This window comes from Conservatibacter flavescens (genome assembly GCF_002795425.1).
Lineage (GTDB): Bacteria > Pseudomonadota > Gammaproteobacteria > Enterobacterales > Pasteurellaceae > Conservatibacter > Conservatibacter flavescens.
On record NZ_PHHA01000008.1, the window covers coordinates 1 to 86,835 of the forward strand.

Consider the following 86,835-nt stretch of genomic DNA (forward strand, 5'->3'; position numbering starts at 1 on the left):
TATGATATAACCTTTATTGTACCTGTCTACAATACAGCCAAATATCTGGCACAGTGTTTAGATAGCATTATTCAACAAGATATCAATAAAGAAATCATCGTCATCAATGATGGTTCAACAGATGATAGCGCCAATATCTTAACCCGTTACGCCAATCGTTTTCCTTTTATCCGAGTGATTACACAAGAAAATCGCGGCGTTTCTCATGCTCGTAATAAAGGCATACACCTTGCCACCGGTCGCTATATTTATTTTATTGATTCTGATGACTATTTGGTCGGTCAACTACATTTCCGAGAATATATTGAGGCCATGAAACAACATAATGCGGTCATACTGAAAGGCGCTGCGATGTGGGAAAAAGAAGAAGCGATTTTTGCCCAAGCCCTTCCCAAAGTGAAAGCAACCGCTACAGCCATCTATCAAGACTGTATAAAATGCGCTCATTATATGGAAGTCACCTCTTCTCTCATTTATATTGATGCATTAGTCCAACATCACTTCGCCGTAGAATTATGGACTCATATTTATTGCACAAACTATTTGCGCACCCACAATATTGTATTTGATGAAAAGTTAACGCATGCCGAAGACGTATTATTTGTGATACAGGCCTTAACCCGTCAAGAATGTACCATTATTGAAACAAGTGAATTATTCTATTTTTATCGCTGGCGTCATAATAGTGCAGTTAACCTATCCAATACCTCAACAACATTTTGTGCTTTCCTTGACACAAAAAACGCAATATTACGTTATTTATTACAGCACGATTTTCCACCCACTATCCGTGCAAATATTGCATTATTAGGACTTATCTGCTTGACCAATGCCTTTCATAGCTATCTGTCTTTTGATGAGGAGACTAAGCAAGAAGTTGATGAGAAGCTTACCCTTGAATTATTTGGTTTATTGCAGCTCTATGAGGCCTTGAATATTGCCCAGCGTAATCATCACAATCCTTTATTTGAAGAGATAAAAAAAGTATTTCGCCGTAAACTCGTTAACCCGCCCAATGCATAAATCAGCTGACTAACGGATTTATTCCTGCGCCCAAATATAGGGCAATAACGCCGTATCTAGTAAAAAAGACAGGGGTAAATCCAAAATAGGCAAGCCCCAACGCTTCGCCATTTCAAGATCGTAACGCACACCAGCATAAGCCGTATAATTTTCTGTTGGATCAACTAACGTAACAATCGTGCCACAACCGCTTAGCCCCCAAAGTGCGGTAAAAATTAGCCATATTTTTTTCATCTCTATCAAACCTCTTTTTCGATACCATTCTTTCATTATATTACAAGAAATACCAACAATTTAAACAATACAAACTTTTGTCATAATGCTGGAATTTCTCAAAAAGTGCGGTAAAATCTACCGCTCTTTTTGGAAACCGGATTGTTATGCGATTATTTATAGCTGAAAAACCAAGTCTTGGACGTGCCATTGCGGATGTTCTCCCTAAACCACACCAACGCGGTGACGGTTTTATTAAGTGTGGCGAGAACGATTATGTCACATGGTGTATCGGCCATCTTTTAGAACAAGCCGAACCCGATGTTTACAATCCCGCCTTTAAGCAATGGCGATTAGAGCATTTGCCTATCGTACCGGAAAAATGGCAATTAGTCCCTAAAAAAGAAACCGCAAAACAATTAGGCGTTATCCGTAAACTGATTGAACAGGCTGATGAATTAATCAATGCTGGCGACCCAGATCGAGAAGGGCAACTATTGATTGATGAGGTGTTTAATTATCTCGAAATACCAACAGAAAAACACGCTGCAATTCAGCGTTGTTTAATCAGCGATCTTAACCCCAACGCTGTCGAAAAAGCCATCAAAAAACTGCAACCAAACCGAAATTTTGTCCCACTTGCGACTTCAGCCTTAGCTCGTGCCCGTGCTGATTGGTTATATGGTATCAATATGACCAGAGCCTTTACCATTCGCGGACGACAAGCGGGGTATGATGGTGTGCTGTCTGTTGGGCGCGTACAAACCCCTGTATTAGGTCTGATAGTACGCCGTGACTTAGATATTGAACATTTTCAACCGAAAGATTTCTTTGAAGTACTCGCGCATGTGCATACACAAGAAGAAAATCCACAAAAATTTACCGCACTTTGGCAGCCAAGCAAAGCCTGTGAGGATTATCAAGATGACGACGGACGTGTTCTGTCGCAAGGGCTGGCTGAAAACGTGGTTAAACGTATTACCGGCCAACCCGCAGAAGTCTCAGATTATATAGATAAGCGCGAAAAAGAAACTGCTCCTCTTCCCTATTCTTTATCGGCGTTACAAATAGATGCCGCAAAGCGTTTCGGTATGTCTGCGCAAGATGTATTGGACATTTGCCAGCGCCTATATGAAACCCACAAAGTCATCACCTATCCTCGTTCCGATTGCCGTTATTTGCCAGAAGAGCATTTTGGAGAGCGAATGGCAGTGTTAAAAGCGATTTCTAACCGAGTTAGTCTATACCAACCACTGCCACAAATTGTCGATCATCAACGGAAAAACCGCTGCTGGAATGATAAAAAAGTGGAAGCGCACCACGCCATCATTCCCACAGCCAATATGCGTAATATTAGCTTGTCACATAATGAACTTGCTATTTATACCCTTATTGCGCGCCAATATTTAATGCAATTTTGTCCCGATGCTGAATATCGCAAAAGCAAAATAACCCTAACGATTGCAGGTGGTACATTTATCGCTCAAGCGCGTAACCTACAAACCGCAGGCTGGAAACAACTTTGGGGCAAAGAAGATGAAGACGAACAACAGGAGCCATTACTGCCCATCGTCAAAAAAGGACAAATTTTACATTGCGAAAAAGGCGAAATCATCAGTAAAAAAACACAACCCCCTAAACCCTTTACCGATGCCACCTTACTTTCTGCAATGACCGGTATTGCGCGTTTTGTTCAAGATAAAGGACTCAAAAAAATCCTGCGTGAAACCGATGGATTAGGGACAGAAGCAACCCGTGCCGGCATCATTGAGTTACTCTTTAAACGCGGTTTTTTATACAAAAAAGGACGTAATATCCACAGTAGCGAAGCTGGGCGTATTTTAATTCAGGCGTTACCGGATATTGCAACCCAACCGGATATGACTGCCCATTGGGAATCCCAGTTAACCGGAATTAGTCAAAAACAAACGACTTATCAACAATTTATGGGAGACTTGCTACACATGCTACCTGATTTAGTCGGTTATGCTAATTTCAATGCCCTACGCAATTTAAAGCAAATCAAAAGCCCGAATAAAGCGAACAAAGTCGCAAAGAAAAGTGCGGTGAAAAAATAAAACGTTTTTATACCGAACAAACTTTGCTCAAAATAACAACAGTTAATGAATTGAGAAAGAAAACCGCTTGCGAAGTACTCAGGCTTTCGCTATCATTCACCCCCTAGAACATATTGTTCATTATTCTATTCATTCTTGTAAAAGAGTAAACATAATGTATCAAGCGTTATTAATCATTTATTTAATTGTATCTGTGGTATTAATCGCATTTATCTTAATTCAACAAGGTAAAGGTGCGGACACGGGTGCATCATTCGGTGCGGGCGCATCAGGCACGGTCTTCGGTTCGGCCGGTTCTGGTAATTTTTTATCGCGCACCACGGCTATTTTAGCGATTGCCTTTTTTGGAATCAGCATTGTTATCGGCAATATCAATTCACATCGAAACAATGTTCAACAAAGTACATTTGATGATTTATCTCAAGCCGCTGAGCAAATAGAACAAAATAAATCAGATGTGCCGAGTTTAGAAAATAAAAATAGTGATATTCCACAATAATCCATTTGCACTTGTGGTGGAATTGGTAGACACGCTATCTTGAGGGGGTAGTGTCCATAGGACGTGAGGGTTCAAGTCCCTCCAAGTGCACCAAATATCAAAGCCTTAACATATTCGTTAAGGCTTTTTTATTGCCCCCAGCCGCATTTAAAAATTGAGTTTCTTCCCTATTTACTGTAAACTACGATCCCGTCCTGATACTTGGGCAAATTGATGTTTTCTTTTCGATTTTCCCATGACGTATCTCTCTATTTTCTTTCAATTCACATAGAATATTAGGTTTCACAATGGCAACAAATTATATTTTTGTAACGGGCGGTGTCGTATCTTCGCTTGGTAAAGGCATTGCAGCAGCCTCTTTAGCTGCGATTCTTGAAGCGCGTGGTCTTAATGTGACCATGATGAAACTCGATCCTTATATCAATGTCGATCCCGGTACAATGAGCCCAACCCAACATGGCGAAGTATTTGTGACCCAAGACGGTGCTGAAACAGATTTAGACTTAGGTCACTATGAGCGTTTTATCCGTACTAAAATGACAAAACGCAATAACTTCACTACGGGCAAAATTTATTCCGAAGTATTACGCAAAGAACGTCGTGGCGATTATCTTGGTGCAACTATTCAGGTTATCCCTCACATCACTAATGAAATCAAAGCTCGTGTGATTGACGGCGCTGCCGGTCATGATGTGGCCATTATTGAAGTAGGTGGCACAGTAGGTGATATTGAATCATTACCATTCCTGGAAGCTTTGCGCCAACTTGCCGTACAAGTCGGAAGAGAACGCACATTATTTATGCACTTAACCCTTGTGCCGTATATTCCTACCGCAGGTGAAGTGAAAACCAAACCTACCCAACACTCAGTAAAAGAATTATTATCTATTGGTATTCAGCCGGATGTATTAGTTTGTCGTTCAGATCGCATGATCCCGCCAAACGAAAGAGCAAAAATAGCTTTATTCTGTAATGTTTCAGAGCGCGCTGTGATTTCTCTGAAAGATGCTAATTCTATTTACCAAATTCCTGCGATGTTGAAATCACAGGGGTTAGACCAATACATTTGTGACCGTTTTCATTTAACTTGCCCAGAGGCGGATTTAAGTGAATGGGAGCAGGTATTATATCAAGAAGCCAACCCAACCGGTGAAGTGACCATTGGTATGGTAGGTAAATACACTGAATTGCCAGATGCCTATAAATCCGTCAACGAAGCGTTAAAACATGCGGGTCTTAAAAACCGTTTAGCCGTCACAATTAAATACATCGACTCAGAAGATGTTGAAAGCAAAGGCATTGAAGTATTAAAAGGCGTTGACGGAATTTTAGTGCCAGGCGGTTTTGGTTATCGTGGTGTAGAAGGCAAAATCCGCACAGCACAATATGCCCGTGAAAACAATGTGCCATATTTAGGGATTTGTTTAGGTATGCAAGTTGCCTTTATTGAATATGCTCGAAATGTCGCAGGGTTAAAAGAAGCAAATTCTTCAGAATTCGACCGCACTTGTAGCCAACCTGTCATTGGTTTAATCACCGAATGGCAAGATGCCGACGGTAATACAGAAAAACGTTCCGATGATTCTGATTTGGGCGGTACAATGCGTTTAGGCGCTCAACCTTGTCATTTAATTGAGGGTTCAAAAGCTCGCGAGTTATACGGTAAAGAAACCATTGAAGAGCGTCATCGCCATCGCTACGAAGTGAACAATAATTTACGCCCACAAGTGGAGGCGGCTGGCTTAAAAGTTACAGGCTTATCGGCAGATCGTAAATTAGTGGAAATCATCGAAGTGCCAAATCACCCTTGGTTTGTGGCATGTCAATTCCACCCGGAATTCACCTCCACCCCACGTGATGGCCACCCATTATTCGAAGGATTTGTGAAAGCCGCGAAAGAAAATCGAGGCAAGTAAGCTGAAATACTAAAGCCACTCAAATGAGTGGCTTTAAAAATATGGGTTTATTTACACAGATGATTTGCCTTTGTTACCGTTTTCATCTGCTTTCACAATCGGCATACAACTACGACATGCTCCATCATCAATTCCAGCCTCTTTGCAAAATTGATCATACTTTTCTAAAGCGCGTCTAAACCAACTTTTCTTTTGGCTGTTTCCATCAGTTTTTTTCGCTTCTTCATTCATGATTTAATCCCTAAAATTATTGAATTGGAACGGTTGCCCTAATTCAGCATTTTTCACTAATTGAATCACCGCTTGTAAATCATCTCGCGATTTGCCGGTTACTCGCACTTGTTCTCCTTGAATTTGTGCTTGTACCTTAATTTTAGAATCTTTAATCAACTTGGTAATTTTTTTTGCCATGTCGGTTTCGATTCCCTGTTTTAGCTTAATTTCCTTGCTATAGGTTTTACCACTATGCTCATAATTCGCCGGAATATCTAACGAATTCGATTCAATATTGCGCTTCACACAAGCATTACGCAAAATATCAATAAGTTGCTCTAATTGAAAATCAGATTCCGTCGCAACCTTAATGGTTTCATTTTTCTCATTTAATTCAATACTGGCTTCCACGCCACGAAAATCATAACGATTGCTTAAATCACGATTTGCATTCTCCACCGCATTGCGCACTTCATGCAATGTAATTTCAGATACTATATCAAATGACGGCATGCTTATTCTCCTTTTATTCGATCATTGGCACTTAAAAGACATAAAAGTCCACTAAAATCAGCAAAGTTTACCACAATTTTTGCTTGTTGTTGCACTTTAGGTTTCGCATGTAATGCCACTCCAAGACCCGCTACAGACATCATCGTTAAATCATTAGCACCATCACCAATTGCGACTGTATTTGCCTGTTCAATACCATATTGTTTTGCTAATGCCAATAAAGTATCTGCTTTATATTGCGCAGTCACAACATCGCCTTGTACATTGCCTGTTAACTTACCATCAATAATTTCTAATTGATTAGATACCGCATAATCTAAACCTAAACGCGTTTTCAAGTAATCCGCAAAATAAGTAAAGCCGCCTGAAGCAATTGCTAGTCTCCACCCATGCTTTTTTAACTCTACAATCGTGTCTTCCAATCCTGGCATTAAGGGAAGTTGGTCTCGCACCTGTTGTAAAATTGTCTCTGGCGCCCCTTTTAACGTCCCCACTCGACGGCGTAAACTTTGCTCAAAATCTAATTCACCACGCATGGCTTGTGCGGTAATTGAAGACACTAATTCTCCTGTCCCCGCTAATTTAGCGATTTCATCAATACATTCAATTTGAATTGCTGTAGAGTCCATATCCATGACCAACAATCCCGGCTGTCCCAAGCGCGCGGCAAAATTCAAAGGTGCAATATCCCAATTTAATTCATGAGCAAAATCCAGCCACGCGGGTTGATATTCATGTTCAATGAGCCACACTTGATTTTGTCCGATTTCCCAACCCTGAGAAATTTCAAAAAATTGACCGCACTTTTGTTGAAAAGTCTCAAATTTTTGTTGTTCTAATTGCGGTGCGTAAACAATAAAATATGACATAAAAATTCCTGTATTGATTTTGACAAACTTAGGCTACAATGCTCATGATACTAACATAAATTGAAATTTGGGAGCAAAAAACTTGGCATTTATTACTCAAAAAATCATGAAAGCGATTTTAATGCTAGTGATTTTATTATTATGCGCAGGGATTCTTGTTATTATCCTAGTCGGTATACAACAATTTAAAATTAGCTCACAACTTGCCAGTATAAACCAAGTCTCTAATTTATCTCATCTATTAGTTCGCCAGCAAGCAAACCTTTATTCCATGTTACTGGCTAATGATGATACTAAGCTAGAACAACTCACTGAAAATTTAGATAATTTCACTCAAGAAGATTTTGTACTTGATGCTTCACTGTATAATAATAATGGTGAATTATTAGCCCAAAGCCATAATACGCTAGATATTCGATATCAACTGGGTTTAGATGCTTCCGAACAACAAAACACCCAACAAATTGTTGAAACTATTTATTCTCCAAGCGGTGTTGTGGGCTTCTTGCGCGTAACGTTTGACTCGCAATATGGACAAACCACACAACATAAAATTAACCAACTTTTCCACCAACTATATGGCGAGATGATTGTTGTGTTTCTTGTAGGCGTATTATTTGCAAGCAGCCTCCACTATTTCCTCAGTCATTATCGCCGTGTTAAACGCTCAGATCTTACGGTTACACCAAATAAGACCCCAAAAATCTCAAAACAAAAACCCAGCTTACAATTTCATCGCAAACGGAGAAAGTTGCATAAATAATCGCTACCATAACCAAGCTTAAAATTTAATATAGAATAGGCATGAGTCGCGACAAAACAAAAAGTGCGGTAAAAAATTTTCATTTTCTACCGCACTTTCTCATTTAATAAACGCTTATTGTGTACTGGTGCTTGTCGTTGTCCGATTTGCGCGCTTACGTTCGACTTCTGTCAGTAATTTTTTACGCACACGAATAGACGTTGGCGTGACTTCCACAAGCTCATCATCATCAATAAACTCTAAGGCTTGTTCTAATGACATTCTGACGGGTGTAGTTAGTACAATTGCATCATCTTTGCCCGACGCACGCATGTTCGTGAGCTTTTTACCTTGTAAGCAATTTACCGTTAAATCATTAGAGCGTGAATGAATACCAATAATTTGTCCTTCATACACTTCAACCCCATGATCAATCATTAACTTACCACGCTCTTGTAGACCAAATAATGCATACGCTAACGCTTTACCCGCAGCATTCGAAATCAACACACCATTTTTACGCTGACCAATCTCACCTGGCTTCACATCATCATAATGGCTAAAGCTAGAATATAATAAACCGGTTCCCGATGTCATAGTCATAAATTCATTACGGAAACCGATTAAGCCACGACTAGGAATCACATATTCTAAACGCGTGCGACCTTTGCCATCTGGAATCATATCTTTCACTTCGCCTTTACGAATCCCTAAAGCCTCCATGACTGCACCTTGATGTTGTTCTTCAATATCAATCGTCACTTGCTCAAAGGGCTCTTGTTTACGGCCGTCAATTTCACGATAAATCACCTTCGGACGAGACACCGCTAATTCATAACCTTCACGGCGCATATTTTCAATTAATACAGAAAGATGCAGCTCACCTCGCCCAGATACTTTAAACTCATCTGGATTCGCCGTTTCTTCTACACGCAACGCCACATTATGAACCAATTCTTTATTTAAACGCTCTAGAATTTGACGTGATGTGACATATTTCCCTTCTTTACCGCAGAATGGAGAGGTGTTAACACAGAAGAACATGGTTACAGTGGGTTCATCTACAGTCAGTGCTGGCAACGCTTCAACATTATTCACATCACAGATAGTATCAGAAATATTTAACTCACCTAAACCAGTAATCGCAATAATATCGCCCGCGCGTGCAATGTCTTCCTCAAAACGATCTAAGCCTAAATGTCCTAGCACTTGTCCAACTTTGCCGTTACGTGTTTTCCCTTCACTATCAATAATTGTCACTTGTTGATTTGGTTTTACAGCTCCGCGTTTGATACGGCCAATACCGATAACACCCACATAATTATTGTAGTCAAGCTGTGAAATTTGCATTTGGAATGGCGCATCTAGCTCAACATTTGGCGCGGCAACATATTTCACAATCGCTTCGAATAATGGTGTCATATCTTCAGCCAAATCATCATGCTCTAAGCCTGCAACCCCATTTAATGCTGAAGCGTATACAATAGGGAAATCTAGCTGTTCATCTGTAGCGCCTAAATTATCAAATAGATCAAATACTTGATCGACTACCCAATCAGGGCGTGCGCCTGGACGATCGACTTTATTAATCACCACAATGGGTTTCAAACCATGGGCAAACGCTTTTTGGGTCACGAATCGAGTTTGTGGCATTGGGCCATCAAAAGCATCAACCACTAATAATACAGAATCCACCATTGACAAAACACGCTCTACTTCTCCACCAAAATCCGCGTGTCCTGGTGTATCAACAATATTAATCCGATAATCATTCCAATTAATTGCGGTATTTTTGGCTAAAATCGTAATACCACGTTCTTTTTCTAAATCATTAGAATCCATAACTCGTTCATTTTGATCACCATTACGAGCCGCTTCTAACGTGCCAGATTGCTGTAATAATTTGTCAACAAGGGTAGTTTTACCATGGTCAACGTGTGCAATAATTGCAATATTCCGCAATTTACTAATATCTAATTCATTTTTCATTTAAAACATTCTTTCTGTGAGTGAGGTATCCGTCTTGGATTCGACGTTTTTGTCTAAAAAGGTTGCAGATTATACAATTTTTTTAGAAATAAGAGAAAAAAATTTTGTGAAAAATATCATACCCCATCGTGATTTATAAAAAATATAAAAAAATTCCGATATGATTAAATAAAATTCACCCATATCACAAAAAACAAATAAAAACTCATAGCCCTATTAAACTTTAACAAAAAATCAGCTAGAATATATAAGTGATTTTATTTTCATTTTTAGAGGACATTTCATGACAAACGCAGTTGCGATTGACAACATATTCACTTTAATTGAAGAAAACGACATTAAATTTGTCCTTCTTCGCTTCACCGATATCAAAGGCAAAGAACACGGTGTTTCCCTACCAGTAAGTCTAATTGATGAAGATTTATTCGAGGAAGGTAAAATGTTCGATGGTTCAAGCGTGGAAGGATGGAAGACCATTAACAAAGCCGACATGTTGTTAATGCCAATTCCAGAAACTGCCGTTGTTGACCCTTTCGCTCAAATCCCTACCCTTTCTATCCGCTGTAGCATTTACGAACCGACGACCATGAAAATGTATGATCGCGATCCGCGTTCTATTGCTACACGTGCAGAAAATTATTTAAAATCAACTGGCATTGCCGACAGTGTATTGTTTGGTCCTGAACCTGAGTTTTTCTTGTTTGATGATGTGCGTTTCAATGTAAGCATGAATGGCAATAGCTATGAAGTCGATGATATTGAAGCGGCATGGAATACCAACAAACGCTATGAAGAGGGTAATAAAGCTTATCGTCCATTAAAAAAAGGCGGTTATTGTGCCGTTGCGCCAAATGATACCGCCCATGATATTCGTTCTGAAATGTGTTTAATTTTAGAAGAAATGGGCTTAGTGATTGAAGCGCACCATCACGAAGTGGCTACGGCAGGACAAAATGAAATTGCGACTAAATTCAACTCATTAACCCTCAAAGCAGACGAAACTCAAATCTATAAATATGTGGTACAAAACGTTGCTTATGAACATGGTAAAACCGCTTGCTTTATGCCAAAACCGATTACCGGCGATAATGGTTCAGGCATGCACTGTAATATGTCCTTAAGCAAAGACGGTAAAAATGTGTTTATGGGAGACAAATATGCGGGTCTTTCTGAAACTGCACTCTACTACATTGGTGGCATAATCAAACATGCCAAAGCCCTAAATGCTTTCACGAACCCAAGCACTAACTCTTATAAACGTTTAGTACCGGGTTTTGAAGCGCCCGTATTACTCGCTTATTCTGCAAGTAATCGTTCTGCTTCGATTCGTATTCCAGCAGTAACATCACCAAAAGCTACCCGTGTAGAAGCGCGCTTCCCTGATCCTTTAGCGAACCCATATTTAGCTTTCGCAGCACTTTTAATGGCTGGCTTAGATGGGGTCATCAACAAAATTCACCCAGGCGATGCCATGGATAAAAATCTTTATGATCTTCCTCCAGAAGAATTAAAAGATATCCCTGCTGTTGCAAGTTCTTTAGGTGAAGCCCTTGATGCCCTTGAACAAGACTATGAGTTCTTAACGCAAGGTGGCGTATTTAGCAAAGAATTTGTTGAAGCCTATGTTGCGATGAAGCGTAAAGAAGTAGAACGTCTCAATATGACACCGCATCCGGTAGAATTTGAAATGTATTATGCTTAATTAACGTAGAAAGTGCGGTCATTTTTCTTTAAGTTTTCTCTTTTTGAATAATGACCGCTATTTGATTAAACCGCTTAATTGAAATTAAATATCAACCGGCTTCCAATCTACTCCTTTTAAAGGCGGTAAATACGCAAGACCTTTTAATTGTTGCTGCCACAAATTGTCTGGCAAACCGTAATGATCAGCTCGTTCTGGATCAATTGTCGTCTCAATCAAATCATCTTGTTTATTTTTCAATAAAGTCGCTAAATTAGGATTGATTAATACGGCTTTTCCCACTGCAATAAACTCTGCCCAACCGCTATTTAACGCTCCTCGAATTTGCTCGCCACTTAATAAATTTCCCACACCAATTAATGGTAATTTACCAGCAATTCGCTCATGAATTTGCGCCATGCGTGTCCGCGCTGTATCCCCACCACGACGCACTTTCTTGTAAAAATCCCACAGAGACACGTGTAAATATTGCAATGGTTTTTCAGTTAAAGCATCAATTAATGCAAAGGTATCGACCATTGTGATGCCATGTTCATAAGGCTCTTCCGGTGAAAAACGATAACCCACAATAAAATCAGCACGCTGATGACGAGTTTTAACCGCAACCACCGCATCCACAATCGCCAATGGAAAACGCAGGCGATTTTCCAAACTGCCTCCCCATTGATCTTGACGACGGTTGGTTTCGGCCGAAACAAATTGTTGAATTAAATAGTTATTCGCGCCATGAATTTCCACACCATCAAATCCGGCTTGTATCGCCAAGTCTGCCGCTTTTGCATAAGCATGAACCAGCGCCTCAACCTCCTCTGAGGTTAATTCGCGAGATTTATCTGTTGCTGATGGTGCAACGGTTTCGCCGCTATCTAATAATTCTGCAACGGCTAAATTACCGCCATGATGAATTTGTAAGATCGCTTTCGCGCCTTGTGAATGAATCAGATTCGCCGTTTCACGCAAGCTCGGTAAATGGCTTTCATCAAAAGCATAAGGCTGTCCCGGAAATGCTTTGCCCTCAGGTGAAACTAGCGTTGCTGCGCTAATAAATAATCCAAAATCTGTCGCACGTTCTGCTAAAAATGTACGTTCCTCTTGGCTTAATGTACCATCAGGATTGGAGCCATAATGGGTCATCGGTGCGACTACAAGGCGATTTTTAATTTCAACGCCATTGTTTAGCACATAAGGTTGGAAAAGTGAGTTCATAAAGTATCCTTAATCGTTTAAGAATGAAAATAATGGGCTAATATATAGGACAAATTGATATTTTCAAGTCAGAAATGTCTAGGATATTTTTATCTTTTGCGATCACCATCACAAAAAGAGCGGTCATTTTTTCGATTTATTTTTGCTTTGTCCATAAAACTGCTAGATTAATGGCAACGAAATCAGTAAAATCACCGCTCATTTTTTTATCAGGTGATTTTCAGCGTTCTTAAATGCGGTATTGCCACAATGTGTAATAACGAGGCGAATATGTCAGACAAAATTAATTTAATGAATTTAACACGCCAACAAATGCGTGAGTTTTTTGCAGAAATTGGAGAAAAACCATTTCGCGCGGATCAATTGGTAAAATGGATTTACCATTTTGGTGAAGACAATTTTGACAATATGACCAATATTAACAAAGTATTGCGTGAAAAATTAAAATCTATCGCAGAAATTAAAGCGCCTGAGGTCGCGGTGGAACAACGTTCAACCGACGGCACAATCAAATGGGCTATGCAGGTTGGCGATCAGCAAGTTGAAACTGTTTATATCCCAGAACCCGATCGCGCCACATTATGCGTGTCGTCCCAAGTTGGCTGTGCGTTAGCTTGTACTTTCTGTTCTACCGCACAACAAGGTTTTAACCGTAATTTAACCGTATCGGAAATTATCGGACAAGTATGGCGAGCCTCCAAAATCATTGGTAATTTCGGCGTGACTGGTGTACGCCCGATTACGAATGTCGTCATGATGGGTATGGGTGAACCCTTGCTTAATGTGGCAAATGTCGTCCCTGCGATGGAATTAATGCTTGATGATTTTGCCTATGGGCTATCCAAACGTCGTGTCACACTGTCAACTTCCGGTGTTGTACCTGCATTAGACAATTTACGCGATAAAATTGATGTGGCATTAGCGATTTCTTTACATGCTCCGAATGATGAACTGCGTGATGAGTTAGTGCCATTAAATAAAAAATATAACATCAAAACCCTAATTGACTCCGTCAATCGTTATTTATCCGTATCCAATGCTAACCATGGTAAAGTGACTATTGAATATGTGATGTTGGATCATGTTAATGACAGTATTGAGCATGCTCATCAGTTAGCGCAAGTGTTAAAAAATACACCATGTAAAATTAACTTGATCCCATGGAATCCATTCCCACAAGCGCCTTATGCAAAAAGTTCGAATACTCGAATTGATCGCTTCCAAAAAACACTTATGGAATATGGGTTTACCGTGATCGTGCGCAAAACGCGTGGTGATGATATTGATGCCGCCTGTGGGCAGCTTGCAGGGGACGTGATTGATCGTACAAAACGTACCGCAATGAAAAAACAGTTTGGCGAAAATATTGCCGTACAAGTGCAATAAGCAAAAAGAAAAGGAGAAAAAATGTTTAAGCGTAATTTTAAAACACAAAGTGCGGTCCTTTTTTCTCTTTTTTTATCCGCCTGTGTTTCTCAACAAACTGAGCCAGATTTTGATAAGCAACAAGCTGCAAAAGCGCGTATAGAATTGGGATTAGGCTATTTGCATCAACAAAACATAACCCAAGCTAAATTAAATTTAGACAAAGCCCTAAGCCATGCCCCAAACTATTATTTAGTCCATTCTGCCTTAGCTTATTTTTACCAAATGCAAGGTGAAACAGAAAAAGCAGATAGCGCCTATCGCACTGCGATTAAGTTAGATAGCAAACAAGGCGATGTGCTGAATAATTACGGTGCATTTTTATGTGGGCAAGGCGAATTTGAACAAGCCTATCAACGTTTCCAGCAAGCATTAAATACGCCAAACTATTATCATCAAGCTGATACTTATGAAAATCTTGCGCTCTGTAATTTAAGTGCAAAAAATACCGCACTTTTCCAACAAAATTTAGCCCAACTAGAAAAAATTGCGCCTGAAAGAGCCGCTAAATTAACACAACTGTTTCAACAATCTCGAACCAAATAACCCCACGCCGCAAGGGATTTTACTTGCTTTTTTCTATAAAAAGAGTAAAATCCTCAGGCTTTTTGTCTATATATACAGAGAAAAAAGTAAGCATTATTCCCACCTTCGAGGGAATTTTTCTTTTATTATTTAACACTTAGAGGAAGGTTATGGTAACCATTCGTTTATCTCGTGGCGGAGCTAAAAAACGCCCATTTTATCAAATCGTTGTTGCTGACAGCCGCTGCCCACGTGACGGCCGTTTTATTGAGCGTATCGGTTTCTTCAACCCATTAGCTGCAGGTAAAGCTGAACGTTTACGTTTAGACTTAGACCGTGTTAATGCTTGGGTAGAAAAAGGTGCGAGCCTATCTGATCGCGTAAGCGCATTAGTAAAAGAAGCAAAAAAAGCAGCTTAATTGCTGTCGATTTGAAAGGTGAAAACTATGAGCGAACAACGTATTGAAGTAGTGGGAAAATTAGGTTCCACTTATGGCATTCGTGGTTGGCTACGTGTGTATTCATCAACCGAACAAGCTGAAAGCATTTTTGACTATCAACCTTGGTTTCTCAAAATCAAAGGACAATGGCAACCAACTGAACTAGAAACGTGGCGTTATCATAATAACGATTTGATCGTTAAACTAAAAAACGTTGACGAGCGTGAAACCGCACAAACCCTTTCCAATGTTGAAATTGGCGTCGATTTAGCTGTATTTCCAGATTTGGAAGAGGGCGATTATTATTGGCATGACTTAATTGGCTGCCAAGTCGTTAATTTACAAGGTTACACAATGGGGACCGTCGCGGAAATGATGGAAACCGGTTCAAATGATGTCTTGGTTGTACGCGCGAATACAAAAGATGCTTTTGGAAAACAGGAACGCTTAATTCCGTTTCTGTATGAACAAGTAGTTAAAAGAGTCGATCTCACCACTAAAACTATTGAAGTGGATTGGGACGCTGGTTTCTAACCTCAGGCTAACTGTGTGCGCTTTGACAATAATATATTCTAAGGATCTATTATGTGGATTGGGATAATTAGTCTATTCCCAGAAATGTTCAAAGCAATTACAGAATTTGGGGTCACTGGACGAGCTGTTAAACAAGAACTGTTAGAAGTGCGGTGTATAAATCCAAGAGATTTTACCCATGATAAGCATAAAACTGTTGACGACCGCCCTTATGGTGGTGGGCCAGGAATGTTAATGATGGTACAACCTCTACGAGATGCGATTCATCACGCAAAAAAACAGGCAGGTGATGGGGCAAAGGTTATTTATCTTTCGCCTCAAGGACGTAAGCTTAATCAAACTGGTGTACGCGAACTTGCCACAAATCAAAAATTAATTTTAGTTTGTGGTCGTTATGAAGGTATTGATGAGCGATTGATCGAAACAGAAATAGATGAAGAATGGTCAATCGGAGATTATGTTCTCACGGGCGGGGAGATTCCAGCAATGGCGTTAATTGATGCTGTTGCACGTTTTATCCCTGGTGTATTAGGCAAACAAGCCTCTGCAGAGGAAGATTCTTTTGCAGAAGGATTATTAGATTGTCCTCACTATACACGCCCTGAAACCTTAGACGGCTTAACTGTGCCTGCCGTATTGATGTCTGGCAACCATGAAGAAATTCGCAAATGGCGATTAAAGCAATCCCTAGAGCGAACATGGCGAAGACGTCCTGAGCTATTAGAAGGCCTAGCTCTGACTGACGAACAACATAAGCTGTTAACCCAAATTAAACGGGATAACAGATAATCAGTTAAATCTAGGATTTAAAGGAAATTACAATGAGTAACATCATCAAACAACTTGAACAAGAACAATTAAAACAAAATCTACCTAGCTTCCGCCCAGGTGATACTTTAGAAGTTAAAGTATGGGTTGTAGAAGGTAGCAAACGCCGTTTACAGGCTTTCGAAGGTGTGGTTATTGCAATTCGTAACCGTGGCTTGCATTCTGCATTTACATTACGCAAAATTTCCAACGGTGTTGGTGTTGAGCGTGTGTTCCAAACTCACTCACCAGTTATTGACAGCATCAAAGTAAAACGTAAAGGTGCGGTACGTAAAGCGAAACTTTACTACTTACGTGAGCGTAGTGGTAAATCAGCGCGTATTAAAGAGCGTTTGGGTGATTAATCATCTTATTCAAGGTGACCAAGGGCAGAATATCTGCCCTTTATTTATTTTCTAATATTTGCTTCATTAACATCAAATCCACTGGGGCAATCGTTAACTTCAAGCCAAAAGGCTTAAATGCCTGATTAACAATATCAACACTATAATTTCCTCGATCATTCTCTAAATCTGATAATGTTTTACGAGAAATATGTGTTACCTGAGCAAAACGCTCTTGGGTAAACCCGAGTAAACGCAAACGCAATAATCTTAAAGCCTGACCTTGTGTTATATTTTGAGAAAATAGCTGCCCTAAAATATCTGCCCGCACTTGATGTCTTGCGGTGACATCGGTGGTTAAATGTTTAGCAGAAACACGCTTTCTCATAACAATCCCCAACGCGTTAATTTCTCCGGTAAATAGTCAAAACCGATACTTGGAAAAGTCAAAATAGATTTTGGTACGCCACGTTTGGTTAAACGCATCTTTAAATCTACTAGTTGTGCAGCTAATTTTCTGAGCTCTTGCCACAACACCTCCGGCTCAACTAAATCAGATAATGATTCAATAATCGCAGCATAATTATATTGTCCACCCTGTTCCAAAGGATGCTTACCCTGAGTGCTCCACGTAGTTAAACGAATAATGCCTTCCGGATCAGCCTTCATCGGCGCGAAATCGTAAATAGGCGCAAGTTGGATACTATCTCTATCACGTAAGAAAGCGGTATTACGGCCATGGTTATCACTATTACCAAAAGCAATATTCAGTAAATCTCGTTTGACCCATTCAATAACAAACAAAGTGCGGTCAAATTTGAAACCGTTTGCCACCATATTACTATTTTCTATCTTAGCGATAAGACAGCGAATCGTTTGATTATGATCCAACAAACTCCCTGCTTCCCGCTTTAAAATAGAATAAACGGATTCCATTGCATAACGCTGCGTTTTACCGTCAGATGAATACCACACATCAAATCGAGGTAACCAAAGCGATGGATAATTGACTCCCTCCATCAATCGCATATTCGCGGTATTGATTGTGTTAAAGCCCATTGCTTGTAGCTCCGCATAATAATGATATTCCGCACGTAAAATATCACAATCAATGGCTAAACGCTGTCCTCTAGGATATTTCACCAAATAGTATTGATCATCAGATTGCCCATTTTGTAAATTATCGATCCACACTTTTTGTTGTGAATTACAACGCAATAATAATTTTGGTGCTTCTCCACCCGCACCCGTTGCGCCACCTGCCATCGCGCCATTTTGTTGAGCATATTCAAGAAAATTAACATCTCGATTAATGACTTCCTCCATATCAAATAATTGGGTCGCAGGTTGAATCGCCATTGTTGCTTCTTTTACTCTGAGATTACCGATCGGTGCGATAGTCACTTGCTTTAATAATAAATAATTTTGTTCATCATAAGGTAAATGGCTAATATTCAAATACTTTAACCAATAACGACGACTTGCCCCACTTGGCATAAGATCATCTAAAAAACGTAAACCCTGTTTTTCTTGTTCATCAAAAAACAAATCCACAGGATAATTTAAGGATAAGGCGCAAGCATTATCCTCTAAAAAATAACGTTCTATATGCTTAGCGACATAATTCACTTTCATTTTTGAATAATTCCCCTGATCTATTTCAGGAAAAAATAAAATCGCAATATCTTGCCACTGTTGCTGGATAAAAGCTTGAATCGTTAATTGCTGCATAAATCTACCTATGAGTAAAATATCTCACATTATAATCAATATGATTAAATAATGAAAGATATATGTTACATTAATAACACTAATGATTATACTTGAAAATAGCCAAATAGCTTCATTTTGAGGTAAAAAAACGAATACAGATAGTATATAAATAAGACCGTAAACAACTTTGTGGCTTTGCTTTTCTTGTGATACGCAAGCTCAATATCCGTAAGATGGAATGTGATAAAACTGGGTTAATGCCCTATACGATAAAGCTTTCACCCAGTGTCTAGCAAAAATTTTACGCCGTAATCTATGCCATTCTGCTTAAATGCATCAAGCGTGCGATATTTTCTGCTGTTGAAATTAGGTTTTCACGCCCCTGTTTAAGCGTATCTTCTAGTGAGGAGACCTGCCGAATAATCGGAAAGACAGCATCAATCCCATGTTGATAAACCACATCATAATCTTCTCGCAAAGACCCGACTATAGCAATCACGCGCTGTTGACGCTGTTTTGCCAATTTAGCGACACCAATCGGTGTTTTACCGGCGATACTTTGGCTATCCATTCTACCTTCACCAGTAATCACTAAATCCGCATGGTTAAGTTTTTCCGCTAATTTTACCGCTTGTAAAATGATTTCAACCCCAGCTTTTAATTTTACATTCGGTAATAATAGCAATCCCGCCCCCATACCTCCTGCCGCGCCTGCGCCTGCGTGGTGAGCGATGTCAAGCTGATAGTGTGTTTTTACCACTTCTGCAAAATGCGCTAATGCCTTATCCAAAATCGGCAGCATTTCAGCCGTTGCGCCTTTTTGCGGACCAAAAATCGCCGTCGCCCCAAGCTTTCCACAAAGAGGATTGCTCACATCACAAGCGACTTCAATTTCAACCGTCGCTAAACGAGGATCAAGGCCACCTAATTCTACATAAGCAAGATAGGCTAACTGCTCTCCCCCAAACCCAAGTTCACGCTGATTATGATCCTTAAAGCTTGCGCCTAACGCCTGTAGCATGCCGACACCGCCATCATTAGTCGCACTACCACCGATACCTAAAATAATCTTTTCAACACCCAAATCAAGGGCTTTCTTAATTAACTCTCCGGTACCAAAACTTGTGGTTTTTAAAGGGTTGCGCGCTTCTGGTGGCACTAAATGCAAACCCGAAGCGGCAGCCATTTCAATAAAGGCCGTTTTTTTATCGCCTGAGATCCCCAAAAAACCTGTCACAGTATCACCTAATGGCGCAGTGACTTGAACCTCAAGTTGTGAACCTTGAGTAGCATCAATAAGCGATTGCACCGAGCCTTCGCCACCATCTGCCATTGGTACGCATATATATTCCGCCTCAGGAAAAATCCGTTTAAACCCTGTTTCAATGGCTTGTGCCACTTCAAGTGCGGTTAAACTTTCCTTAAAAGAATCAGGTGCAATCACAATTTTCATCATATTTCCTTTCTAGAGTAAAAATAAAGAGAGAACATACACAGTTAACATACCTGTAAAACCCATTATTAGGGTTAATAACGTTTGTGTTTTATATCCCTGCTGTGGTGTCATTTTACTAAAATTAGTCACGACCCAATAATAGCTATCATTTGCGTGAGAAACACACATTGCACCAGCGGCAATCGCCATCACACAAAGCACCGCGCCAATTTCTGAGCTTAATCCTAATAAAGTCATTAATGATTCACTATCACTATACATCCCCATAATAGAGGCGGTTGTAATAATCGCAACAGTAGAGCTACCTTGTGCTGTTTTCAAAATAGCCGAAATGATAAAAGGAAAAAAGATCCCCACAGTCGTGATAATATGCGCATTTTGTTTAATGTATTCGACAAAACCTGCTTCAGTGATCACTTTGCCTAACACGCCACCAGCCGCAGTAATAAACAAAATTGGGCCTGCAATTTTAAGCGTTTCATTAGTTAAATGGTCAAACTCACTCATTTTTTTGCTTTGCACTAATAAAATCACGGCAAAAATGACCCCTATGGCTAAAGCAATAATTGGGCTTCCTAAAAACTGCACTAAATTGCCTAATGTACCTGTAATGCCTAAAATTTTAAAAATAGAACCAAGCGCCATAAACACAATTGGCATTAAAATCGGCGCAATACTCAGAAAACCAGAAGGCAATTTCCCATACTGCTGAAGAATTTTCTCATAACTATCAGTCAGATCTTCTTGGTTCTGTTCAATATTGACACGTTTGCCGATCCATTTGGCAAAAAGATAAGCCGCCAAAAGCACAGGAATAGAGACGATAACGCCCATTAAAATAACCAACAATAGATTATTTCCGACACCAACGGCACCCGCTGCTGCAATTGGACCCGGTGTTGGCGGAATAAAAACATGAGAGGCATATAATCCAGCGCTTAATGCTACAGCCATACCAATAGGGCTCGCTGCAATTTTTTTACGCAATGCTTCTCGAATCGGATTGAGTACAACAAAGCCGCTATCGCAAAAAACAGGAATACCCACAATCCACCCCATTATTAACATCGCCAACTCTGGACGTTTTTTTCCTACGGTATTCACTACCATATCCGCCAGTTTCAGCGCAGCCCCTGTTTTTTCTAAGATAGTACCAATGATCGCCCCAAATATGATCACAATCCCGATACTTTTAAAAATGCCACTAAAACCATCACCAATCATTGCAGGAATTCGTCCCAGTTCAATGCCTGCAACAAACGCTAATAATAGTGAAATCGACATCAATGCCAAAAATGGATGCACTTTTAATTTTGAAATCAAAAAAATCATCAAGATAATTGCTAAAACAAAGCAAATTATCAACGCCATACCGCCCATATTGCCTCCTAAAGTAAATTAAGGTGAAGCAATCATCAAATATAACCCGCTCAAAATCTTTAGTTTATTCTACAAAATTACCATCTAAAACGGCCTCTATTTTGTATTTTTCTCCAAATACGGAAGTAGAAGCGTGCCTAAATAAAGTCTAAATTTTTCATCTATCTTATTGAAAGATAAACCAGTTATCTGTTCAATTTTAGTTAAACGATAACGTAATGTATTGGGGTGGATAAACAATTTTTGTGAAGCATGGCTAAGATCACAATTTGAGAAAAAATACTGTTGTAAACTTTTAAATAGCTGCGCTCTATCTTGATGTTCTTGAATTTTTTGTACGGCTGTAAGTAACTTTTTACCTTGCCAAGACTGAGCAAAATCCGTAAGAAGGGCAGGTAGCAAATAATCCTCAAAAAATAAAATGCTTTTTTTCCTATGGCTTTGCATTGCATAAATAAGCGTATGCAACGCTGATTGATAAGAAAAATGGGCTTCTTGAAGACTATTCACCTCTGCGCCAACCGCTATTTTTACTGTATTTTTTAACCAGTCTTTCGGTAAAAAGTCTCGTAAACGCTCCGTTTTGCGTAAATAATCTAATTCATTTACGGATAACAACACCCCAATTTTATCCAAATCTACCACCGCCAACGCCAGATTTTGTTGCCGTTGTTCTAAATGTAATAATAGTGCTTGTAAACGCTCGGAAGTGGGTTGTTGTAACGCAAATATCAATACAACAAAAGGTTGCTCAAAATCAAACTGGAAAAACTCAGCTTGGCTACTAATTTGCTCTACGGATAAATTACCACGTAATAACTGATGAACAAATTCCTCTTTATAACGCCTCTGCCAACGCTCCTGCTCTAACATCGCACGGTGTTCTATCATTAATTCAGCCGTCATCGTCACTAATTGAGCATAATGACGAACTTGATCTGGATTCCCCGAAATACCAATTACGCCTATCGTTCTGCCTAAATAATTGATCGGTAAATTAATTCCCTCTCTTGCTTCATAATTCCATTGCTTCGCTAACTCTTCATCAATTTCAAGCGCCTCCTGACGTCGCAACACAATCACTGCGCCCGTATGACGTTCCCCAATACGACTCGCATCACCAGAGGCAATAATCATCGCATTTTCATCCATCACATTCACAGAATACGGAATAATCCGCATTGCCCGTTTCACAATCGCCGTTGCCGTTTGTTGATTTAATTTCATTAAGCCTCCATGGAACCATTCATTCCCTCTTGAATGATGTCTCTTTTTTCTGTACAATTCAACACCTAAATTTTGGACTGTCATCGACAGATTATTAATTACATACGGTATCAGCAAAAAAGCGCTGACAGCGGTATGGCTTCTTTTGAGGTTTTCTATGAAACAAGGTATTCATCCTGAATATAAAGAAATTACTGCAACATGTTCTTGCGGTAATGTAATCAAAACCCGTTCAACAGTGGGCAAAAATTTAAACTTAGATGTGTGTGGGAAATGCCACCCATTCTATACCGGCAAACAACGTGTTGTTGATACTGGCGGTCGCGTAGAACGCTTTAACAAACGTTTCAGTATTCCTGGTACAAAATAATCATAAACTAAGAATCAAACCCTGCTATTTAGTGGGGTTTATTTTTATATCTAGCTTCCAATCTAAGTAAAGGGGATTAATATGAAAATAGCATTATCTTGTTTAAAATTTAAGCAAGGGGGGGGGGGATGGAGCGCTACCTATTGGATCTTATTCGTGGATTCCACTATAGCAACATTCGACCAACTATTTACACCTCCTCATTTGATTCAAAATTAGAAGAATATCAATGGATTACCCCCAAAAAGATTAATTTATCATTTATACCTAAAAAACTCCGCCTCTCTTTTCTATCTCAAGCTATTAAGAAATACAAACGAGCAGATGAAATTATCATTTCTCTTGCCCATACACAACCAGCAGATATCACAATTTGCGGAGGACAACATAAAGGCTATTTACAAGCTTTGTCAAAAAATGCCACCTTACTCGATAAATATAAAATCTATTTAGAACAAAAAGCTTATTACAATAGCAAGATTATTATTGCCCATTCACAATTAATGAAGCTAGAATTAATTAATCTATATCAGATCCCAGCAAATAAAATTGAGGTCATTTATCCTCCCGTTGATACACAAAAGTTTCATTGTATAGACAGTCAAAAGCGCTCAAAATTACGGGAAAAATTTGGTTTTAATGAAAACGAAATTATTTATTTGTTTCCATCTACTGGCCATGCTCGTAAAGGTTTTGAGTTACTTAAACACTATTTTGAACAAACCACATTACCGATTAAACTAGTGGTGGCCGGAACCCCAGTCCAAGAAAGTAAACGCATCCGTTCATTAGGTTTTTGTAAAAATATGCCAGAGCTCTATCAAGCTGCTGATTTTACAATTATGGCTTCAAAATATGAACCTTTCGGCTTAGTTGGTATAGAGTCTATTCTATGTGGTACACCTATCATCTTCTCTAAAAATATGGCATGTACTGAGGTATTACAAAATTATTTTGGGCATTTATTCGATCTTGATGATGCAGCATCTCTACATCATGCAATACAAGATTCATTACAACAAAAATCGCGTATTCATGATCCTTTTTCTGTGCTAAGCTATCATCCAACATTAGAACAGCATATGATATCCTTGCTACATATCATTCAAAAAATATCTTCACAAAATAGGTAAAACATGAAAAAAATTAAAGTCGGTCTAATTATTGATGAATATTTTGGTGGAGCGGGCACAGCGTTTGGCGGATATGGTTTTTTAGCTAGACGTTATATAGCAAAATATTTACCCAATGAACATATTCAGGTTGACGTACTATTAGGTAAAAGTAAAAGCCATTATGCACTAGAACATCATATTATTGATAATATAGATGTTTATCGCTTACCTAGACGAAAATGGTTTGCTAAACGTTGGTTGAAAAAACAAAATTACGACATTTACTTAAGTATTGAGTTAGCTTATCGCTATATTTTAGAGCTCGATATCGATAAAAAATTAATTTTTTGGATACAAGATCCTCGTCCTATGTACGAATGGGATGAAATCAATACAGTCACATTATTTCCAGAAACTAGTTATTACAATCAAAAACTATATGATTTTATACACAAAATTTATTTAGAAAATCGTATCAAATTTATCACTCAAGGATTTTTTCTCAACCAAAAAGCAAAAGATCTTTATAAATTAGCAGACGAAACTGAAATAACCTATCTTCCTAACCCTGTGGATATTGATTATAACTTCGATCTTATGACTCATAAAAAAGAAAATATGATTATTTTCTTGGGGAGAATTGAATCCGTAAAGCGTGGATGGTTATTCTGCGAAATTGCCAAAAAAATGCCCGAATATCAGTTTTATATGCTAGGTCAAACATTTAGGGAAGCAGATAAAAACTCCGTTATTATGGCGCCTTATATTAATGGAAATATTCCTAATCTACATTTTCCAGGTCATGTAGATGGCATAGAAAAAGAAAATTTCTTAAAGAATGCCAAGATACTCGTTAATACATCTATTCATGAAGCCTTACCTATTTCCTTTCTCGAGGCATTGGCTTATGGTACCCTATTAGTGAGTAATCGTAATCCTGAGAATCTAACGAGTACATTTGGAATTCATGTTGGAGATGTACTTGGAGATGGTTTTGACAAAGTAGAATTATATGTTAATGCTATCCGTCATTTAATGGAGAATGATGAACACCGCCTAGCTCTTGGGAAGCAAGCTATTGAATATGTAAAATCTGTACATAACGTTGAAAAATGCATAAACGACTTACGTACATTAATTCATAAAGAAGTAAAAAAATAATCAAAATGAAAGAAATAAGTATTGAAAATTTACTACTCGCCAAAACAGATATCATTACTCATATAAAATCATCAAATAAAATATACCATATCGCTTTTGGTGCAGATAATAATTATTTGACATATTTAAGAGTGTTATTGTTTTCTATTCTTAAAAACAATTCAAACATTAATATACATTTTCATATCTTCACGGAAGATATGCCTTATGATGAAATTATTTTCCTACAACAACTTAAATATTCAAACTTTAATACTACATTCTATAAAATCAATACTGAATATTTTTCTCATTTTAAAATTAATAAAAACATTGCTCATATTAATCAAGCAACATATTATCGGGCTGTAATGCCACTTGTACTACAAGAACAATTCTTATATCTTGATATAGACACTCTCTGTACTGGCAGTTTAGAACCTCTTTTAGAAATACAACTTAATACAAATTTACTTGCTGCTAGTCCGGATTTAGCTAATCTAAACTATATACAAAGTTTATATCCTTTTGGCTTTCCTAAGTGGGCAATTTACTTTAATGCTGGCGTACTTTTAATTAATGTTAAAAAGTGGAATAAAAATCAACTTACAGAGAAATTTATTCAACTAATTAATCAGCAAAATTTCACATATATGGATCAAGATATTCTAAATATTCTTGCAAATGGTGATGTTTATTTTATTTCTAACAAATTTAATTGGACTGATTGGTTAGGAGACAAGCAAAATAAATTTCTATTTATGACGAATAATGTATCTATTATCCACTATACTGGAGAAATAAAGCCTTGGCATCAAGCTGGTGAAAGTAAAATATACAGTCAGTATTATAAAGAGCTATTTGGACAGGTACCACACTTACTTGAGCCTAAAACGACTAATGCATACCGTAAATCTTCAAAACTTTTATGGAAGAAAAAGCCAATTAAAGCTTGTTATTATCAACTAAAATATATTTACAACAAACTTCTTAATAATTCCGCCTAATCTAAATGTATCTAGAAAATAATTATGAAGGAAAAAAGGAATTTGATATTTTTCACAACACTATTCATCTATAATAACAAAAGAGCATACTTACTAAAGGACAAATTTTATGAAAAAAGACGAAGTCGGGCATAATTTTTTAGCGCGTTTAGGCAAAACTCGTTTACGTCCGGGCGGTAAAAAAGCGACGGACTGGCTAATTGCTAATGGTGATTTTAGTCAAGATAAAAAAGTACTAGAAGTCGCATGTAATATGGGTACAACCGCAATTGGATTGGCGAAAACTTATGGTTGTCATATCGAGGGTGTCGATCTTGACGAGGCCGCATTAGAAAAAGCTAAAGCGAATATTGTCGCAAATAACCTACAAGATAAAATTCATGTGCAACGTGCAAATGCCATGAAATTACCTTTTGCAGACAATCATTTCGACATTGTCATTAATGAAGCCATGCTCACAATGCTGCCATTACAAGCTAAAATGAAAGCGGTAGCAGAGTATTATCGCGTGCTCAAACCGGGTGGTTTTTTATTAACCCATGATGTCATGCTGACAACAACGGATTCAGAGGCCGTCATTGCACAACTACGCGATGCGATTAATATCACTGTGACACCATTAAGCAAAGAAGATTGGAAAGCCGTGTTTCTTGATAATGGTTTCCGCAATGTAGATACCTTTTCTGGTGATATGACATTATTGTCACCAAAAGGTATCATTTATGATGAAGGGGTGTTAGGTGCCGCTAAAATTATTAAAAATGCTCTCAAGGCCGAAAACCGTGATACCTTTAAAAAAATGTTTAGAACCTTCAACGACCCAGAGAAGAAATTAAATTTTATTGCGATTTGTAGTCAGAAATAATTTTTCTAATGCCTATTTGACTCACTTGAAGCAAATAGGCATTTTTATCTCGTTGTGGATAATCTGCCCGGTAGTGTGCGCCTCGACTTTCTGTTCTTGCGATCATACTTTGCACGACTAATTGCGCCGTTTTCAATGCGGCGTAAATTTCAATCCCTTGAAAAGCTTGATAATGTAAAGGGCAAAATTGTTTTTCTAGCCCGTTCAACTCTGTCAGTAATTGCTGTAATTGTTGGTCGGTGCGATACACATTAGCAAACTTTGTCATTAATTTACGTAGATGATGTAATACCTGACTCGCGCTTAAATTCTCATCTCCCGTCGGGTTGTGTAAACTCTTCTCCCACTGCGCTATATAATCAGTCAACGCCTGTTGGTTTAACGGCACAAAGTGCGGTGATTTTTTAGCAAAATTTTCTGCAATTTTTTGCACCGCTCTTTTCGCAAAAACTAACGCGCCACCAACAGAATTTCCCCCTAAGCGATTCGCGCCTTCAATGCAAGAAGAAACCTCTCCAACCGCAAATAACCCCTGCACTGCACTTTGAGCAAACTCATCAATTTCTATCCCGCCATTACAACTATGGGCGAAAGGCGCAATGGCGATTTTTTCCTGCAATAAATCGATTCCTACCTCATTTTTCAGCCATTGCAAATAGACCTGATAAAATGCCTCTTGATCTTGATAAAGCATTGGAGAATAGCGTAAATAAACGCCTTTTTCTTCCGGGTGTTGAAGTAGATATTGCATAATGCGTAAATCAAATTTTACACAATCAAAATCCACCGAAAACGGAGCATAGTCGCTACGCGCCTTAACCATGTCTGAAAATACCTCCGCAGATAAATCAGGAAAAAGCGAATTCCCCGCTTTATCTTGCACATCAATACAATATTTCAACGTATGTTCACCAAATAAGACTTTATATTTTGGCGCAACAAATGCGGGAATAAATTGGATATATTCCAAATTCACCAAATTTGCCCCTGCTTTTAATGCAAGAAAATGGGTAGAGCCGATAATATCGGCAGGATATAAATTATCTTGGTACAATCCGGCAATACCGCCTGTTGCTAAAATAATATTGGGGGTTTGGCAGAAAACATAATGGCAGTGTTCTTCATGTTTAAGGGCGAAAACTGCCCCTTGTACCTGATTATGTAGGCTGACGATATGCAATAACGTAGCCTGTTCAAAATATTGTGTTTGCGGTTGTTGGTTTAAAATTTCTTTTGCTTTTTTCACCGCACTTTTCCAGTTATTAATTAAATAAATAGGACGTGGATACTGGGCAAAACAAGCCGGCCGGTTATCATCTCGTTGCCATGCTTGGAAACCAATTTCATTTAACAGCCTCACGGCCTCGGCGGATTCTTCAATATATGCCTTAACGATTTTAGGATTATTCATTCCCTGAGCGACACGTTCAATATCCTGTTGAAAAAGCACTTTGTCCGAAGATTGCCCTGTGACTTGAATGCCTAAAGTAGCTTTTAGAGGAAAGAAACTTGCGCCTCCCGCAAGAGGGGTTTTACTGATTAAAACATGAGGAATATTCTGCTTTTGAGCTTCAACTGCACAACTTAGTCCAGCGATACCGCTCCCCACAATTAATAGTGGTGTTTCAATGATTTGGTGAATTTGTATTGTCATTATTTCTCAAACAAAGTGCGGTTAAAAAACATCGACATTTTAAACCGCACTTTTTCCTTTGCCTACTACAATAACGACGGGGCTGCCCCTAAAAGCTTTTTGGTGTAATCAATATTTGGGTTCTCAAAAATTTCTTGAGTAGTGCCGGTTTCCATAATTTGACCACCAAACATAACCACAATTCGATCAGAAACTTGGCGTACCGTTTGAATATCATGAGAGATAAATACCATTGCCAAATTCAGTTCCTTTTTCAAATCTGCCAATAGATTTAATACCTGTGCGCGCACAGATACATCTAATGCGGATGTCGGTTCATCAGCCACAATCAACTTAGGATTCAGAGCCAACGCGCGTGCAATTGCCACGCGTTGTTTTTGTCCGCCTGACAATCGGGTTGGCTCAACAGCCGCAGCCGAACGTGGCAACCCTACTCGAGAAAGTAACTCATACACGCGCTTTTCCCGCTCATGTGGCTGTAAAATATTATGAATATCTAACGGATCCCGTAGAATATCTAATACTTTCATACGCGGGTTTAACGCCGTAGCTGGATCTTGGAAAATGACCGACACTTGACGACCAAATTGTCTACGCGCTTCCGCACTGCCATACTGCATCTGTAAGCCGTTAAATTTAACACTACCTGATGTTGGGCGTTGTAAACCGATAATCACATTCGCTAGGGTGGATTTCCCACATCCCGATTCACCAACTAAACCGATAGTCTCTCCAGCCTTAATGCCTAAGCTGACATTATTCACGGCAGTGATTTTTTTACGCCCAAACCAAGAGCCATCACGTGAAGGAAATTGCACAACAATATTTTCTAAATCAATAATATTTTGCTCTTTGAGTACCTTGATACTATTTACCATATTACGCCTCCTTCACCGTAGATTTTTCTGCCAAATGTGATGCCCATAAATGTTTTGGATGATCGCCAACCGGAACAAGTTTCAGTTTTTGATTCGGATCCGCATCCGGACGGAGTGAACGACTAGCAAAACGATCACCTTTTGCAAAGTCATATGGCGATGGCACACTACCTGGAATTTGATACAAACGCTCTGCTCTTGCTTCTGTGGATAATACGGAACCCAGTAAGCCACGAGTATATTCATGGGTTGGATTAGCTAATAATGGCGATGTTGGTGCAGTTTCCACAACTTGTCCCGCGTACATTACGGTTATATGATGTGCCAGCTGCGCAACTAAGGCCAAATCATGACTAACAAAAACCATAGCAAAGCCTAATTTATCACGTAATTCATTGAGTAATTTCACCACTTCAGCTTGTACAGTAACATCTAACGCTGTCGTCGGCTCGTCAGCAATTAGCAACTTAGGTTCACGTGTCAGTGCCATTGCAATAACGACACGTTGACGTTGTCCACCTGAAAGCTCATGGGGATAACGATTTAACACTTTTTCTGGATCTAAATGTACCCATTCTAACAGCTTTTCTGCCGTATGTTTGCTACCGCGTTTAATTAGCTGTGCCATTTGATCTTTAATACGCATAGACGGGTTCAATGCACTTAAAGAATCTTGATAAATCATGGCAATATCGGTACCACGTAATTTATTTAATTCCGTAGATTGCAATAAATTATGTTGTTGCCCTCGACGATCTGTAAATAAAATCTCGCCAGTAATCTTAGCGGTTTTCGGCAACAATCCCATGATAGAGAATGCTGTAATAGATTTACCACAACCTGATTCTCCCACAAGTCCCATCGTTTCCCCTTCATTGACGGTAAAACTGATATTATCCACCAATGGAATCTCTCCATAACGATTAGGGAAGCGAATCGAAAGATTTTTAACTTGTAAAATAGGTTTTGCATTCGGATCAAGCTGCATACGATCTTGACGTTGGTTTTCTTTCTCATTTAACTGTAGCAAATAGCGTTTTAATGCTAGAGTTTCTGCCATAGCCTCTTGCACATCTGTGCTTAAGCGCTCATCTGGTTTATGATCCGTTTTCTTACCTGATTTCAAACGCGGGTTAACTAAAGCATCAGTCAATCCCTCAGATAAAATATTGAGTGATAATACGGTAAGAAGAATAACTAAACCAGCAAAGGTTGTTGCCCACCAAAAACCACTTAATACTAAATTACGCCCCTCCGACATAATATTTCCCCAAGATGGGTAAGGCGGCTGTACCCCTGCTCCCAAGAACGAGAGGGAAGCTTCTAACACAATTGCATCAGCAACCATTACTGTCGCAAACACCAATACAGGTGCGGCAGTGTTGCGCACTACGTGTTTTAGAATGATATACACTCGGCTTCCCCCGATTACGCGCTCTGCTCGCACATAATCTTCATCCCATTGAGAAAGCACATTCGCACGTACAACACGCGCGAGCTGTGGTGTATATACTACAGCAATAGTTAAGATAATCACAGGCACTGAATTACCAAAGGTAGACAATAATACCGCCGCCAATGCAATACCTGGAAATGCCATTAAAATATCCATGAGACGCATGATGATTTCATTGCCCCATTTATCCGCAGTGGCTGCTGTTGCACCCAAAATACCGCCGAATAAAATGGCACAACCCACAGCGCCCAAACCAATAAAGAGTGAGGTTTGTGCACCATAAACCATACGTGAAAAAATATCGCGGCCTAATCGGTCTGTACCAAACCAAAATTCAGCACTCGGTGCTTGAACCGGACGTATTGTTTGTAATGGATCGAAATTCGCGACCCAAGGGGCAAAAATCGCAATTAAGGCAACGAGTAAAATAAATAATAATGAAATTTTAGCAGCGCCCGTTAATGCCTGAAATCTTGCGCCACCATCAGCTAAACGCTGCGCTAATCCTTGTCGAAACATTATAGACTCCGAATTTTAGGGTTAATTAATAAATACAAAATATCAACGACAATATTGACTATCACAAATGTGAACGCAATCGTTAATACCACCCCTTGAACCAAATGTAAGTCATGGTTCACAATACCATTAAAAATAAGTTTCCCCATTCCTGGTAAGTCAAAGATTTGTTCAATTACTACGGCCCCACCGAGTAGATAACCTACTCGTAAACCCAGTACAGTTACGGGGGTAATTAAAGCGTTGCGTAGTACGTTATGACGAATAACTGTTGCATAAGGAACCCCATTACCAATAGCGGTACGCACATAGTCTTTATCCATTTCTTCTACCATAGATGTTCTTACCACTCGAATCAAAGAGGCACAAACTGGTACACATAAGGCTAAAGAAGGCAATGTCATGGAGCGCATATATTCGAGTGGACTTTCACTAAATGGCACAAAGCCGCCCGATGGGAACCAATCCAACTCCAAAGAGAAATATTGAATTAACAAAATCCCCAACCAAAATGACGGTGTCGCGACTGCAGCAACAGAGATAAGACGAATCACTTGATCTGCCCAACGATCACGATAGAGCGCAGCGATAATACCTAAACTAAATGAAATAATTGCAGCGCCAATCACACCAATAAAAGTTAGCTGTAACGTCAACGGAAACGAACGTGCAATCAAGTCTACAATCGGTTGTTCCGGAGGAGTTGTCACTCCAAAATCAAGTACCAATAAATTCCCCAAAAAACGCACATATTGCACAATAATTGGGTCATTTAAACCGTGACGTTCACGATATAATTCTTTCGCGGCCTCACTCGCACTTTCGCCTAATGCAATTGTTGCGGGATCACCCGGCATAAATTGCAAAATAAGAAATACAAGCGCGGTTACGCCGAGAATCATAACGGGCAATGCCATTAAGCGACGTAATAATAATCGAAATACTATTTCCATATTTTTTCTCCAACAACCTTCATTTATTTTGTCAAAATCGGGAAATTCGGCGTTTACACCTTGCTTTAATCCTCTTTACCGAGTATTTGGTTTATCTCGCCTTTATACAGCACAGCTTTAGCGCCATAAACCGCCTGAATACCACCACCGACGTCCAATACATCAATTGCACCTAACGTCTTCAGTGCAGCCTTATCTACTTTTTTTACATCTTTCACCGATACACGTAAGCGCGTAATACAAGCATCTACATGTTCTATATTGTCTGAATCGCCTAGCGCCTGAATAATTTGGTGGGCAGTTTCCGTTAAATTAGTATTTTGTGCAGGCGCTGCAATGACTTCGTTATCCTCCGCTCTACCCGGCGTTTGAATATTAAATTTTTTAATTAAGAATAAAAACGAGAAATAATAGAGTGCAAACCAGGCGATACCAACAAATAATACCTTGATCCAATTAGTGTGATCGTTGCCCTGCAAAATACCGAATAACAAGAAATCAATAAAACCACCCGAGAAGGTATTCCCGATTGAAATATTCAGATAATCTGCGACAAAGAATGACACCCCGTCTAAAAAAGCGTGGAAGACATAGAGCAATGGTGCAACGAATAAGAACATAAACTCAATCGGCTCTGTGATCCCCGTAATAAAAGATGTCAGCGCTGCACCAAGAAATAAACCACCATAAAGCCCCTTACGTGCTTTAGGCACACAGTGATACATAGCTAAACAAGCTGCCGGTAAACCAAACATCATCGTTGCAAAACGACCGGCAAAAAAACGTGTTCCTTCTGTAAAAAGACCGGTATGGTTCGGATCACTTAATTGTGCAAAAAAGATTTTTTGCGCACCAACCACCGTTTCGCCATTCACCACTTCTGTCCCACCGAGTTCTGTATACCAGAACAATGGATAAATCATGTGGTGTAATCCTACCGCGCCACTTAAACGCATTAAAAAGCCATAGAAAAAGGTACCAATTGCGCCCATATCGGCAATATTGGTCCCTGCTTTAGTCAACCACTGTTGAAAAGTCGGCCAAGTTAAGAAAAAGAGACAACCCACAAACATTGCAGCAAATGATGTCACAATTGGTACAAAGCGTGAGCCACCGAAAAAGCCCAATACTTGTGGCAATTGAATATTGTGATAACGATTATGTAACCATACCGTGATTAAGCCCATCACCAATGCGCCAATCACACCCGTATCAATACCCTTAAGCTCAGGAGAGAAAATGGGAATAAGGGCCGCAATCGTCCCCGTCATAATTAAATAACCCACTACCGCTGCTAAAGCCGCAACGCCTTTATCCCGTTGTGCCAAACCGATACCCAAGCCAATACAAAGTAGCAGTGATAAATTAGCAAAAACCACCGTTCCGGCTGCAGCCATCATTTGAAAAATACCCTGCAGTACAGCACTATCCAATACCGGATAAGCTTGGACCGTTGCTTGATTAGATAAAGCACCGCCAATACCGAGCAATAAACCTGCTGCGGGTAAAATTGCAATAGGCAACATAAAAGCCTTACCGACTTGCTGTAAAACTTTAAACACAGCGACTCCTTCTAGAAATTATATTTTGAGATGTTACAAAATGAAGTGATAAAACATTGTTTTTATTATTATTGTAATCACTCCCCTCCGCAGAGGGGAGTTTTGTAGATCAAGACATGAACTATTTACTTACGTCCAACTCCTAAGAATGATAATCCTGTAGTTGGTAGTGGTTGATAGTTTTCCAATGCCTTCTCATCCCATGCAGATGGTAATTTACGGTGAATAATTGGATAAAGTGCCACTTGCTCTGCAATAATATCCATAGCCGCATTCCATTCTTTACGCGCATCACCACGATCCTTCGCAACCACTGCCGCATCAAGATGTTTTTGAACCTCTGCATACTCAGGCGTGTCGCTCCAGCCAAAGCGTTTTTTCGGCCATACATCGCCACGATACCACCAGCTTAATAACAAGTCTAAATCGTTACCAAATACAGATGGGTCACCTGGTGCAACAACAACTTCATAATTTCCGCTATCGACATAGTTGTTATATAGCGCACCTGATTGATATTGTTCAAGAGTGACTTTCACGCCAGGGATCTTATTCCAAGACTCTAAGATTAATGGAGTACACTCTTTCACCCAGCTATGATCTGTTGCGCGCAACACAAATTCCAATTTGTCGACACCCGCTTCTTTCAATAGTGCTGAGGCTTTCTCTACATCATAATCATATTGTGCTTTGGTTTTATAATAATCAACATGGGTATCTTGTACATAAGAGGTTGCTGCTTTAGCATTGCCTAAAAATACAATATCAATCAGACGTTGAGTATCTAAACCATAGTGTAACGCTTGACGAACACGAACATCATTGAATGGCGCTTTCTTACAGTTAAACATTAAGAATAGCAAGCCGAAAGATTGTACTGATTCCACAGTATTACGGCGTTTTAAACGTTCCGCATCAAGATATGGCACAGACTCCATCGCTTGTGTACGTTTAGATTCTTGTGCACTCACACGAGCAGAATCATCAGCCAACAAGAACCATGACATCTTCTCTACTAATGCAGGATATTTACCGTTATAACCATCGAATTTTTCAAATACAATTTTGTCGTCTTTCACTGCTGAAACAAATTTGAATGGACCCGAACCGACTGGATTTGCATCAAATTTACTTTCGCCTACCGCTTCAACAACGTGTTTCGGCACAATTTTCACAATTGTCAAACGCTCAGGGAACAACGCAAACGGATATTTCAATTTAAACTCAATGTTTTTTTCATCTATTGCTGTTACTTTGTCAATAAATGGAATAAACATAGCAAATAATGATTTTTGTTCAGGATCTAAGATACGGTTAAAAGAGAATACCACATCTTCAGCTGTCACAGGTTTTCCATCATGGAAAACTGCGCCATCACGTAAAGTCACGCGCCATGTTGTATCATCTACTTGCTCAGGATCTTTTCCTGCTAACGCAAGATATTTTTCACGGGTTGCCGGATGTAAATCTACTAAACCTTCAAAAATATGTAGATTTGCTGCATAAGTTGATGCACCCGTTGTAATTTTCGGGTCAAACCCCGTTGACAATGGATAAGCGATACCCGCTTCAATACTTTTCCCTTTTGCTGCAGCAAAAGCATTCGGCGTGAAAGTCCCTAACGAACCACTAAAAGCTAAACCGGCACCAACGCCAGCTAACACTTTCATAAAATGACGACGTGATTCATTATTGAGTGTGTTTACATCTTGAGGAAGGATTTGTTTAGTCATTTTAAACTCCTAGTTTTTTGTGAACATCCAGTAACGACATTTAGTGTAACAACAGAATAATCTCAATCACCACAAAACCAAAAATGAAGTGAATACATCATTATCAAACAACAAAAATGATTTATTCACATCATAATAACTACAGAAAAGAAGTGCAACTACCACTCGCAATAAGAATCAACATTTGTGATATAGATCACAAGATATTCGATTTATGAGAGACATGAACGAAGCAAATCGGTTTTTATCCCAACCAATTGCTTCTGTTAGACTGGCATAATATTACCATTATTCACACAAAAAGTGCGGTGTTTTTTTGGCTGCATTTGGGTAAGTTGTTCATGAGTAATGGCACTCACAAACACTTGCGACCCACTACTTTGCAAACGTTCCGCCAACAGCCCTCGTTTCGTTTCATCAAGCTCTGAGGCAAAATCATCAATTAAGAAAATACAGTGGCGATTTTTTTGTGCCATCAAATGCTCCCCTTGCGCAAGCCGTAAAGCACACATTAACAATTTTAATTGCCCACGTGAAAGCACATCTTCTACAGGTAATCCATTCGCTTTAAAACGAAAATCTGCTTTTTGCGGGCCTGACAGCGTATAACCGATAGCTTTATCTCGCTCAAAATTACGCATCAAAATATCACCATAATCCGCTTCCTTTTCCCACCCCTGATGAAAACTGACTTGAATCTCAAGTTCCGGTAAAAATTGTGCACAGGTTTTTTCGATTTCTGGCCGCAATGCTTCCGCATAGTTCTCACGCCATTGGCTGACCTGATGGGCGAGTTTGACTAACTCCATATCCCAAATTTTCAATGCTTGATAATTTGACGTTTGAAATAGCGCCGCATTACGCTGTTTCAATAAACGATGTAAATTTGACCATGCGGTATGAAAACCCGATTGATGATGAAATAAACCCCAGTCTAAAAAGGCACGACGATAACTCGGCCCACCATTCAGCAAAGTTAAACCTTCAGGCGTAATAATTTGCATAGGCAAAAGATGGGCAAGGTCGGCAATTTTATTACCATCTTCCCCATTAATTTTCACAATGGTATTGCCTTGTCGTAATTTTTGCAGCCCAACAGACCATTGGTGTTGCTGTTCTTGAATACGCCCATGTAACAGAAAATGCGGCTGTTCATAAGAAATTATTCGATTTGTGACCGCACTTTTAAAGGAACGCCCATGCCCTAAATAAAAAATGGCTTCCAATAAACTGGTTTTACCACTGCCATTTGCACCGACCAAAAAGTTAAAGCCGTGATCTAATTCAAGATCGACGGCTGTTAAATTACGGAAATGTTCAATCAATAAACGAGAAAGCGCCATGATCCCACTATAATCTCATTGGCATAATCACATACTCAGCGCTCGCATCTTCACAATCTTCGATCAAACAACTGGATGAGGAATCCGTTAAACGCATACGTACTTGGCGACATTTTAATGCATTCAACACATCTAAAATATAAGTCACATTAAAACCCACTTCCATTTCTTCACCCACATAAGAAATATCAAGGATTTCCTCCGCCTCTTCCTGCTCTGGGTTCGATGACGTGATTTTCAATTGATTTTCACTTAATTGTAAGCGAACACTACGCACTCGCTCATTACATAAAATCGCAGCACGTAAAAACGCTTGCTTTAATATATCCCAGTCTGCCTCCACAATACGATTCGCATTACGTGGTAAAACACGACGATAATCAGGAAAACGTCCATCAATTAATTTTGAGGTAAACACCGTATTTGGCAATTGTACACGTAAATTATTTGTCCCAATTTGCAATTGAATCCCTTGATCGTTATGCTCCAATAAACGCATCAACTCTAATACCCCTTTACGCGGTAAAATCACAGAATGTGTTTGCAAATCTTGCTCTAACGCAATAGTACACACCGCAAGGCGATGTCCATCGGTTGCCACAGTACGTAACAAATTCCCCTCTGTTTCAAATTTCATACCATTCAGAAAATAGCGCGCATCTTGATTGGCCATCGAAAATTGAGTGGATTCGATTAAACGGCGTAAAGTACTCTGTGGCAAGACAAATTCCACTTCTGACTGCCAAGAGGCTAAATTTGGATACTCTTCCGCAGGTAAAGTCGTTAAACTAAATTTACTGCGCCCAGAACGAATAATCGCACGTTCTTCTTCTAATAACACCTGAATCTCTGAATTCTCAGGCAGGCTCTTACAAATATCCAAGAATTTCTTTGCCGGAATCGTAAAACTGCCATTTGTTTGCGAAGAAGAAAGTATCGCTTGCGTAGAAAGCTCTACTTCTAAATCTGTCCCTGTTATGGTTAAACGCTCTTGCTCCACTTGTAATAATACATTATTCAATACAGGAATATTTGGTCGCCCACTGAGTACGCCACATACTTGTTGCAAAGGTTTTAACAGATTTTCTCTTGAAATAATAAACTGCATAGCCGTTTCCTTATGACGATAATGTTCTGACTAAATTTGAATAATCTTCTTGCACATTGCTATCTTCTTTACGTCTTTGTGCCACTGCCTTACAGGCATGTAAAACCGTAGTATGATCACGATCTCCGAAGTTTTTACCGATTTCAGGCAAACTACGATTGGTTAATTCTTTTGCTAGCGCCATTGCCAATTGTCGAGGGTGTGCAATAGATTTAGTACGTACTTTAGATTTTAAATCCGACACTTTAATCCGATAATATTCCGCGACCACTTTTTGAATATTCTCTATCGTGACAAGGCGATCTTGCACAGCAATCATATCTTTTAAAGATTCACGCACAAAATCAATATCAATTTTTTTTCCGGTAAAATCTGCTGTCGCACTAATCCGATTCAATGCCCCCTCTAGCTCACGCACATTGGCGCGCAATTTCTGCCCAATAAAAAAGGCAACTTCTTGGGGTAAATCTAGATTTTTTTCTTCCGCTTTTTTCAGTAAAATCGCCACCCTCGTTTCTAACTCTGGTGGCTCAATGGCAATGCTCAACCCCCAACTAAAACGGGATTTCAAACGCTCTTCTATTTTATCAATTTCTTTAGGGAAGCGATCGGAAGCAAGAATAATTTGGCGCCCCCCCTCAAATAAAGTATTAAAAGTATGAAAAAACTCTTCCTGCGTCCCCTTTTTCTCCGCAAAAAATTGAATATCATCAATCAATAATACATCTAAAGAGCGGTAGAATTTTTTAAATTTTTCAATACTTTCTGTTCGTAGTGCTTTAACCATTTCTTGCACAAAACGCTCAGAATGAATATATACCACTTTCGCTTCTGGATTATTGGCTAAAATACCGTTGCCAATGGCGTGTAATAAATGGGTTTTTCCTAGCCCTGTGCCGCCATATAAAAAGAGCGGGTTTAAATCATGCTCGCCTGGATTTTCAGCGACTTTTTGCGCAACCGCACGCGCTAATTGATTTGACTTACCCTCCACAAAATTCTCAAATACATGCTTTGTATTGAGATTAGAGCGATAAGTGACAGTTTTTTCCGTCTCTTGTACCGGCTTCACGACTTCATCATTTCCGGATGACGGTGTCTCACTCACTTTAGCGACACTGACAGGCTTCACCCCTTCTTGCAACTTCACCACAAAATCCGTATTTTTACTCAAAAACTGAACAATTTCCGTAATTTTGCCTAAATAATTATTTTGCACCCAATCCAAAACAAAACGATTTGGCCCATATAACACCAAAACATTGCCTTGAACATCGGCTTGCAAAGGGCGTAACCAAGTGCTGAAATGCGTTGGCGAAACCTGATCTTGTAGTTGAGAAAGGCAATCTTGCCACAGTGAAGACACAATAAGCTCCGTTTATTTAATAGTTCTAATCTTAAATAGTGTTGTGCGAATCGGATTATTTTAGCAAATACAGGATATATTGATGATGCTGTTCTCTGATATGTATCCTTTATACAATCCAAAATGCCGTTTTGTGTTTAGTTGAAAACTGACAAGCTGATTTTACAATAAACTGACATAAAGATCTTTATCCGAATGCGAAAAATTTAAAAAAGCCTCACAGCGGTTGATCTTTATCTAAAAAGCCGTATAATTCCCCCGTCAATCAACTTTGCACAAAAAACAGCCAATGCAGCATTATTTTTACCTGACACGCTGGATTTTGGCTATTCCTATTTGACGAATGGACGAATAAAGATTAAAATTCCGTCCCTCATTTTATGATAATTTTTTTCATTAGAACAATTGAATTTAGGTAGAATTAAGTTATGAAACGTACATTTCAACCATCTGTATTAAAACGTAGCCGTACTCACGGTTTCCGTGCACGTATGGCAACGAAAAACGGCCGTCAAGTATTAGCTCGTCGTCGTGCTAAAGGTCGTAAAAGTTTAAGCGCATAATCTTAACCACATTTCGTGTGATTAAGCTAAACTTTTCAAGGGAGTTACGCTTAGTAACTCCCAGTCAATTTAAATTCGTCTTTCAAGAGCCGCTTCGCGCGAGTTCGCCTCAAATTACCATTTTAGCCCGCCCTAATCATGCTGATGTTCCTAGACTGGGTTTAACGGTCGCCAAAAAACACCTGAAACGCGCTCACGATCGTAATCGAATCAAACGCATTTGTCGTGAAAGCTTCCGCTTATTACAACATGATTTACCCCATTGGGATTTCGTGATCGTGGCCAAAAAAGGGATTGGTAATTTAGATAATCAGACATTAACACACACATTAAGCAAACTATGGCATCGTCACATGCGTTTGGCACAAAAATCCTAATTGGGCTGATTAAATGCTACCAATATGTTATCAGTCCGCTTATTGGGCCTCGTTGTCGTTTTTACCCAACTTGCTCTCAATACGGCATTGAAGCATTAAAAACGCATGGAATGCTAAAAGGGAGTTGGCTAACGCTCAAGCGTGTATTAAAATGTCATCCTTTAAATGCTGGTGGGCATGATCCTGTGCCACCTAAGAAATCAATCACAAACAAAGAGAAACAATAATGGATTCTAGACGTAGTTTACTCGTTATCGCACTACTTTTTGTGTCTTTTCTTGTCTATCAACAATGGCAATTGGATTACCACACACCAAAGCCAGTTGTCACTGAACAACAAGAAACAAACACTCATTCGGATACACCACAAAGCACCAGCGCGACAACTAATATGGTGGATACTCAAACTAAAGGGCGCATTATTACTTTAGAAAATGATGTACTTCGCTTAAAAGTGGACACTTTAGGTGGCGATGTTGTGGAGTCTGAGTTATTAAAATATGATGCAGAACTCAATTCCAATACACCATTTATCTTATTACAAGACAAAGCGAATCACCTATACGTCGCACAAAGTGGCTTAATCGGCAAAGATGGTATTGATAGCCGCGCCGGTCGAGCAGCTTACCATGTAGAAGGTGACAACTTTAAATTAGCTGATGGACAAGAGACCTTGACCGTTCCTCTAACTTTTGAGAAAGACGGCGTTATTTATCGCAAAATTTTTGTCTTAAAACGCAATGCTTATGATTTAGCTGTTAATTTTGAAATTCAAAATAATAGTGCTAACTCAATTGAAGTTCAGCCTTATGGCCAACTAAAACATACCCTAGTAGAAAGTTCAGGCAATATCGCAATGCCAACTTATACCGGTGGCGCCTATTCTTCTTCTGAAACAAATTACAAAAAATACAGCTTTGAAGACATGGAAAAAGCCAATTTATCCATTAACACCAAAGCAGGCTGGGTTGCGGTATTACAACATTACTTTGTTTCAGCATGGATTCCAAACCAAGATGCCGATAACCAACTTTACTCAAGCACAGGTAATGGTTATGGCTTTATAGGCTATCGTGGCCCAATTACCACTATTCCAACAGGCGTGACAGAAACAATCAGCAGCCATCTTTGGACAGGTCCAAAATTACAAAATGAAATGGCTCAAGCTGCTAACAATTTAGATTTAACCGTAGATTATGGCTGGGCATGGTTTATTGCAAAACCTCTCTTTATGTTACTTGAATTCATTCAAAGTATCGTGAAAAACTGGGGCTTAGCGATTATTGGTGTGACTTTAGTTGTAAAAGCTATTTTATATCCGCTCACTAAAGCACAGTATACCTCAATGGCAAAAATGCGCATGTTACAACCGAAAATGCAAGAAATGCGTGAGCGTTTTGGTGACGATCGTCAACGCATGAGCCAAGAAATGATGAAATTGTACAAAGAAGAAAAAGTCAATCCATTGGGAGGCTGCTTACCAATTTTGTTACAAATGCCGATTTTCATTGCGCTTTATTGGACGTTCATGGAAGCGGTTGAATTACGCCATGCGCCATTCTTTGGCTGGATTCAAGATTTATCCGCCCAAGATCCTTACTACATTTTACCTATCCTAATGGGTGGTTCCATGTACTTGTTGCAAAAACTCTCTCCAACTCCAATGGCAGATCCAATGCAACAACGCATTATGAACTTTATGCCACTGATCTTTATGGTATTCTTCCTCTGGTTCCCAGCAGGATTGGTATTATACTGGTTAGTTTCAAACTTAATTACCATTGTACAACAACAATTAATTTATCGTGGGTTAGAGAAAAAAGGCTTACATTCTCGAGCAAAATAATTATCCCACTCATCACAGAGGCATCAGAGAAATTTGGTGCCTTTTTTGTTATAAAACACCGCCTGTAACTTTCGTTACAAGCGGTTAGTTTCATTAAAATTTACATCAATACGATAACACCAATGGCTTACCTAATTTCGCTAAAATGTTGTGCTTACCGTACTATGCCTATACGCTTCATTTCTAGAAATAGCAAACATTTTTAAATAACACTTGAACTGTGTGTATGCGTGTGTATAATAATGCTTGATTAAGACATAAGGAGATTTGCATGCGATCCAGCGACTTAATCAAGGAGCTGAAAGCTCACGGTTGTTACCTAAAGCGACAAGGGAAAGGAGATCATCAAATATGGTTTTCACCTAAAACAGGAAAGACGTTTCCTGTTCCACACCCTAAAGGCAATTTACCAATTGGAACGATCAGATCCATCAAAAAATCGGCAGGGCTTTTATAGCTCTGCCGAGCTAAACAAGGAGTTTATATGTTATTTACTATCGGCGTTGAAACACCTAAAAACGAAAATGAAGCCTTTGGCTTATGCGTTCCAGCATTATTTAACGAAAACTACTCTTGCTATAGTGGTGCAGATAAAGTTGAAGATATTGTGCCAATGGTTACAGATGCCATTCACTCAATGCTTGAAACAATGGTTGAAGACGGCTTTGATATTACTACAATTAAAGATTTGGGCTTTATGCGCTATAAAAACCAAGACGATTTTGAGTTCTGCGATAGTTGGTTGCTGGTTGATGTGGATATTACTGCTTATTTTGGCAAACGTCAGCGTGTCAATATCGTATTGCCACAATACTTATTAGACCGTATAGACCAACGCGTAGCAAATAACCCAATTTACAAAGATCGCAGTCATTTCCTTGCTCTCGCTTCACAACGAGAATTAGTTGGAAGCGAATTAAGATATTGACATCCTCCTCTACCTAAAGTCAGGGGATTCCTACTGTGTCTAAATCTGAAGATTTAGCTCACTTCGGTAGGTTCTTGCTGCTGACCTCTAATGAGGTTCACTTCACAAGCGAACTGGGCGTGTCCCGCCCTTAATACATTCATTGCCCCCACAACATCAGCATTTTCAGTATATCCGCATTCCACACATTCAAAATTTGCCTGTGTTTGACGGTTTTCTTTAGCGATATGACCACAACAAGGGCAAGTACGACTGGTATTTTTCGGATTAACTGCAAGCAAGTAGCCTCCTAACCAAGCGGATTTACAATCCAACGCCTTATTGAACACAAAACGAGAACAACCACAAAATTGATTGATTTTGTGTTGTTGTTCGCCATTTGGTCTCATTTCAAATTTAAAGGCTTTACGGATAAGCATAATTCAGTCACAATAGAATTTTGAATTGATTATATCCTTGGTCTATGCAAAAGAAACTGAAATTAGACGCGGTAGGCATTGTGTCTTTAATTTACATATTCATTTAGTTTTCGTCACAAAATACCGCAGAGATGTTTTTACGAAAGAAATGCTTGATGATTTAGCTGAAATTTTTAAATCAGTCTGTGCTGATTTTGAAGCGGAATTAGTTGAATTTGATGGTGAAGATGATCACGTTCATTTACTTGTAAACTATCCGCCTAAAGTAGCAGTTTCTATGCTAGTTAATAGTATAAAAAATGAAAAAACACACCGCACTTTTGATACTTAGAGAAAAGTGCGGTCTATTTGAGAAAAGTTTTATGAAAGAAACCATTGTGGCACAAGCCACTGCTATCGGGCGAGGGGGCATTGGAATTTTACGGGTCTCTGGTCCCAAAGCCAAAGAAGTCGCACAAGCGGTACTCGGCAAATGCCCAAAGCCACGCACAGCAGATTACTTACCTTTTAAAGATCATGATGGGACTATCCTTGATCAAGGTATAGCCCTTTATTTCCAAAGCCCGAATTCTTTCACTGGGGAAGACGTATTAGAACTGCAAGGACATGGGGGACAAGTCGTATTAGATCTATTGCTCAAACGCATCTTACAACTTGATGGCATTCGCTTAGCCCGTCCAGGTGAATTCTCAGAACAGGCTTTTTTAAATGACAAACTCGATCTTGCTCAAGCTGAGGCTATTGCGGATTTAATTGATGCCACTTCTGAACAAGCGGCACGTTCTGCGCTGCGCTCCTTACAAGGTGAGTTTTCTCATAAAGTGAACCAGCTAGTAGAATCCGTAACTTATTTACGCACTTATGTTGAAGCTGCCATTGATTTTCCTGATGAAGAAATTGATTTTTTAGCCGATGGAAAAATCGAAGGACACTTAAACGATATTATTGCGCAATTAGCCCAAGTACAAGCAGAAGCAAAACAAGGTTCTATTTTACGCGAAGGAATGAAAGTCGTGATCGCAGGTCGCCCGAATGCGGGAAAATCTAGCTTATTAAATGCCTTAGCTGGTAGAGAAGCCGCGATTGTTACTGATATTGCCGGTACAACCCGAGATGTATTACGTGAACACATTCATATCGACGGCATGCCACTACATATTATTGATACCGCAGGGCTACGCAATGCTACAGATGAAGTCGAGCGTATCGGTATCCGACGGGCTTGGCACGAAATTGAACAAGCGGATCGCGTAATATTAATGTTAGATAGTACGGATAGTGAAAACCAAGACCTGAATAAAGTGCGGTCAGAATTTTTGGAAAAATTACCTTCTCACATTCCTGTCACGATGGTTCGCAATAAAGCCGATTTAAGTGGCGAAACCGAACGCTTATTTGAACAAGATGGCTATACCATTATTTGCTTGTCTGCCAAAACTCAAGGTGGTATACAGCTATTACGTGAACACCTCAAACAATCTATGGGTTATCAAGCGAGTACCGAAGGGGGATTCTTAGCCCGCCGTCGTCATTTAGAAGCGCTTGAACACGCAAGTGAACATCTACAACGCGGACATATCCAGCTCACCCAATTCCATGCCGGTGAATTACTCGCAGAAGAACTACGTTTAGTACAAAATCATCTCAGTGAAATTACCGGACAATTTACCTCCGATGATCTATTAGGACGTATTTTTAGCTCATTTTGCATCGGCAAATAAAAAGCGTCCATATAATCAGTTTCAAATCTCCCCTCTTGGCTAAAGAGGGGGACTTGTACCGATGACTCTCAATCCCAATGCTTAACAAACTTTAAGCCCTCAGCTACAAAGCAACTGACTTACACCTAACCGGCTACGCCTTACCATGCTCAAGCGGCTGAGGAAGGTTTTGGCACTAGGAAATAACGGAGAAAATAATACATTTATTCTTTGCATAAAAAAACGCCCCTTTCGGGGCGTTTACATTGGACGTATTAAAATGATTAAATCACAATAATACCGTCTTGGATATATACCGTTGCATTAGTATCGGATGAACGATACGCAGTATAACCATCAGGCGCTTGGCTTTCAGGCTGTTCAGAGAACGTACCCAAGTTCGGACTACTTGCGCTACCGCCGTTCGCCCCCAAGTCAATAGTCGCGGTACCAGTATAACCTTGAGCTTTTTGGATAAACAAGCCACTATAACGTACGCCATCAATCGTCCAAGTACCTTCTTGATTCTTACCAGCAGCTGAGCTACTTAAATCAATCTCACGGGCAGTTTCGATATCAATGGATTCGAAGTTACGGAAAACATTCAACGTGTTATTGTTGATATTTACCGTTGAATCGATCTTAAGCGTATCCCAACCTGAGCCACCATTTACATCAACGCCGCCAAGACCAGGGGCACTCACAATACCACTCAAGACAAAGGTATCGTCGCCGTTACCCATATCGATATTGATTGAGCCACTACCGGTTACGGTAAATGCCTGACCTTGAGGGGCATTAGCGCGGCCTGTATCAAACAGGTCGTTACCATCACCCATATTCACATTAATGCTGCCGCGACCTGCACCGACCATCATGTAGTCTTCCAAGAAGATAGCATCATTGCCTGTACCCATATTGATGTTGGCATCATTGGTTCCATTGGTCTGAATGGTATGTGCAATCAGTGAGTCATTACCTGCACCAAAGTTAAGGTTAACACCATTGTTATATGGGCCAATAGGCGTACCCATACCGACGTTACCTAAAAGGCCACCGGCTTCGCCAACAACCACCACATCGTTACCGTTGCCAATATTATCATTCACACGGTATTCGCCGGTATTTCTACCACCGACCAAACCATCACGAGTGTAGATGTTTGGCATATGGATCAGGTTCACTGCGTTGGTACCTGTCAGGTTGTTTCTCGCTGTATTACCTGCGATGTCGGTGATATTGACATCGAAGCTGTAGCGGTCAACCAAACCACCAGCAGTAGAGCTGCTCAGACCCAGGTTCGGAATCAACACGATACCTTCATCGTTCACTGTGCGTCCGCTGCCGCCGTTTACGGTAGCATAAGCACCAGGCTCCAAACCACGTAACAGCAAGCTGTAAGTACCGTCGCTATTGCGAGCTGCGCTGACATAGCCAGACGGAGTCACATGGTCGTAAGTGGTGGTCAGAACGTTCGACACAACGCTGGTATCATCTTTCAGACGTACTTGGACGTTGTGCTTCCAAACTTCCATTTCATCGTTGTTCGTCAATCTGAAGCTGCCATCACCTGTACCGCCATTGTTCCAAGTTAAACCGCCGTTAGTGGTGTATTCCCACGCTTGGCCACCTGTGCCGGTTACCAAAATATCCGGATCGCGTGTAATGCCGTCGCTATTAGTACCACGCGTGCCTGCACCGAAAGTATCAGTCTCTAAAGCAACACGTAAGTTTACTGGCGGTGTCGGAGCAACAGAAGTGTCATTGATTGTCGCTTCGTTACCTTCTACGCCACCAACCGTGTATTTCACAGTTTCCGCACCTTCAGTAGTGGTATCCGCCACGACTGGAGTAGTAATGGTGAATTCAGTTACACCTGCAGGAACGTTCAGCGTGCCGTCGGCGTTACGAGTTACACCGTTTGAGTAGGTGGTATTCGCATCGTCGAAGTCAGCATCGGTCGCGCTGTCTTGAGAGCGTGAAACCGCTAGGTTTTCAACACCGTTATTATTGGTTAATTTCACGGTAGTTACCATGTTTTGACCTTCATCAACAGGTGTAGTGGTTACCACGCCAACTGGGTTACCGTCTGTATCTGTACCGCCGTCTACTTCAGCGTTTTTGCTGTCTTCCCCAGCTTCGCCTGTACCTGTTGCAGTGTTGTTCTGCCCATCTGTACCCACAGCTGTTACAGTTGAATTATCTTTCACCGAGTCTTGTGGAATGGTTACTTCGCCTGTTGTTGGATTAACTGTTGCACCAGTGCCGTTTGGATCGGTAAGTGTCCATGTACCAGTAGACGGATCTTTAGTCACAGTGACTGTCTTCGGCTGATCATCTTCGCCTGTGAAGCTGATTTCTACTTTTTCATTATCAGCACCTGGTTTCACTTTCACGCCACCAGTATTGTCTTCATCGGTATCCTGTTCAACCGTTGGTTCGTCTGCTTCAGTGTCTGCATCTGCATCGCTGTCAGAATCAGAATCACTGTCAGAGTCAGAATCGCTATCAGAGTCTGAATCACTGTCAGAATCAGAATCGCTGTCAGAGTCAGAATCGCTGTCAGAATCATCGCGACCCGCTTGAACTGTATCTGCATCAGCAGTGTTGCCGGCATCGTTTGTGCCAGTTGAATCTACATCAGAGCCATCTTCTACACCATCGTTTGGAATAGTAACAGTACCTGTGGTTGGATCAATCCATGGTGTTTTACCATCAGTTGTTGGCGAAGTTGGTAGATCGTTACCGTCTTTGTCTGTCGCGGTCCAAGTATCAGGCTTGCCATCACCATCAGTATCTGTTTTTTCAGTGGTGATAACTTGTGGGTTGCCGTCTTCATCGGTGTAAGTTGTTGTACCACCAGTGTTGTCTTTACCTGGGGTAACTGTAACAGAACCATCGTCCTCAGCATTGATCACTGGTTTATCCGCATCATCTTTACCTGAAGTCGCAGTATCTGTTGCGGTATTACCTTCTTCATCTGTACCAGTAGCGATTACAGGCGTTTCGTCTTTTACTTCATCTTTTGGAATGGTAACAGTGCCTGTTGTTGGATCAATCCATGGTTTACCATCAGCCGTTGGTGCAGTTGGTAAATCGTTGCCATCTTTGTCTTTGGCTGTCCAAGTGTCCGGCTCGCCATCACCATCGGTATCTGTTTTTTCTGTGGTGATTACTTGTGGGTTGCCATCTTCATCGGTATAAGTGATTGTACCGCCAGTGTTATCTTTACCTGGGGTAACGGTTACTGAGCCATCATCTTCTGCGGTAACTTCTGGCTTGTCAGCAAACTTAATTGTCGAATCATCAGAGCCTGATACCGATGTGCCATTTGGTTTGGTGATAGTTGCAGTGACGGTTACTGGGCCATCTTTAGCATCTGGCGTCCACTCAACATCAACTGAACCATTGTCAATATCCGCTTGAGTCAAAGGACGATCTAGCAATACGTTACCGTTACTATCAACAATCTTAATTGTGTCACCAACCTCATAGCCAGAATCGTTAGGGAATGTAACAGTGACATTCACCACACCATTTGGCATATCAGAATTCGTGATAGCGCCATCGTCGCCATCATTAATATTGACGATTGGGTCTTTCAACGTATTAGAATCTGTTCCAGCCTGTTTGGTATCCGCATCAGCAGTGTTGTTATGCTCATCTTTACCTGTGGCATCAACATCAGACCCATCTTTCACTTCATCTTGTGGAATCGTGATCACGCCAGTCGTTGGATCGATAGTCACCTCATCTGTTGGGTCATTATCTTTCCATTCACCGGTAGTTGGATCTTTAGTGAACGTTTTTTCCTGCTCATTACCGTCTTCATCAGTGTATTTCACAGTGACTTCAGTGTTGTCATCGCCCGGTGTTACCGTTACAGAACCATCAGTTGTGCTTGGTGTAATAACCGGTTTATCCGCACTAGTATCAGGATTGTTATTTGAATCTGTTCCAGCCTGTTTGGTATCCGCATCAGCAGTGTTGTTATGCTCATCTTTACCTGTGGCATCAACATCAGACCCATCTTTCACTTCATCTTGTGGAATCGTGATCACGCCAGTCGTTGGATCGATAGTCACCTCATCTGTTGGGTCATTATCTTTCCACTCACCGGTAGTTGGATCTTTAGTGAACGTTTTTTCCTGCTCATTACCGTCTTCATCAGTGTATTTCACTGTGACTTCAGTGTTATCTTTGCCTGGAGTAACTGTAACAGAACCATCTGTTGTGCTTGGTGTAATAACTGGTTTATCCGCGCTAGTATCAGGATTGTTATTTGAATCTGTACCTGCAGTCTGAGTATCTGCATCTGCGGTATTGCCGTTATCGTCTTTACCTGTTGCATCAACATCAGACCCATCTTTCACTTCATCTTGTGGAATCGTGATCACGCCGGTAGTTGGGTCGATAGTGACAGTATCTGTTGGGTCATTATCTTTCCACTCACCAGTAGTTGGATCTTTAGTGAACGTTTTTTCTTGCTCATTACCGTTTTCATCAGTGTATTTCACTGTAACTTCAGTGTTGTCATCACCTGGTTTAATTGTAACAGTACCGTCTGTTGTGCTTGGTGTAATAACTGGTTTATCCGCGCTAGTATCCGGATTGTTATTTGTATCTGTACCTGCAGTTTGAGTATCTGCATCTGCGGTATTACCGTTATTATCTTCACCAGTTGCTTCTACAGTTGTGCCATCTTTCACTTCATCTTGTGGGATCGTGATAACACCTGTTGTAGGGTCGATGGTGACCTTGTCATTTGGATCGTTATCGACCCATGTGTCAGGAACGCCGTCACCATCTGTATCTTGTTTAGTAAAGGTTTTTTCTTGTGGATTACCGTCTTCGTCCGTATATTTTACGGTGATTTTAGTGTTATCCGCACCTGGCTTAATAGTCACAGAACCATCTGTACCGCTTGGTGTAATAACTGGCTTATCTGCTGTAGTATCGGTATTATTGTTATTATTGTTATTATTGTTATCACCGCCACCACTACCGCCACCGGCTAAAAGTGCTGCCGAACCGGCAATAGGAATAAGGGCTAATAACCACCATGGGCTATATACCCAAAAACCGGAAATTTCATCACCACCTAATGCTTGTGGCGCTGCATCGCCATTATCTAATTGGCTTACCGCGTCAGCCACTTGGCTAGACTCAGGCACATAAGCATACATTTTGCCGTTTTCATGTAAACCGACAACTAAGTTTGTTGTATTTTCAGCATCAGTAGTATCGCCATAATAATTTTTAATAACGATATCCACTGTTTGATCACCATCTTGTAATAAGATGTTTAAATTGCTGCCATCACGTTGTGCAACAATTGTTTCAGGCGCATAGCCCGTCTGATTATCAATTAATTGATAATTCACTTTATCTTGTGCTTCAATGGTTAACACTTCACCGCGTTGAAGCTGGTAAGACGCTAACTCAGATTTCGCGTTAAGCACCTTTAATGTTGTTGACATAAGTATTCCTTTAAATTATTTCTTAATATGCAACGAATAAATTATTCACTTGCTTACTTGCAAGCTCTCACACGTGAAAGGGTTTGTTTCACTGTTGGTAAGCCTTTGACTTCGCTTTCTGCTTGAGCGTTATCAATCACGCTTAAAACAGGTTGCGCACTCGCATTTGGTGATACTTTAACGTAGGTCACTTGCTGCGCAGGTAGCGAATAAGTGGCATTTGGAAGTTGAGCTTGCTTAGCCAATCCTGGAGTTGCAAGCAAAGTGGCTAGCTGATTATCGTTAGCACAAACAACAACTGTACTGATAGAATTTGGAAGAAGAGAGGCTTGATAATGATTATTTACATAAACATTCATCGGCGCAGGCTCTGAATCTGCTTGTCGATAAAACACAAGAAGAGATTCATTATCTTTTAAATTTCCAGTACCAATTGACGAAGTACCGAATGTATCCCAGCGTTCCGCAGTTGGTGCGCAAGCCATTAAAGCTCCGCTTAATAACACGGCTGTCGCTGTAGAAAGAAGGCGTTTTTTCATAAACATTCCTTTATTTTCTTGATTGGCATTTCAACAACGGCTTTATACACGGCAAGAAAACTTATCATCAAAAGTACTCTACATCTAACCGCTCATAAAACCTTGTCACTTCAGCAAATTCTCATTTGGGCACTGCATTCCATGAACAGACCTCCGATGAGACTATAAGCCGTAAAATTGTAACCGATACAGCTAAACCATTCAGTAAACTTGTGAATTTATATGGTAAATTTAATACACCATGTTTGTTTGTTTGTTTGTTTGTTTGTTTGTTTGTTTGTTTGTTTGTTTGTCAATATTGTATATTCAAGTATCTATTAGGGAAGTTTTTATATTGAAAAATAAAAAAGAAGAAGGATTATATTGAGACGAATTCCGTTTGTCTCAATATAATCACTAAATGAAAGGATTAATGCGCTTCGTCCCAATTTTCTCCCACACCAATATCCACAATCAGCGGGACTGACAGCTCTGCGGCGTTTTCCATTAGCTGTTTAATTAAAACACTATATTTCTCCACTAAATCCGACCGCACTTCAAACACCAATTCATCATGTACTTGCATGATCATTTGAATATTTTCATCATCTCTGATCTGTTCGTCTATTTTAAGCATCGCTCGTTTGATAATATCCGCTGCCGTACCTTGCATTGGTGCATTAATGGCCACCCGTTCTGCACCTTTACGACGCATGGCATTACTGGACTGAATATCCGGCAAATACAAGCGACGGCCAAATAAAGTTTCGACAAAGCCATCATTTTTCGCTTTACTTTGAATATCGGTCATGAAGGTTTGTACATTTGGGTAACGCTGGAAATATAAATCCATGTATTTCTGCGCCTCACCTCGAGGGATCCCTAACTGACGAGACAAACCAAAAGCACTCATGCCATAAATTAGGCCAAAATTAATTGCTTTTGCACTACGACGTTGTTCAGATGTCACTGCTTCCAATGGTATGCCAAAAATTTCTGAAGCGGTGGAGCGATGAATGTCTTTACCTTCCGCAAATGCAGTGGTTAATCCCTTGTCACCTGATAAATGTGCCATAATCCGTAATTCAATCTGTGAATAGTCTGCTGCCAGCATTGTATATCCCTCACGTGGCACAAAAGCTTTACGAATTCGGCGACCGGCTTCATTGCGAATAGGAATATTCTGTAAATTAGGATCACTGGAAGATAACCGCCCTGTCGCCGTGACTGCCTGATGGTAAGAAGTATGTACCCGCCCTGATTGTTTATTTATCATCAACGGTAATTTATCCGTATAGGTAGACTTTAATTTGCTTAAGCCGCGATGTTCCACCAAGATTTTCGGCAATTCATGCTCATAGGCCAATTCTTCTAATACTTCTTCATTAGTTGACGGCGCGCCTTTTGGCGTTTTTTTCAAAACAGGTAAACCTAATCGCTCAAACAAAATCTCTTGTAATTGTTTGGTCGAAGCAAGATTAAAGCTTTGGCCAGCTAAATCAAAGGCTTTGCTCTCAAGTGCGGTCAGTTTTTGCGCAATTTCTCGTGACTGTTCAAATAGCAATTCACCGTCAATCAAAACACCATGTCGCTCAATGCGTGACAAGACACTTAACAAGGGTAATTCCATATCATTATATAAGGCCACAAGCGTTGATGTTTCGCTGAGCTTTGGCCATAAAGCTTGATGTAACTTCATGGTAATATCGGCATCTTCTGCCGCATATTCTCCAGCTTGTTCAATAGGGATTTGATTGAAAGTCAGTTGGTTTTTGCCTTTACCTGCAAGATCTTCAAAGGCAATTGTATTATGGCCTAAATAACGTTTCGCTAAATCATCCATATTATGTCGCCCTGTGCTATCTAGCACATAAGATTCTAACATGGTATCAAATGCTATACCTTTCACATTTATGCCATGTCGCGCAAAAATATTGAGATCAAACTTAAAATTCTGCCCAACTTTTTGAATAGCCTCATTTTCTAAAATGGGTTTTAGCGCATTTAATGCCGTTTCAAGGGAAATTTGCGACGGCGCGCCGATGTAATCATGCTGTAGAGGCAAATAAGCTGCTTCACCGTTTTCTAAGGCAAAAGAAATCCCGACTAAACGAGCGGACATATAATCCAAACTGTCGGTTTCCGTATCTAAAGCAATGAGTGTAGCTTGGCTTAATTTTTCCACCCATTTAGATAGTGCGGTTGAATCTAACAGAATTTCATATTGGCTACGATCTATCTCGACTTGGTTAACTGTACTTTCTGTGGCCTTGCTCGTTGCTTGATAAGGGTTAATCTTGACACCTTGTTCTGCTGACTTGGTGACTAAGCTTTCGCCATTCATCGCTTCTGTTAACCAGCGCTTAAATTCATAACGCCCGAAGTATTCGACTAATTCATCAAGGTTTTGAGTACCAAAGCGCAAATCATCTGGTTTAAAATCTAATGCCACATCTGTTTTAATTGTAGCAAGCGCATAAGATAAATCAGCATTTGCTTTTTCTGTCAGCAATTTTTCGCCCAATTTTTTGGCACCACGAATCGGCAAATCCGCTACTTTATCCAAATTGGCATAAATCTCGGCCATAGAGCCAATTCCTTGCAATAAACCCAGTGCGGTTTTTTCTCCCACGCCCGCCACGCCAGGAATATTATCCGAGCTATCGCCCATCAAAGCGAGATAATCAATAATTAATTCAGGGGGAATACCGTATTTATCCACGACACCGGCCGGATCAAGCAACGTGTTGTTCATGGTGTTAATCAACATAATTCGTTCATTAACTAATTGTGCCATATCTTTATCACCCGTAGAAATTAACACATTTTGACCGCACTTTGCCGCTTGTACTGCTAATGTACCAATCACATCATCCGCTTCTACGCCCTCCACAACTAATAGTGGAATGCCTAGTGCTTTGATAATTTGGTGCAAAGGTTGAATCTGCGCGCGTAATTCATCAGGCATTGGCGGGCGATGAGATTTATACTGTTCAAACATTTCATCTCGAAAGGTTTTGCCTTTCGCATCAAATACCACCGCAATATGTGTTGGCTGTACCTGTGCAATTAAGCTTTTTAACATATTCAACACACCATACATTGCCCCTGTTGGTTCGCCTAAGCTATTGGTTAATGGTGGGAAAGCATGAAAAGCACGGTATAAATAAGATGACCCGTCTACAAGCACTAATGGATTTTCGGCAATTTTTGTCATAATTTTCTCTAAAGATGTGATGAAGTTATTCAAATTATAGCATAGAATTATAGCTCATTCGTGCGCAAATATTTTAAGGAAACCTATGCCACTTTTCGATCATGCTCCGAAATCCCTATGTATTTTACGCCTTTCCGCCATTGGTGATGTATGTCATGTTGTGGCGGCGGTACAACAAATTCAAGCCTATTGGAAAGAGACGCAAATTACATGGATTATTGGTAAAACCGAAGCCCAATTGTTATCAGGCTTAGCGGGAGTTAATTTCGTTGTTTATGATAAAAAAAGTGGCTGGAAAGGCGTTTTGGCCGTATGGAAACAATTAAAACACCAACGTTTTGATGCATTATTAAATATGCAAACTGCATTTCGGGCCTCCATACTCTCTCTCGGGATTCGCGCTAAATATAAAATCGGCTTCAGCGCCAAGCGCGCCCGTGAAGGACAATGGTTATTTACCAATCGTAAAACTCCTGAACCACAAAATCCCCATGTTTTAGACGGCTTTATGGCATTTGCTGCTTATCTTGGTGTGCCGATTAGCGCCCCTCACTGGCACATGCCCATTGATGACATTCATCGTCAGGCCGTGCAACAATATATTGACCCAAACCGAAAAAATGTATTAATTGCGCCTTGTTCGAGCAAAGCAGAAAAAGACTGGCTACCTGAACGCTATGCACAAGTGGCGAACTGGGCATACCAACACAATATTAATGTCATTTTATCCGCTTCTACCGCGCCTCGTGAACAAAAAATAATTGAAAAAATTACCGCACTTTGTGAATTTGACCCCGTCAATTTAGCCGGCAAAACCAGTTTAAAAGAGCTGACAGCCCTCATTGGTATGGTGGATTTGGTTATTTCCCCCGATTCGGCTGCGGCTCATATTGCCACAAGCCAAAACACACCGGTAATTGGACTATATGCTTATCATAATCCGCTGCGCACGGGGCCTTATAATAATCTGACTGATGTGATTTCCGTGTACGAACAAAATGCCATTAAAGAATTTGGTCAACCCTCTTCCAAACTGGCTTGGGCCACGAAATTAAAAGGCAAAAACCTGATGAGTGAAATTTCGGTCAACGACGTGATTACCCACATGCAAAAATGGCTCTCATAATGTCTATTCAGGTTTGGTTGTTTTTAACTCAAAAGCAAATTGGCTACCTTCCCCAACTTTGCTCGTAATTTGCAAATAGCTGTTATGCTGTTCTAAGGCATGTTTTACTATGGCAAGCCCTAATCCACTCCCACCTGTTTGATTACTGCGAGATTCGTCAACGCGATAAAATCGCTCAGTAAGATGAGGCAGATGTTTTTCCTCAATCCCAATACCATTATCTGAGACACAAAAACGCCCTCCGTTTTCATAAGGCTGCCAACTGATATGGATCACGGCGTTTTCGCCCGCATGTTTAATCGCATTATAAATTAAGTTAGACACTGCACTTTGTAGTTGATTTTCATCGCCTGTAACATATAAATCGGGCGCAATATCAAAACGGATTTGCTGATCATAAACGTTTAAAAGTGCGGTGTTTTTTTGTAAAGATAATATCAACTCGGACATATTGACCAAGTGATGCTCGTTGTTATTTGAGGTTTCAATTTTAGCCAGCAAGGTTAATTGCTGTAATAAATTTGACATTCTCTGGCTTTGTTCTTTCATGGCTTGCAACGCTTTTTGCTGAAACTCATTGCCCTCTTCTGGCTCTAAAAACTCAAGATAACCTTGTAATACAGTCAACGGCGTTCTTAACTCATGATTCATATTGGATAAGAAAGTTTGACGCGCATTTAATAAACGGATAATTTGGGTAATATCACGCGCTAATAAAAGATATGTTTCGCTGTCATATTCATTGAGATTGATTTCAATATAACGTTGGTTATGCGTTAATAATACCAATGGTCGCTTATGATTTTCTTTTTGAAAATATTGCTTAAACTCTGGATAGAAAATGATATTCAATACATTCTTTTTCGCTTTTTTATTCCAATAGAAATCAAATAATTCCTGTGCGCTATTATTACACCACGAAATATCCCCCTCTAAACTGCAAATAATAATTGAATCTGAAAAGGACTGAATATTGCGGTTTAACTTTGACAATAAGCGTAAACTTTTAATTTTTTCTCGACGTGTTTTATTTTTATTGTAGGCAATGGTAGGAGAAAGATTTTCCAACTTAGAAAATTTCGTATTTTTTTCTTCTTTAGGATTCAGCAATTTCAATAAATGCAGCTCGCTATAGTTGTGCCAAACCAATAATAGAATAAGTGTGACAATAAACCAATTCGCAAATGTATTGGTAAATAAACTAAATAGGTATGCAATTAACGCTGCAAGAGTTAATTCAATAATAAAACTTTTATAAGAAATATTAAACTTCATTGCCTTGCTCAATCATTAAAATGGTTAGAAAAACGATACCCAGAACCTCGCACGGTTTGAATATAACGATCAAACTGACAAGCTTCTAAATTTCTGCGTAAACGACGAATATACACATCTACGGTACGATCTTCTACATAGATGTCATTTCCCCAAATAAAATCTAACAATTGTTCACGGCTATATACTTTTTCAGGGTGCGTCATAAAGAAATGTAATAATTTAAATTCTGTTACACTTAAATTGATTTCTGTTTGCTGATACATGACCCGCTGGGCATTCTGATCGATCTGTAAACCATCTATGTCGATAATATTACTTTCTTGCTGATAAGTTCGTCGCAACACTGCATCAATACGCGCAAGCAGAACTTTAGGCGAGAACGGTTTAGTCACATAATCATCAGCGCCTTCATTCAAACAGGTAATGCAATCTTCTTCCGCACTACGGGCTGTCAGCATAATAATTGGCAACCCTTTTGTTTCCTCATGTTTTTTCAAATATTGAATAAACTGAATACCAGAACGGCCAGGCAACATCCAGTCTAGCAAGACCAACTTCGGTTTTTCTGCTAATTTATTGACCGCACTTTGATAATCTTCTGCTTCTAAAATCTCAAAATGCTGCTGTTTTAAAAAAAAGACGATCATATCTCTAATCGCCTGTTCGTCTTCCACGACAAGAATACGCTCTGCCATATTTTGTATCCTGAATAAAAAGGGGTAATATTACCCCATTCTACCTTTAATATAGTCTTCTGTGCGTTTATTTTGTGGTTTATCAAAGATTTTTTTCGTTTCATCAAATTCCACAAGCTCGCCTAAATACATATAAGCTGTGTAATCTGAACAACGTGCCGCTTGTTGCATATTATGGGTAACAATCGCAACGGTATAATCATGTTTAAGCTCTGTGATGAGTTCTTCAATTTTCATGGTTGAGATCGGATCCAATGCAGAGCATGGCTCATCTAGTAGCAATACTTCCGGTTTAATCGCAATGCCTCGTGCGATACATAAACGCTGTTGCTGTCCACCCGATAAACTATCACCACTTTGGTTAAGTTTGTCTTTTACTTCATTCCAAAGTGCAGCTTTAGTTAATGCCCATTCGATACGATCATTCATTTCCGATTTAGGTAATTTTTCAAATAATCGAATACCAAATGCAATATTGTCATAAATGGACATCGGAAACGGTGTCGGCTTTTGGAACACCATGCCGACTTTTGCGCGAATAATAGAGATATCTGTTTTTGATGTTAATAAATTTTCACCATCAAGATTAATCTCCCCTTCTGCTCGTTGACTAGGGTAAAGTTCAAACATGCGATTTAAGGTACGTAATAGTGTGGATTTTCCACAACCTGATGGTCCAATAAATGCTGTTACTTTATTTTTAGCAATGCGCAAATTAATATCTTTTAACGCATGAAAATCCCCATAATAAAAATTCAAATTTTTAACATCAATCTTGGTATCGTCTAAATTGATAATGCTATTACTCATGGAAATCCCTTATTTTTGTTTTTGTTGAAAATAAACGCGCGTAATAATGTTTAACGCCAATACAAATAATGTGATTAATGTCGCACCTGCCCAAGCTAACTCATTCCAATCTTTAAACGGACTTGCTGCATATTGATAAATCACTACAGGTAAATTTGCCATTGGTCCATTCATATTCCATGATGTGAACTGATTGGAGAGAGCGGTAAATAACAATGGCGCGGTTTCCCCTGCCACACGCGCAACGGATAATAGTACGCCAGTTAAGATTCCTGCTTTGGCTGAACGATAACAAATCATGGTTATCACTCGCCATCTTGGACACCCTAACGCCGCCGCTGCTTCACGCAAATTATTTGGCACGAGATTCAACATATTATCTGTCGTACGCACCACAATTGGCACCACAATCACCGCTAACGCAAATGCACCAGCCCAGCCGGAATAATGTTTTACATTCGCCACATAAATCGTATAAATAAACAAACCGATAACAATAGATGGCGCAGAAAGTAAAATATCATTCAGAAAACGGGTTACTGATGAGAATTTGCTATAACGCCCATACTCCGCAAGATACGTCCCCGCTAAAATACCAACAGGTGTGCCTATTGCCGTCCCCACCAGTAACATTAAGCCAGAACCTAAAATGGCATTTATTAAGCCCCCTTGTTCGCCTGGTCCAGGTGTTTTTTCTAAGAACAGATCAAAGGACAATGCAGGAATACCTTTTGTGACCAATGTGCCAATAATCCAAAATAACCAGAACAAACCAAAACCTACCGCTAAAAAGGATAAACTAAGCATGATCTTATTCACGGTTTTGCGATAATAAAAACGCGAGCTTTGATGTTTTATCATGTTCTTTTTCCTTCTTTTTTCGTCATACGCATGATTAATAAACGTGAACAAGCTAATACGATGGTAGTGATCAAAAATAGGATTAAACCAATTTCGATTAACGCGGCTTTCTGCAAGCCTCCCGCTTCATTAAATTCATTAGCAATGGCTGAGGCAATCGAAGTAGAAGGTGAAAAAATCGACTCAGGTAAACGGAACGCATTACCGATCACAAATGTCACCGCCATTGTCTCACCTAAAGCACGCCCGAGCCCAAGCATAATACTTCCGATCACCCCTGTTTTGGTATAAGGCAAAATAATTTTCCATACCACTTCCCAAGTAGTTGAACCCAGCCCATATGCCGATTCTTTTAACATGGGCGGAACTACGCTAAAGACATCACGCATCACAGAAGCAATAAACGGGATAATCATAATGGCTAACACCAGCCCTGCCGTAAATAAACCGATGCCAAATGGCGCACCTTCAAATAGCACGCCAACAAAAGGCAAGCCGCCTAATACATCAATTAAATGTGGCTGGATATGCTGTTGGAATAGCGGTACAAAGACGAAAAGCCCCCACATACCATAAATAATAGATGGAATGGCTGCCAACATTTCAACGGCAATCCCTATTGGGCGCTTTAACCAATCTGGTGCTAATTCGGTTAAAAATGTTGCAATACCTAATGAAATAGGGATCGCAATGGCTAAAGCAATAAAAGACGAAATGAGCGTACCAATAATCGGTACTAAAGCCCCATAATTCTCTTGGATTGGATCCCAATCATTTGTCCAAATAAACGATAAACCAAACTTACTGATTGACTCCCAACTGCCCACAACCAATGAAACCAAGATTGCGGTCAACATGATAAACACAAAAATGGCGAAAAACTTTGTTGTATTTTTAAAAAGTCCTTCTAACCACCCTTTGTTTAATGCTTGTTGTTTTGTATTCTGCATAATATTTTCTTTATTTGTTATGGCAAATATCCACGAAAAAGATGAGGTGGGTTTCCCCACCTTAATTAATAATTACCAAAGCGCTTTACCGCTGCTATCTTTCACATCTGATTTCCATTGCCCTTGAATTTTCTCAACAACAGAATCCGGCATTGGAACATAATCTAACTCAGCCGCTGCGTTTTGGCCTTTTTTGAACGCCCAATCAAAGAATTGGAATACACCTTTCGTCGCTTCTGGCTTAGTTGCGGTTTTATGCAATAAGATAAAGCTCGCTGCAGTAATTGGCCATGAATTCTCGCCTGGTTCGTTAGTTAATACTACGCCCATACCTGGTGCTTCGTCCCATTTTGCATTGGCTGCTGCAGAAGAAAAGCTTTCACCTGATGGCTGAACGAATTTGCCATCTTTATTTTGTAACGATACCCATGATAGGTTGTTTTGTTTCGCATAAGCATACTCAACATAACCGATAGAGTATTTTAATTGCGCAACATACGCCGCTACACCTTCATTCCCTTTACCACCTTGACCTGTTGGCCATTTAACGGATTTTCCTTCACCTACTTGGGATTTCCAGTCTGCAGAGACTTTCGCAAGGTAATTAGTCCAACCGAATGTCGTTCCTGAGCTATCTGAACGGTGAACAACAATAATGGTATTATTTGGTAAGGTTAAATCTGGGTTTAAACTCGCGATAGCGGGATCATTCCATTTTTTGATTTTGCCTAAGTAAATATTTGCTAACACTTCGCCAGATAATTTCAACTTACCCGCAGCAACATCTGGGATATTCACAACCGGTACCGTTCCGCCGATCACCGCTGGGAATTGTAATAATTTGTGCTGATCCAATAATTCAGCTTTCATCGGATCATCTGAAGCACCGAAATCAATAGTTTTTGCGATAATTTGTTGCTGACCGCCGCCTGAGCCGATAGATTGATAATTAATTTTATTGCCTGTTTCTGCTTCATAAAGAGAGGCCCATTTCGCATAAATTGGATATGGGAAAGACGCGCCCGCCCCATTAATTGTTTGTGCCGCGTGCGCAGTAGAAAAAAGTAAGCCTAATGATAAGCCAAGAACGGATAATTTTGTTGCGATTGGTTTTAACATACGTTTTTCCTCATTTAATATTTAGGGAAATCCCCTAGTCCAGTTTTACAACGAGGCAAAGTGTAATAAATAAATATTACAATTTGATGACAATAAAAACTTTTTCAAAAATAACCGCACTTTGGCTATAAAACAAACACCCATCAAATGCTTGTCATCAAATTGTCATACTTTTTACGCATAATAAGCACCAAACAAATTGATTTGAGACAAGAAAAGCAACCAGCAAGTCGTGATAGCTCGGATTAGCTTGACCATGTATCAAATTAAACGCTAGTTATTTAGATTCAAAATAAGACAAAACAACGCTGTACTAATTTGAATATAAATCACTATACACATTAACACGCCTATAGGCCTGTAAACTTTTTTTATTTATGAGGACTGAGTATGAATCAATTTGATGTAATTGGCTTAGTGTATTGTCCAATGTTGTCAAAACGCGTCTATGCCAAAGCAAAAGATCATGAAAACAATGGATTATTTTTAATTGCTGCTGATCGTTTAAGAAAAATTAAAGAACGAGATTTGCCGGCAGGCGAACAGCGTGAAGTCGCAGGTATTTGGTTTTCTGATAATGGACGAATCGGTGGCAGTTTAATGCATGTTCAAGATTGTCGCCAATTTTTTGATGCAACGGCTAAAAATGCAGATTTACTCAACCAATTACACGAACGTAGTCCTGAAAACGGTTTTGAAGATAGCCGCCAATATGAAGACTTAATCGGGCATTATGATAACTGGCGCATTGTGCCTTAAGCGCTGTTTTTATAATAAAAAAGTGCGGTAAATATTTCTGATTTTTTACCGCACTTTTTAAAGTTTAAGTCATCAATTCTTAAGCTTGTTCATTCCAACGTTGAATAGATTCACGAATCACTTCTTTCGCTTCTTCTACATCGCCCCAATGTTTCACGACTGTAGAACCCGGTTTTTTCAACGCTTTATAGTGATTAAAATGGAATTCAATTTGTTTAATTAATTGAGCCGGTAAATCGGATAAGCTTTTATATGCATTCCCAGTATCACGATCATCTGCAGGCACACAGACAATTTTATCATCTACCTCACCATCATCGACAAATTTCATCACACCGATAACACGCGCTTCAAGGAAAACGCCTGTTGCTAACGGTTGACGAGTGATTAATAATACATCTAATTCATCGCCATCTTCATCTAAAGTTTGTGGAATAAAACCATAGTTTGTCGGTTTTGCAAAAATTTCCGGCTCCACGCGATCTAATTGAAACGCTGCAACTTTGCGGTTCCATTCGATTTTGTGGCAGCTACCTTGTGGAATTTCATTAACCACATTGATAATTCCACCATCAACATCACCCGGAGTAAGAATTTGATTAAAATCTGCCATTTTATGCCTCTGTTATTTAGTTTAATACATTAAGAAATTCATCGACAACATATGTATATTGTATGTTGCCTAAAAAAATTACATGCCAATAATGACACAGTTTGTAATACTTTTTGCATCTGCTTGCGCTTTTGCCGCTGCGGCTCTATCGCCAACTGGCCCAACAAACACACGGTTCCAATCAGCACTCGATGTCACTCGGCTATTAAATCCAGCCATTGCTAAACGTGCCTGTAGGTTTTCTGCTTGTCCTTTATTTTTAAACGCCCCACATTGTAACCCAAACTTTCCACCGGCTGTGGATTGAGATGACGTAGGTTTCGCAGGCTCTTTTTTCGCAGCCTCTTTCACAACCTCTTGTTTTTGTTGTTCTGTCGCCGGTTTTGCAACCACTTTCACGGGTTCTGCTTTTTTTACCTCAGGTTTCGCTTCAACGACCTGTGGTTTTTCCACTTTACTCACTGGTGGAGGGGTTTTCGATTCTGTTGTTTTAGCTTCTTGAGCTTGTTGCTCTGCGCGAGCAAGTGCCGCTTTTTTTGCCTCTTCTGCTTTCTTTTGTTGCGCGAGCTTATCTTGTTCCAACATCGCTAAAATTCGCTTTTGCTCTGCTGTTAATTGCGCGTTTTTATCAATAGCACCCGGACTGTTATCCACTGGGATTTCACGAGTTTCTAAATCTTGAATATAACTCCACACTTCCTCAGGGCGACTTGGCAATACGCTTTTTGGTGTTGTAGGCTCCACCGGTTGAGTATCCACCCTTTTCTCAACCTCTGGGGCATTTTTTTTCAAAAAATATAAACCACCAGCAAACATAACTAGTACAATTCCAACGATAAACAGTACCGTTGTTTTACTAATTCCATTGGATTTTTTCTTTTTCCTTGAAGCGCTACTACGAGCAGCGTAATCACGTTGAGCCACGAGTAAACCTTAATTAACCTAAATAAAATAAATAACAAAATAAGAATAGTCGGTAATTCTACTGAAAAAATCTATGAATGACTAGGGTTTCAAGCGGAAATTTAATAAGTTAATGGCACGCCCTATTGGATTCGAACCAATGACCTACGGCTTAGAAGGCCGTTGCTCTATCCAGCTGAGCTAAGGGCGCATTTCAAGTGGATACTATCAATAAAGAAGTGGTCGGCGAGATAGGATTTGAACCTACGACCCACTGGTCCCAAACCAGTTGCGCTACCAAGCTGCGCTACTCGCCGACATCATGGAAGAGAATTATAAATTTCTTTTAATTTCAGTCAATCATTTTTTTCTATTTTATCATCAATCGCTTAAAATAATCTCACTGCCTCTTACATTTCCCCCCATTTTCTGCCAAAATACTCCGGCAAACGTTTTCTATTTTGAGGATTATCTATGACCGCACAAGTCATTTCCGGTACGGCACTCGCCAAACAAATTAAATCAGACATCCAACAAAAAATTAGCCAATACCTTGCGACAGGTAAACGTTCTCCTGGTTTAGCCGTCGTCCTTGTTGGTGCGGATCCTGCCTCACAGGTCTACGTGGGAAGTAAACGCAAAAGCTGTGCGGAAATTGGTATCCAATCTCAGTCCTATGATTTAGCCGAAACCACGACAGAAGCAGAGTTACTCGCACTGATCAAAAAACTGAATCAAGATACTTCTGTTGACGGTATTTTAGTACAACTTCCTTTACCTGCGCATATTGACAGTACAAAAGTGATTGAGGCGATTGCACCTGAAAAAGATGTGGACGGTTTTCATCCCTATAATGTAGGCCGTTTATGTCAACGCATTCCGACATTACGTGCTTGCACACCTTTTGGGGTCATCAAATTACTTGAAACCACTGGCGTAGATTTACACGGACAACATGCGGTCATTGTCGGCGCGTCAAATATTGTTGGTCGCCCAATGGCGATGGAATTACTGCTCGCTGGCGCAACAGTTACAGTCACCCATAAATTTACTAAAGACCTTGAATCCCATGTACGTCAAGCCGATATTTTGATCGTTGCTGTGGGTAAAGCCAAATTTATTCCTGGCGACTGGATTAAATCCGGTGCAATTGTGATCGATGTCGGCATTAATCGCGTAGAGGGTAAATTATATGGTGATGTTGATTATGAAAGTGCGGTCAAAAATGCCGGATTTATTACGCCAGTGCCAGGCGGTGTAGGTCCAATGACTGTTGCAATGCTAATGCATAATACCTTATTCGCATACGAGCAACACGAAGGTTTAAATTAATCATCAAATTAAAAAGTGCGGTTGAAAAATCTATTTTTCTACACCGCTCTTTTATATGATGTCTTTCTCTATCAAGCTTTACGCCAAGTCGTACCATTCGGGCCGTCTTCTAAAACAATGCCCATTGCAGTTAATTGGTTACGCGCCTCATCAGCTTTCGCCCAATCCTTGTTTGCTCGTGCGGTATTACGTTGAGTAATTAAAGTTTCAATGGCGGCCACTTCATCATCTTGAGTGTCCCCTTTTAAGAACGCCTCAGGATCTTGGCTTAATAAGCCTAACACGCCGGCCAATTGTTTTAGACGTGCGGCAAAATGATTCGCTTGTTTTGGATCGTCTAGCTTTAATTTATTTAACTCACGCACCATATCAAACAACACAGCTAATGCTGCTGGCGTATTGAAATCATCATTCATGGCGGCTTCAAATGCTTGTATATATTGTTCACCACCTACAGCCTCAACGCTCGTATCACAACCTCGCAACGCGGTATATAAACGTTCTAAAGCCGCTCTAGCATTTTCTAAGGCTTCTAAGTCGTAATTTAACAGTGAGCGATATTGCGCTGTCAAAAAGAAATAACGCAAACTTTCGGCATCATATTTTTCAAGCATAGTGCGCAGTGTAAAAAAGTTGCCTAGTGACTTAGACATTTTCACTTCGTCAATCGTCAGCATTCCCGTATGCAACCAATAATTCACATACTCCCCCCCATGCGCACAGCAAGACTGAGCAATTTCATTTTCATGATGAGGGAACATCAAATCTGAACCACCACCATGAATATCAAAGTGTTCACCAAGTTCTTTACTGTTCATTGCCGAACATTCAATATGCCAACCCGGTCGTCCTTTTCCCCATGGCGAATCCCAACTTGGTTCGTTGGGTTTAGACATTTTCCATAATACAAAATCCATTGGATTGCGCTTCACACTTTTAATTTCAACGCGCGCGCCGGCTTGTAGTTGTTCTAAATTTTGTCGAGAAAGCGCACCATAATTCGCAAAACTTTCCACATTAAACATCACGTCGCCATCTTCTGCGACATAAGCATTACCTTTTGCAATTAAGGTTTTCACCATCTCAATAATCTCAGGAATATGCTGTGTCGCACGCGGCTCTAAATCGGGGCGTAGTATATTTAAAGCATCAAAATCCTTATGCATTTCAGCAATCATTCGTTCCACAAGCGCATCACAACTTTCGTTATTTTCCAATGCTCTCTTAATAATTTTATCATCTACGTCGGTAATATTACGCACATAGCGCAAGTTATAGCCTAAATAACGTAGATAGCGACTAATGACATCAAAAGACACAAAAGTACGTCCATGACCAAAATGGCACAAATCGTAAACCGTCACCCCACATACATACATTCCCACTTGGTTAGGATTAATGGGGTTAAAGACTTCTTTTTCTCGTGTCAGTGTATTAAAAATTTTTAGCATTTTTTGATGTTCTCTTTTCTTGTATGAATAATTGACCGCTCTTTTATAGCACTTTTTGTTATTTTATGGAATAATGCAGACTTTAAATGCAATATAGGACAACAAAATGATTACATTACATACAAATTTTGGCGATATTAAGATTGCTTTAAATCATGAGAAAGCCCCTATTACCGCAGAAAATTTTTTAAATTACTGCAAAGACGGCTTCTATAATAACACAATTTTTCACCGTGTAATCGATGGCTTTATGATTCAAGGCGGTGGTTTAGAAGCTGGCATGCAAGAAAAAGAAACCAATGCGCCTATCAAAAACGAAGCAAATAACGGTTTAAGCAACAAACGAGGAACTATCGCGATGGCGCGTACCTCTGATCCTCATTCTGCTACAGCACAATTCTTTATCAATGTGAATGACAATGACTTCCTTGATTTCAAATCTGAAACCATGCAAGGTTGGGGATATTGTGTATTTGGCGAAGTGGTTGAAGGCATGGAAACTGTGGATAAAATCCGTAAAGTGAAAACTGGCAACTACGGCTTCCACCAAGATGTACCAAAAGAAGAAGTTATTATCACTTCTGTCACCGTCGCATAATCCATAATGAGGCGAATTCTGTTCGCCTTAGCAAGATAATGGGCGTATGTAATACGCCCCTGCAATAAATTTCATAACCCATTGAAATATAAATAATACTTTAAGCCTGACAACCATGTCGCCTTTTTCTTTGTGATACAAATATATGTATTGTTTTTTTGACACTCACACTCACCTTGACTATGTGCAAGAAAGCACACAAACCCCTTTGGCACAGTTAATTGACAATGCAAGTGCGGTTGGAATTCAAAAAATTTTAATCGTTGCCGTTTTTCGAGAAAATTTTAAAACAATTGAAAAAATGACCGCACTTTTCCCTGAACAATTACGCTATGGATTGGGATTACACCCCTTATATATCCGTCAGCATCAACAAAGTGATTTAGACTTATTAGCCAAGCAATTAGCTAGAAAAGACCCTCTTTGTACCGCAATCGCTGAAATTGGTTTAGAGCGCGCGATCCCCGAACTCGTGGAGGATGATCTCTGGCGTAAACAATGTGAGTATCTTGAAGCCCAGTTACAATTGGCAAAACAGTTTCATTTACCCATCAATTTACACTCACGTAAAAGCCACGAACAGCTTTTTTCCTTTTTGAAGCGCATTCAATTGCCAAAATGTGGGGTCGTGCATGGTTTTGCCGGCAGCTATGACCAAGCAAAACGCTTTGTAGATTTGGGATATAAAATCGGTGTGGGCGGTACAATTACTTATGCACGCGCAAATAAAACCCGTCAAACCATTGCCAAATTACCCCTTGATGCGTTATTACTTGAGACAGATAGCCCAGATATGCCGGTATTTGGTTTTCAAGGGCAACCCAATCGACCAGAGCGGTTATATCATGTGTTTCAGTCATTATGCGCACTACGTTCGGAGTCCCCTGAACATATTGCTGACACGATTTGGAAAAACAGTCAGATCTTTAGCTAAAATATGATACAGATCACATATCAATCTTATTTATTATTTTTTTGTGATGTAAATCACATTTTAAAACAAAAGGTAAATTTATTTATTGTGATACACATCACATTTTTAATCTTTAAAATTTGCCTTTTTTTTCGCCTATGTTACTTTACCCTTGATTTAATACCTATTTGAAAATCGAGGTCTTTATGCTTTCAGCAAATGCAAAAGTTAAAATCCAGAGTTTTGGACGTTTTCTCTCCAATATGGTGATGCCGAATATCGGCGCATTTATCGCGTGGGGATTTATTACCGCGCTCTTTATCCCTACTGGTTGGCTACCAAATGAAACTTTAGCCAAGATGGTAGGGCCAATGATCACCTATTTATTACCTCTGTTAATTGGTTATACCGGTGGTAAATTAGTCGCAGGCGATCGCGGCGCTGTGGTCGGTGCTATTACTACAGCAGGGGTAATTGTTGGTACAGACATTCCTATGTTCTTGGGCGCAATGATCGCAGGGCCTACTGGCGGTTGGGTTATTAAGAAATTTGACCAATGGGCTGATGGTAAAATCAAAAGTGGTTTTGAGATGTTAGTCAATAACTTCTCATCAGGCATCATCGGAATGATCCTGGCCATTCTTTTCTTTTGGGTTATTGGACCAATTGTAAAAGAATTATCGACTTTACTCGCCGCTGGTGTGGATGTCTTAGTGCGTAACGGCTTATTGCCACTTACCTCATTATTTGTTGAACCTGCAAAAATCCTGTTCTTAAACAATGCCATTAATCACGGTATTTTCTCTCCACTAGGTATTCAACAATCTCAAGAATTTGGTCAATCTGTTTTCTTCTTAATTGAGGCAAATCCAGGTCCAGGCTTAGGTGTTCTACTCGCCTATATGTTCTTCGGTAGAGGCTCGGCCAAACAAACCTCAGGTGGAGCTGCGATTATCCATTTCTTCGGAGGCATTCATGAAATTTACTTCCCTTATGTATTGATGAATCCTCGTTTGTTAATTGCGGTGATTGCTGGCGGTATGACCGGTGTATTTACACTTGTTTTATTTAACGCAGGGTTACAAGCGCCAGCTTCGCCTGGTTCAATTATTGCGGTACTGGCAATGACACCAAAAGCGTCATTCTTAGGAGTGATTTTATCGGTCATTTTCTCTTGTGCGGTATCTTTTGTTTTATCCTCTTTCTTCCTTAAAATTCAAAAAGAAGATGCAGGCAAAACCTTAGAAGATATGCAAGCGGCTTCAAAAGCCATGAAATCAAGCAATGCTAACCAAAATGCGGTTACAGATTACAACGGATTGCGTAAAATCTTCGTCTCTTGCGATGCGGGTATGGGTTCGAGCGCAATGGGTGCAAGCATGCTACGCAAAAAAGTTAAAGATGCTGGCTTACCTTTAGAAGTGACTAACTGTGCAATCAATGATTTACCCGATGATGCTCGCTTAGTCATCACTCACCAAGATTTAACTCTACGTGCAAAACAACGCGTACCGAATGCGATGCATTTATCATTACAAAACTTCTTGGATAATAAATTCTACGATAGTTTAATCGGTGAATTAAAAGCAACCCTTAATTCACCTAAAGCAGAAACCGAAACCACACAACCGGAAAATGTAATAGAAGTAAATGGCGCAACTTTCCAGTTATCAGAAAGCCAAATTTTCTTAGGCTTACACGCAGATAATAAAGAAGATGCGATTCGTTTTGCTGGTGAACAGTTAGTTGCTTCAGGCTTTGTATTACCAAGCTATGTCGATGCTATGTTTGAGCGTGAAAAAATGGTATCGACTTACTTAGGCGAGGGCGTGGCTGTGCCACATGGTACAGTGGAAGCCAAAGATGCTGTTTTAAAAACAGGTGTTGTCGTATGCCAATATCCAAATGGTGTCCGTTTCACCGATGACGATGATGGTATTGCCAAATTAGTTATCGGTATTGCCGCCCGTAATAATGAACATGTCCAAGTGGTGTCTGCGATTACAAATGCTTTAGATAGCGAAGAAGCCATTGAAATTTTAACCTCAACTGGTGATGTTCAAAAAGTGTTAGCATTACTCAAAGCATAAGAAACGTTGTACTATAGGGCAAGGTTCGCCTTGCCTCTATACCATTCACATAAAGGGAATCACATGAAAGCATTACATTTTGGCGCAGGCAATATTGGTCGTGGTTTTATTGGTAAGTTATTAGCAGACTCTGGTATTCCAGTCGTGTTCGCGGATGTTAACGATAAGGTCATTAATTTGCTTAATCAACAAGGGGCATATAATGTCAAAATTGTTGGTGAACAAAGTAAACTTGAACAAGTTAATCATGTCAGTGGTGTTAATTCCAAAGACGAAAATGCGGTAATCGATTTATTTCATTCAGTCGATTTAATCACCACCGCAGTCGGGCCAACGGTACTTAAAATTATTTCAAGCACGATTGCAAAAGGTCTAATTGCTCGTATTGAAGCTGGCAATACGCAACCATTTAATATTATTGCTTGTGAAAATATGGTACGTGGCACAACCTTTTTAAAAGAACAAGTTTTCACTCACTTAACCCCTGAACAACAAAAACAAGTGAGCGAATTTGTCGGTTTTGTGGACTCAGCGGTGGATCGTATTGTGCCACCGGTGAATGCGCCAGAAGATGATCCACTCTTAGTCACCGTTGAAGAATTCAGCGAATGGATAGTGGATCAAACCCAATTCAAAGGGAATATCCCTGATATTCAAGGCATGGAAAAAACAGATAACCTCATGGCATTTATTGAGCGTAAACTCTTTACCCTGAATACCGGTCATGCTGTCACGGCCTATATGGGTAAACAAAAAGGTTATCAATTTGTGCGTGAATCCATTGAAGATGAAAGTATTAAAGACTTCGTAAAAGCTGTTATGCAAGAGAGTGGCGAAGTGTTGATTCAACGTTATGCATTCGATCGCCAAGCCCATGCTGCATATATTGAAAAAATCCTCAAACGCTTTGCTAATCCATATTTAGTCGATGATGTCGATCGCGTTGGTCGGGAGCCATTACGTAAGCTGAGTGAAAACGATCGTTTAATCAAACCATTACGAGGCACGTTAGAATATAAGCTTAGTCATGACAATTTAATCCGTGCTATTGCAACCGCATTGCTATACCGCAACGATAGCGACCCACAGGCACAAGAACTTGAGGCCGCAATAAATCAAGAAGGCGTAGAAGCAACGCTGCGTAAATACACAGGTTTACAGGATCAAGATGTTATCACTCGCATTGTGAATCAATATCATGTATTGACACATTAATTTTGGGATAACGCGTGTTTCAGGACGAAAACCTTATTTATGAAAAACTCAATGATGCAACCTCTATTCGAGGTTTCATCATTTCTGCTGTCTCTCTATTTGAAGAATCAGTAGATCAATTAATTAACCGTGTCTTTCTTAAAACAGATTTTGCAGTGAAATCCGTCGTAGATTCCTTACTTTATCAATCAGGGCCATTGTTTGAATTGCCTATTCGCCTAAAAGTATTATTAGGATTAGGCGTTATTTCTCATGATGTCTTTGAAGACATTAACGCTTTTCTTTCCATGAAAGAACAGCTCAATAATGATGAAAAAGATTATACATTTAATGATGACAACATCATCAGTTTTACACAAAATCTATGCCATCAAAAAGATAAACCACTTATCACAATAACAAATACCTCAATGGATAATCACGATTCATTACAACATCAAATGCATCTATTACGCCAAGAAAAAATTATTCGCTCCAGTCTTATTTTGATTATTAGCGAAATTTATGAACAATTACAAATTGAAAGTCCTCTTTAACTTGAAATTTCCATCTATTAACGCCATTATAAAACTATTCGATTTTTAACCGCACTTTCATTGGAATAACACTATGGATATGAACGCCATTCAGTATTTAATCTTTACCCTTATCGGGCTTTACAGCTTTATTTTAGTACTACGTGCTTGGTTTCAATATTGCAAGGTGGATTTTTATAACCCACTTTCACAAACACTCGTTAAGCTAACACAACCGGTGCTTGCGCCCTTGCGTAAAGTGATTCCGAGCAAAAACAATCTTGATTTAGCCGCATTAATTGCCGCGTTTATTCTATCGGCCATAAAATATCCGGCCCTCACGCTCATTGGGGGACAGGTGATGCCCGCCATACCACAGACATTGCTTATTGGTATTTTAGGGGTAATCAAAACCTTTGGGGAAATTCTCTTTTGGTCAATCTTAATCAGAGCAATTTTAAGTTGGTTTAGTCGTGGCAATAGTCCACTAGAATATACACTTTATCAGATCACAGAACCCGTATTAGGCCCTATCCGCCGCCTATTACCAAGTACCGGTATGATCGATTTTTCTGTCATGATATTAGGGTTTATCCTAATTTTCGGTAATAAATTGATGTATGATTTTTTTAACGTTTTGTGGTTATTAGCATAAATTATCACATTTCAATCCACTGATTATCTGACAGCCCCAAGTTTTCCTATGGGCGCTGTCAGATGACAATCAATGCGCTATACCATCATTAATTTTTTGCAGCAGCGGCTGCTTTGACGATGACGGCAAATGCAGGCGCCTTTAACGAAGCCCCACCAACTAACGCACCATCAATGTCTGGTTGGGTAAATAATTCTGCCGCATTAGCATCATTCACTGAACCACCATATTGAATAATAAGTTGTTCTGCCACCGCTTGAGATTTTGCCGCGATATGACCACGAATAAAGGCATGAACCCCTTGAGCTTGCGCAGGAGTCGCGGATTTACCCGTACCAATTGCCCAAATTGGCTCATAAGCGATAACCGCACCATTAAACGCCTCAACGCCTAATAAATTAATCACCGCATCAATTTGGCGAGCGCACACTTCTTCTGTTTTACCCGCTTCATTCTCCGCTTCAGATTCTCCAATACATAATACTGGCACTAAACCGGCTTCTTTTAATACACCAAATTTTTTCGCAATAAACTCATCACTTTCATGATGATACTGACGGCGCTCAGAGTGGCCAATAATAATATATTTCGCCCCAAAATCTTTTAACATATCGGCTGAAATATCGCCTGTGAATGCACCTTGTTTATTTAAATCCACATTTTGTGCGCCCAGTTCAATGACGCTTTTGCCGCCACAGCTACAACCACAACCTTTTAATGCTGCCTCTGCTTCCGCTAAGTACATAACTGGCGGTGCAATCGCCACATCACAACCTGTCACATCATGCAGTTCTGATTTCAAACCTGCAATTAATTCTTGAGTAAAGGCTTTAGAGCCATTTAATTTCCAGTTACCCATCACTAAAGGACGACGTGCCATATTTTTTCTCCTAAGATAATTAATAAAAATTGCCATTACTATATCAAAATTCCACGCTAATCATTAGTGCTATATCAAATTTTTTCACTTTTCTAAGAAATTTTTCGGATAAAAGATGATTATTTTGCAGTAAAAAGCTACAATCTACTGTATGAATTGTTTATAAAATGAATCATTTCTCATGAAGATATTTAAAGCTGAACAATGGAACTTAGAGTTAATTCTGCCACTTTTTGAGCAATATCGCTTGAATCATGGTATGTTAGAAAACCCTGAACGCACCCTCACTTTCTTACGAAATCGTATTCGTTTTAGTGAAAGTATTTTATTTCTTGCGGTTGACAATAAACAGCAAGCTATCGGATTTATTCAGCTTTACCCTCGTTTGTCCTCGTTACAATTACAACGATACTGGCAACTTACCGATATTTTCGTGCAAGATTGTTCAAATAAAACCGAAATTTATACCGCACTTATTGAAAAAGCCAAAGAGTTTGTCTGTTATACTCAATCTCGTTTTCTTGTTGTTGAACAAGGGCTACAACATAAGGAAATTTGGGAAAGTGAAGGTTTTCGTTTGAACCCTAAAAAAGCCATTTTTGAACTTCGATTATAATTTTATTTAAGGAAATCCCATTATGTTACAAGCTTGGAAAAAAACGGCTCTACTCGGTATGAGTATCATTTTACTCAATGCTTGTGCCAGTTCAGCACAAATTAATGAACAGGCCGCCATGAGCTATACACAGGAAATATCTCAATTACGCAATAAAGGCGTGGTCGATACGAGTTCTACGACGGCAAAACGCATTAATCAGGTATTTCAAAAAATGGTCCCCTATGCCAATAAAGAAAATCAAACCGGACAGCCATTTAACTGGGAAATTAGCGTAGTCAAATCAAAAGAACTCAACGCTTGGGCGATGCCGGGTGGCAAAATGATGTTCTATACTGGATTGGTCGATCAATTAAAACTCACCAATGATGAAATTGCTGTTGTCATGGGGCATGAAATGGCTCATGCACTACAAGAACATGGGAAAAGCAAAGTTAATATGAGCCAAATATCTGGCATTGCTGCACAAATTGCTCATATCGCCTTGTCCACTCAAATTGGTTCGCAAGCAAGTGGAATGGTAGTGAGTGTTGCGAAAGATTGGGGCTTAGATAAACCTTATTCTCGTAGTCATGAAACAGAAGCGGATGAGGTGGGTTTAATGCTTATGGCAAAAGCGGGCTATAATCCTCAGGCCGCACCGAATTTATGGATTAAAATGAATCAGGCTACCGGTAATTCAAACAGCGCATTAGCAGGTCTTGTGTCAACTCACCCAACTAATGCTGCTCGTCAAGCAAACCTGGAACGTTTGATGCCACAAGCAATGGAATACTACAAAGCCAGTAAATAATTTTTCTTTTTAGACCGCACTTTTTCAATTTTTATAGTGACCGTGATTGATCTGCCCCCAAAAAGTTAGACACTAATCACAGGACTGATTTCGGTATTGTACTGGGCTCAGTCCTTTTAATTTTATCTGAATACGCTCATTATTGTAATAACGAATGTAGTCGTGGAGAGTTTGTTCAAGCTCCGCGTAAGTTTTAAAACGCTTTCCTGCATAGCATCCCGTCTTCAAACGACCAAAAAAACTTTCCATTGCACTATTATCTAAACAGTTGCCTTTTCTCGACATACTTTGAATAATTCCATACTTTTCTAACCGCTTTCGATAACCACGCATTTGATATTGCCAGTCTTGGTCTGAATGCAATATCGGCGTTTTTCCTTTCGGCAGTCTGGCTATCGCCTGATTGAGCATTCGTATCGTTTGTTCAAAATTTGGGGTTCGACTTAAGTCATAGCTGATAATTTCGTTGTTAAATAAGTCTTTAATCGGTGAAAGATAGAGTTTCCCTTCATCGCATTTAAATTCGGTTACATCAGTGAGCCATTTCTCATTTAGTTTCATTGCTTTGAAGTTACGCTCAAGCACGTTTGGAGTGATTTTGCCCACTTCTCCATGGTAAGAACGATATTTTTTCGCCTGGCATTTTCCTTTTAAACCCAGCTGTTGCATTAGACGTTGCACTTTTTTGTGGTTGATATGATGACCTCTCGCTTTTAAGAGCATCGTAATGCGACGATAACCGTATCTTCCGTGATGCTCGTGAAAAAGAGCGGTGATTTCCTCACAAAATTTTGCATCGCGAGGTTTATCTTGCTTCAAATGATAAAAGAAACTACTACGAGGCAACTTGGCAATGCGAAGGAGTATTGGCAAAGTATAGTTTACCCGTAACGCTTGGATAACTTCCGCTGCCTTTGCTCTTCCTCCCGTATCAGCTCGTCCAACTTTTTTAGATAAGCATTCTTCGCTTCAAGCTCTAAAATTCGCAGCTTCAAGCGTTCTTCTTCTGTCTTGGGTTTGGGGGGCATTTTGGCGTATTTGGGTTTCATTGATGGTCTTCCTTTCGGTTTGGGTTTTAACCCTTTTATACCTTCTTTCTTGAAGGCTTTCAACCATTGGCTGATGATACCCGAATTGCTGAGTCCAAACTGAAGTGTTGCTTGTTCAGCAGAATAAAGGCCATTTATAACCGCTTGTATCACTTGATATTTAAATTCAGTAGGATATTTTTGTTTGGTGTGCGATACAGCAAGCCCATTACTGCCTGAGTGTTGGTACTGTGCTATCCAACGTCTGAGTGTTTGGTCAGAAAGCTGGAATTGTTTTCTTGCGAGTGGAAAGTTGTGATGATTTTCAAGATAAAAATCAATGACTTGTTGTTTAAATGATTGGGTATATTTAGTCATAAAAAATCTGCACCTTACTAAGTTGGAAATATCGTCCAACTTTTGGGGTGCAGATCATTCGATACGCCCCTACATTTATATTTGAAGTAGAGAAGATCTATTATTCCCTACATATCATTGATATTTATAGTAGTATTATAAAGCCCCATACGTTCCTTATTGTGTTTATTGATCCCAGTATATTCCAAACTTGCGTCTTCATAACGTTTAAACTTATAAACCGCATCATTCATCATTGTTTCGTTAAATAAATTTAAACTCACTAATAGGCTAAAATCCTGTTGGGTTAAGCCTGTAACTTTGTAGAATAGCTCTGGCTCAAGTTGAGTAATTACATCACGCAACGCATATTCCCGATAATCACTTAAATACATAAACACAGGAATACGGGTTGCAAATTTCATCAGCTTTTCTTGTACCTGTTTTCGTAATGATTTTTCCTTTTTTTCTTCTTCAGATAAGGTTTTCTTTTCGGTTGTTGTCAGCTCTCTATCTCCTGCCTCTTGCTTCGTTTTTTTCACATTCTCAGATTTATTGATAATGGTTTCAATATCTTGGTTTAACGAACGGAAGCCTTCGATATTCATTAACGCTTTCATCGCCGCTTCATTATTGCTTAACTGTTTAAGGGTGTCATTATCAACATTGACTAACAAAGCACTTTCCCAACGGCGAGCAAGAAGTGTAGCAGTTGTACCGCTCATCGCCATATCTAAAATACCTGAAGCATCAATTGCACGCATTGAGCTACCATCATAGGCAAGTACAGGTAAAAACTGAATAAAGTCAGCAACTTTTTTCTCTGGGTTTGTTTCAGTTGTATTTAATTGACAACTATAATCAGCAAGCTGTTTTAGTGCTCGGTTAGGTGCAAAATCAAAGACATAGCAATCTTGTTTAATAATACATTCATTATTAGGATCGAGCGGATTATGCCCACGCAAAACCCAAGGCGTTTGAACCCGAAACGCCGCTTGGAAATAGGTTTCTGGCGAGGTCAGATTACGCAACATAAAGATCCCTGTCCAAGGCGAAACAGATACACCTGTGGTTAATTTTCCACAAGAAAGAGTAATTGATTTGGATTTTAACGGTTCACGCATTGCATTTTTAACAGGAACGAGAGCTTCTGCTCCCATCCCTGCTTGTGTACCTGCTGCCACAATAATTTGATAGTCGTGATAAAAGGTATTTTGCTTTTGAGCTAATAAATTTTTCATTGCATAACAAGCGGCAACGTTGGGTAAAAACCAAAAGGTATGTAATAAATTACCCAATAAACGGCTATCGCCAAATGGCATTGGCGGCTTTTCTGCCCCTAATTTTAAGTTATCAATAGTTGTGCTTTTCAATGCACCACGAATTAAATCAAGCCATTTTTGTACTTCATTTTCATAGGTAAATGTTGCTTTATCGCCTGATCCTTTTGCCTCAAAAAATTGGTTAAGATCGAACTCGTTAAATTCCCCTTTTAATGCGACTTCTTGAATATCGTCAGGTAGCTGATAGGTCATCATAATCATTCGAGGCAAGCTCAAATAAGGGTTATTATCGCCTTGCCAATTTGCTTTTGCGTGTTGTTCATCGGAATATGTCCAGTTAAAGATCTGTTCCTCAATAAATTCCCCTGAATTGATCGCTCGAAATGGCGTGCCAGAAAGATATAAATAGTGATCGGTTGTAATCGGCAACATCTCTTCATCAAAATAATCGGGCATATCCATATCCATTTCAGCTTCTTCTGCTTGGCGTTGTTGGAATGTTGCCTTTTCCTCCGCTTCAAATAGCCCTTTCGATTTTTCTCGCCACGCTCCATAGTGATATTCGTCAAATACCACACAATCCCAGTTGATCGTATGTACCCACTCATTTTTGGCTTTAATCCCACCCGATTTACTTTTCCCTAAAAAATCTTGGAAAGATCCGAAACAGACCTGTGGAAGGCTTGCTGAATGTTGCCATTCATCTTTTTTAGTTACAAATTGCCAACCTTCAAAATCACGATGACTTTGCAAATCCTCTTGCCACGCATTTTGTACCGCAGGTTTAAAAGTAAGCACCAATACCTTTTTCCAACCCATTTCTTTCATCAACTGATAGGTAGCAAAGGTTTTACCAAATCGCATTTTGGCATTCCATAAAAAGTGCGGTGTTTTTGGATTATTATCTTTATCTTGCTGAAAATGCCGAAAATAGTATGCTGTTTTTTCCACTGCCTCACGCTGTTCAGGACGCATAGCAAAATCAAATTGGCGATTTTCACTGTTTTTCTGACCGCTTTTCACCGCTAAAATGGCAGCTTTTACCTCACTTAGCGAACACTTAAACCATTCACCATTGAGTTTTTGCACACCTTTTTCAACCAATAGGCGATGAATATCGTGGTCAGTAAAAAACGAACCATCTTCACGCATCGCGATTTCATCTAGCTCAATTTTCCACGTCTGTATAGGCGTTTTAATTGGATATTGTTCCTGCACACGTTCTGCTACCGTGCGTGTGGTATAGCCAATTTTTAAACAATCTAGAAAATGACTATCAGAATAGGCGTAAATTTTGGGGGCGCGGATAGCGGTAAGTAAGTTGCTCATAATATGTTGATCTCAATTTGACAGGTTATGTAGGGGCGTATTGCATACGCCCTTTATGGAACTTGTATCAGGGCGTATGCAATACGCCCCTACAAGATATAAAATATGTGTAATCAAATTTTCTTTGTGAATGCTAAGAAAATTAACCTCTTTCTAATTCTTCTCGGATTTTTCTTATGTTATTTTCATCGAAAGTATCATCAGTATTAGGATCTAATTCATATCCACATTCTGAGTTAGTACAAAAATAGCCCATCATTGAATTCTCTCCACATTCTTCACATTCCCTAAAAGGATCTTCCACACCTTGGCGAATATCTCGATGGGTAAGATTAAATGCTTGATAATAATCTAAATGATTACCACATTGATGGCATTTAAATTTGAATGTAGGATATTTTCCTGACTGATATTCAATTAAATTTGAACCACAAAATGTACATTCTTTTGAAAGGGCTTCATCTATTTCTATTCCAATTAAGCTTCTTTCACATTGCTCTTTAATAGCTTTAATAAGTTCTGCTTTGTTAATAGATGATAAATTCATTTTTAACTCCTATTAAATGAGATAATTTAGTTTGATAAGCGGTGATAAAATTGCTATTTTTTACAATTTATTCCATCGGTCTTACCATACTTTCAATATAATCAATTTCCTCTTGAGTTAATTGATATTTTTCGTAAAGTTCTTTATCTGTCCAAGGTTTTGAAAAGTCTTGCATTGGGATAAGTTCATAGACTTTTTTTGTAGCATCTTGAGTATTCTTTTTTAAGGTCAGCATAAAGTGGAAAAAGCGAGTATTGATATAGCTCATTACATTTTCACAGATAGTTTTATTTTCAAAAGGTCCAAAGACGAGATAAGTTTCGGTACAAGCAGTTCCTTTTTCAGCATAAATAGGTTTGACTAAGTCAGTTTTGCTATTACCTGACCCTATTGCTCTTGGTACTAATACTTTATGAGTATCTATCCATTTATGATTACTCAATATTTCTGTTATTTTGATATGACCTATACCTTTATTTTGATATAGTTTTACATTATGTTCCTTATAAGGTTCAGCCCTACCTTTGAAAAAAGTTCTTAAACCAAAAGGTTTTAGGGAGCTAATTATTGTATTAAAACTATCTTCATTAAATTTTTGTACTTTACGTAAAATGTTAATAGCTTGGTTATAGCGGATAAAAACATCTAAATTTCCCTCTTTTAATGGTCTTTTCATTTTGGAAACAATATTGCCATTTTCATGAGTTGAAATTAAACATTCATCTTTATGAGTATAGTCCCATAAAAAGTAACAAACACCCCCTTTAATTTCTACACCTGTAAAACAATCATTAGAATTTGGAAAATCATGTAATTCGACCAAGTTATTTTCACTTAACATTGTTTCACGGAATTTATCTAATCCCCTTCCTCCTGCATACCAACGGGCGGGAATAATCATAGATAAAAAACGAGGATTTAATTTTTTCGCCTGTTCAACAAATAAATGATAAATAGGGATTGCACTAGCTTGAGCTCCTCCATCACTTAACTGATAAGGCGGGTTACCAATAATCACATCAAATTGCATATCTTTTTTAATTATTTCCTCGATTGATAGATGAATAAACGAATAAGCGTGGCTTTCGACTTGATCGCCTCTGTCATATACTGCTTGGCTTGCTCCGCAATGTGTACATTTGCCATCAGCCCAGCTATGTTGCAACGGCGAGTAAAAAATGTTGCCTTGCTCATCGTTAAATTGATCGCAAATAGCGTATTCACTGTTAGCATATTTCGCACAGTAAAGGCTGCGGCGAGTAAGTAGGGCGGTAAGTTCAGTAATGGCTAAGCCAAAGACTTGCTTGGTTAGAATATGGTTAATTCGCTGTTGCAAATCGGGCATAATTGGCTCAAGCCCCTTGAGTAATCGCTTGGTAATCTCACGCAAAAATACCCCAGACTTGCAGGCAGGATCTAAAAACGTGGTATCAGGAGAAGAAAACAACTCTTGAGGCAAAAGATCTAACATTGCATTGGCAACATCGGGCGGTGTAAAAACTTCATCATTCGATAAGTTGGCAATGCAAGAAAGCACATCGGGGTTGTAGTTAATAAATTCGTTTTTCATTGGGTATGTCCAAAAAGTAAATTTTGTCTTGGTCTAAAATGCGATATCCAAAAGATCTATCGTGTTCAACTAAATGTTGATATTCGTAGGCTTGCCATTGAAAGAAAAAACGATTTGGATAAACTCCCGACTTCCATTGGTAAAATTTCAGCATTTTGGGATCGCTTGTGTCCGTTTCATCTTGTGCAAACGTCATCGTTAGGGCGTTACCATGAACAATATTGACTTGCAAAATACGTATTACCGTTGCCATTATTTTGCTTAAATGAGCTTCATCAATGGCGGGAATAGTTTGGCGTATGGTTTGTTCCACATAATCAGCCAATCGCTTTCGGCAGGCTTCCACGTTATCTTTCAACAGTTCAATACCATAAATACTTGCAACTGCCTGTACTACATTAAGTTCATATCTTCGCTGGGAACGTTCGTTAGATCGCTTCTTTCCCACGATTATTTGTTTTTTTCCCTTTTGTGGGAGGAAAAAACAAGATTGCACATCGGCGACAACCAATTTCCGTTTTAAAATTTCAATTAAAAAATTACCGTCTCCACAAGCAGGCTCTAAAAATGAGGCATCGAGCCTTAATGTTTCGTTTTTAACTAAATCGAGCATTGCATTTACTTCTTCAGGGCGAGTAAATACTTCACCGTGATCAGCAACACGTTTTTTAGATTTGATTTGTTGGGTCATTGGTTTTGTAACTTTTTACTTAACTATATAACTTTTATTGTAACTAATGATAATAGTTACATAACTTTTGATCAAGTTATAACAAAGAAAAATGATAAATCTAGACTTTTTCGCTATGAATGAAAGGATAAAATTTGCGGAAAATCTGAAACGAATTTTGATCGCAAAAGGCTATAAACCCACAGCTTCCGTCATTGAACGTGAGCTGAATTTACGCTATTACGGAAAACCTATTGGGCAGGCTGCCGTGGCAAAATGGTTACGAGGCGATGGGTTTCCTACAACGGAAAGGCTTAAAACCTTATGTGAATGGCTAGAGATTGAACCGAATGAATTAGTTTCAGAGGCGTTGGCATATAAGGTGGCTAAACTTAGCCAAGCTAAGCCTGAAGTCAAAAAGGAAATTTGGGAACTCGCTCAAAGTTATGATGAGGAAGAGCTTATCAAGATATTTCTCAACTTACCCAAAGAACAGAAAAAAACGGTCAGGGAAGTGATTATGGCAATGCACAAAGCCTATCGAACCTTGTCTAAATAAAAGCTAAGGGCGTATTCGAATATGATCTGCACCCCAAAAGTTGGACGATATTTCCAACTTAGTAAGGTGCAGATTTTTTATGACTAAATATACCCAATCATTTAAACAACAAGTTATTGATTTCTATTTTGAAAATCATCATTGTCAATCATTGACTAAAAAACATTTTCAACTTCCTAGTACAACACTTAGACGCTGGATAGCACAGTACCAACACTCAGGCAGTAATGGGCTTACTGTCTTGCACACCAAGCAAAAATATCCTGCCGAATTTAAATATCAAGTCATACAAGCGGTTATAAATGGCCTTTATTCTGCTGAACAAGCTACGCTTCAATTCGGTATTCGTAATTCAGGCATCATCAGCCAATGGTTGAAAGCCTTCAAGAAAGAAGGTATAAAAGGGTTAAAACCCAAACCGAAAGGAAGACCGTCAATGAAACCCAAATACGCCAAAATGCCCCCCAAACCCAAGACAGAAGAAGAACGTTTGAAGCTGCGAATTTTAGAGCTTGAAGCGGAGAATGCTTACCTAAAAAAGTTGGACGAGCTGATACGGGAGGAAGAGCAAAGGCAGCGGAAGTTATCCAAGCGTTAAGAGTAAACTATCCTTTGCCAATACTCCTTCGCATTGCCAAGTTGCCTCGTAGTAGTTTCTTTTATCATTTGAAGCAAGATAAACCTCGCGATGCAAAATTTTGTGAGGAAATCACCGCTCTTTTTCACGAACATCACGGAAGATACGGTTATCGTCGCATTACGATGCTCTTAAAAGCGAGAGGTCATCATGTCAACCACAAAAAAGTGCAACGTCTAATGCAACAGCTGAGTTTAAAAGGAAAATGCAAGGCGAAAAAATATCGTTCTTACCGTGGAGAAGTGGGCAAAATCGCTCCAAACGTGCTTGAGCGTAACTTTAAAGCAATGAAACCAAATGAGAAATAGCTCACTGATGTAACCGAATTTAAATGCGATGAAGGGAAACTCTATCTTTCACCGATTAAAGACTTATTTAACAACGAAATTATCAGCTATGACTTAAGTCGAACCCCAAATTTTGAACAAACGATACGAATGCTCAATCAGGCGATAGCTAGACTGCCGAAAGGAAAAACGCCGATATTGCATTCAGACCAAGGCTGGCAATATCAAATGCGTGGTTATCGAAAGCGGTTAGAAAAGTATGGAATTATTCAAAGTATGTCGAGAAAAGGAAATTGCTTGGATAATAGTGCGATGGAAAGTTTTTTTGGTCGTTTGAAGACGGAATGCTATGCAGGAAAGCGTTTTAAAACTTACGCGGAGCTCGAACAAACTCTCCATGACTATATTCGTTATTACAATTATGAGCGTATTCAGATAAAATTAAAAGGACTGAGTCCAGTACAATACCGAAATCAGTCCTGTGATTAGTGTCTAACTTTTTGGGGTCAGATCAATTCGGTCACTTTTTTATTTTTCCTTTTCTCAAGAACTTGCCGAATTGTTAACACAATGTTATGTTGAAATACTGTTCATTTATCACCATCGCTTATCATTATTAAGGACATTTTATGACAAGTACAACACAACCCAAACGTGATTGGTTACAAAAGATTGAATATATTGGGAACAAATTGCCTGATATTACAATGCTTTTTATCTATGCTCTCATTATTTGCTGGCTTCTCTCTTGGGGGCTTTCTTACTTAAGTTTTGATTACTTACACCCAGTCAGCCAAGAGCAAATTGCCGTAACGAATCTGTTTCAACCCGCAGAAATAACCGCATTTTTAAGCGCGCTGACCAAAAACTTTATTAACTTTCCTCCACTTGGGATTACCATTGTGGCAACATTAGGAATTGGAATTGCCGAAGCAAGTGGGTTTATCAATGTTGGCCTTAGCCGCGCCTTGAGTATCATTCCCAAACCCATCGTCACTCCAGCGGTAATTACCATTTCCGTCATCGCTCATGTTGCTGCTGACTCAGCTTATGTTATTTTAATGCCAATTGCTGCATTGATTTTCTATTCCGTAGGTAAACACCCACTTTCAGGAATTGCTGCCTCTTTTGCTGGCTTAGCAGGCGGATTTTCAGCCAGCTTTACCCCATCAATCATCGATCCGATTATGCAAAGTTTTACTCAAAATGCCGCAAGAATTATCGATCCGGTGTATAACGTTAACGTACTCGGTAACTATTTTTTAAGCTTCGCAAGTACTTTCTTTGTCATTGCGACTTGTTGGTATATTACGGATAAAATCTTAGATCCTCGTTTAAAACGCACGATGCCAATCGATAAGGATCTTAATCAAGACGATGTCAGCATTCATCAGCCATCAAGCCAAGATCTGAAAGCCTTTCGCATTGCTTCACTTGTCTTTTTGTTTATGGCGATAGGCCTCTTCCTCTTAGCTTACCCTGACAATTCAATATTACGCTCACCGGAAGGTTCATTAACCGCCCCCAATTCACCAATTATGCAAATGATTGTGCCATTGTTGCTCTTGTTTTTTGCTGTCCCATCACTCATTCACGGGATTATTGCTGGCACATTTAAAGAGGCTCGCACTGTCACTAAAGCGATGGAGCGTATTACTTACACCTTAGTGCCATTTATCGTATTCTCATTCTTCTGCGCACAATTTTTGTATTCTTTTAACCGTTCAGGGATTGGTACTTTAATTGCTTTATCTGGCGCAGAATTTTTGAAAACCTTACAAATGCCCGCAGGCATTACGATCTTTGGAGTGCTGATTCTCACTTTATTACTGAATATCATCATTACATCCGCGACATCAAAATGGGCGATTCTTTCACCAATTCTCGTGCCAATGTTAATGTCTGTGAATATTTCACCGGAATTAACCCAAGCTGCATTCCGGATTAGTGATTCTGTAATGAACGTTTCCACGCCAATGTTTGCGTTCTACCCTTTATTAATTTCCTATTGTCAGCGCTATTGTAAAAATACCGGCGTCGGTACCTTATGTTCAATGATGATCCCTTATACCATTGGTTTATTTATTGTGCTGACGATTGTATTATATGTATTTTGGTGGCTAAATATTCCACTTGGCTTTGACAGTGGCTATGTCTATCCAAAAGCATAAGGAGTAAATATGAAATTAGATCAACAACTTATTGAGCGTTTTTTCCGCTATCTTGCCATTAGCAGTCAAAGCGTGGCTACGGAATGTACAGTGCCTTCGAGTGCTGGACAATGGAAAATGGCGGAATTACTGGCAGAGGAACTGCGCGCATTAGGTTTACAGAACGTCCAAATAGATTCTTATGCAAATGTGACCGCACTTTGGAAAGGCACTATTGCTCATGCCACACCAATCGGTTTTTGTGCACATATGGATACCGTTGATGTTTCTTTATCTCCAGATATTAAACCGCAACTCAAAGTGTTTAATGGCGAAGATTTGCTGCTCAATGCGCAAGAAAATATTTGGTTAAAAGTGGCTGAACATCCAGAAATTTTAGCTTATAAGGGGCAAGATATTATTTTCAGCGATGGAACAAGTGTACTTGGCGCGGATAATAAAGCAGCCATTGCGAACATCATGACCGCGCTAGCTTATCTCAAGGAAAACCAAGTGCCAACTGGTGATATTTATATTGCCTTTGTACCCGATGAGGAAATTGGTTTGCGTGGTGCAAAATTATTAGATCTTAACCAATTTAAACCCGATTTTGCTTATACCATTGACTGCTGTGAATTGGGTGAGGTCGTTTATGAAAACTTTAATGCCGCCTCTGCCAAAATCGTCATTCACGGTGTGAGCGCTCACCCTATGTCAGCTAAAGGCGTTCTGGTTAATCCAATTTTGGTGGCACAAGATTTTATTGCACAATTCGATCCAAATCAAACACCAGAACACACTGAGCATAAAGAGGGTTACTGGTGGTTTAATGGTATGGAAGCCAACCAAAGCCAAGCAACGCTTCATATTGCTATTCGTGATTTTGATAAAACCTCATTTGAACAAAGAAAAGGCTTTATTCAACAGGCTGTACAACGCATTCAAACCCGTTACCCACGTGCAAGAATAGAATGTACCATTACTGATGTTTATGGCAACATCGCAAACACCTTAACGGAAGACCGTCGTTCCATTGATTTATTATTTGAAGCAATGGAGAATATTCAAGTCAAAGCCAAAGTTATTCCTATGCGTGGCGGTACCGATGGGGCGGCGTTATCGGTAAAAGGCATTACCACGCCAAACTATTTTACTGGCGCGCATAATTTCCATTCCAATTTTGAGTTTTTGCCGGTCCCCTCTTTTGTGAAATCTTGCGAACTGACACTCAAATTAATTGAATTAGCCGCAAGACCAAAGTAGGCATAATAAGAAACAAAAGTGCGGTTAAAAATTGATCTGCACCCCAAAAGTT

The 86,835-nt window shown here is 39.6% G+C and carries 76 protein-coding genes, 3 tRNA genes and 3 pseudogenes; 41 read left to right on the forward strand and 41 right to left on the reverse strand.

Translation table 11 applies throughout. The annotated features are described in order from the left end of the window. Positions 1 to 1,023 (forward strand): glycosyltransferase family 2 protein (locus CVP05_RS04630; RefSeq protein WP_133118702.1); only part of this gene is annotated, 1,023 nt, incomplete at its 5' end. An 18-nt stretch (positions 1,024 to 1,041) separates the two neighbouring features. Here the strand turns inward: CVP05_RS04630 and CVP05_RS04635 are convergent. Next, positions 1,042 to 1,257 carry a YceK/YidQ family lipoprotein gene (locus CVP05_RS04635; RefSeq protein ID WP_100288417.1) on the reverse strand — a complete coding sequence of 72 codons (216 nt, stop codon included), beginning with the start codon at positions 1,255 to 1,257 and terminating at the stop codon, positions 1,042 to 1,044. Positions 1,258 to 1,403: 146 nt separating this feature from the next. On the opposite strand from CVP05_RS04635, the gene CVP05_RS04640 reads away from it, so the two are divergent. The 4 genes from CVP05_RS04640 to pyrG all read left to right on the forward strand — a co-directional run bounded on the left by CVP05_RS04640 (position 1,404) and on the right by pyrG (position 5,729). Continuing rightward, a complete protein-coding gene (locus CVP05_RS04640; RefSeq protein WP_100288418.1) occupies positions 1,404 to 3,314 on the forward strand; it encodes a DNA topoisomerase III in 1,911 nt (636 codons plus the stop codon). A gap of 154 nt (positions 3,315 to 3,468) precedes the next feature. After that, a complete protein-coding gene (secG, locus tag CVP05_RS04645; RefSeq protein WP_100288419.1) occupies positions 3,469 to 3,813 on the forward strand; it encodes a preprotein translocase subunit SecG in 345 nt (114 codons plus the stop codon). 7 nt (positions 3,814 to 3,820) lie between these two features. Then, a tRNA-Leu gene (locus CVP05_RS04650) sits at positions 3,821 to 3,906 on the forward strand. 194 nt (positions 3,907 to 4,100) lie between these two features. Continuing rightward, positions 4,101 to 5,729 (forward strand): glutamine hydrolyzing CTP synthase, encoded by a 1,629-nt coding sequence (gene pyrG / locus CVP05_RS04655; protein ID WP_100288420.1) that lies wholly within the window; start codon positions 4,101 to 4,103, stop codon positions 5,727 to 5,729. A gap of 51 nt (positions 5,730 to 5,780) precedes the next feature. Here pyrG and CVP05_RS04660 read toward each other — a convergent pair whose 3' ends face one another. The 3 genes and pseudogenes from CVP05_RS04660 to serB form a co-directional block, all read right to left on the reverse strand. Then, complete coding sequence (locus CVP05_RS04660) at positions 5,781 to 5,960, reverse strand: DUF5363 domain-containing protein (protein ID WP_100288421.1); 180 nt, start codon at positions 5,958 to 5,960, stop codon at positions 5,781 to 5,783. Positions 5,961 to 5,963: 3 nt separating this feature from the next. Next, complete coding sequence (locus CVP05_RS04665; RefSeq protein WP_100288422.1) at positions 5,964 to 6,455, reverse strand: YajQ family cyclic di-GMP-binding protein; 492 nt, start codon at positions 6,453 to 6,455, stop codon at positions 5,964 to 5,966. 2 nt (positions 6,456 to 6,457) lie between these two features. Beyond that, positions 6,458 to 7,315, reverse strand: a pseudogene (gene serB / locus CVP05_RS04670) (phosphoserine phosphatase); the annotation flags it as partial. A gap of 91 nt (positions 7,316 to 7,406) precedes the next feature. Here serB and CVP05_RS04675 point away from each other — a divergent pair. Next, the gene (locus CVP05_RS04675) at positions 7,407 to 8,087 is read left to right on the forward strand and encodes a YtjB family periplasmic protein (RefSeq protein WP_100288424.1); all 681 of its coding nucleotides are present in this window, start codon (positions 7,407 to 7,409) and stop codon (positions 8,085 to 8,087) included. A gap of 114 nt (positions 8,088 to 8,201) precedes the next feature. Here CVP05_RS04675 and typA read toward each other — a convergent pair whose 3' ends face one another. Further along, positions 8,202 to 10,055 (reverse strand): translational GTPase TypA, encoded by a 1,854-nt coding sequence (typA, locus tag CVP05_RS04680; protein WP_100288425.1) that lies wholly within the window; start codon positions 10,053 to 10,055, stop codon positions 8,202 to 8,204. Positions 10,056 to 10,338: 283 nt separating this feature from the next. Between typA and glnA the strand changes: the two genes are divergently transcribed. Beyond that, positions 10,339 to 11,757 (forward strand): glutamate--ammonia ligase, encoded by a 1,419-nt coding sequence (gene glnA, locus CVP05_RS04685; protein WP_100288426.1) that lies wholly within the window; start codon positions 10,339 to 10,341, stop codon positions 11,755 to 11,757. A gap of 84 nt (positions 11,758 to 11,841) precedes the next feature. Here glnA and CVP05_RS04690 read toward each other — a convergent pair whose 3' ends face one another. After that, positions 11,842 to 12,963, reverse strand: coding sequence for an NADH-dependent flavin oxidoreductase (locus tag CVP05_RS04690; RefSeq protein ID WP_100288427.1), 1,122 nt, complete (start codon positions 12,961 to 12,963; stop codon positions 11,842 to 11,844). Positions 12,964 to 13,212: 249 nt separating this feature from the next. On the opposite strand from CVP05_RS04690, the gene rlmN reads away from it, so the two are divergent. The 6 genes from rlmN to rplS all read left to right on the forward strand — a co-directional run bounded on the left by rlmN (position 13,213) and on the right by rplS (position 17,059). Beyond that, positions 13,213 to 14,349: a dual-specificity RNA methyltransferase RlmN gene (rlmN, locus tag CVP05_RS04695; protein WP_100288428.1), complete on the forward strand. Its 1,137-nt coding sequence runs from the start codon at positions 13,213 to 13,215 to the stop codon at positions 14,347 to 14,349. 21 nt (positions 14,350 to 14,370) lie between these two features. After that, positions 14,371 to 14,934 carry a type IV pilus biogenesis/stability protein PilW gene (gene pilW, locus CVP05_RS04700; RefSeq protein ID WP_100288429.1) on the forward strand — a complete coding sequence of 188 codons (564 nt, stop codon included), beginning with the start codon at positions 14,371 to 14,373 and terminating at the stop codon, positions 14,932 to 14,934. A gap of 149 nt (positions 14,935 to 15,083) precedes the next feature. Beyond that, complete coding sequence (gene rpsP / locus CVP05_RS04705; RefSeq protein WP_100288430.1) at positions 15,084 to 15,332, forward strand: 30S ribosomal protein S16; 249 nt, start codon at positions 15,084 to 15,086, stop codon at positions 15,330 to 15,332. A gap of 27 nt (positions 15,333 to 15,359) precedes the next feature. Continuing rightward, positions 15,360 to 15,887, forward strand: coding sequence for a ribosome maturation factor RimM (gene rimM, locus CVP05_RS04710; RefSeq protein WP_100288431.1), 528 nt, complete (start codon positions 15,360 to 15,362; stop codon positions 15,885 to 15,887). Positions 15,888 to 15,938: 51 nt separating this feature from the next. Continuing rightward, complete coding sequence (trmD, locus tag CVP05_RS04715) at positions 15,939 to 16,676, forward strand: tRNA (guanosine(37)-N1)-methyltransferase TrmD (RefSeq protein WP_100288432.1); 738 nt, start codon at positions 15,939 to 15,941, stop codon at positions 16,674 to 16,676. A gap of 32 nt (positions 16,677 to 16,708) precedes the next feature. After that, positions 16,709 to 17,059: a 50S ribosomal protein L19 gene (gene rplS / locus CVP05_RS04720; RefSeq protein ID WP_100288433.1), complete on the forward strand. Its 351-nt coding sequence runs from the start codon at positions 16,709 to 16,711 to the stop codon at positions 17,057 to 17,059. A gap of 40 nt (positions 17,060 to 17,099) precedes the next feature. Here rplS and CVP05_RS04725 read toward each other — a convergent pair whose 3' ends face one another. The 5 genes from CVP05_RS04725 to CVP05_RS04745 form a co-directional block, all read right to left on the reverse strand. Next, on the reverse strand, positions 17,100 to 17,426 hold the full coding sequence (locus CVP05_RS04725; protein ID WP_100288434.1) for a helix-turn-helix domain-containing protein: 327 nt from the start codon (positions 17,424 to 17,426) through the stop codon (positions 17,100 to 17,102). After that, positions 17,423 to 18,769 (reverse strand): type II toxin-antitoxin system HipA family toxin, encoded by a 1,347-nt coding sequence (locus CVP05_RS04730; RefSeq protein ID WP_100288435.1) that lies wholly within the window; start codon positions 18,767 to 18,769, stop codon positions 17,423 to 17,425. Before CVP05_RS04730 ends, CVP05_RS04725 begins: the two co-directional genes overlap by 4 nt. A gap of 295 nt (positions 18,770 to 19,064) precedes the next feature. Beyond that, entirely contained in the window at positions 19,065 to 20,204 is a 1,140-nt protein-coding gene (locus CVP05_RS04735) for a glycerate kinase (protein WP_100288436.1), read from the reverse strand. 12 nt (positions 20,205 to 20,216) lie between these two features. Next, positions 20,217 to 21,587 (reverse strand): GntP family permease, encoded by a 1,371-nt coding sequence (locus CVP05_RS04740; protein WP_100288437.1) that lies wholly within the window; start codon positions 21,585 to 21,587, stop codon positions 20,217 to 20,219. A 96-nt stretch (positions 21,588 to 21,683) separates the two neighbouring features. Next, a complete protein-coding gene (locus CVP05_RS04745; RefSeq protein ID WP_100288438.1) occupies positions 21,684 to 22,814 on the reverse strand; it encodes a CdaR family transcriptional regulator in 1,131 nt (376 codons plus the stop codon). A gap of 157 nt (positions 22,815 to 22,971) precedes the next feature. Here CVP05_RS04745 and rpmE point away from each other — a divergent pair, with 157 nt between their 5' ends. The 5 genes from rpmE (at position 22,972) to CVP05_RS04770 (ending at position 27,311) form a co-directional block, all read left to right on the forward strand. Beyond that, positions 22,972 to 23,184 carry a 50S ribosomal protein L31 gene (rpmE, locus tag CVP05_RS04750; RefSeq protein ID WP_100288439.1) on the forward strand — a complete coding sequence of 71 codons (213 nt, stop codon included), beginning with the start codon at positions 22,972 to 22,974 and terminating at the stop codon, positions 23,182 to 23,184. A gap of 143 nt (positions 23,185 to 23,327) precedes the next feature. After that, complete coding sequence (locus CVP05_RS04755) at positions 23,328 to 24,317, forward strand: glycosyltransferase family 4 protein (protein WP_243389200.1); 990 nt, start codon at positions 23,328 to 23,330, stop codon at positions 24,315 to 24,317. A gap of 3 nt (positions 24,318 to 24,320) precedes the next feature. Beyond that, entirely contained in the window at positions 24,321 to 25,460 is a 1,140-nt protein-coding gene (locus tag CVP05_RS04760) for a glycosyltransferase family 4 protein (RefSeq protein WP_100288441.1), read from the forward strand. A 5-nt stretch (positions 25,461 to 25,465) separates the two neighbouring features. After that, positions 25,466 to 26,446, forward strand: a complete 981-nt coding sequence (locus CVP05_RS04765) for a glycosyltransferase family 8 protein (RefSeq protein ID WP_100288442.1) — start codon at positions 25,466 to 25,468, stop codon at positions 26,444 to 26,446. Positions 26,447 to 26,555: 109 nt separating this feature from the next. After that, the gene (locus CVP05_RS04770; protein WP_100288443.1) at positions 26,556 to 27,311 is read left to right on the forward strand and encodes a class I SAM-dependent methyltransferase; all 756 of its coding nucleotides are present in this window, start codon (positions 26,556 to 26,558) and stop codon (positions 27,309 to 27,311) included. Here the strand turns inward: CVP05_RS04770 and CVP05_RS04775 are convergent. The 9 genes from CVP05_RS04775 to dnaA all read right to left on the reverse strand — a co-directional run bounded on the left by CVP05_RS04775 (position 27,286) and on the right by dnaA (position 39,883). Beyond that, positions 27,286 to 28,968 (reverse strand): FAD-binding protein, encoded by a 1,683-nt coding sequence (locus CVP05_RS04775; RefSeq protein ID WP_100288444.1) that lies wholly within the window; start codon positions 28,966 to 28,968, stop codon positions 27,286 to 27,288. The two genes, CVP05_RS04770 and CVP05_RS04775, sit on opposite strands and share 26 nt — an antisense overlap. Before the next feature lie 62 nt (positions 28,969 to 29,030). Next, positions 29,031 to 29,843, reverse strand: a complete 813-nt coding sequence (locus CVP05_RS04780) for an ATP-binding cassette domain-containing protein (protein WP_100288445.1) — start codon at positions 29,841 to 29,843, stop codon at positions 29,031 to 29,033. Between the two features lies 1 nt (position 29,844). Next, positions 29,845 to 31,818, reverse strand: coding sequence for a dipeptide/oligopeptide/nickel ABC transporter permease/ATP-binding protein (locus tag CVP05_RS04785; protein ID WP_100288446.1), 1,974 nt, complete (start codon positions 31,816 to 31,818; stop codon positions 29,845 to 29,847). Beyond that, on the reverse strand, positions 31,818 to 32,771 hold the full coding sequence (locus CVP05_RS04790) for an ABC transporter permease (protein WP_100288447.1): 954 nt from the start codon (positions 32,769 to 32,771) through the stop codon (positions 31,818 to 31,820). Before CVP05_RS04790 ends, CVP05_RS04785 begins: the two co-directional genes overlap by 1 nt. 65 nt (positions 32,772 to 32,836) lie before the next feature. Beyond that, positions 32,837 to 34,333 carry a PTS transporter subunit EIIC gene (locus tag CVP05_RS04795; protein WP_100288448.1) on the reverse strand — a complete coding sequence of 499 codons (1,497 nt, stop codon included), beginning with the start codon at positions 34,331 to 34,333 and terminating at the stop codon, positions 32,837 to 32,839. Positions 34,334 to 34,458: 125 nt separating this feature from the next. Then, positions 34,459 to 36,066: an ABC transporter substrate-binding protein gene (locus tag CVP05_RS04800; protein ID WP_100288449.1), complete on the reverse strand. Its 1,608-nt coding sequence runs from the start codon at positions 36,064 to 36,066 to the stop codon at positions 34,459 to 34,461. A gap of 266 nt (positions 36,067 to 36,332) precedes the next feature. After that, complete coding sequence (gene recF / locus CVP05_RS04805; protein ID WP_100288450.1) at positions 36,333 to 37,409, reverse strand: DNA replication/repair protein RecF; 1,077 nt, start codon at positions 37,407 to 37,409, stop codon at positions 36,333 to 36,335. Between the two features lie 7 nt (positions 37,410 to 37,416). Next, positions 37,417 to 38,517 carry a DNA polymerase III subunit beta gene (dnaN, locus tag CVP05_RS04810; RefSeq protein ID WP_100288451.1) on the reverse strand — a complete coding sequence of 367 codons (1,101 nt, stop codon included), beginning with the start codon at positions 38,515 to 38,517 and terminating at the stop codon, positions 37,417 to 37,419. A 10-nt stretch (positions 38,518 to 38,527) separates the two neighbouring features. Next, positions 38,528 to 39,883, reverse strand: coding sequence for a chromosomal replication initiator protein DnaA (gene dnaA / locus CVP05_RS04815; protein WP_243389201.1), 1,356 nt, complete (start codon positions 39,881 to 39,883; stop codon positions 38,528 to 38,530). 428 nt (positions 39,884 to 40,311) lie between these two features. On the opposite strand from dnaA, the gene rpmH reads away from it, so the two are divergent. The 6 genes from rpmH (at position 40,312) to CVP05_RS04845 (ending at position 43,597) form a co-directional block, all read left to right on the forward strand. Continuing rightward, on the forward strand, positions 40,312 to 40,446 hold the full coding sequence (gene rpmH / locus CVP05_RS04820; RefSeq protein WP_005539760.1) for a 50S ribosomal protein L34: 135 nt from the start codon (positions 40,312 to 40,314) through the stop codon (positions 40,444 to 40,446). A gap of 17 nt (positions 40,447 to 40,463) precedes the next feature. Then, entirely contained in the window at positions 40,464 to 40,823 is a 360-nt protein-coding gene (gene rnpA / locus CVP05_RS04825; protein WP_100288453.1) for a ribonuclease P protein component, read from the forward strand. After that, a complete protein-coding gene (yidD, locus tag CVP05_RS04830) occupies positions 40,787 to 41,050 on the forward strand; it encodes a membrane protein insertion efficiency factor YidD (RefSeq protein WP_100288454.1) in 264 nt (87 codons plus the stop codon). The genes rnpA and yidD overlap by 37 nt, the downstream gene beginning before the upstream one ends. Continuing rightward, entirely contained in the window at positions 41,050 to 42,669 is a 1,620-nt protein-coding gene (gene yidC, locus CVP05_RS04835) for a membrane protein insertase YidC (RefSeq protein WP_100288455.1), read from the forward strand. The genes yidD and yidC overlap by 1 nt, the downstream gene beginning before the upstream one ends. Positions 42,670 to 42,940: 271 nt before the next feature. Then, on the forward strand, positions 42,941 to 43,126 hold the full coding sequence (locus CVP05_RS04840; RefSeq protein ID WP_100288456.1) for a type II toxin-antitoxin system HicA family toxin: 186 nt from the start codon (positions 42,941 to 42,943) through the stop codon (positions 43,124 to 43,126). Between the two features lie 27 nt (positions 43,127 to 43,153). After that, positions 43,154 to 43,597, forward strand: a complete 444-nt coding sequence (locus CVP05_RS04845) for a type II toxin-antitoxin system HicB family antitoxin (RefSeq protein ID WP_100288457.1) — start codon at positions 43,154 to 43,156, stop codon at positions 43,595 to 43,597. 53 nt (positions 43,598 to 43,650) lie between these two features. Here CVP05_RS04845 and CVP05_RS12750 read toward each other — a convergent pair whose 3' ends face one another. Beyond that, entirely contained in the window at positions 43,651 to 44,016 is a 366-nt protein-coding gene (locus tag CVP05_RS12750; RefSeq protein WP_100288458.1) for a zinc ribbon domain-containing protein, read from the reverse strand. Between the two features lie 37 nt (positions 44,017 to 44,053). On the opposite strand from CVP05_RS12750, the pseudogene tnpA reads away from it, so the two are divergent. Beyond that, a pseudogene (gene tnpA, locus CVP05_RS04855) lies at positions 44,054 to 44,332 on the forward strand (IS200/IS605 family transposase); the annotation flags it as partial. Between the two features lie 46 nt (positions 44,333 to 44,378). Further along, on the forward strand, positions 44,379 to 45,737 hold the full coding sequence (mnmE, locus tag CVP05_RS04860; RefSeq protein WP_100288459.1) for a tRNA uridine-5-carboxymethylaminomethyl(34) synthesis GTPase MnmE: 1,359 nt from the start codon (positions 44,379 to 44,381) through the stop codon (positions 45,735 to 45,737). A 263-nt stretch (positions 45,738 to 46,000) separates the two neighbouring features. Here the strand turns inward: mnmE and CVP05_RS12595 are convergent, their stop codons facing one another. The 3 genes from CVP05_RS12595 to polA form a co-directional block, all read right to left on the reverse strand. Further along, a complete protein-coding gene (locus CVP05_RS12595) occupies positions 46,001 to 51,196 on the reverse strand; it encodes a beta strand repeat-containing protein (protein ID WP_165773122.1) in 5,196 nt (1,731 codons plus the stop codon). Positions 51,197 to 51,249: 53 nt separating this feature from the next. Next, the gene (locus CVP05_RS04870; RefSeq protein WP_100288460.1) at positions 51,250 to 51,735 is read right to left on the reverse strand and encodes a hypothetical protein; all 486 of its coding nucleotides are present in this window, start codon (positions 51,733 to 51,735) and stop codon (positions 51,250 to 51,252) included. 409 nt (positions 51,736 to 52,144) lie between these two features. Then, positions 52,145 to 54,931, reverse strand: coding sequence for a DNA polymerase I (gene polA, locus CVP05_RS04875; RefSeq protein WP_100288461.1), 2,787 nt, complete (start codon positions 54,929 to 54,931; stop codon positions 52,145 to 52,147). Between the two features lie 85 nt (positions 54,932 to 55,016). Here polA and CVP05_RS04880 point away from each other — a divergent pair, with 85 nt between their 5' ends. Further along, positions 55,017 to 56,057 carry a glycosyltransferase family 9 protein gene (locus CVP05_RS04880; RefSeq protein WP_100288462.1) on the forward strand — a complete coding sequence of 347 codons (1,041 nt, stop codon included), beginning with the start codon at positions 55,017 to 55,019 and terminating at the stop codon, positions 56,055 to 56,057. 3 nt (positions 56,058 to 56,060) lie between these two features. Here CVP05_RS04880 and phoR read toward each other — a convergent pair whose 3' ends face one another. From phoR to pstS, 6 genes are all read right to left on the reverse strand, one after another. After that, positions 56,061 to 57,332 (reverse strand): phosphate regulon sensor histidine kinase PhoR, encoded by a 1,272-nt coding sequence (gene phoR, locus CVP05_RS04885; RefSeq protein WP_100288463.1) that lies wholly within the window; start codon positions 57,330 to 57,332, stop codon positions 56,061 to 56,063. A gap of 8 nt (positions 57,333 to 57,340) precedes the next feature. Further along, the gene (gene phoB, locus CVP05_RS04890; protein WP_100288464.1) at positions 57,341 to 58,030 is read right to left on the reverse strand and encodes a phosphate regulon transcriptional regulator PhoB; all 690 of its coding nucleotides are present in this window, start codon (positions 58,028 to 58,030) and stop codon (positions 57,341 to 57,343) included. Positions 58,031 to 58,060: 30 nt separating this feature from the next. Next, positions 58,061 to 58,840 (reverse strand): phosphate ABC transporter ATP-binding protein PstB, encoded by a 780-nt coding sequence (pstB, locus tag CVP05_RS04895; RefSeq protein ID WP_100288465.1) that lies wholly within the window; start codon positions 58,838 to 58,840, stop codon positions 58,061 to 58,063. 9 nt (positions 58,841 to 58,849) lie between these two features. After that, positions 58,850 to 59,701, reverse strand: a complete 852-nt coding sequence (pstA, locus tag CVP05_RS04900; RefSeq protein WP_100288466.1) for a phosphate ABC transporter permease PstA — start codon at positions 59,699 to 59,701, stop codon at positions 58,850 to 58,852. Continuing rightward, the gene (pstC, locus tag CVP05_RS04905) at positions 59,698 to 60,651 is read right to left on the reverse strand and encodes a phosphate ABC transporter permease subunit PstC (RefSeq protein ID WP_100288467.1); all 954 of its coding nucleotides are present in this window, start codon (positions 60,649 to 60,651) and stop codon (positions 59,698 to 59,700) included. The genes pstA and pstC overlap by 4 nt, the downstream gene beginning before the upstream one ends. Before the next feature lie 72 nt (positions 60,652 to 60,723). Then, complete coding sequence (gene pstS / locus CVP05_RS04910) at positions 60,724 to 61,770, reverse strand: phosphate ABC transporter substrate-binding protein PstS (protein ID WP_100288468.1); 1,047 nt, start codon at positions 61,768 to 61,770, stop codon at positions 60,724 to 60,726. Positions 61,771 to 62,160: 390 nt separating this feature from the next. On the opposite strand from pstS, the gene CVP05_RS04915 reads away from it, so the two are divergent. Next, a complete protein-coding gene (locus CVP05_RS04915) occupies positions 62,161 to 62,529 on the forward strand; it encodes a hypothetical protein (protein WP_100288469.1) in 369 nt (122 codons plus the stop codon). 79 nt (positions 62,530 to 62,608) lie between these two features. Here CVP05_RS04915 and CVP05_RS04920 read toward each other — a convergent pair whose 3' ends face one another. From CVP05_RS04920 to CVP05_RS04935, 4 genes are all read right to left on the reverse strand, one after another. Continuing rightward, positions 62,609 to 63,142 (reverse strand): inorganic diphosphatase, encoded by a 534-nt coding sequence (locus CVP05_RS04920; RefSeq protein WP_100288470.1) that lies wholly within the window; start codon positions 63,140 to 63,142, stop codon positions 62,609 to 62,611. A gap of 78 nt (positions 63,143 to 63,220) precedes the next feature. Continuing rightward, positions 63,221 to 64,066, reverse strand: a complete 846-nt coding sequence (ftsN, locus tag CVP05_RS04925) for a cell division protein FtsN (protein WP_100288471.1) — start codon at positions 64,064 to 64,066, stop codon at positions 63,221 to 63,223. A 113-nt stretch (positions 64,067 to 64,179) separates the two neighbouring features. After that, positions 64,180 to 64,256 (reverse strand) — tRNA-Arg (locus CVP05_RS04930). Positions 64,257 to 64,285: 29 nt separating this feature from the next. Continuing rightward, a tRNA-Pro gene (locus tag CVP05_RS04935) sits at positions 64,286 to 64,362 on the reverse strand. Positions 64,363 to 64,519: 157 nt separating this feature from the next. On the opposite strand from CVP05_RS04935, the gene folD reads away from it, so the two are divergent. After that, positions 64,520 to 65,377: a bifunctional methylenetetrahydrofolate dehydrogenase/methenyltetrahydrofolate cyclohydrolase FolD gene (gene folD, locus CVP05_RS04940; protein WP_100288472.1), complete on the forward strand. Its 858-nt coding sequence runs from the start codon at positions 64,520 to 64,522 to the stop codon at positions 65,375 to 65,377. A gap of 71 nt (positions 65,378 to 65,448) precedes the next feature. Here folD and cysS read toward each other — a convergent pair whose 3' ends face one another. Further along, positions 65,449 to 66,828: a cysteine--tRNA ligase gene (cysS, locus tag CVP05_RS04945; protein ID WP_100288473.1), complete on the reverse strand. Its 1,380-nt coding sequence runs from the start codon at positions 66,826 to 66,828 to the stop codon at positions 65,449 to 65,451. A gap of 106 nt (positions 66,829 to 66,934) precedes the next feature. On the opposite strand from cysS, the gene CVP05_RS04950 reads away from it, so the two are divergent. The 6 genes from CVP05_RS04950 to CVP05_RS04975 all read left to right on the forward strand — a co-directional run bounded on the left by CVP05_RS04950 (position 66,935) and on the right by CVP05_RS04975 (position 72,814). After that, positions 66,935 to 67,426, forward strand: coding sequence for a peptidylprolyl isomerase (locus tag CVP05_RS04950; protein ID WP_100288474.1), 492 nt, complete (start codon positions 66,935 to 66,937; stop codon positions 67,424 to 67,426). A 145-nt stretch (positions 67,427 to 67,571) separates the two neighbouring features. Beyond that, the gene (locus CVP05_RS04955) at positions 67,572 to 68,360 is read left to right on the forward strand and encodes a TatD family hydrolase (RefSeq protein WP_100288475.1); all 789 of its coding nucleotides are present in this window, start codon (positions 67,572 to 67,574) and stop codon (positions 68,358 to 68,360) included. Between the two features lie 185 nt (positions 68,361 to 68,545). After that, entirely contained in the window at positions 68,546 to 70,429 is a 1,884-nt protein-coding gene (locus CVP05_RS04960) for a PTS mannitol transporter subunit IICBA (protein WP_100288476.1), read from the forward strand. 63 nt (positions 70,430 to 70,492) lie between these two features. Further along, positions 70,493 to 71,644, forward strand: a complete 1,152-nt coding sequence (locus CVP05_RS04965) for a mannitol-1-phosphate 5-dehydrogenase (RefSeq protein ID WP_100288477.1) — start codon at positions 70,493 to 70,495, stop codon at positions 71,642 to 71,644. 14 nt (positions 71,645 to 71,658) lie between these two features. After that, the gene (locus CVP05_RS04970) at positions 71,659 to 72,180 is read left to right on the forward strand and encodes an MltR family transcriptional regulator (protein WP_100288478.1); all 522 of its coding nucleotides are present in this window, start codon (positions 71,659 to 71,661) and stop codon (positions 72,178 to 72,180) included. Positions 72,181 to 72,259: 79 nt separating this feature from the next. Continuing rightward, positions 72,260 to 72,814: a YggT family protein gene (locus tag CVP05_RS04975; RefSeq protein WP_100288489.1), complete on the forward strand. Its 555-nt coding sequence runs from the start codon at positions 72,260 to 72,262 to the stop codon at positions 72,812 to 72,814. Positions 72,815 to 72,902: 88 nt separating this feature from the next. On the opposite strand, the gene tpiA is transcribed toward CVP05_RS04975, so the two are convergent. Continuing rightward, positions 72,903 to 73,694, reverse strand: coding sequence for a triose-phosphate isomerase (gene tpiA / locus CVP05_RS04980; protein ID WP_100288479.1), 792 nt, complete (start codon positions 73,692 to 73,694; stop codon positions 72,903 to 72,905). Positions 73,695 to 73,875: 181 nt separating this feature from the next. Between tpiA and CVP05_RS04985 the strand changes: the two genes are divergently transcribed. Next, on the forward strand, positions 73,876 to 74,310 hold the full coding sequence (locus CVP05_RS04985; protein ID WP_100288480.1) for a GNAT family N-acetyltransferase: 435 nt from the start codon (positions 73,876 to 73,878) through the stop codon (positions 74,308 to 74,310). 22 nt (positions 74,311 to 74,332) lie between these two features. After that, the gene (locus tag CVP05_RS04990; protein WP_100288481.1) at positions 74,333 to 75,103 is read left to right on the forward strand and encodes a M48 family metallopeptidase; all 771 of its coding nucleotides are present in this window, start codon (positions 74,333 to 74,335) and stop codon (positions 75,101 to 75,103) included. Positions 75,104 to 75,175: 72 nt separating this feature from the next. Here the strand turns inward: CVP05_RS04990 and CVP05_RS04995 are convergent. The 5 genes from CVP05_RS04995 to CVP05_RS05015 form a co-directional block, all read right to left on the reverse strand. After that, positions 75,176 to 76,509 (reverse strand): IS3 family transposase gene (locus tag CVP05_RS04995; protein WP_100288482.1). Its coding sequence is split into 2 segments (ribosomal slippage): positions 75,176 to 76,044 and positions 76,044 to 76,509, totalling 1,335 coding nucleotides; the frame shifts between segments, so codons are not numbered across the junction. A 107-nt stretch (positions 76,510 to 76,616) separates the two neighbouring features. Then, positions 76,617 to 79,100: a GIY-YIG nuclease family protein gene (locus CVP05_RS05000; RefSeq protein ID WP_100288483.1), complete on the reverse strand. Its 2,484-nt coding sequence runs from the start codon at positions 79,098 to 79,100 to the stop codon at positions 76,617 to 76,619. A gap of 142 nt (positions 79,101 to 79,242) precedes the next feature. Continuing rightward, on the reverse strand, positions 79,243 to 79,647 hold the full coding sequence (locus CVP05_RS05005; RefSeq protein WP_100288484.1) for a hypothetical protein: 405 nt from the start codon (positions 79,645 to 79,647) through the stop codon (positions 79,243 to 79,245). 67 nt (positions 79,648 to 79,714) lie between these two features. Further along, positions 79,715 to 81,217 carry an Eco57I restriction-modification methylase domain-containing protein gene (locus tag CVP05_RS05010; RefSeq protein WP_100288485.1) on the reverse strand — a complete coding sequence of 501 codons (1,503 nt, stop codon included), beginning with the start codon at positions 81,215 to 81,217 and terminating at the stop codon, positions 79,715 to 79,717. Beyond that, positions 81,198 to 81,908: a restriction endonuclease subunit M gene (locus tag CVP05_RS05015; protein WP_100288486.1), complete on the reverse strand. Its 711-nt coding sequence runs from the start codon at positions 81,906 to 81,908 to the stop codon at positions 81,198 to 81,200. Before CVP05_RS05015 ends, CVP05_RS05010 begins: the two co-directional genes overlap by 20 nt. Before the next feature lie 115 nt (positions 81,909 to 82,023). Here CVP05_RS05015 and CVP05_RS05020 point away from each other — a divergent pair, with 115 nt between their 5' ends. The 4 genes and pseudogenes from CVP05_RS05020 to pepT all read left to right on the forward strand — a co-directional run bounded on the left by CVP05_RS05020 (position 82,024) and on the right by pepT (position 86,783). Continuing rightward, positions 82,024 to 82,446, forward strand: coding sequence for a hypothetical protein (locus CVP05_RS05020; RefSeq protein WP_100288490.1), 423 nt, complete (start codon positions 82,024 to 82,026; stop codon positions 82,444 to 82,446). Positions 82,447 to 82,525: 79 nt separating this feature from the next. Next, positions 82,526 to 83,859: pseudogene (locus CVP05_RS05025) on the forward strand (IS3 family transposase). A 140-nt stretch (positions 83,860 to 83,999) separates the two neighbouring features. Then, entirely contained in the window at positions 84,000 to 85,541 is a 1,542-nt protein-coding gene (locus CVP05_RS05030; protein ID WP_100288487.1) for an AbgT family transporter, read from the forward strand. A gap of 9 nt (positions 85,542 to 85,550) precedes the next feature. Then, positions 85,551 to 86,783: a peptidase T gene (gene pepT / locus CVP05_RS05035; RefSeq protein WP_100288488.1), complete on the forward strand. Its 1,233-nt coding sequence runs from the start codon at positions 85,551 to 85,553 to the stop codon at positions 86,781 to 86,783. The last annotated feature ends 52 nt before the right edge of the window (positions 86,784 to 86,835 follow it).

What these genes read in the sequence shown, in the direction of transcription:
- CVP05_RS04635 (WP_100288417.1), bottom strand. Translation starts at nt 1,257, where the DNA reads ATGAAAAAAATATGGCTAATTTTTACCGCACTTTGGGGGCTAAGCGGT.
- CVP05_RS04640 (WP_100288418.1), top strand. Translation starts at nt 1,404, where the DNA reads ATGCGATTATTTATAGCTGAAAAACCAAGTCTTGGACGTGCCATTGCG.
- secG (WP_100288419.1), top strand. Translation starts at nt 3,469, where the DNA reads ATGTATCAAGCGTTATTAATCATTTATTTAATTGTATCTGTGGTATTA.
- pyrG (WP_100288420.1), top strand. Translation starts at nt 4,101, where the DNA reads ATGGCAACAAATTATATTTTTGTAACGGGCGGTGTCGTATCTTCGCTT.
- CVP05_RS04660 (WP_100288421.1), bottom strand. Translation starts at nt 5,960, where the DNA reads ATGAATGAAGAAGCGAAAAAAACTGATGGAAACAGCCAAAAGAAAAGT.
- CVP05_RS04665 (WP_100288422.1), bottom strand. Translation starts at nt 6,455, where the DNA reads ATGCCGTCATTTGATATAGTATCTGAAATTACATTGCATGAAGTGCGC.
- typA (WP_100288425.1), bottom strand. Translation starts at nt 10,055, where the DNA reads ATGAAAAATGAATTAGATATTAGTAAATTGCGGAATATTGCAATTATT.
- glnA (WP_100288426.1), top strand. Translation starts at nt 10,339, where the DNA reads ATGACAAACGCAGTTGCGATTGACAACATATTCACTTTAATTGAAGAA.
- CVP05_RS04690 (WP_100288427.1), bottom strand. Translation starts at nt 12,963, where the DNA reads ATGAACTCACTTTTCCAACCTTATGTGCTAAACAATGGCGTTGAAATT.
- rlmN (WP_100288428.1), top strand. Translation starts at nt 13,213, where the DNA reads ATGTGTAATAACGAGGCGAATATGTCAGACAAAATTAATTTAATGAAT.
- pilW (WP_100288429.1), top strand. Translation starts at nt 14,371, where the DNA reads ATGTTTAAGCGTAATTTTAAAACACAAAGTGCGGTCCTTTTTTCTCTT.
- rpsP (WP_100288430.1), top strand. Translation starts at nt 15,084, where the DNA reads ATGGTAACCATTCGTTTATCTCGTGGCGGAGCTAAAAAACGCCCATTT.
- rimM (WP_100288431.1), top strand. Translation starts at nt 15,360, where the DNA reads ATGAGCGAACAACGTATTGAAGTAGTGGGAAAATTAGGTTCCACTTAT.
- trmD (WP_100288432.1), top strand. Translation starts at nt 15,939, where the DNA reads ATGTGGATTGGGATAATTAGTCTATTCCCAGAAATGTTCAAAGCAATT.
- rplS (WP_100288433.1), top strand. Translation starts at nt 16,709, where the DNA reads ATGAGTAACATCATCAAACAACTTGAACAAGAACAATTAAAACAAAAT.
- CVP05_RS04725 (WP_100288434.1), bottom strand. Translation starts at nt 17,426, where the DNA reads ATGAGAAAGCGTGTTTCTGCTAAACATTTAACCACCGATGTCACCGCA.
- CVP05_RS04730 (WP_100288435.1), bottom strand. Translation starts at nt 18,769, where the DNA reads ATGCAGCAATTAACGATTCAAGCTTTTATCCAGCAACAGTGGCAAGAT.
- CVP05_RS04735 (WP_100288436.1), bottom strand. Translation starts at nt 20,204, where the DNA reads ATGAAAATTGTGATTGCACCTGATTCTTTTAAGGAAAGTTTAACCGCA.
- CVP05_RS04740 (WP_100288437.1), bottom strand. Translation starts at nt 21,587, where the DNA reads ATGGGCGGTATGGCGTTGATAATTTGCTTTGTTTTAGCAATTATCTTG.
- CVP05_RS04745 (WP_100288438.1), bottom strand. Translation starts at nt 22,814, where the DNA reads ATGAAATTAAATCAACAAACGGCAACGGCGATTGTGAAACGGGCAATG.
- rpmE (WP_100288439.1), top strand. Translation starts at nt 22,972, where the DNA reads ATGAAACAAGGTATTCATCCTGAATATAAAGAAATTACTGCAACATGT.
- CVP05_RS04760 (WP_100288441.1), top strand. Translation starts at nt 24,321, where the DNA reads ATGAAAAAAATTAAAGTCGGTCTAATTATTGATGAATATTTTGGTGGA.
- CVP05_RS04765 (WP_100288442.1), top strand. Translation starts at nt 25,466, where the DNA reads ATGAAAGAAATAAGTATTGAAAATTTACTACTCGCCAAAACAGATATC.
- CVP05_RS04770 (WP_100288443.1), top strand. Translation starts at nt 26,556, where the DNA reads ATGAAAAAAGACGAAGTCGGGCATAATTTTTTAGCGCGTTTAGGCAAA.
- CVP05_RS04780 (WP_100288445.1), bottom strand. Translation starts at nt 29,843, where the DNA reads ATGGTAAATAGTATCAAGGTACTCAAAGAGCAAAATATTATTGATTTA.
- CVP05_RS04785 (WP_100288446.1), bottom strand. Translation starts at nt 31,818, where the DNA reads ATGTTTCGACAAGGATTAGCGCAGCGTTTAGCTGATGGTGGCGCAAGA.
- CVP05_RS04790 (WP_100288447.1), bottom strand. Translation starts at nt 32,771, where the DNA reads ATGGAAATAGTATTTCGATTATTATTACGTCGCTTAATGGCATTGCCC.
- CVP05_RS04800 (WP_100288449.1), bottom strand. Translation starts at nt 36,066, where the DNA reads ATGACTAAACAAATCCTTCCTCAAGATGTAAACACACTCAATAATGAA.
- recF (WP_100288450.1), bottom strand. Translation starts at nt 37,409, where the DNA reads ATGGCGCTTTCTCGTTTATTGATTGAACATTTCCGTAATTTAACAGCC.
- dnaN (WP_100288451.1), bottom strand. Translation starts at nt 38,517, where the DNA reads ATGCAGTTTATTATTTCAAGAGAAAATCTGTTAAAACCTTTGCAACAA.
- rpmH (WP_005539760.1), top strand. Translation starts at nt 40,312, where the DNA reads ATGAAACGTACATTTCAACCATCTGTATTAAAACGTAGCCGTACTCAC.
- yidD (WP_100288454.1), top strand. Translation starts at nt 40,787, where the DNA reads ATGGCATCGTCACATGCGTTTGGCACAAAAATCCTAATTGGGCTGATT.
- yidC (WP_100288455.1), top strand. Translation starts at nt 41,050, where the DNA reads ATGGATTCTAGACGTAGTTTACTCGTTATCGCACTACTTTTTGTGTCT.
- CVP05_RS04840 (WP_100288456.1), top strand. Translation starts at nt 42,941, where the DNA reads ATGCGATCCAGCGACTTAATCAAGGAGCTGAAAGCTCACGGTTGTTAC.
- CVP05_RS04845 (WP_100288457.1), top strand. Translation starts at nt 43,154, where the DNA reads ATGTTATTTACTATCGGCGTTGAAACACCTAAAAACGAAAATGAAGCC.
- CVP05_RS12750 (WP_100288458.1), bottom strand. Translation starts at nt 44,016, where the DNA reads ATGCTTATCCGTAAAGCCTTTAAATTTGAAATGAGACCAAATGGCGAA.
- mnmE (WP_100288459.1), top strand. Translation starts at nt 44,379, where the DNA reads ATGAAAGAAACCATTGTGGCACAAGCCACTGCTATCGGGCGAGGGGGC.
- CVP05_RS12595 (WP_165773122.1), bottom strand. Translation starts at nt 51,196, where the DNA reads ATGTCAACAACATTAAAGGTGCTTAACGCGAAATCTGAGTTAGCGTCT.
- CVP05_RS04870 (WP_100288460.1), bottom strand. Translation starts at nt 51,735, where the DNA reads ATGAAAAAACGCCTTCTTTCTACAGCGACAGCCGTGTTATTAAGCGGA.
- polA (WP_100288461.1), bottom strand. Translation starts at nt 54,931, where the DNA reads ATGACAAAAATTGCCGAAAATCCATTAGTGCTTGTAGACGGGTCATCT.
- CVP05_RS04880 (WP_100288462.1), top strand. Translation starts at nt 55,017, where the DNA reads ATGCCACTTTTCGATCATGCTCCGAAATCCCTATGTATTTTACGCCTT.
- phoR (WP_100288463.1), bottom strand. Translation starts at nt 57,332, where the DNA reads ATGAAGTTTAATATTTCTTATAAAAGTTTTATTATTGAATTAACTCTT.
- phoB (WP_100288464.1), bottom strand. Translation starts at nt 58,030, where the DNA reads ATGGCAGAGCGTATTCTTGTCGTGGAAGACGAACAGGCGATTAGAGAT.
- pstB (WP_100288465.1), bottom strand. Translation starts at nt 58,840, where the DNA reads ATGAGTAATAGCATTATCAATTTAGACGATACCAAGATTGATGTTAAA.
- pstA (WP_100288466.1), bottom strand. Translation starts at nt 59,701, where the DNA reads ATGATAAAACATCAAAGCTCGCGTTTTTATTATCGCAAAACCGTGAAT.
- pstC (WP_100288467.1), bottom strand. Translation starts at nt 60,651, where the DNA reads ATGCAGAATACAAAACAACAAGCATTAAACAAAGGGTGGTTAGAAGGA.
- pstS (WP_100288468.1), bottom strand. Translation starts at nt 61,770, where the DNA reads ATGTTAAAACCAATCGCAACAAAATTATCCGTTCTTGGCTTATCATTA.
- CVP05_RS04915 (WP_100288469.1), top strand. Translation starts at nt 62,161, where the DNA reads ATGAATCAATTTGATGTAATTGGCTTAGTGTATTGTCCAATGTTGTCA.
- CVP05_RS04920 (WP_100288470.1), bottom strand. Translation starts at nt 63,142, where the DNA reads ATGGCAGATTTTAATCAAATTCTTACTCCGGGTGATGTTGATGGTGGA.
- folD (WP_100288472.1), top strand. Translation starts at nt 64,520, where the DNA reads ATGACCGCACAAGTCATTTCCGGTACGGCACTCGCCAAACAAATTAAA.
- cysS (WP_100288473.1), bottom strand. Translation starts at nt 66,828, where the DNA reads ATGCTAAAAATTTTTAATACACTGACACGAGAAAAAGAAGTCTTTAAC.
- CVP05_RS04950 (WP_100288474.1), top strand. Translation starts at nt 66,935, where the DNA reads ATGATTACATTACATACAAATTTTGGCGATATTAAGATTGCTTTAAAT.
- CVP05_RS04955 (WP_100288475.1), top strand. Translation starts at nt 67,572, where the DNA reads ATGTATTGTTTTTTTGACACTCACACTCACCTTGACTATGTGCAAGAA.
- CVP05_RS04960 (WP_100288476.1), top strand. Translation starts at nt 68,546, where the DNA reads ATGCTTTCAGCAAATGCAAAAGTTAAAATCCAGAGTTTTGGACGTTTT.
- CVP05_RS04965 (WP_100288477.1), top strand. Translation starts at nt 70,493, where the DNA reads ATGAAAGCATTACATTTTGGCGCAGGCAATATTGGTCGTGGTTTTATT.
- CVP05_RS04975 (WP_100288489.1), top strand. Translation starts at nt 72,260, where the DNA reads ATGAACGCCATTCAGTATTTAATCTTTACCCTTATCGGGCTTTACAGC.
- tpiA (WP_100288479.1), bottom strand. Translation starts at nt 73,694, where the DNA reads ATGGCACGTCGTCCTTTAGTGATGGGTAACTGGAAATTAAATGGCTCT.
- CVP05_RS04985 (WP_100288480.1), top strand. Translation starts at nt 73,876, where the DNA reads ATGAAGATATTTAAAGCTGAACAATGGAACTTAGAGTTAATTCTGCCA.
- CVP05_RS04990 (WP_100288481.1), top strand. Translation starts at nt 74,333, where the DNA reads ATGTTACAAGCTTGGAAAAAAACGGCTCTACTCGGTATGAGTATCATT.
- CVP05_RS05000 (WP_100288483.1), bottom strand. Translation starts at nt 79,100, where the DNA reads ATGAGCAACTTACTTACCGCTATCCGCGCCCCCAAAATTTACGCCTAT.
- CVP05_RS05005 (WP_100288484.1), bottom strand. Translation starts at nt 79,647, where the DNA reads ATGAATTTATCATCTATTAACAAAGCAGAACTTATTAAAGCTATTAAA.
- CVP05_RS05010 (WP_100288485.1), bottom strand. Translation starts at nt 81,217, where the DNA reads ATGAAAAACGAATTTATTAACTACAACCCCGATGTGCTTTCTTGCATT.
- CVP05_RS05015 (WP_100288486.1), bottom strand. Translation starts at nt 81,908, where the DNA reads ATGACCCAACAAATCAAATCTAAAAAACGTGTTGCTGATCACGGTGAA.
- CVP05_RS05020 (WP_100288490.1), top strand. Translation starts at nt 82,024, where the DNA reads ATGAATGAAAGGATAAAATTTGCGGAAAATCTGAAACGAATTTTGATC.
- CVP05_RS05030 (WP_100288487.1), top strand. Translation starts at nt 84,000, where the DNA reads ATGACAAGTACAACACAACCCAAACGTGATTGGTTACAAAAGATTGAA.
- pepT (WP_100288488.1), top strand. Translation starts at nt 85,551, where the DNA reads ATGAAATTAGATCAACAACTTATTGAGCGTTTTTTCCGCTATCTTGCC.